General features: G+C 64.6%; 92 protein-coding genes, 1 tRNA gene, 2 pseudogenes and 2 riboswitches (1 of these 97 running past the window's edge). Of the genes and pseudogenes, 58 read left to right on the forward strand and 37 right to left on the reverse strand.

The genetic code is table 11. The features are described 5' to 3' along the window. The 4 genes from U5A52_RS08385 to U5A52_RS08400 all read right to left on the reverse strand — a co-directional run. Window positions 1–201 carry the 5' portion of an ecotin precursor gene (locus U5A52_RS08385; RefSeq protein WP_321934469.1) on the reverse strand. Its footprint begins 189 nt before the window's first position, so the window shows 201 of its 390 coding nt (coding positions 1–201); its start codon is at window positions 199–201; its stop codon lies off the left edge, out of view. A 136-nt stretch (window positions 202–337) separates the two neighbouring features. Beyond that, the gene (locus U5A52_RS08390; protein WP_321907260.1) at window positions 338–505 is read right to left on the reverse strand and encodes a hypothetical protein; all 168 of its coding nucleotides are present in this window, start codon (window positions 503–505) and stop codon (window positions 338–340) included. A gap of 43 nt (window positions 506–548) precedes the next feature. Then, window positions 549–713: a hypothetical protein gene (locus U5A52_RS08395; RefSeq protein ID WP_176732878.1), complete on the reverse strand. Its 165-nt coding sequence runs from the start codon at window positions 711–713 to the stop codon at window positions 549–551. Between the two features lie 187 nt (window positions 714–900). After that, window positions 901–1,527, reverse strand: a complete 627-nt coding sequence (locus U5A52_RS08400; protein ID WP_321907257.1) for a LysE family translocator — start codon at window positions 1,525–1,527, stop codon at window positions 901–903. Between the two features lie 495 nt (window positions 1,528–2,022). Between U5A52_RS08400 and sap1 the strand changes: the two genes are divergently transcribed. Together sap1 and U5A52_RS08410 are read left to right on the forward strand one after the other, a co-directional pair. Next, window positions 2,023–2,364, forward strand: a complete 342-nt coding sequence (gene sap1 / locus U5A52_RS08405; RefSeq protein WP_321907255.1) for a surface attachment protein Sap1 — start codon at window positions 2,023–2,025, stop codon at window positions 2,362–2,364. Between the two features lie 316 nt (window positions 2,365–2,680). Then, on the forward strand, window positions 2,681–3,235 hold the full coding sequence (locus U5A52_RS08410; RefSeq protein ID WP_321907254.1) for a YaeQ family protein: 555 nt from the start codon (window positions 2,681–2,683) through the stop codon (window positions 3,233–3,235). Between the two features lie 19 nt (window positions 3,236–3,254). Here U5A52_RS08410 and U5A52_RS08415 read toward each other — a convergent pair whose 3' ends face one another. Then, a complete protein-coding gene (locus tag U5A52_RS08415) occupies window positions 3,255–3,665 on the reverse strand; it encodes a VOC family protein (RefSeq protein WP_321934524.1) in 411 nt (136 codons plus the stop codon). A 485-nt stretch (window positions 3,666–4,150) separates the two neighbouring features. Between U5A52_RS08415 and ada the strand changes: the two genes are divergently transcribed. From ada to U5A52_RS08440, 5 genes are all read left to right on the forward strand, one after another. Beyond that, window positions 4,151–5,326, forward strand: a complete 1,176-nt coding sequence (ada, locus tag U5A52_RS08420; protein ID WP_321907251.1) for a bifunctional DNA-binding transcriptional regulator/O6-methylguanine-DNA methyltransferase Ada — start codon at window positions 4,151–4,153, stop codon at window positions 5,324–5,326. A 5-nt stretch (window positions 5,327–5,331) separates the two neighbouring features. Beyond that, window positions 5,332–6,354, forward strand: coding sequence for a DNA-3-methyladenine glycosylase family protein (locus U5A52_RS08425; protein ID WP_321934525.1), 1,023 nt, complete (start codon window positions 5,332–5,334; stop codon window positions 6,352–6,354). Between the two features lie 189 nt (window positions 6,355–6,543). Then, window positions 6,544–8,166: a glutamate--cysteine ligase gene (gene gshA, locus U5A52_RS08430; RefSeq protein ID WP_321934470.1), complete on the forward strand. Its 1,623-nt coding sequence runs from the start codon at window positions 6,544–6,546 to the stop codon at window positions 8,164–8,166. Window positions 8,167–8,410: 244 nt separating this feature from the next. Continuing rightward, window positions 8,411–8,893, forward strand: a complete 483-nt coding sequence (locus U5A52_RS08435) for a hypothetical protein (RefSeq protein ID WP_321934471.1) — start codon at window positions 8,411–8,413, stop codon at window positions 8,891–8,893. Window positions 8,894–9,126: 233 nt separating this feature from the next. Beyond that, window positions 9,127–9,846, forward strand: a complete 720-nt coding sequence (locus U5A52_RS08440) for an OmpA family protein (protein WP_321907247.1) — start codon at window positions 9,127–9,129, stop codon at window positions 9,844–9,846. Between the two features lie 77 nt (window positions 9,847–9,923). Here the strand turns inward: U5A52_RS08440 and U5A52_RS08445 are convergent, their stop codons facing one another. Next, window positions 9,924–11,480, reverse strand: a complete 1,557-nt coding sequence (locus U5A52_RS08445) for a DHA2 family efflux MFS transporter permease subunit (protein ID WP_321907245.1) — start codon at window positions 11,478–11,480, stop codon at window positions 9,924–9,926. 147 nt (window positions 11,481–11,627) lie between these two features. After that, the gene (locus tag U5A52_RS08450; RefSeq protein WP_321907244.1) at window positions 11,628–12,152 is read right to left on the reverse strand and encodes a MarR family transcriptional regulator; all 525 of its coding nucleotides are present in this window, start codon (window positions 12,150–12,152) and stop codon (window positions 11,628–11,630) included. Window positions 12,153–12,380: 228 nt separating this feature from the next. Between U5A52_RS08450 and U5A52_RS08455 the strand changes: the two genes are divergently transcribed. Together U5A52_RS08455 and U5A52_RS08460 are read left to right on the forward strand one after the other, a co-directional pair. After that, window positions 12,381–12,719 carry a hypothetical protein gene (locus U5A52_RS08455; RefSeq protein ID WP_321934472.1) on the forward strand — a complete coding sequence of 113 codons (339 nt, stop codon included), beginning with the start codon at window positions 12,381–12,383 and terminating at the stop codon, window positions 12,717–12,719. Window positions 12,720–12,880: 161 nt separating this feature from the next. Beyond that, entirely contained in the window at window positions 12,881–14,461 is a 1,581-nt protein-coding gene (locus tag U5A52_RS08460; RefSeq protein ID WP_321934473.1) for an efflux transporter outer membrane subunit, read from the forward strand. A gap of 45 nt (window positions 14,462–14,506) precedes the next feature. Here the strand turns inward: U5A52_RS08460 and U5A52_RS08465 are convergent, their stop codons facing one another. The 8 genes from U5A52_RS08465 to gspG are packed head-to-tail and all read right to left on the reverse strand — an operon-like array spanning window position 14,507 to window position 20,523. After that, window positions 14,507–15,286 (reverse strand): type II secretion system protein N, encoded by a 780-nt coding sequence (locus U5A52_RS08465; RefSeq protein ID WP_321934474.1) that lies wholly within the window; start codon window positions 15,284–15,286, stop codon window positions 14,507–14,509. Window positions 15,287–15,341: 55 nt separating this feature from the next. Further along, window positions 15,342–15,881 (reverse strand): type II secretion system protein M, encoded by a 540-nt coding sequence (locus U5A52_RS08470; RefSeq protein WP_415764944.1) that lies wholly within the window; start codon window positions 15,879–15,881, stop codon window positions 15,342–15,344. After that, window positions 15,857–17,260 (reverse strand): type II secretion system protein GspL, encoded by a 1,404-nt coding sequence (gene gspL, locus U5A52_RS08475; protein WP_321934475.1) that lies wholly within the window; start codon window positions 17,258–17,260, stop codon window positions 15,857–15,859. Before gspL ends, U5A52_RS08470 begins: the two co-directional genes overlap by 25 nt. A 34-nt stretch (window positions 17,261–17,294) precedes the next feature. Then, a complete protein-coding gene (gene gspK, locus U5A52_RS08480; RefSeq protein ID WP_321934476.1) occupies window positions 17,295–18,434 on the reverse strand; it encodes a type II secretion system minor pseudopilin GspK in 1,140 nt (379 codons plus the stop codon). Further along, the gene (locus U5A52_RS08485; protein ID WP_321907236.1) at window positions 18,431–19,114 is read right to left on the reverse strand and encodes a type II secretion system protein J; all 684 of its coding nucleotides are present in this window, start codon (window positions 19,112–19,114) and stop codon (window positions 18,431–18,433) included. The genes gspK and U5A52_RS08485 overlap by 4 nt, the downstream gene beginning before the upstream one ends. After that, a complete protein-coding gene (gene gspI / locus U5A52_RS08490) occupies window positions 19,092–19,520 on the reverse strand; it encodes a type II secretion system minor pseudopilin GspI (RefSeq protein WP_321934526.1) in 429 nt (142 codons plus the stop codon). The genes U5A52_RS08485 and gspI overlap by 23 nt, the downstream gene beginning before the upstream one ends. Window positions 19,521–19,533: 13 nt before the next feature. Next, window positions 19,534–20,067 carry a GspH/FimT family pseudopilin gene (locus U5A52_RS08495; RefSeq protein ID WP_321934477.1) on the reverse strand — a complete coding sequence of 178 codons (534 nt, stop codon included), beginning with the start codon at window positions 20,065–20,067 and terminating at the stop codon, window positions 19,534–19,536. A 21-nt stretch (window positions 20,068–20,088) separates the two neighbouring features. Beyond that, window positions 20,089–20,523, reverse strand: a complete 435-nt coding sequence (gspG, locus tag U5A52_RS08500) for a type II secretion system major pseudopilin GspG (RefSeq protein ID WP_321907789.1) — start codon at window positions 20,521–20,523, stop codon at window positions 20,089–20,091. A 251-nt stretch (window positions 20,524–20,774) separates the two neighbouring features. On the opposite strand from gspG, the gene U5A52_RS08505 reads away from it, so the two are divergent. After that, entirely contained in the window at window positions 20,775–21,188 is a 414-nt protein-coding gene (locus U5A52_RS08505; RefSeq protein WP_321907231.1) for a hypothetical protein, read from the forward strand. Window positions 21,189–21,237: 49 nt separating this feature from the next. Here the strand turns inward: U5A52_RS08505 and gspF are convergent, their stop codons facing one another. The 3 genes from gspF to gspD are packed head-to-tail and all read right to left on the reverse strand — an operon-like array spanning window position 21,238 to window position 26,325. After that, window positions 21,238–22,455 (reverse strand): type II secretion system inner membrane protein GspF, encoded by a 1,218-nt coding sequence (gene gspF, locus U5A52_RS08510; protein ID WP_321907229.1) that lies wholly within the window; start codon window positions 22,453–22,455, stop codon window positions 21,238–21,240. 58 nt (window positions 22,456–22,513) lie between these two features. Further along, window positions 22,514–24,010 carry a type II secretion system ATPase GspE gene (gspE, locus tag U5A52_RS08515; protein ID WP_321907227.1) on the reverse strand — a complete coding sequence of 499 codons (1,497 nt, stop codon included), beginning with the start codon at window positions 24,008–24,010 and terminating at the stop codon, window positions 22,514–22,516. Beyond that, the gene (gene gspD / locus U5A52_RS08520; protein WP_321934478.1) at window positions 24,007–26,325 is read right to left on the reverse strand and encodes a type II secretion system secretin GspD; all 2,319 of its coding nucleotides are present in this window, start codon (window positions 26,323–26,325) and stop codon (window positions 24,007–24,009) included. The genes gspE and gspD overlap by 4 nt, the downstream gene beginning before the upstream one ends. A 497-nt stretch (window positions 26,326–26,822) precedes the next feature. Here gspD and U5A52_RS08525 point away from each other — a divergent pair, with 497 nt between their 5' ends. Both U5A52_RS08525 and U5A52_RS08530 read left to right on the forward strand, forming a co-directional pair. Continuing rightward, window positions 26,823–27,269: a lytic transglycosylase domain-containing protein gene (locus tag U5A52_RS08525; RefSeq protein ID WP_321934479.1), complete on the forward strand. Its 447-nt coding sequence runs from the start codon at window positions 26,823–26,825 to the stop codon at window positions 27,267–27,269. Window positions 27,270–27,502: 233 nt separating this feature from the next. After that, complete coding sequence (locus U5A52_RS08530; protein WP_321934480.1) at window positions 27,503–28,831, forward strand: GTP-binding protein; 1,329 nt, start codon at window positions 27,503–27,505, stop codon at window positions 28,829–28,831. 146 nt (window positions 28,832–28,977) lie between these two features. Here U5A52_RS08530 and U5A52_RS08535 read toward each other — a convergent pair whose 3' ends face one another. Continuing rightward, the gene (locus U5A52_RS08535) at window positions 28,978–29,256 is read right to left on the reverse strand and encodes an HU family DNA-binding protein (RefSeq protein WP_027815965.1); all 279 of its coding nucleotides are present in this window, start codon (window positions 29,254–29,256) and stop codon (window positions 28,978–28,980) included. Window positions 29,257–29,719: 463 nt separating this feature from the next. Between U5A52_RS08535 and mnmC the strand changes: the two genes are divergently transcribed. From mnmC to U5A52_RS08570, 7 genes are all read left to right on the forward strand, one after another. After that, window positions 29,720–31,696 (forward strand): bifunctional tRNA (5-methylaminomethyl-2-thiouridine)(34)-methyltransferase MnmD/FAD-dependent 5-carboxymethylaminomethyl-2-thiouridine(34) oxidoreductase MnmC, encoded by a 1,977-nt coding sequence (gene mnmC, locus U5A52_RS08540; protein WP_321934481.1) that lies wholly within the window; start codon window positions 29,720–29,722, stop codon window positions 31,694–31,696. A gap of 998 nt (window positions 31,697–32,694) precedes the next feature. Next, window positions 32,695–33,900: a cation:proton antiporter gene (locus tag U5A52_RS08545; protein WP_321907219.1), complete on the forward strand. Its 1,206-nt coding sequence runs from the start codon at window positions 32,695–32,697 to the stop codon at window positions 33,898–33,900. A 55-nt stretch (window positions 33,901–33,955) separates the two neighbouring features. Next, a complete protein-coding gene (locus tag U5A52_RS08550; RefSeq protein WP_321907217.1) occupies window positions 33,956–35,071 on the forward strand; it encodes a YbdK family carboxylate-amine ligase in 1,116 nt (371 codons plus the stop codon). 823 nt (window positions 35,072–35,894) lie between these two features. After that, complete coding sequence (locus tag U5A52_RS08555; protein WP_321907216.1) at window positions 35,895–36,533, forward strand: MarR family winged helix-turn-helix transcriptional regulator; 639 nt, start codon at window positions 35,895–35,897, stop codon at window positions 36,531–36,533. Window positions 36,534–36,783: 250 nt separating this feature from the next. Next, window positions 36,784–37,512 (forward strand): glutamine amidotransferase, encoded by a 729-nt coding sequence (locus tag U5A52_RS08560; RefSeq protein ID WP_321934482.1) that lies wholly within the window; start codon window positions 36,784–36,786, stop codon window positions 37,510–37,512. A 119-nt stretch (window positions 37,513–37,631) separates the two neighbouring features. Then, window positions 37,632–38,744: an NADH:flavin oxidoreductase/NADH oxidase gene (locus U5A52_RS08565; protein ID WP_321934483.1), complete on the forward strand. Its 1,113-nt coding sequence runs from the start codon at window positions 37,632–37,634 to the stop codon at window positions 38,742–38,744. Between the two features lie 302 nt (window positions 38,745–39,046). Then, a complete protein-coding gene (locus U5A52_RS08570; RefSeq protein WP_254319210.1) occupies window positions 39,047–39,553 on the forward strand; it encodes an SET domain-containing protein in 507 nt (168 codons plus the stop codon). 81 nt (window positions 39,554–39,634) lie between these two features. On the opposite strand, the gene U5A52_RS08575 is transcribed toward U5A52_RS08570, so the two are convergent. After that, window positions 39,635–41,203, reverse strand: coding sequence for a sensor histidine kinase (locus U5A52_RS08575; RefSeq protein ID WP_321907208.1), 1,569 nt, complete (start codon window positions 41,201–41,203; stop codon window positions 39,635–39,637). 205 nt (window positions 41,204–41,408) lie between these two features. Then, on the reverse strand, window positions 41,409–42,095 hold the full coding sequence (locus U5A52_RS08580) for a response regulator transcription factor (protein ID WP_027815974.1): 687 nt from the start codon (window positions 42,093–42,095) through the stop codon (window positions 41,409–41,411). Window positions 42,096–42,201: 106 nt separating this feature from the next. Here U5A52_RS08580 and U5A52_RS08585 point away from each other — a divergent pair, with 106 nt between their 5' ends. Next, on the forward strand, window positions 42,202–42,432 hold the full coding sequence (locus U5A52_RS08585) for a DUF3717 domain-containing protein (protein WP_028203283.1): 231 nt from the start codon (window positions 42,202–42,204) through the stop codon (window positions 42,430–42,432). Between the two features lie 103 nt (window positions 42,433–42,535). Here U5A52_RS08585 and U5A52_RS08590 read toward each other — a convergent pair. Both U5A52_RS08590 and phhA read right to left on the reverse strand, forming a co-directional pair. Further along, window positions 42,536–42,850: pseudogene (locus tag U5A52_RS08590) on the reverse strand (4a-hydroxytetrahydrobiopterin dehydratase); the annotation flags it as partial. A gap of 201 nt (window positions 42,851–43,051) precedes the next feature. Further along, a complete protein-coding gene (gene phhA, locus U5A52_RS08595) occupies window positions 43,052–43,945 on the reverse strand; it encodes a phenylalanine 4-monooxygenase (RefSeq protein ID WP_321934484.1) in 894 nt (297 codons plus the stop codon). A gap of 141 nt (window positions 43,946–44,086) precedes the next feature. Between phhA and U5A52_RS08600 the strand changes: the two genes are divergently transcribed. Next, window positions 44,087–44,578 (forward strand): Lrp/AsnC family transcriptional regulator, encoded by a 492-nt coding sequence (locus U5A52_RS08600; RefSeq protein WP_028203286.1) that lies wholly within the window; start codon window positions 44,087–44,089, stop codon window positions 44,576–44,578. A 58-nt stretch (window positions 44,579–44,636) separates the two neighbouring features. Here the strand turns inward: U5A52_RS08600 and U5A52_RS08605 are convergent, their stop codons facing one another. Both U5A52_RS08605 and U5A52_RS08610 read right to left on the reverse strand, forming a co-directional pair. Next, window positions 44,637–45,161 carry a class IV adenylate cyclase gene (locus tag U5A52_RS08605; protein WP_201698411.1) on the reverse strand — a complete coding sequence of 175 codons (525 nt, stop codon included), beginning with the start codon at window positions 45,159–45,161 and terminating at the stop codon, window positions 44,637–44,639. A 205-nt stretch (window positions 45,162–45,366) separates the two neighbouring features. Next, window positions 45,367–46,254, reverse strand: coding sequence for a LysR family transcriptional regulator (locus U5A52_RS08610; protein ID WP_321934485.1), 888 nt, complete (start codon window positions 46,252–46,254; stop codon window positions 45,367–45,369). 112 nt (window positions 46,255–46,366) lie between these two features. Here U5A52_RS08610 and U5A52_RS08615 point away from each other — a divergent pair, with 112 nt between their 5' ends. The 27 genes from U5A52_RS08615 to U5A52_RS08745 all read left to right on the forward strand — a co-directional run bounded on the left by U5A52_RS08615 (window position 46,367) and on the right by U5A52_RS08745 (window position 77,965). Further along, window positions 46,367–47,890 (forward strand): CoA-acylating methylmalonate-semialdehyde dehydrogenase, encoded by a 1,524-nt coding sequence (locus U5A52_RS08615; RefSeq protein ID WP_321934486.1) that lies wholly within the window; start codon window positions 46,367–46,369, stop codon window positions 47,888–47,890. Window positions 47,891–48,005: 115 nt separating this feature from the next. Then, a complete protein-coding gene (locus tag U5A52_RS08620) occupies window positions 48,006–49,724 on the forward strand; it encodes a GMC family oxidoreductase (RefSeq protein WP_321934487.1) in 1,719 nt (572 codons plus the stop codon). A gap of 370 nt (window positions 49,725–50,094) precedes the next feature. Further along, window positions 50,095–50,874, forward strand: coding sequence for an ABC transporter ATP-binding protein (locus U5A52_RS08625; RefSeq protein WP_028203291.1), 780 nt, complete (start codon window positions 50,095–50,097; stop codon window positions 50,872–50,874). Continuing rightward, window positions 50,871–51,641 carry an ABC transporter ATP-binding protein gene (locus U5A52_RS08630; protein ID WP_321907200.1) on the forward strand — a complete coding sequence of 257 codons (771 nt, stop codon included), beginning with the start codon at window positions 50,871–50,873 and terminating at the stop codon, window positions 51,639–51,641. Before U5A52_RS08625 ends, U5A52_RS08630 begins: the two co-directional genes overlap by 4 nt. Before the next feature lie 109 nt (window positions 51,642–51,750). Continuing rightward, entirely contained in the window at window positions 51,751–52,968 is a 1,218-nt protein-coding gene (locus U5A52_RS08635) for an ABC transporter substrate-binding protein (protein WP_321907198.1), read from the forward strand. Between the two features lie 117 nt (window positions 52,969–53,085). Then, window positions 53,086–53,970, forward strand: coding sequence for a branched-chain amino acid ABC transporter permease (locus U5A52_RS08640; protein WP_321907196.1), 885 nt, complete (start codon window positions 53,086–53,088; stop codon window positions 53,968–53,970). Further along, window positions 53,970–54,941, forward strand: coding sequence for a branched-chain amino acid ABC transporter permease (locus U5A52_RS08645; RefSeq protein WP_321907787.1), 972 nt, complete (start codon window positions 53,970–53,972; stop codon window positions 54,939–54,941). The genes U5A52_RS08640 and U5A52_RS08645 overlap by 1 nt, the downstream gene beginning before the upstream one ends. A gap of 692 nt (window positions 54,942–55,633) precedes the next feature. Further along, window positions 55,634–56,800 carry an ABC transporter substrate-binding protein gene (locus U5A52_RS08650; protein ID WP_321934488.1) on the forward strand — a complete coding sequence of 389 codons (1,167 nt, stop codon included), beginning with the start codon at window positions 55,634–55,636 and terminating at the stop codon, window positions 56,798–56,800. Between the two features lie 312 nt (window positions 56,801–57,112). Further along, window positions 57,113–58,282, forward strand: a complete 1,170-nt coding sequence (locus tag U5A52_RS08655) for an ABC transporter substrate-binding protein (protein WP_321934489.1) — start codon at window positions 57,113–57,115, stop codon at window positions 58,280–58,282. Window positions 58,283–58,516: 234 nt separating this feature from the next. After that, the gene (locus tag U5A52_RS08660) at window positions 58,517–59,572 is read left to right on the forward strand and encodes a branched-chain amino acid ABC transporter permease (RefSeq protein WP_321907191.1); all 1,056 of its coding nucleotides are present in this window, start codon (window positions 58,517–58,519) and stop codon (window positions 59,570–59,572) included. Window positions 59,573–59,576: 4 nt separating this feature from the next. Beyond that, window positions 59,577–61,364, forward strand: coding sequence for a branched-chain amino acid ABC transporter ATP-binding protein/permease (locus U5A52_RS08665; RefSeq protein ID WP_321934490.1), 1,788 nt, complete (start codon window positions 59,577–59,579; stop codon window positions 61,362–61,364). After that, entirely contained in the window at window positions 61,361–62,110 is a 750-nt protein-coding gene (locus U5A52_RS08670) for an ABC transporter ATP-binding protein (RefSeq protein ID WP_321934491.1), read from the forward strand. Before U5A52_RS08665 ends, U5A52_RS08670 begins: the two co-directional genes overlap by 4 nt. A gap of 182 nt (window positions 62,111–62,292) precedes the next feature. Next, complete coding sequence (gene mnmG / locus U5A52_RS08675) at window positions 62,293–64,260, forward strand: tRNA uridine-5-carboxymethylaminomethyl(34) synthesis enzyme MnmG (RefSeq protein WP_321934492.1); 1,968 nt, start codon at window positions 62,293–62,295, stop codon at window positions 64,258–64,260. After that, window positions 64,257–64,955: a 16S rRNA (guanine(527)-N(7))-methyltransferase RsmG gene (gene rsmG / locus U5A52_RS08680; protein ID WP_321907183.1), complete on the forward strand. Its 699-nt coding sequence runs from the start codon at window positions 64,257–64,259 to the stop codon at window positions 64,953–64,955. The genes mnmG and rsmG overlap by 4 nt, the downstream gene beginning before the upstream one ends. Window positions 64,956–65,052: 97 nt before the next feature. Next, a complete protein-coding gene (locus U5A52_RS08685) occupies window positions 65,053–65,823 on the forward strand; it encodes a ParA family protein (protein ID WP_321907181.1) in 771 nt (256 codons plus the stop codon). A 20-nt stretch (window positions 65,824–65,843) separates the two neighbouring features. Beyond that, window positions 65,844–66,731, forward strand: coding sequence for a ParB/RepB/Spo0J family partition protein (locus U5A52_RS08690; protein WP_321934493.1), 888 nt, complete (start codon window positions 65,844–65,846; stop codon window positions 66,729–66,731). Between the two features lie 43 nt (window positions 66,732–66,774). After that, the gene (locus tag U5A52_RS08695; protein ID WP_415773654.1) at window positions 66,775–67,923 is read left to right on the forward strand and encodes an SLC13 family permease; all 1,149 of its coding nucleotides are present in this window, start codon (window positions 66,775–66,777) and stop codon (window positions 67,921–67,923) included. 296 nt (window positions 67,924–68,219) lie between these two features. Continuing rightward, window positions 68,220–68,801 carry an ATP synthase subunit I gene (locus tag U5A52_RS08700; RefSeq protein ID WP_321934494.1) on the forward strand — a complete coding sequence of 194 codons (582 nt, stop codon included), beginning with the start codon at window positions 68,220–68,222 and terminating at the stop codon, window positions 68,799–68,801. Window positions 68,802–68,972: 171 nt separating this feature from the next. Then, on the forward strand, window positions 68,973–69,824 hold the full coding sequence (gene atpB / locus U5A52_RS08705; protein ID WP_042265988.1) for a F0F1 ATP synthase subunit A: 852 nt from the start codon (window positions 68,973–68,975) through the stop codon (window positions 69,822–69,824). Between the two features lie 66 nt (window positions 69,825–69,890). After that, entirely contained in the window at window positions 69,891–70,160 is a 270-nt protein-coding gene (gene atpE / locus U5A52_RS08710; protein ID WP_028203308.1) for a F0F1 ATP synthase subunit C, read from the forward strand. A gap of 140 nt (window positions 70,161–70,300) precedes the next feature. Next, window positions 70,301–70,771 (forward strand): F0F1 ATP synthase subunit B, encoded by a 471-nt coding sequence (locus U5A52_RS08715; RefSeq protein WP_133183351.1) that lies wholly within the window; start codon window positions 70,301–70,303, stop codon window positions 70,769–70,771. A 2-nt stretch (window positions 70,772–70,773) separates the two neighbouring features. Further along, the gene (locus U5A52_RS08720; RefSeq protein ID WP_158758934.1) at window positions 70,774–71,313 is read left to right on the forward strand and encodes a F0F1 ATP synthase subunit delta; all 540 of its coding nucleotides are present in this window, start codon (window positions 70,774–70,776) and stop codon (window positions 71,311–71,313) included. Between the two features lie 67 nt (window positions 71,314–71,380). Beyond that, entirely contained in the window at window positions 71,381–72,922 is a 1,542-nt protein-coding gene (gene atpA, locus U5A52_RS08725) for a F0F1 ATP synthase subunit alpha (RefSeq protein ID WP_069264448.1), read from the forward strand. An 84-nt stretch (window positions 72,923–73,006) separates the two neighbouring features. Further along, window positions 73,007–73,888 (forward strand): F0F1 ATP synthase subunit gamma, encoded by an 882-nt coding sequence (gene atpG / locus U5A52_RS08730; RefSeq protein WP_233883441.1) that lies wholly within the window; start codon window positions 73,007–73,009, stop codon window positions 73,886–73,888. An 80-nt stretch (window positions 73,889–73,968) separates the two neighbouring features. Then, the gene (gene atpD, locus U5A52_RS08735; protein ID WP_321907171.1) at window positions 73,969–75,363 is read left to right on the forward strand and encodes a F0F1 ATP synthase subunit beta; all 1,395 of its coding nucleotides are present in this window, start codon (window positions 73,969–73,971) and stop codon (window positions 75,361–75,363) included. A 77-nt stretch (window positions 75,364–75,440) separates the two neighbouring features. After that, window positions 75,441–75,866, forward strand: coding sequence for a F0F1 ATP synthase subunit epsilon (locus tag U5A52_RS08740; protein WP_158758930.1), 426 nt, complete (start codon window positions 75,441–75,443; stop codon window positions 75,864–75,866). A gap of 338 nt (window positions 75,867–76,204) precedes the next feature. Next, entirely contained in the window at window positions 76,205–77,965 is a 1,761-nt protein-coding gene (locus U5A52_RS08745; RefSeq protein ID WP_321907170.1) for an AMP-binding protein, read from the forward strand. 745 nt (window positions 77,966–78,710) lie between these two features. Here U5A52_RS08745 and U5A52_RS08750 read toward each other — a convergent pair. Continuing rightward, entirely contained in the window at window positions 78,711–79,532 is an 822-nt protein-coding gene (locus U5A52_RS08750; RefSeq protein ID WP_321934495.1) for a transporter substrate-binding domain-containing protein, read from the reverse strand. 227 nt (window positions 79,533–79,759) lie between these two features. Here U5A52_RS08750 and hemE point away from each other — a divergent pair, with 227 nt between their 5' ends. Next, entirely contained in the window at window positions 79,760–80,851 is a 1,092-nt protein-coding gene (gene hemE / locus U5A52_RS08755) for a uroporphyrinogen decarboxylase (RefSeq protein WP_321934496.1), read from the forward strand. A gap of 416 nt (window positions 80,852–81,267) precedes the next feature. Beyond that, a complete protein-coding gene (locus U5A52_RS08760; RefSeq protein WP_321934497.1) occupies window positions 81,268–83,523 on the forward strand; it encodes a primosomal protein N' in 2,256 nt (751 codons plus the stop codon). Window positions 83,524–83,600: 77 nt separating this feature from the next. On the opposite strand, the gene U5A52_RS08765 is transcribed toward U5A52_RS08760, so the two are convergent. Then, window positions 83,601–83,750, reverse strand: a complete 150-nt coding sequence (locus tag U5A52_RS08765; RefSeq protein WP_321907162.1) for a hypothetical protein — start codon at window positions 83,748–83,750, stop codon at window positions 83,601–83,603. A 287-nt stretch (window positions 83,751–84,037) separates the two neighbouring features. Between U5A52_RS08765 and putA the strand changes: the two genes are divergently transcribed. Further along, a complete protein-coding gene (gene putA, locus U5A52_RS08770; protein WP_321907161.1) occupies window positions 84,038–87,985 on the forward strand; it encodes a trifunctional transcriptional regulator/proline dehydrogenase/L-glutamate gamma-semialdehyde dehydrogenase in 3,948 nt (1,315 codons plus the stop codon). A 95-nt stretch (window positions 87,986–88,080) separates the two neighbouring features. Beyond that, the gene (locus tag U5A52_RS08775) at window positions 88,081–89,229 is read left to right on the forward strand and encodes a branched-chain amino acid ABC transporter substrate-binding protein (protein WP_321907159.1); all 1,149 of its coding nucleotides are present in this window, start codon (window positions 88,081–88,083) and stop codon (window positions 89,227–89,229) included. Window positions 89,230–89,352: 123 nt separating this feature from the next. Here the strand turns inward: U5A52_RS08775 and U5A52_RS08780 are convergent, their stop codons facing one another. From U5A52_RS08780 to U5A52_RS08815, 8 genes are all read right to left on the reverse strand, one after another. Then, window positions 89,353–91,071, reverse strand: a complete 1,719-nt coding sequence (locus U5A52_RS08780; RefSeq protein ID WP_321934498.1) for a thiamine pyrophosphate-binding protein — start codon at window positions 91,069–91,071, stop codon at window positions 89,353–89,355. 74 nt (window positions 91,072–91,145) lie between these two features. Next, window positions 91,146–92,534 (reverse strand): L-serine ammonia-lyase, encoded by a 1,389-nt coding sequence (locus tag U5A52_RS08785; protein ID WP_321907155.1) that lies wholly within the window; start codon window positions 92,532–92,534, stop codon window positions 91,146–91,148. 92 nt (window positions 92,535–92,626) lie between these two features. Next, the gene (locus U5A52_RS08790) at window positions 92,627–93,628 is read right to left on the reverse strand and encodes an alginate lyase family protein (protein ID WP_321907782.1); all 1,002 of its coding nucleotides are present in this window, start codon (window positions 93,626–93,628) and stop codon (window positions 92,627–92,629) included. A gap of 313 nt (window positions 93,629–93,941) precedes the next feature. Continuing rightward, entirely contained in the window at window positions 93,942–96,893 is a 2,952-nt protein-coding gene (gene gcvP / locus U5A52_RS08795; protein WP_321934499.1) for an aminomethyl-transferring glycine dehydrogenase, read from the reverse strand. Window positions 96,894–96,968: 75 nt separating this feature from the next. Beyond that, window positions 96,969–97,349: a glycine cleavage system protein GcvH gene (gene gcvH, locus U5A52_RS08800; protein ID WP_321907153.1), complete on the reverse strand. Its 381-nt coding sequence runs from the start codon at window positions 97,347–97,349 to the stop codon at window positions 96,969–96,971. Window positions 97,350–97,423: 74 nt separating this feature from the next. Continuing rightward, the gene (gcvT, locus tag U5A52_RS08805) at window positions 97,424–98,542 is read right to left on the reverse strand and encodes a glycine cleavage system aminomethyltransferase GcvT (RefSeq protein WP_321934500.1); all 1,119 of its coding nucleotides are present in this window, start codon (window positions 98,540–98,542) and stop codon (window positions 97,424–97,426) included. Between the two features lie 89 nt (window positions 98,543–98,631). After that, a riboswitch (glycine riboswitch) is annotated at window positions 98,632–98,768 on the reverse strand. 58 nt (window positions 98,769–98,826) lie between these two features. Then, window positions 98,827–98,938: riboswitch (glycine riboswitch) on the reverse strand. Between the two features lie 221 nt (window positions 98,939–99,159). After that, the gene (locus U5A52_RS08810; protein WP_321907149.1) at window positions 99,160–99,537 is read right to left on the reverse strand and encodes a hypothetical protein; all 378 of its coding nucleotides are present in this window, start codon (window positions 99,535–99,537) and stop codon (window positions 99,160–99,162) included. A 175-nt stretch (window positions 99,538–99,712) separates the two neighbouring features. Continuing rightward, a complete protein-coding gene (locus U5A52_RS08815; protein WP_321934501.1) occupies window positions 99,713–100,762 on the reverse strand; it encodes an oxidoreductase in 1,050 nt (349 codons plus the stop codon). A 309-nt stretch (window positions 100,763–101,071) separates the two neighbouring features. Between U5A52_RS08815 and U5A52_RS08820 the strand changes: the two genes are divergently transcribed. Both U5A52_RS08820 and U5A52_RS08825 read left to right on the forward strand, forming a co-directional pair. Further along, window positions 101,072–103,162 (forward strand): UvrD-helicase domain-containing protein, encoded by a 2,091-nt coding sequence (locus U5A52_RS08820; protein ID WP_321907146.1) that lies wholly within the window; start codon window positions 101,072–101,074, stop codon window positions 103,160–103,162. Between the two features lie 84 nt (window positions 103,163–103,246). After that, window positions 103,247–103,828, forward strand: a complete 582-nt coding sequence (locus U5A52_RS08825; RefSeq protein WP_321934502.1) for a hypothetical protein — start codon at window positions 103,247–103,249, stop codon at window positions 103,826–103,828. A 91-nt stretch (window positions 103,829–103,919) separates the two neighbouring features. Here the strand turns inward: U5A52_RS08825 and U5A52_RS08830 are convergent, their stop codons facing one another. After that, entirely contained in the window at window positions 103,920–104,843 is a 924-nt protein-coding gene (locus U5A52_RS08830; protein ID WP_321934503.1) for a c-type cytochrome, read from the reverse strand. 329 nt (window positions 104,844–105,172) lie between these two features. On the opposite strand from U5A52_RS08830, the gene U5A52_RS08835 reads away from it, so the two are divergent. The 3 genes from U5A52_RS08835 to U5A52_RS08845 all read left to right on the forward strand — a co-directional run bounded on the left by U5A52_RS08835 (window position 105,173) and on the right by U5A52_RS08845 (window position 107,165). Then, window positions 105,173–105,248: transfer RNA gene (locus U5A52_RS08835), tRNA-Arg, on the forward strand. A 210-nt stretch (window positions 105,249–105,458) separates the two neighbouring features. Next, window positions 105,459–106,376, forward strand: a complete 918-nt coding sequence (locus U5A52_RS08840) for a hypothetical protein (RefSeq protein WP_321934504.1) — start codon at window positions 105,459–105,461, stop codon at window positions 106,374–106,376. 45 nt (window positions 106,377–106,421) lie between these two features. Then, window positions 106,422–107,165 carry a class I SAM-dependent methyltransferase gene (locus U5A52_RS08845; protein WP_321934505.1) on the forward strand — a complete coding sequence of 248 codons (744 nt, stop codon included), beginning with the start codon at window positions 106,422–106,424 and terminating at the stop codon, window positions 107,163–107,165. Here U5A52_RS08845 and U5A52_RS08850 read toward each other — a convergent pair. After that, window positions 107,143–107,988 carry a glycosyltransferase family 2 protein gene (locus U5A52_RS08850; protein ID WP_321907118.1) on the reverse strand — a complete coding sequence of 282 codons (846 nt, stop codon included), beginning with the start codon at window positions 107,986–107,988 and terminating at the stop codon, window positions 107,143–107,145. The genes U5A52_RS08845 and U5A52_RS08850 overlap by 23 nt on opposite strands. Window positions 107,989–108,579: 591 nt before the next feature. On the opposite strand from U5A52_RS08850, the pseudogene U5A52_RS08855 reads away from it, so the two are divergent. Continuing rightward, a pseudogene (locus U5A52_RS08855) lies at window positions 108,580–109,113 on the forward strand (heme utilization protein); the annotation flags it as partial.

Here is a 109,113-nt window from a genome sequence, read left to right on the forward strand (position 1 = left end):
CACTGGCGCGGGCTGCACATAGGCCGGCTGAGCCGGGTACACCACCGCCGGGCCGCTGTTCAGCACGGCGCCGACCGCGGCGCCAATCAACGCACCGCCCACCAGCGCACCCACCACATCACCGCCGTGATCGTGCGCGCTCGCGGGGCCTGCCGCCACCGCACACCCCGCCAGCACCAAAACGGCCGCCATCTTTCGCATGTCGTTCTCCCTGAGAACCTTTGAAAACATGCGGCCGATTGTCAGCCCGAATACTGGATACAGGTGCTGCAAGTAGTAACGCCGAATTACGGGAAGATGTGGCCTGGCAGCGCGCGCTGGCCGGGAGCGAGTCCCGTCAGCGTGCGTGCTCGCCGTCGTGCGCGTCGGCCTCCTGCGAGCGCGGTGTGCTACCGCGCTGCCCAGCAGACGGACAGAGAAGGGTGAGCGCGATGGATAGCACCATCAGCACGAACAATGCGACGAAGTACGCCATCCAGGAGAACTCGAATTCCACGAGTGCCACCCATAGGCTTCGGCGCGTTCATCCGCGCGATGCGTACGCCCGCTCAGTGATGCAAAAGGCTGCGCAACGGATGACGCCAGTCCATATGGTGTCCGTCGCCCGCTTCCACGCGCTGTCGATGCTCCTCGAGAATTTCGTCGGAAAACAGGAAGACGACAATGACGAGGGGAATCACCAGAAACGCGCCCAGTATTACGTGTTCGATCACGATAACCTCCTGGTTGTCAAGCGGTTTGCAACTGCATTGTAGCCGGGACGCGACAGTTTGCACATCCAGTGCGCAAAACAATGTTCGCCAACCATCACAAGCCAGCCTGAGCAGCCTGCGTGCCCGGTTCGCGGGCCTCGAAACCTGGCCCGCGTCACGGCCGCAATCGCGCCAAAAAAGGAGGCCGTTATGCCGCCGACTTTCTCCACGCGGCGGCAAAGAGCCCAGCGCCGATGAGCAGCGTGCCGCCGGTGCGATTGATCGCGCGCTGCACGCGCGGGCTGCGCACGACCTTGCGCGCGGCCGCTGCGAGCAGTGCGTAGAAGACGGCGTTGAGCGTTGCGAGCACGAGGAACGTGGCCTCGAACACGACGATCTGCGGCGTCATGGCCGCATGCGGGTCGATGAACTGCGGCACGAAGGCGACGAAGAAAATGATGCTCTTCGGGTTGAGCGCGGTGACCGCATACGCGTGCGCGAAGATGCGGCCAGTGCGCGTCTCGGACGTGTCCGGCGCGGCGCCTTCGCCAACCGGCGCGCGCCAGAGCTTCACGCCGAGGTAGATCAGATAGGCCGCGCCCACCCATTTCAGCACCGAGAACAGCGTGGCGGAGGCTGCCAGGACCACGCCAAGCCCGAGCATGGACGCGGTCATCGCCGTGAAGTCGCCGAGCGCAACGCCAGCCGTGGTGGCGAGCGCGTAGCGTCGGCCGTGGCCGAGCGCGTAGGAAACGACCAGCAGCACGGTGGGGCCGGGAATGGCAACGAGAATGGCCGACGCAATCGCGAACGGCAGCCAGTGAGCGAAAGTCATGGGGGTTCCTCCGTTGGGAAGCCCGATTTATCCACGAACTTTTGCGGTACGCAAGCAGGGCGTGCGACCTTTTTTCGATAGCTTCAGGCGCGCCCTGGCATCGATTTTATTCTGTCGCCAATCCATTAATGCGCCCGCTAGCAATTGGCGCTCAGGCGACTTTGGGTGCGCCGCGTCATTACGCATTCCAGCGTCTACTAAACCGCTTAAATCAAAGCCGGTTCGATTGTCCTATTCCGGCTATAACCAGCTGCGGCTTGTTGGATAAGGCACGGTGCCTTGTAATCAACGCTTCGGAGTGCGGCTTGACGCCCTTTGACGTCGAGCCGAATGCCATCGCGCCGCTCGACTTCATGCTGCAAGCATCCACGCCTGTTGCAAGCGCACACAAGTCGGTCTTGCAGTCTTTCAACCGTTTTCTATGTTTAAAGACGCGGGTCCGGCATGAGAGTTAAATACATAGCTAACCTGACTAAAATCCCGCAGGAGGCAAACATGAAAATGCTATCCGGTATCGCCGCCGTGGCGGCCAGCTTTGCTTGCGCCTTTGCGGTTCAGGCTCAGGATGTCGGCGTGAAGCCGCAGCAAACGGTGCAGCTCAAGCCGGGTTCCTATGGCTGCCTCTCGAAGGACAAGCTCGACGCCGTCGCGCAGCACGAGCAGGCGGGCGAGCGTCAGCAGATGCAGGAGTACTTCACCGGATTCCAGTGTCTGTCCACGCCCGACAACCAGTCGTTCCGCGTCGTACAGGTGGTGGGTCATGACGTCGAATTCGTCAACGCGGCGAACGCCGATGAGCAAGGTCTCTGGACCAGCGACCGCTTCATCAAGCAATAAGCTCGCATCCCCATCTGCCGGAGATTGCGCTCACCCGCGAAGCGTGCGAGTCGCACCCGGAAGATATTCGTGAAGTGTCAACGCGCCCCTCGCAAGGTGGCCCGACGCACGTGCGCCGGGCCATCGTGATTGAGGGGCACGCTGCCGTGACGTGATCCAACGCGTCGCGCGCCGCTGTCAAACCCCCGTCATGTTCTCCTCAGACCATCCGCATTGCGTCGTCGCGTTCGACACACGCTGCATGTCGACTCGACCGGCACGTCGCTTGCTTGAAACTTCGCTATCATGTGCGGCTTTCGCGCGCCCGGAATTCGGTATGGCACTCAAATCAACCATCTACAAGGCAGAACTGCAGATCGCGGACATGGACCGGCACTATTACGCCGACCATGCGCTCACGATCGCGCGCCATCCTTCCGAAACCGACGACCGCATGATGGTCCGCATCGCCGCGTTTGCGCTCTTTGCGGGCGAGCGGCTCGAGTTCTGCAAAGGCCTCTCCGATACGGACGAACCCGACCTCTGGTGCAAGGACTACACGGGCGCGATCGAAACGTGGATCGAGGTGGGCCAGCCCGACGAACGCCGTATTGCCAAGGCGAGCGGCCGCGCGGACGAGGTCATCGTGATCGCCTACGGCGGGCGGACCTCCGACATCTGGTGGCAAGGCGTGCGCAACAAGGTCGAGCGCCTGCGCAACGTCACGGTCTGGTCGCTGGGCGAGGGCGTTGCCGCGTCGCTTGGCGCGCTGGCCGAGCGCACCATGCGCCTGCAATGCACGGTGCAGGACGGCGCGGCCTGGATCGGCAATACGAGCGCCGAGCCCGTGGCGGTCGAATGGAGCGTGTTCAAGGCCCCCGAAAACGTGTGAAAGCCGGCTGCGCGCGCGTTCAGGCGTGCGGCGGCCCCTTGAGTTCCACCATGTTGCCTTCCGGGTCGAACAGATACAGCGACGGCCCCAAACCTTCCGCCCCATAGCGCTCGACGGCATTGCCGGGGCGCGCGCCATGCTGCGTCAGATGTGACGTGAGCGCCTCGGCATCGAACGGCTCCACACGCAAACAGAGATGATCCATGTTGCCGCTTGCGCCAGCAGGCGGCGCGCCGGCGCCCCGGTCGAGCGGACCGCCGATCGTCACGAGATCGATGAGCGAGCGTCCCGCGCGCAACTGCGTGAGCCCGAGATCGCGCTGCTCACGCTCCGGCTCGCAGCCGAGCACTTCGCAATAGAAACGCGTCATGGCGGCCAGATCGGCTGTTCGAATGACGACGTGGTCGATCTCACGAATCTTTATCCGCATGGCGTCCTCGAGGTCGTGCAGGGCTTCCATGATGAACCTGTGGACGCAGGGCTGCGCAGAATGCGCGCATGGCAGCGGGCCTCGCGAACGGCAATCGGCGGAGAATAGCGGGTGGGGGAGAGAAACGCTGGACGAAAAAAAGCCCGCTGCTGTGAGCGGGCTTAATCCATATCAGGAGGAGACATGGAGGAGACAGGAACCACTATACCGAGTCGACTGACGCGATGCAACAACTTTTTAAGGGAAAACCCGCAAAGTTACTATTTTGTCGCACGGGAATCGGCAACGCGCCACCAGGGATTCACCGAGGGCCATAAAAGTGCCAGATAAGTACCCGGCAAGGGCACGCTCATGGCCCATGCCGACCGCAATGACAGCGCAAGATCCGGCGCGCTATCGTCCGTACGCGAAGCTAGAGTGAGGGCATACATACAGGCACCACGAGGAGCCCTCAAATGAGCGCCGTCCCTGAAATGAAACCAGCGATGAAACCTGCAAAAGCCAAGGACACGCCAGCGCGCGAGTGGACGAACGACACCGACCGCTGGCAAGCCGTCACGTCGCGCGACGCCCGCGCCGACGGCGCATTCTTCTACGCCGTGCGCACGACCGGCGTGTTCTGCCGCCCGTCGTGCGCGTCGCGGCTGCCGCGGCGCGAGAACATCGAATTCTTCGTCGAGGCCGACGACGCACGCGCCGCCGGCTATCGCGAATGCAAGCGCTGCCGCCCGGGCGGCCTGCCGCGCGAGCTGGAAATCGTGCGGCGCGCCTGTGCGGCGCTCGACGCCGACCCGCAAGAACGGCTCACGCTCGCGCAGTTGGGCGAAGCCGTGCATCTGAGCCCATTTCATCTGCAGCGCCTCTTCAAGCGCGTGCTGGGCGTCTCGCCGCGCCAATATCAGGCGGCGCGCCGCGGGGCCGTGCTGCGCGACGCGCTGGGCGAGGGCGCCGACGTCACGCGCGCAAGCGCCGACGCCGGCTTCGGCTCGTCGTCGCGGCTCTATCACAGCGTGCCGGGCGAGCTGGGCATGGCGCCTTCCGCGTATCGCCGCAAGGGCGCGGGATTGACGATTCACTACGCCGCCACGCCCACACCGATCGGCTTCGTGCTGATCGCGGCAACGGCAAAGGGCATTTGCCGGATTGCGTTCGGCGACGATGCCACGACGCTCACCGCCGCGCTCACGGCCGATTTCGCGAACGCGCAGTGCATTGAGGACAAGGCCGCGGTCGCGCCGTTCGCCGCGCAGATCGACGCGTATCTGCATGGCCGGCGCGAGCGTTTCGATCTGCCGCTCGACATTGCCGCGACGGCGTTCCAGCAGCGCGTGTGGGACGCGCTCCAGCGCATTCCCTACGGCGAGACGCGCAGCTACACGCAGATCGCCGAAACGCTCGGCGCACCGCGCGCGGTGCGGGCCGTGGCTAGCGCGTGCGCGTCGAATCCGGTGGCGCTGGCGATTCCGTGCCATCGCGTCGTGCAGAAGGGCGGCTCGCTCGCGGGTTATCGCTGGGGGCTCGAGCGCAAGGCGGCGCTGATCGACGCTGAATCGCGCGCCGGCGAGATCCGTGCATCGCAGGGAACCACGCGATCAACAAAAAGCACGAAAGACAACCGTTCGACCTCGAACCGCGCCAAAACACCGGAGACCGCTGCTTGAGTGTCATCGCCCCACAACCCGAAGCACAAACCGAGTCGCAAACACCGAGCGCCACACTCGAACTGCCGTTTCGCGCGCCCTACGACTGGCCGCGCGTCCTGCGCTTTTTCAGCGGCCGCGCAACGCCGGGCGTCGAAGCGGTGGAGGACGGCGCGTGGCTGCGCGCGATCGACTTCAACGGCGCGAGCGGCACGCTCGCCGTACGCCGTCACGCGCGCAAGCATTGCCTCGTCGTGCAGGTCGATGGGCCCGTCAGCGCACACGCTGCGGCGCTTGCCGCGCCGCTCTCACGCATGTTCGACGTGCACGCCGATCCTGCTGCAGTCGCCGCGCATCTGAGCTGCGATCCATGGCTTGCGCCGCTCGTCGCGGCCGTGCCGGGGCTTCGCGTACCCGGCGCGTGGTCGGGCTTCGAACTCGTGGTGCGCGCGATCGTCGGGCAGCAAGTCAGCGTGAAAGCGGCCACGACCATTGTCGGGCGCCTCGTCGAACGCGTGGGCAAGCGCATCGACGGCCACGCGCACGCGCGCACAGCGTGGCGCTTTCCCACGCCCGCTGCGCTCGCCGCCGCCGATCTTGCGGGCATCGGCATGCCGGGCAAGCGCGTGGCCGCGCTGCAGGGCTTCGCGCAGGCCGTGGCGAGCGGTGTGGTGAAAATCGAACGCGCCTACGCAGAGAAAGCAGAAAAAGATCAGGAAAAGCCGCGCACCAAGCGCCAAAACAGACAAATCGACACTATCGCGCCAGAGGCCGCCGACCTCGACGCGATGCGCGCCGCGCTGCTCGCGTTGCCTGGCATCGGGCCGTGGACCGTGGAATACGTCGCAATGCGCGCGTGGCGCGACGCGAACGCGTGGCCCGCGACCGATCTCGTGCTGATGCAGGCCATCGCGGCGCGCGATCCGGCGCTCGTGCGCGCGACCCAACAGCGCACCCGCACCGACACATGGCGCCCCTGGCGCGCGTACGCCGCCATGCATTTGTGGAACGAAATCGCCGATCGAGCGGGTGCGGCGCGCGGCGGCTAGGGCGAGGCAAGGAAGGGCAAGGGACCGGGCGCCGCCCCCGGGGAAGCGCGTGCCGGCGGGTCAAAACCCCAACCGAGGCAGGCCCAAGCAGGTCTTTCGGCGAGATGTTAAAGTGCCCGCTACCGAAAAGAATCCCGGCCGGCGAGCGCTCGCAGCACCGCGCAGCCGGCCCGAGCCCGACTTGCCTCAATGTCAGACACGATCTCAACACGCACGAACGACGTTCTCGCACAGCGCCTTTCCGTGCTGGGCGACGGGCCACATCGCGGCGCGCTCACGCGCGGTCTGCGCGGCATCGAGAAGGAAAGCCTGCGCGTAACGCGCGACGGCCGCCTCGCCATGACGCCGCACGCCGCGGCGCTCGGTTCGGCGCTCACGCATCCGTCGCTGACCACCGACTATTCGGAAGCGTTGATCGAGATCATCACGCCTGCCGAGACCGATGCGTCGATCACGCTCGCGAAGCTCGACGAGTTGCATCGCTACGTCTACGCCGTACTTGCGCGTGACGGCGAAATGCTCTGGAACGAATCGATGCCGGGCCTCTTGCCCGACACCGACGACGGCATTCCCATCGCGCGCTACGGCAGCTCGAACATCGGCCGCCTGAAGTACGTGTATCGCATGGGTCTTGCGCTGCGCTACGGCCGCACCATGCAGTGCATCGCCGGCATCCACTACAACTATTCGCTGAGCGACGAAGTGTGGCGCGTGCTGCACGCGCATCATCAGTCCACGGCGTCGCTCACCGAGTATCAGTCCGAGCGCTACCTCGCGCTGATCCGCAATTTCCGCCGCACGAACTGGCTGCTCATGTATCTGTTCGGCGCGTCGCCCGCGCTCGACGCGCGCTTCCTGCGCGGCCGCGAGCACAAGCTCGAAGCGTTCGACGCCGACACGCTCTATCTGCCGTACGCGACGAGCCTGCGCATGAGCGATCTCGGCTACTCGAACACGACGGGCCAGTCCGCCTTGCGCGCCGACTACGACACGCTGGCAGGCTATCTCGACGCGCTCGCGCAAGCCGTGAGCCAGCCGTATCCGCCTTACGAGGCGATCGGCACGCATCGCGACGGCGAATGGGTGCAGATCAACACGAACGTGCTGCAGATCGAGAACGAGTTCTACTCGACAATTCGCCCCAAGCGCGTAACGCATCCGGGCGAGCGGCCGCTGCATGCGCTCGCCGCGCGTGGCGTGCAGTACGTCGAGGTACGCTGCATGGACATCGATCCGTTCGAACCCATCGGCATTTCACTCGAAACCGCACGGTTTCTCGACGCCTACCTGCTCGCGTGCGCACTGGACGAAAGCCCGCTCCTGCCTGCCGACGCTTACGCCGAATCGAATGAAAACTTTGGCCTCGTAACGAAAGAAGGGCGCCGCCCGGGTCTCGCGCTCAAGCGCGAGAACAAGGACGTCTCGCTGCACGAGTGGGCGCAGGAGCTGTTCGAGAAAATCGGCCACGCAGCCGCCGTGCTCGACGCGGCGCACGGCAGCGACGAGCATACCCGCTCGCTCGCGGCACAACGCGTGAAGCTGGCCGACCCGTCGCTCACGCCTTCGGCGCGCGTGCTGCAAACCATGCGCGATAACAAGCAGTCCTTCCTGCAATTCGCACTCGCACAAAGCGAGCGCCACGCCGCGCAATTTCTCGCGCGTCCACTCGACACGGCGGTCACGGCTGAGTTCGAAACGCTCGCGAGCGAATCGCTCGCAGAGCAGGCGCAACTCGAGCGCGACGAAGTCGGTTCGTTCGACGCGTTCGTCGCCGCGTATCGCGCATATACGCTCAATCGCTTCAGCGTCTGAGTAGAGCGTCGAGGCCGCGTTCGAGCGGCAAGCCAGTGCGCCGTTGCGGCGTACCCATCCCCTCGCAGTTTGCCTCGGGCACCGCATTTGCTCGCAACGCCAGCGTGCAGATGCGGTCCAACCAGGGTAGGCGCCGCATTACCGGCCTGCGCGGACGACGGGCGCGCCGGGCGAGTGATACTGAAAACACCAAAAAATGCACGGGCCGCGCGCCATGCGGCTCACTCCGGGAGGAATCCACACCATGAAACGAATGCTTGCGATCCTGCTGTGCGCAACGGCTGCGGCCTGCGCGTCGCGCGGGCAGGTCGATCCCGACGTCATGCAGATCGCGACCGCGCCGCTCACCTGCTCGAACAAGGCGGAATGCGATCTCTGGTGGCAACGCGCAGAGGGCTGGGTGCGCAGTCATTCGAAGTACGAAGTGCAGACCGTGACCGACACGCTGATCCAGACCTCGGGCCCGGGCGGCGGCCGGCGCCTGCTCGCCTATGAAATCACGAAGTCGGCCAACCCCGACGGCACGGCCACGATCGGCTTCGCCGCGCACTGCGACAGCTCGCTCGGCTGCAGGCCCAACCCGTGGTCGGCGGGCGCGGCGTTCAAGCAGTACGTGCGCACGGGCGTCGACGCGCCCATTCCCGGCGACACGACCACCGGCGCAGGCGGCGACACGGCCGGCGTGACTGGCGCGGCGGTGGCCGAGCCGGCTTCGAGCGCGCATTGACCTCTGCGCATTGACCTCTGTGTCGATCGCTGCATATGGCTCTGGTCGCGCGAGGCGTAGGCAGCGCTGGCGCGCGCTCAGAGCGGTCGCTTCACCACGATGACTTTCGAATGGCGTGTATTGCGGATTTAGGCATTGTCTGATTGAGCGAGGGATTGGGGAGCCCGTATCTTGGGCTGGCTTCGGCCTGCGTGGTCTGGGCCGTTCATCCTCATCCACAACTCGAATCGACAATGAAACTGCGCCTTCTGTCCACCAGTGCCGCGGCTGCCGTAATCGTCGCCGCCGCAGGCTGCACTACCGCCTCAGGTCCCACCCACAATCTCGACGTCGTCACCCTGGCCAACGGCTCACAGGCGTACCGCGTGCAGTGTCTCGGCTTGCTCGAAAGCTCCAAGACCTGCATGGCGAAGGTCAACGAGGTCTGCGGCACCAAGACGCCGCTGCGCGTCTCGTCGGTGGACCGCGCCGCTGCCGGGTTCAAGCCGGAAGACGATCCGCGCGAAATCACGTTCATCTGTCAGACGCCGCAGCCGCCGGCCCCGCCGCCGGCGCCGGTCGTCGAAACGCCGCCTCCGGCTCCGCAGGTCCAGCCGCGCACGATCACGCTCAATGCCGACGCCAACTTCGCGTTCGACAAGGCCGATCTGCTGCCCGGCGGCAAGCAGACGCTCGACCAGTTCATCCAGGAAAGCAGCAATGTGAACATCGGCGCAATCGTGATCAGCGGCTACACCGACTCGGTCGGCTCGAAGGCTTATAACGACCGCCTCTCGCTGCGCCGCGCGCAGACGGTGCGCAACTATCTGCAGTCGCACGGCCTGCACGCGAGCCAGTACGAAGTGCACGGCTACGGCTTCGCGAAGCCGGTCGCGTCGAACGCCACGCCTGAGGGCCGCGCGAAGAACCGTCGCGTCGAGATCGAAACGAGCGGCATTACGCAGCGTCAATAAATGGGGCGTCGGTAACGCCGCGCGCAACGCGCACCCAGTTGCCCGCAGCTTCGTGCGGGCGGCCTTTCGTGGGACCGTCAATGACCCATTGCCGGTCCCGCGCCTTTTTTCGGCTTCGTCACCCACACCAGCAGGGCCAGCACGACAAACATCGCACAGGAGATGCGGAAGAAGTCGTTGGTGGCCATCATGTAGCCCTGCGTCGTCACGACGTCGTTGAGCTTGGCGGTCAGGCTTTGGCCTGCAAAACCCAGGCTGGCGAGCGCGTCCTTGTAGGCGATGGTGTTCGGCGAATACTGGCTCACCGATTCCGAGAGCACGGCATGGTGATAAATCGCCGCGTCTTCCCAGAACGTCGTGCTCACCGCCGTGCCGATCGCGCCCGAAAGCGTGCGCAGAAAGTTCGAAAGGCCCGAGGCGCTCGCGAGCCGCTCGTCAGGGACGCTCGAAAGCGTGATGGTCGTCATCGGCACGAAGAAGCAGGCCACGCCGATACCCTGCACGAGACGCGGCAGGATCACGTGATTGAACGGCACATCGAGTGTGAACGTCGAGTTCCAGAGCGAAACGAGCGCGAACACGACGAATGCGAAGCTCGCGACCATGCGCAGATCGAGCCGATGCATGTTGCGTCCGATGAGCGGCGAAAGCACGAGCGCGAGCAGGCCCACCGGCGCGGTGGCCAGACCCGCGAGGCCCGCGGTATAGCCCATGACCGTTTGCAGCCAGAGCGGGAAGATCACCACCGAGCCGAAGAACGCCATGAAGCCGAACGAGATGATCATCGCGCCGAGCGCGAAATTGCGGTCGCGAAAGAGCGATAGATCGACCACGGGCTCCTTTTCCGTCGCCTCCCACACAAGCATGAACGCGAGCGCAACCACCGCGATGATCGCGAGCGTGACGATGAACGTCGAGTTGAACCAGTCGCGGTCCTTGCCGAGGTCGAGCATCATCTGCAGGCACGACACGCCGATCACGAGCAGCGCGAGGCCCACGGCGTCGATGCGCTGCTTCGTCGTCTTCGTTTCGCGTCCGCGCAGCAGCAAGTAGGCACAGATGCCCGAGAACAGGCCAATCGGCACGTTGATGTAGAAGATCCACGGCCACGTGTAGTTGTCGGTGATCCAGCCGCCCATGACCGGTCCGAAGATAGGCGCGACGATCACGGTCATCGCCCAGAGACCGAGCGCGAGCCCGCGCTTGGCAGGCGGGTAGGAGCGCATGAGGATGGTCTGCGACAGCGGGACCATCGGCCCGGAAACGAGCCCTTGCACGAGACGGAATGCAATGAGCGTCTCGAAGTTCGTCGCAAAGCCGCACGCGGCCGAGGCCAGCGTGAACAGCAGCACGGAGATCGTGAAAAGGCGGACTTCGCCCACGCGGCGCGCGAGCCATCCGGTGAGCGGCACGGCAATCGCTGAGGCAACCGAATACGACGAGATGACCCACGTGCCTTCGCTGTTGGCGACACCCAGGTTGCCCGAGATGGTCGGCACCGCCACGTTGGCGATCGAGGTGTCCAGCACCTCCATGAAGGTCCCGAGCGCGAGCCCGACCGTGAGGAGCGCGAGCGTGCCGCCGGAAAACGGTGCGGGTCCGGCCTGCGCGGGCACCGCGGAGGAAGCTGCCATGTTGCGTGTCCTTGTTGGGTCGGCCGGTTCTGCACCCGAAGCGCAGCGCACACCGACTTGCTATTCCGTGTCTGTGCATTTTCTGCCCAGACAGTGATTGGATCAAACTACACCCAATGCTGCGCTGCGGCGCGTCGTACAACGTTGCTAGTCGCCGCGTTCCTGCGTCGGCGCTTGCGCGTCTTTACCGCTGTCGTTCGTCGATGCGCATAGCGGCGTGGTCGAACCGTCATTCGCGATGAAGCGCTGCAGCAAATGGACGAGCGTTGCGACTTCTTCGGGTGCGAAGCCGCGCAACTGCTCGGACATCTCCGCGGCGATCAGGTCGGGCAATTGCTGCGCCGCCGTGCGCCCCTGATCCGTCAGTGCCAGCTCCACGACCCGGCGATCCGCCTGGCTGCGCCGCCGCTCGAGAAAGCCCTTCTTCTCCAGCCGGTCGAGCATGCGCGTCATGGAGCCGGTGTCGTACGAGAGCGCGCGCGACATCTCGTTCGGCGTGCTGGCGCGCTCGAACCACAATAAAAGAATCACACCAATTTGCGACGATGTGAGCCCGAGCGGCGCAACCGCCCGGTCGATGCGCCCGGCCAGCACATTGCGCGCAGTCGAGAGGAAATAGCCGAGACTTGGCTCGACGCCCAGCCTGGTCGGGACGAAAGGACCGTCGCTCATCGCAGTTCGCTTTGCAGCCTCTCAAAAAACGAGCGAATTATAACGGGTTACTTCGCTGCTCAGGCAGATAAATCTCGTCGCGCACCGCAACCGTCTCTGCCGCAGTGATCGGCGCGTAAAAACAACAGTTGCATTGATGCGCTGCAAAGTATGTTGTGATTTGGTTGCATAGTCAATATTATGACAGGCAACCAGTTTCATTCTTCTACGTTCACCCGTTTGGGCATCATGCTTTACCTGATCAACGCGCTTGGCGGCCTTGGCCGTTCCGTCACCGACACCGCCCGCCTGGCTTTCACGAAGGCTAGCGCGGGTTCGTGGTGGGCGCGCTCGCGCAAGCTCGCGTTGTACGCGGCCATGTTTGCGCTGCCGGGCGGCTCGATCGCGGTTGTGGCCGTGGTGTGGGCGCAGCGTCGGCGCACGCGGCAAGAACCCGCAGCGGCGGGGGCGGTCGTGCCGGCCACGCCCGCGAAGGCAACAGCGGCGACAGCGGCGAGTGCCGCACCCGCGTGCGCAGGCACCCAGCTCGCCTGCCGCGCACCGAAGCGCCGCCGTAACGACGCGTAACCTGCGCGTCGCACGCCGTAACACCCGCCAACCCTTCCAACGCGTAAGCTTTCGGATTCCGTGTAATCACTCGCGCGTACGCTACCATTGCCGCAACGCGACAACCCCGTGCGCGCCCGGCCGCCCGACTGCGCGCCGGTTGCATCGACAGGAATCCTTGCATGCATTGCCGTTTCGTCCGCCCCGGCGCCTCCACGGGATCCGCCGGGTCCTTGGCGCGCCGCGCGCCCACGTCGCTTTCCACGTTGGCGCTGTGCGCAGCCGCCGCGCTCGCGTTCCAGTTGGCAGGCTGCGCAGTCGGCCCCGACTATCACCGGCCCAGCGCCGCCGTACCCGCTTCGTTCAAGGAAGCGCCCGAGGGATGGAAGGTCGCGCAACCCGCCGATACCGCCGACCGCGGCGCCTGGTGGCTGATCTACGACGATGCGCAGCTCAATGCGCTGATGGACCAGCTCAACACCAGCAATCAGACCGTTGCGCAATACGCTGCCGCGTATCGCCAGGCGCGTGCGCTAGTGGGCGAGGCACGCGCGGCGTACTTTCCGGTGATCAGCGGTACGTTCTCGGGCACACGCTCGTACACGCCCACGCGCGTAGCCAACTCGAGCGGTGGCTTGTCGAGCGGCACCATCAACAACAACGTCAGCCTGGGGCTCGACGCCACCTGGGAACCCGACCTCTGGGGCAAGGTGAGCCGCACCGTCAGCTCGCAGGAGGCAAGCCAGCAGGGCGCCGCCGCCGATCTCGCAAACGCGCGTCTATCGGCGCAGGCCACGCTTGCGCAGACTTACTTCACGTTGCGCTCGCTCGACGCGCAGCAGAAGCTGCTCGATGACACGGTTGTGGCGTACCAGAAGTCGCTGCAGCTCACGCAAAATCAGTATGCCCAAGGCGTGGCGGGCCGCGCTGATGTGATCCAGGCGCAAACGCAATTGCAGTCTGCCCAGGCTTCGGCAATCGACAATGGTGTGGCGCGCGCGCAGGACGAGCACGCGATCGCCGTGCTGGTCGGCCAGCCCGCCTCCACGTTCTCGATCCCGCCGTCGCCGCTCACCGCCACGCCGCCCACGGTGCCGCTCGCCATGCCGTCTGCGTTGCTCGAGCGCAGGCCCGACATCGCCTCGGCAGAGCGCAAGGCGGCCTCCGCCAATGAGCAGATCGGCGTCGCCATCGCGGCGTACTTCCCGACGCTCACGCTTTCCGCAAGCGGCGGTTTTGAAAGCTCGGTGATGTCACAGCTGCTGCAGTTGCCGTCGCGCTTCTGGACCCTCGGGCCGTCGCTTGCTGGCACGATCTTCGACGCCGGGCTGCGTAAAGCGCAGACCGAGGCCGCGCGCGCCGCCTACGATCAGCAGGTGGCCACCTACCGGCAAACCGTGCTGGCCGCGTTCCAGGACGTGGAGGACAACCTCGCTTCGCAGCGCATCCTGGGGCAAGAAATCGTCGTGCAGCAGCAGGCGGTGGATTCGGCGCAGCATGCACTCTCGATCGTCACGAACGAATACAAAGCCGGCACAACCGATTTCCAGAACGTGCTTTCCGCGCAGGCCACGGCCTTCACCGCGCAGCAAAAGCTCGTGAGCCTCGGCGGGCAGCGCATGGTGTCGTCGGTGGGGCTCGTGAAGGCGCTGGGCGGCGGCTGGGATGCTGCGCAGATGGATCGCGAGACGGGCAGCGTGGCCGCGCCGGTCGCGGCTTCAGCAGCGTCCGCGCCGGCGGTTGCGGCCGCCCAGCCGCAGTAATGCGTACGCGCCCGCTCAGGCGGGCGCACGCTCAAGCCGCGAACGTCAGCGCATGAAGGTCAGCGCGACGGTTCCCGGCCCGATCGGGCGGCCCAGCAGATTCAAGAGGCCTGCCAGGTTGTCGCGCTGATCCGGCGCCGCGCTCGCGGTGCCCTGGAACGAGGCGAACGCGCGCGAGAACGAGCCGCGTCCCTCGAGCATGAGCGGGCCTTTTTGCGTCGAGAGATCGAGCGTCGACGTCGCCCCTTGCGCCTGCAACACGACCTGATACGTGCCGAGAGGCTTCACGAGCGAAACGCGCGAACTCATGTCGGCGAGCGACACGGTCAGCCGTCCGAACGCATCCGTGCCGAACACGCGCCACGGGCTCCACGCAAGCCGCACCTTGCCGTCCAGATCGAGCGTGTTGAAGGGCGCGCCGAGACCCGCGAGCAGCGAGGCCGGCACGGCGATCGTGCCCGCGCTCACGTTCGCGCCGCGCAACGTCGCATCCACGGTAACGGCGTCGGGCATCGCCTCGGTCTGCAGCATTTCCATGCGCACACGCGCGACGAAAAGCGGCCAGAACGCCGTGCGCCACACAATGCGACCCGGCAGCAGCGTCGCGCCGCGCGCGTCCTGGCCCGCGGCGAGCATCAACGTGGCGGAGCCGTGCCAGAGCGAGCCTTCCGGATCGATCAGATTCACGTGCCCCTGAGTCGCGCGCGCGAACTGCGGCGCGATCCAGGCCGCGGGCAGGCGGGCGAGCAACACGGCTGCGCTCGACAGCAGGCCCACGATCAGCCAGGGCAACACGGCGCGCAAGCGCCGCATCCAGTAACTCATTGCTTGTTTCTCCGGCGATTCTCAGTGCGCGCTGGTCAATGCGCGCTTTTTCTTTTTAGTGCGTATTCGCCGGTTGCAGCGAGGCCGTCAAGTCGACCTGACCATCGGTCTTCAGCGCGGTGATGTGCGCCTCGACCACCTGCACCTTGAACTGCTTGCGCACGTCGTCGAGCCACGCGGCCCACGCCGGAAACGACGCATTCTTCATCTGCACCTGCACCGTCGTGCCGATCAACTGAATCTGCGCCCCCGTGAGCGCGTGATCGGCAAGCGAAGCAGTGACTGCGTCCTTGAGCGCCTGGCCGCCCGGCGCCACGCTCGCAGCAGCCCCCGCAAGCGAGCGCGCCTCGTCGGCCTCGGCCGTCATCTGCGCGAGCTGGCGCTGCATGCCGGGCAGGCTCTCGCGCAGGCGCGCGCGGCCGTCGGCGGCCGGCTGCCACAGCACCGACCAGCCGATCGCCAGCGCAAGCACCGCGCCGCCCCACGTGAGCAGCGCCTTTTCGCGCGTGGTGCGCGCTTCCCAGAAGGTCGCCCAGGCCTCGGCCCAGGCGCCGCTCATAGCCGTTGTCTTCACGATGCGCTCCTGATGGTCCATTTGCCCGTGCTGGCATCCACCGTGCCCGCAAGGCCGTTGCCCGCGAGGCGTTTCGCGAGATCGGCGTCGACGTTGACGCCTGGCTTGAAGGTCACGTCCAGACGTCGGTCGTGATAGTCGAGTGCCGCGATGCCGTTCGCGGGCACCGGACCGAGCGCGCGCGCGAGGCCGTCGGAGAGCGCGAGGAAGTCGTCGCGCGAGGGTTCGCCCGCGGCGAGGCGCAACTGCTGCAACTGCCGCGCCATTTGTCCCGCGGGGTCGAGCACGACGGTCGTCTTCGGGAACGCGTTGAGGAGCAGCTCGGTCATCTGCGCGCTGATGGCGTCGCGCTGGCGCGCCATCATGAGCCACTCGATATTCGCGCCGACGACCGCGACGACGAGCGACGCGGCCACGAGCCCGATCGGCACGCGCAGACGGCGCACCGTCGCGCGGTCGAGCCGCCACGGCTGCGAGGCGAACTCGAACTGGCAGAGGTCGAAGCGGCAGGCAAGCGCGCGCCGCGCGAGCGCCTCGAACGTGAGCGTCTGCGCGCCCGGCAACGCGGCGGCCAGCGACGCGCGTGCGGCCGCGCTCGCGGGCTCGCCCGGCAGGTTGGTGAGGACGTAGCCCGAAACCGGCGCGCCGCCCGCGAGCGCCGTGACGGTGGCGGCCACGCTCGCGGCGGGCACTGCGAAGCCGTCGGCGAGCACGCCGCGCACGATCGCGAGTTCGAGCGGCGCTTCCGACGTGGCGGCCGCGGGCTCCGGCGCAACGCCGGGTAGCAGCGCGGGGGCGGTCGCGACGACATGACCGAGCACGCATGCCGTCACGGGTTCGATCACAGGCGCGGCGGGAGCCGCGGCATCGGACGTGACGCCCGGCTCCGCGCGCCCGGCAGGCACAGCGGCTCGAGCCTCTCGGGCCACCTCCACCGACTCCACAGCCTCCACCGCCTGCGCAGCAGGCAGGCAGCGCGCCACTGGCACCGCGCGCAGATTGCGGTGCCCTGCGGCGGTGAAGCCTTCCAGGAGAAAACGGAACCAGCCCCGATCGATGGCGGCCACGACCTGGCGGCCATCGGCCAGACGCTTTGGGTCGAGTGCGAGATGGCAGGTCTGTGCATCCTGGATCAGATGATCCTCGACCACGTTCGGCAGCGCCTGACGCAGCCGCGGCCCCCTGAGCGGCGGCACGGTGGCGGCGAGCATGAGCAGGTCGCGCGCGGCGATCAGCAGAATGGTGGTCGAGGCCTTCGGCAACAGCCCGAGCGCCGAACGGCCCGCGCGTTGCGTGTTGCCCGTTTTGTCGAGCAGCACGAACGGCAGTTCCGGCAGCTGCCATTCCTGCGAGTGGACCGCCGGGTCGCGGGGCGGCATGAGAACGATCAGCGTGCTCAAACGCACCTCTTTTCGATGTTGGTCGGGGACGGTTTCATGGTTCGTCGCTAACGCGCACGATGCGCGTCGTATGGGTGAGCGGATCGCGCCAGACAAGCGTCGTGCGGTCCACCTCGGCGCGCTCGTGCTGCACGCGCCCATGTACCAGAAAGTAACTCGTGTTGACGTCGATTTGCGTGGTGTCGATCGAGACTTGCTTCACTCCCACGCCTTCGAGCGCGAGTTGCACGTCGCTCACGTTGCGGAAAAACACGCTCTGGCGATGCGCGACGAGGGCCTGCGCGTTCGAAAGGCTCATGCCCGTCACGACGGAAGCGATCACCTCTGCGCTCGCCGTGTTCATGTTCACGGGCGTCACGGTGGGCAGGATCGTCACGAACGGGCGCAGCCGCGCAACGGCGTCGGCCGTGAAGCCGGGCACGTCGAGCAGCGAATCGACGCTCGTCATCATGAGCGGGGCGACGCCGCTGTCGTTGTCGGACTCCGAGAGGCCGGGGTTGTCGGTGTAGTTGCCGCCGCCAGTCGTCCCGCCGCCTGCGAGCACCTCGGTTTGCGAACCGGTGTTCGTCGTGGTGGTTTGCGTCTGGAAGCGCGTTGCCGAGTAGGCAAGCCCAGAGCGCAGGTACACCGCAGTGTTCTTCGCAAGCGACTGGTCGAGGCCGAGAATCTGCAACAGGCGCGCGAATGCCTCGATCTCCGTCACGTTCAGCTGCAACGAGCCCGGCGCGCTGGTCGCCACGAGATTGCGCAGATTGAAGCGCGCCTGGGCGTCTTCTATCGAACCCGAAAGCCAGGTGTCCGCGCCCTGTTGCGCGTGCGCTTCGCCGATCTGGCCGAGAAAGTCGGACAGCCGCGTTCGCGCGAGCGGCACGCCCCACGCGCCGCCGAGATACGTAATGCCCGCCGACGTGTCCGCTTCGGAGCGCAGCACGAGGCGCGTCCAGTCGAGCGAGGCGCGCGAGATCCATTGCGCCTGCGCGAGCAGACGTTGATTCTCGATGCGCCGCAACTGCACCTGCTGGCGCCACAACATGCCCGAGACGATGATCGCCGAAAGCGCGACGACGAGCAGCGCGCTGATGATGGCCGCCCCGCGCCGTGCGCGCGTGGAACGGCTGGATCGTCTACCTTGCCGGGTGTGCCGTGCGGAGGTTCGTTGTGTGCGCAACGTCATTCCCCCACCAGAAACACGCGGGTCACCGGCTGCTGGAGCGCATGCGAGCCCACGCTCACCTGCACCCCCGTCACCGCGCGCGGCAGCGGCGCGTTGCCGAGTTGCGGCACCTTGAGATCGTTGTTGTTGCCCGTGACCTGCGAGCGCACGTCCTGCATGTTCGCGGTCCAGCCCGTCTTCGGCACGTACAGGCGCGCGTTGATAACGTCCACGCCGCTCATCATCGGCAACGCGCCCCAGTTGTCGCCTTCGCCGCCGCGCAGCGCACGCCGTAACGCTCCGAGATCGGCGAGAGGCGGCGACGCATAGCGCACCACCTGGCCGCCCGACACGCGGTAACGCACCACTTGCAGGCGGGGCGCCGCGCCCGGCGGCATCGCGAACGCGCGCACGATCTGCAGCGCGCCGCCGTCGAGCGAGATAGCGACGCCGCCCGCTTCGTCGTCGGAGGCGGCTTCGCGCAAGTCGATGCGCATCTGGTCGAACATTTGCGCGAACACGCGCTCCTGGGCCATCGAGCGCGTAATGGTCTCGCGCCCGCGCACGATCTCGTCGAGGCCGCGCCACGAGAGGATGGCCACGACGGCCATGATGGCGATCGCAACGAGCAGCTCGATCAGCGTGAAGCCGCGCGCTGACGAGGCGACGCGCACGCGGTCACAACGAGCGGTTCGTCTCATTGGCGAGCACCGTGACGAGTTGCGCGAGATTGCCGGAGCGGCCGGGCGTCGCAACCGACACCTCCACGCGCCGAAAAACGGGGTTGGGCGTCGCCGCGACGTGCTGCGTGCAAGTCAGCCGCAGATTACCCTGCGAGCAGTCGAAACTGCTCTCGCCAAGGTCCGGCCACGCATGCACGAGGCGCAGTTGCGCAAGTGTGTTGTCCGCACTCCAGCCCGCAAGCAGGCGGTCGTGCAGGTCGGCTTCGCTCGCGGCGAGGCTGCCCACGGCGCGCAACGAAGCGGCCAGCGCAATCGCGATGATTGCGAGCGCAACCAATACTTCGATCATCGTGAAGCCGCGCTCGCTCACCGGACCACGCTGTCGATCCAGGCGAGCGCCGTGGCCGCGCTTTCCCCCACGCATCGAGAACCGCATCTCAGCGCACCTCGAAGCGGCCAGTGCCGGTGCCGACGATCGTCGCGCTGCCGGCGGCCGAAAAGAGCGTGACCTGCACCGGCACGTCCACGGCCTCCGTGCCGAAGATGAGCCGGTTTGCCTGCGTGTCGTTGCCGCCGGGGTAGGTGATCGCCACGCCGGTCACGCCGCCTTCCCATTGGCGCGGTCCGAGCAGATCGTCGCGCAGCGGACGCCAGCCGTCTTCCGTATGCACATCGAAGCGGAAGCCGCCCGCGAGTGGCTGCCATGCAATGGCGCGCGCGCGCACCTGCGCCTCGTCGCCCGCCGACTCGAACAGGAGCGCGAGCCGCTGCGCTTCTTCATTCAGGTCGGTGCGCGGATTGCGCGTGAGCGTGAGCGAAGCGAGCGAGATGAGAATCCCCGCGATCAGCAGCACCACGAGCATCTCGAGCAGCGTGAAGCCCGCCGCGCGCGCACGCGTACCCGCGCGTGACGCGCGCGAGGTGCGTGACGATCGGCGGTCCCCGCAAGGGGAAGGGCGGCTCGTTTGCATGGATGCTGCGTGGCGGATGACTTATTGCCAGGACCCGACGTCGGCATCGTTGCCTTCGCCGCCGGGTTTGCCGTCGGCGCCATAGCTGAATACGTCGATCTCGCCGTGCACGCCCGGGTTCAGGTACTGGTACGCACTGCCCCATGGGTCATTGGGCAGGCGCTCCAGATAGCCGCCGTCTTTCCAGTTGTTCGGCACGGGGTCGGTGGTCGGCTTTTGCACGAGCGCCTGCAGCCCCTGGTCCTGGGTCGGATAGCGGCCGTTGTCGAGGCGATAGAGCTTCATTGCCTGCATGATCGTGCCGATGTCCTGGCGCGCGGCGACGCGGCGCGCTTCATCGGGACGACTCATGATCTTCGGCACGATCAACGCGGCAAGAATGCCGAGAATCGCGATCACGACCATGATTTCGATGAGCGTGAAGCCGCCTTGGCGGCGCGCGCGCGTGACTTCCATTTCGGCACGGCGCTTGGTGCACAATTTCGCCCACATGGACATGAGTTCTTTCCTCTCTCGCTAGATAGGGTTGCGGTGCACTTGTGCGCCGCGCTTCGTCCTGCCTGCAATCGAACCCGCCGCTTGAACCGGCGGGTCCCTCGCTCGCATGACGGGTCATTGTAATGTCACACGATGACGCCTTTCCGACGCCTCGCGGGCATGGCAAACGCGTACATCAAAAATTCCATAAACCTTCGTACAATGGGCTCATGAACCCACTGCAAATCCGCCTTCTTTCCCTCGCCGCGTTTGCGGTGTTCTGCGCCACGGCCACGTGGTGGACGATCACCCTCGCCACGAACCGCGCGGCGCCGGTGCAGGCCGCCGCCGCCCAGCCGCCGGTCTCGCTCGATCAGGCCGGCACGCTGTTCGGCGGCAGGCTCGAACGCAACCCGGTGCAGGACATTCACCTGTTCGGCATCCTCGCGCTCGCGCAGGGCGCCGCGGCCATCGTGAGCGTCGGCGGCGAACCCCCGCGAGCCATCTCGCTCGGCGGCCCGATCGACCAGAACTCGAAACTCTTCGAAGTGCGCCCCCGCTCGATCGTCATCGACCGCCACGGCGTGCACTCCGAAATCTTCCTGCCGCCCAACGCAGCCGGTCCCACCATCTACGTGCGCTGAGTTGCGCGCGCCGGGCTTCTTGCCGGGCGTCTCGCGCAGTTCGTACGCCTTACTGCACAAGGTTGTTCAGCTCGATGATCGGCAGCATCACCGCTAGCACGATCACGAGCACCACGCCCCCCATCGCCAGAATCAGGAGCGGTTCGAGCAGGCTCGTGAGGAACATCGTGCGCCGCTCCAGTTCGCGCGCTTCACCTTCGGCTGCGCGGTCGAGCATGGTCGTCACGTCGCCGGTCGCCTCACCCGAGCGGATCAGGTGCACGAGCACGGGCGGAAACGTCTTCGTATTGCCCAGCGCGCGAGAAAGCGACGTGCCTTCGCGTACACGCACGATGGCTTCGTCGATGTTCGTGCGCATCGCCTTGTTCGAAAGCGTCTCTCCGGCCGCCTGCAGCGCGCGCAGGATCGGCACGCCCGCGGCGGAGAGAATGCCGAGCGTGCTCGCGAAGCGCACGGTGTTGTAGCCGCGCACGAGCTTGCCCGCGAGCGGCGCAGTGAGCATCCAGCGGTCGAACGCGAGACGCGGGCCAGGCCTGCGCAAGGTCGCGCGCACGATCCACGCCACCACGGCCACGGCGATCAGCACCGCCCACCACCACTGCCGCACGAAGCCCGAAAGCGCCATCATCACGACGGTGAGGAAGGGCAGTTGCTGCTTGGTGCTCGCAAACACGTTCACCACTTGCGGCACCACGTAGCTCAACAGGAACGTGACGATGCCGAACGCGATGATCGTGACGATCGTCGGGTACGTGAAGGCGAGCACGATCTTCTGCTTGAGCGCGTTGCGCTGCTCGATGTAGTCGGCCAGACGCGAAAGCACGATGCCGAGCTTGCCGGTGTGTTCGCCCGCGGCCACGAGCGCGCGGTAGATGTCCGGGAAGTCGCGCGGATGCTGCTCGAGCGCGCTGGCAAGCGAATGGCCGCCGAGCACCTCGGCGCGAATGGCCGCCATCAGTTCCCGGATGTAGTCGCGCTCGGACTGCTCGGTGAGCACCGCAAGCGCCTCGCCGAGCGGCAAGCCCGCTACCAGCAGACTGGCGAGCTGGCGCGTGAGGATGGCCTGCTCGCGCTGCGAGAGCTTGCGCCCGAGCGCGAGCCGCTGCGCTCGCGCGCCGCGCGTGCGGCTCGCGGCGGCTTCGACCACGAGCGGCGTGAGACCCTGGCCGCGCAGCAGCGCGCGCGCGCCGCGCGCGCTGTCGGCGTCGAGCACGCCTTTTTGCGCTTTGCCCGTGGCGTCGATGGCTTCGAAGCGAAATGCCGGCATGTTGCTGATCGCCCTCGCTTTTAATGAGCGTCCATCTGGTGGTTCATCTTGCGGCCCATCATGCGCCGCCCGTCACGCGCAGCACTTCTTCGAGCGAAGTCCTGCCCGCGTCGATCCAGCGCTCGCCGTCTTCGCGCAGCGTACGCATGCCTTGCGCGCGGCCGGCCTCGAAGATCTCCGCATCGGCGGCATTGCGGTGGATGAGCGCGCGAATCGGCTCGTCGATGAGCAGCAGTTCGTACACGCCGCGCCGCCCCGAGTAGCCCGAATGACCGCAACGATCGCAGCCCACCGGATGCCAGCGTTTTCTGCCGTCGTCTTCCACGCGCTCTTCTTTGCACACGGGGCAGAGCTGGCGCACGAGGCGCTGCGCGAGCACGCCGAGCAGGGAGGAGGCGAGCAGATACGGCTCGACACCCATGTCGGTCAAACGCGTCACCGCCGAAGCGGCGTCGTTGGTGTGCAGCGTGGCGAGCACGAGGTGGCCCGTGAGCGAGGCCTGCACGGCGATCTGCGCGGTTTCGAGGTCGCGGATTTCACCGATCATGATGATGTCCGGGTCCTGGCGCAGGATCGAGCGCAACGCGCGCGCGAACGTCATGCCGATGCGCTCGTTCACCTGGGTCTGCCCGATGCCCGAGAGGTCGTACTCGATCGGGTCTTCCACAGTCATGATGTTGGTCGTGGCCGTTTCGAGCCGCGACATCGATGCGTAGAGCGTGGTCGTCTTGCCCGAGCCCGTCGGGCCGGTCACGAGCACGATGCCGTGCGGCTTCGCGATCAGCTGGTCGAACTTGCCGAGCGTGTCGCTCGCCATGCCGAGCGCTTCGAGGTTCAGGCGCTGCGCGTCTTTTTCGAGCAGACGCAGCACCGCGCGCTCGCCGTGACCCGTGGGCAGCGTGGAGACGCGCACGTCCACCGGACGCCCGCCCACGCGCAGCGTGATGCGGCCGTCCTGCGGCAGGCGTTTCTCGGCGATGTCGAGCTGCGCCATGATCTTGATACGCGAGATGAGCGCGCCATGCAGCGCCTTCTTCGGGCGCACGACATCGCGCAGCGTGCCGTCCACGCGAAAGCGCACCACCGAGGCATTCTCGAACGGCTCGATGTGAATGTCCGATGCCTGCTCGCGCGCGGCCTGCGTGAGGAGCGCGTTGATCATGCGGATGATCGGCGCGTCGTCTTCGGACTCCAGCAGGTCTTCCACTTCGGGAATGTCCTGCATGAGGCGCGAGAGATCGACTTCGCCTTCCACTTCGCCCACCACCTGCGCGGCGCTGCCGTCCTGGCGCGCGTAAGCCTGATTGATGGCCTGCGCGAGTTCGTCGGCCGGCACGCGCACGAGCGCGAACGCGCCGAAGTTGCGCGCGACTTCGGCGATGGCGGCCTGCGACGTGCGCTCGCTGATCCACACTTCGAGGCCTTCTGCGCGCTGCTGGGCCACGAGAATCTGACCGCTGCGCGCGAAGCCGTACGGCACGAGGCGCGCGGCGAGCGGCGAGGGCGGCTCGCGGTCCGCCCCGCTGGTGGCCGCAGGCGCGTGAGGCGTGCTCACGGCTGCACCCGCGTCGTGGCAGGCGCCGCCTGTTGCACCGGCGTGGTTTCCACGGGCATGGTTTGCACCGGTTCGGCTGGCTGCATCTGCACGGCGCTGGCCGGCTTCGCGGGCTGCACGCCCACCGCCTGCTGACGCCGCATCTGGTCGAGATCGAACAGGTTCAGCGCCGATCCGCCCTGGCTCGGGCCGAGCGGCATCGGCGGCACGACCGGGTCGTCCTTATCCTTGATCAGGTTGTTGTCGGACTTATATGCGCCCGTCACGCCCTGGATATAGTCGTAGCGGTTCGACGTGACCGCTTGCGCCGTGTCGCGATCGTTGATGATCACCGGACGCAGGAACACCATCAGGTTCGTCTTCTCGCGCGTCTTGTTTTCCGAGCGGAACAACTGGCCGATCCACGGAATATCGCCAAGCAGCGGCACCTTGCTGTTGGCGACCTGGTAGTTGTCCTGCATCAGGCCGCCGAGCACTATGATCTCGCCGTTGTCGGCCAGCACGGTCGACTGGATCGAACGCTTGGTGAACTCGGGGCCGGCCGGATTGGTCGTCGCGTTGGTCGTGCCCGTCACGATCGCCGAGTCTTCCGTGTAGAGCTGCAGCTTGAGGATGCCGCCGTCGGTGATCTGCGGCTTGATGTGCAGCGTCAAGCCGACGTCCACACGGTCGAAGGTGTTGAACGCCGTGCTCGCCGTACCGCTCGTCAGGTTCGAATAGGAACCCGTCTGGATCGGCACGTTCGTACCCACGACGATCTTCGCTTCCTGGTTGTCGAGCGTGATGAGGTTAGGCGTGGACAGCACGTTCGCGTCGGCCGTTTGCGAGAGCGCCTGCAGCAATGCGCCAAGGCCCTGCACGCCGAAGATGTTCTTGATCCAGCCCACATTCAGGCCCTGCTGCAGGCTCTGACCCGCGAGCGCGCTGGCGAGACCGCCCGTGGTGGCGTCCGCTGCCGCTTGCGCCGTCAGGTTGACAATGCTGTTGCCGCTGCCGGTGGCCAGATTGGTGCCTGCGTACACATTGCCGCTCGCGACCTGCCACTGAATGCCCAGGTTGGCGTTGGTCGTCGAGTTCAGCTCGACGATCAGCGCCTCGATGTAGACCTGTGCGCGGCGCGCATCGAGCTGGTTGATGACGGAGCGCAGATTGCGGTACACCGCGTCCGGCGCCGTGATGATCAGCGAGTTCGTCGCCGGGTCTGCCTGGATCATGCCGCCCGGCTGATTGTCGTCGCCCTTGTCCTTGTCGCCGCCGAGGAACGGCGCTTCGTTGCTGCCGCCGCTGCTGCCGTATGAACTGCCCCCGAGCGAGCTGCCCGACGACGTGCCGCCGCCGAGCGAACTCGACGGCAGCGGTGGCGTGCCGGAGGTGCCCGTCGACGTGCCGCCGCCGCCGCTGTTGCCGCTTTGGTTGAAGCCGTTCGCATTGCCCGACGACGACGTATCGTTGCCGCCCTTGCCGAGCATGCCGCGCAGCGTCTTGGCGAGCTGCGTGGCGTCGGCGTTGCGCAGCGGGACGACGTGAATGTTGCCGGGCATGCTGGTCGGCGCGTCGAGCTGCTTCGAGAGCTGGACGGCGGAGGCCAAGCGCTGCGCGTTCGAGGCGCGCAGCATCAGCGAGTTGGTGCGCGGGTCGGCGACAACCGAAACCTTCAGCGACGGGTCCGTGGCGCCGATCGCGCCGGGGTCGAGCATCTTCGCGATTTGCGGCGCGATGTCGAGCGCATTGGCGTTGTGCAGCGGCACGACCTGCACCTGCTGGCCGGCGGCCGAGTCCACACCCGCGATGATCGAAGCGATGCGGCGCACGTTGTCCGCATAGTCGGTCACGATCAGCGTGTTGTTGCCCGGGTAGGCGGCAATCGTGTTGTTCGGCGAGATGAGCGGGCGCAGCACGGGCAGCAGGTTGTTCGCCGACTCGTGCCGCAGCGTGAACACCTGGGTCACCACCTGATCGCCACGCGCGGTAGGCGCATTGCCGACATAAGTCGGCACGCCCTGCAGCTTGGCGTCGGCTTCCGGCACGACCTTCAGTACGCCGTGATCCTGCACGAGCGCGAAGCCTTGCATGCGCAGCGCCGACTGCAGGGTCTTGAGGGCCTGGTCCTCGGGTACGGGATTCTCGGAGACGAGATTGAGCTGCCCCTTCACGCGGGGGTCGACGATGATGGTTTTGCCGGTGGCGGCGCCAATTGCCTTCGCCACCTGGTCGATGTCGGCGTTGACGAAATTGAGCGTGACCTGCGCATAGGCAAGCTGTGCGGTAATGAGTCCGCTCACGAGCAGCGCCGTGGCGACGCGACGCAAAGCCATACGATTTCTTCTCATGGGTGTCTTATCGAAGCCAGCGGCAGACGCGCGCGGCTATTCGTCCTCGACGTACGGCTGTGGGGCCGACTCGCCTGTGCTTTTCTGACTAACTTCCGACTAGTGCCGGCGCCGGCTCTCCTCAGCCCGGACGTCCGTTAGTCAACAAAAGATGGAACAGTAGCAGTTTTTCATGTCGAATTTGTCACAAAAAATGGGTCTCCGGGGAATTCTTCTAATCCCCGAGCCGCGCCAGCCTTCAATCCCAAGCTATTTGTAAGCATGCGGGCGTCTTGTCCGTGCGGCCAGCTTGACGCGTCATCGGTGACCGGTATCATACGAGCGGCCCGAACGATGGCCAACGCACTTTCCCGCCTTCTTTATGTGGGAATTCCCGCATTGTTCGCCAGAAAACAGGGCGGCCAGCGAGAGATTGCGTCATCCTTCAGGCAGCAACGTTCGCCTCTTCGTTTGCCCTTTTGTCAGCTTCCGCGCGAGTCGCCATGCAAAACATCTGGTCCGCTACGCTTGCCGCCGCTGTGGTGCTCGTCACCGCGAGCGCCGGCACGCTCGCGCATGCGGACTGTTTCGACGAGGCCGCGCGCTACCAGAAGGTCAATCCGCTGATCCTGCGCGCCATCGCCTGGCAGGAGTCGCACAACCGGCCCGACGCGGTACACAGGAATGCGAACGGTTCGATCGATTACGGCGTCATGCAGATCAATTCGGTGCATCTGCCCGTGCTCTCGCAGTACGGCATCTCGCAAAGCACGCTCATGGAGCCGTGCAAGAACGTCTATATCGCCGCGTGGCATCTGCGCCAGAAGATGAACAAGTACGGCAACACGTGGGCCGCCGTCGGCGCATACCATTCCGAAACGCCAACGCTGCGCGACCAGTACGCGCAGCAAATCGCCGACATTCTGCGCAAGTGGCATCTCATGCAGTAGTCATCCCGTAGTCATCCCGTAGTCATCCCGTAGTCATCCCGTAGTCATCCCGTAGCCGTGCAGTAGCTCGCTTGCGCGCGTACCGCCTGCTCGCGCCCTGAAAGCGGCGGCACGCGTGCGCCTGCGCCTCTCGCGTGCATGGTGCAAAATGCTGGCTGGCGCCGCACCCTTACGAGGATTTCGATCCTTTCGCGCGGCGGACCTCCCGACTCACTTTCTGCACCCCAACTGCGATGAACCAGCCGCCACTGCCCGTCACCGTGCTCTCGGGTTTTCTGGGCGCGGGCAAGACCACGCTGCTCAACCATATCCTTTCGAACCGCGCGGGCCTGCGCGTGGCGGTGATCGTCAACGACCTCGCCTCCGTCAACATCGACGCCGCGCTCGTGCGCGACGCCTCGGCGCTCTCGCGCGTGGAAGAGCGCGTGGTCGAAATGTCGAACGGCTGCATTTGCTGCACGCTGCGCGACGACCTGCTCACCGAGATCCAGCGCCTCGCCGACCCGGCACGCGCCGGCCAGCGCTTCGACGCCATCGTGATCGAATCGACCGGCGTGGCCGAGCCCATGCCGATCGCGGAAACCTTCACGTTCGCGGGCGAGGACGGCGTCGCGCTCGACGCGTTCGCGCGCCTCGACACGATGGTCACGGTCGTCGACGCATTCAACTTCCTGCGCGACTACGCGAGCGCCGACCAGCTCGCTGAGCGGGGTGTGGCGGCGAGCGAGGAAGACGACCGCGCGATCGTGGAACTGCTCGTCGATCAGGTGGAGTTCTGCGACGTGCTCGTGCTCAACAAGGCCGACCTCGTGAGCGGCGACGAACTGGCGCGCCTGCAGCACATTCTCGCGCGCATCAATCCGCGCGCCGTGCAGGTGGTGAGCCGCTTCGGCGATGTGCCGCTCGAGGAGGTCATCAATACCGGCCGCTTCGATTTCGATGCGGCGTCGAGCGCGCCGGGCTGGCTCGCGTCGCTGCACGACCATGACCATTGCGACGACCCGGCGCATTGCCACGATCCGGCGCACACGCATGCGCCGCGCAGCGACGCGGACGAGTACGGCATCAGCAACTTCGTTTACCGCGCGCGCCGTCCGTTTCATCCCGAGCGCTTCTGGGCGCTGCTCAACCAGGAGTGGAAGGGCGTACTGCGCTCGAAGGGCTTCTTCTGGCTCGCCACGCGTAACGACGTGACGGGCACGCTCTCGCAGGCAGGCGGCGTGTGCCGCCACGGTCCGGCCGGCACGTGGTGGGCGGCACTGCCGCGCGAGGAATGGCCGCAGGACGCCGAACTCGAACAGGAAATCGCCGCCGACTGGCAGGGCGATCTCGACGACCCGAGCGTCGGCGACCGTCGCCAGGAACTGGTGATGATCGGTGTGGATCTCGAGCCCGAAGCCTGGCGCGCAAAGCTCGATGCTTGCCTTCTCACCGATGCGGAGTACGCAGCAGGCCCCGAAGCCTGGCTGCACTACGCCGACCCGTTCCCGTCGTGGGAGCTGGACGACGATGACCACGATCATGATCACGGCGATCACGGCGAAATCGTCCATCGCCCCTAGTCGTCCCGAGTCACGAGAGCGACGCGCTCAATGAACAACGGCGCCGCAATCATGCGGCGCCGTTTGCTTTTTCGCCCGCGCCGCGTGAACCGCGCAGGCGAAAAAAAACCCGCCAGGGGCGGGTGTCAACTTAAAGCGGCAATACCTTAGCGCTTGTTGACGGCGTCCTTGAACGCCTTGCCAGCCGTGAACTTGACGGTCTTGGCTGCGGGAATCTTGATGGTTTCGCCGGTCTTCGGGTTACGGCCCGTACGGGCTGCGCGCTTGCCCGAACCGAAGCTGCCGAAGCCGATCAGCTGGACCGCGTCACCCTTCGACACAGCCTTCTTGACCACTTCGAGGAGCGTGTCCAGCGTCTCGCCGGTTTGTGCCTTGCTAGCGCCCGTCTGTGCTGCGACGGCGTCGATCAGTTCCTGTTTATTCATTGAGAAGTTCCTTTCTGTGTTTAGGTTGACACGAACAGCGCGAACGCGCCGATTATACGGACGCGTGCCGCGCCGTCGAGCAGCGACGGACCCGGAGCACCCCGGCGTTTTCGCGTTGCGGCGGCTAGCGTGTGTCTGCTGCCGCAACGTCCGTGCTGCCGCTTCCCTGGGCGGCGCTTGCTATGATAGCGCAGCGCAAACCCAATAACGACAAGGGTTTCGAAGATTTCGCGCAGGATATGCCGGTTTTTTGGGGCTTGCAGACGTTTTAAGGGTATCCACCCCCGCAAATCCCTCCGGCTGCGGCGTTTTTGCTGGCGCACGCGTTGCGCCGCGCCAACGCAGCATGCGCGCAAACGCCTGCCTGGCAAGCGTTTGCGGCGATGCGACCAGGCTTCGCCACACGCTTTTTCCAGCCTCGCTCCGTTCTCGTTTCTTCCTCATCTCTGGCTTCGCGTTCCTCATGACCGCCACCCTGACACCCGCCACGCTCGTTTTTCGGGAAGACGGCATGCCGTTTTCGCCTGTCTATGGCGACATCTATCACAGCACCGCAGGCGCATTCGCGCAGGCCCAAGCCGTCTTTCTGAACGGCAACGCGTTGCCACAGCGCTGGCAAAACCGGCGGATCTTCACCGTGGTCGAAACCGGCTTCGGCATGGGCGTGAATTTTCTCGCCACGTGGGCGGCATGGCGCGACGATCCGGCGCGCTGCGAACGCCTGCATTTCGTCTCGGTGGAAAAACATCCGTTCGCGCGCAACGACCTGCAACGCGCACTCGACGCAGTCGTTGCGCACGCACGCGAAGCGCCGCTCGCGCGCGAACTCGTGAACGCCTGGCCGATGCTCGTGCCCGGCACGCACCGCCTGGAATTCGACGGCGGACGCGTCACGCTCACGCTCGTTTTCGGCGATGCGCTCGAGGTATTTCCCAAAATGTGGATGCGCGCCGATGCGATCTACCTCGACGGCTTCGCCCCTTCGAAGAATCCCGAGCTCTGGTCTCCCGCCATTTTCAAGGCGCTTGCACGCATTGCCGGCGAGGACGCCACCTTCGCGACGTGGAGCAGTTCCGGGGAGGTGAAGCGCGCGCTCGAGCAAAGCGGCTTCGAATACCGCAAGGTGCCAGGCTTCAACGGCAAGTGGGCGATGCTGGTCGGGCGCTTCGCGCCGCGCTGGCGCGTGCGCCGCTATGAGCCGCCGCTGCCGCTTGCGCTGCGCGAGCGGCACGCCGTTGTCGTGGGAGCGGGACTCGCCGGCTGCGCGCTCGTCGAGCGGCTGGCCGTGCGCGGCTGGCGCGTGACGCTCATCGAACGCAATGCCGCGCCCGCGCTCGAAGCATCCGGCAATCCGGCCGGCGTGTTTCATCCGCTGATTTCCCGTGACGACAGCAGCGCGTCACGCATCACGCGCGCGGGCTTTCTCTACGCGCTGCAACGCTGGGCCGCGCTCGAAGCCGCTGGCCATGCGCCGGTGCGCTCGCACGCCGGCTTGCTCCATCTCGCCACCGACGACGAATCGCGCGCCGTCGCCGCCGCCCTGGATTCGTTCGGCTATCCCGAAGCATTCGTGAGCGCCGTCACGCGCGAGCAAGCGCAGGCGTTGGCCGGCGTCGCGCTCAATCAGGGCGGGTGGTTCTATCCGCAAGGCGGCGCGATCGATCCGGCATCGCTTTGCCGCGCGCAATGCGCTTTCGCCGCCGCGTTGCCAGGCGCCCAGGTCGAAACACGTTTCGGTGTGCGTATCGGTCACATCGCTCGCGCAGGCGATCGAGAATCCGACGAATGGCAGGTGTTCGACGACACCGGACGGCTCGTCGCCCAGGCGGCCGCGGTGATCTTCGCCAACGCTCAGGATGCCTCGCGGGCCGCGGCGCTCGCCCATGCGCCCACGCGCATCGTGCGTGGCCAGCTCACGCTCGTCGACCCCAGCCCGCTCGCGAACCTGCGCGTGCCCGTGATCGGCGAAGGCTATGCGGTGCCGCTCGACGGCGGCGTAACGCTCGCCGGCGCCACGTACGAAGTCGACGACGCCGACGACGCGCTGCGCGCCGCCGGCCACGTCGAGAATATCGAACGCGTCGCGCACATGCTCCCGGAGCTTGCGGCTGCACAAGGCGAGCGCGATTTCGCCGGCCGCGTGGCGTTTCGCTGCGTGACCAGCGACCGCATGCCGATACTCGGCCCGCTCGCCGACGAAGAAGCCGCCCGCCGCGACGCGCAACGTCTGGCCGGCGCGTGGCCGCTCGACCTGCCGCGCGCAAGCGGCCTTTATGGCGCGTATGCGTTCGGTTCGCGCGGACTCGTGTGGGCGGCGCTGGGGGCGGAGCTGATCGCGTCGCAGCTCGAAGGCGAGCCGTGGCCACTGGAGCGCGAACTTGCCGACCAGCTGGATCCGGCGCGCTTTCTCCAGCGTGCCTTGCGCCAGCGCAGTCTTTGAGCGCGCCGCACGGAACAGGGTGGAAAAGGGCGCCCAGGTTATCCACGCAAATCTGTGGATAACCGCGCGAATTGCCGGCGAATGGAGTGTGGAACCGGTGTGGACGTAAACGGGGTAACTCGGCACGTCCCGTTCCAGGCCAAAAAGTTGTTCTTCGAAGCGCTCGCGGACCGCACACACTTTGCGCGCGGTTGTGCGAGCGCCAACTCACGGATTCCTTTCGGTAAACCCGGGTTATCCACAGGAAACCCAGGCCCTTGTTAACTTCTACTACGTATACATACGGTAAACCGTAAACCCGAAGCTAACGCCACCGCTACCGGCAAGCACGACCCAACCAGAGCGTGAAACCCCCGACGAATGCCGCCTGCCGACGCGGTCATTTTTTCCGCATACTCCGCTAAAAGCGCACAATACGGACGCTATTACCGTCTTTGTCGATGCTTTCGGAGAGCGGGGGACAATTGCAAAAAAGCTATGGCACAATCGCCGTTCTTTCCGCGTCACATGCCGCATCAGACGGTTGACGCTTCCAAGGAACGGTTGCCCCTCATCCTGAATCTGAGTGCTCAGGGAAGACGGCAGCGTTCGTTCATCCAACGCGGGCGCAGCCACACCACACGCAAGGCGCCCGTACCGGCTGTTCGCCGCATCGTTATGTGCCGGCGCACTGCTTTGCCGTAGCGTTCGCCATTGCGTTTGCCATCGCGTTTGCCGCACTGTTTGCCCGCGCTCGCCGCAGGAAGCGCTAATTCGCGCCAGTTCGCCATGTCGTCAGATCGTTGACCCTGCCGGCTGCATCGGCGGGCGCGAACCGCGCGAGGCGCAGAGCAGGCACGCACCAGACGGCGAGTAGAGGTGTCGTTCGCCTCGTGCGGCACGCGGTTTGCCTGCGGTCTGCCTGCGGTCTGCCGGATTGTCAGCCGCATGTCGATCTAACGTCGGACAGCCGGATTCGTTCCCACGCAAGATGTTGTTGCCAAGGAGAAGCCACCACGATGAAGTCGGCGTTTTCGTTTTTTCCCGCCTGGCCGTTGCCGCTCGACGGTATTTTCTGGGCCGGGCTCGCGCTGCTCGCCGCCGGTTTGTGCGGCGAGCTTTGCTATCGGGCGTGGCGCTTGCCGCGGATCTCGGGCTATGGGGTGATCGGGCTCATTGCCGGGTCGGCCGGGTTTGGCGTGGTCGACGCCAATGTCGGTACGTCCGCGCGGCCGCTGCTCGATGTCGCGCTCGGCCTGTTGCTGTTCGAACTGGGCAGCCGGCTCGACCTGCGCTGGATCCGCCGCAACCCCTGGCTCATCCTTTCGAGTCTCGCCGAGGCCTCGCTGACCTTCGTGCTCGTGCTTGGAGTGCTGCTGTTCCTTTCCGTGCCGACGATGATCGCGCTCGTCGTGGCCGCGATCTCCATGGCGACGTCGCCTGGCATGGTGATCCAGCTCAAGACCGAGTTGCGGGCGGAAGGCCAGGTCACGCAGCGCTTGCTCACGCTCACGGCGCTCAACAGCATGTATGCGGTGATCGTGGAAAAGCTCGCGTCAAGCTGGCTGCACCAGGAAATCTACGGCAACGTGTTCGCGACGATCCTCCAGCCGCTCTATCTGCTGATCGGCTCGCTGGTTCTCGCGTTCGTGCTCGCCCGTGCGTGCACGCTGTTTTACCGGCGGTTGAGTCCGCAGGACGAGCACTCGTTTGTCGCGCTCTTCGGTCTCGTGCTGCTGGCGATCGCCATGGCGCACCTGCTCAAACTTTCGACGATCCTGAGCCTGCTTGCCGCCGGCATCATCGTGAAGAATCTGGAGCCGCGTCCGCAACTGTGGCCGCAGCACTTCGGCACGGCCGGATGGCTGCTGACGGTGATTCTGTTCGTGCTCACGCTCACGACCTTCGAGTGGCACGACATTCTCGTGGGCGGCGCGGCCGCGGCGGGGCTGATCGTCGCGCGCCTCGTGGCCAAGCTTGTCGGCGTGCTGATGTTCGCCAAACCGAGCGGGCTGCACTGGAAGCAGGGTATCGCGCTCGGCATTGCCTTGACGCCTATGTCGGCGCTCGCGCTGCTGCTCGTCGAGGACACCTACGAGCTTTATCCGACGTTCGATCCGCGCCTGCGCGCGATCATTCTTTGCTCGATCGTCGTGCTGCAGCTTTTCGGACCCTGGCTGGTCTATCGCGCGCTTGCCCTCGTCGGCGAACGCGGCGAAGCATGAAACCCGCGTCGCGCGCGGCCGGCGGCTTGCGCGCGACGCCCTGATAGGGGACGCCATGTCACTCGAAACATTTGTCGATTCGAAGCCGTTCACGTTCGGCATCGAACTCGAAATGCAGATCGTCAACACGCACGACTACGATCTGACCAAGGCGGGTAGCGACCTCATGCGCCTCGTCAAAGATCAGGAGATTCCGGGCAACATCACGCCCGAAATCACCGAAAGCATGATCGAACTTTCCACCGGAATCTGCACGAATCACGAGCAGGCCGTGGCCGATCTGCGCAAGATTCGCGACGTGCTCGTCGCTGCGGCCGATCGTCTCAATGTCGGTCTGTGCGGCGGCGGCACACACGCATTCCAGCAGTGGAGCGACCGGCGCATCGTCGATACCCCGCGCTTTCAGTATCTTTCCGAGCTGTACGGCTACCTTGCGAAGCAATTCACGGTGTTCGGCCAGCACGTGCATATCGGCTGCCCGGATGCGGACAGCGCGCTTTTCCTGCTCCATTCGCTTTCGCGCTTCATTCCGCATTTCATCGCGCTCTCGGCGTCGTCGCCCTATGTGCAGGGTGTGGACACCGGATTTCATTCGGCACGACTGAATTCCGTGTTCGCGTTTCCGCTGTCGGGCCGCGCGCCGTTCGTGCTGAGCTGGGAGGAGTTCAAGGAGTACTTCTCGAAGATGGTGCACACGGGCGTTGTCAACAGCATGAAAGACTTTTACTGGGACATCCGTCCGAAACCCGGTTTCGGCACGATCGAGGTGCGCGTGATGGACACGCCGCTTTCGGTGGAGCGCGCCGCGGCGATCGCCTGCTACATCCAGACGCTTGCACGCCATTTGCTCACCGACCGGCCGATTGCGCCGCTCGAGGACGACTATCTCGTGTACACGTTCAACCGCTTCCAGGCATGCCGTTTTGGTCTCGCCGGCACCTGCGTAAATCCGCAGACGGGGGAGCGGCGCACGATTTCCGAAGACATTCTCGACACGCTGGACCGGATCGCGCCGCACGGCGAGGCGCTCGGATCGACGCGCGCGCTCACCGAAATCGGCACGATCGCCCGCGCGCAGAACAACGACGCCACCTGGCTGCGTAGCGTGGTGGCCGAGGAAAAGTCGTTGCACGAAGCCGTCCGGCAACAGTGCCTGCGCTGGCGCGCCTGACCGGAATCAAAAAAGGGGAGCCGGCGGACGCACAGGACCACTGACCGATTTTCGCGGGGTGCCAGAAGCGCTCCGCGCAGGCAAAGCAGGATGCAAGGGCAGCTTTCGGGCTGCCCTTCGTGCTTTCGGGGCTGGGAAACAGGTGAGAAACAGGTAAGACGCGGGTAAGAAGCGGGTAAAAAGCGAGGTAAGGGGAGCGGACAAAAACCGGCCGATAAGCACGCCAAAAACGGGTCGCGTTGGTTCCGCGCGCCACTTTTTTCGAGGTGGAGAAAATTTTTTTTGCCGGCTTCAAGGTACCTGGGGGTTCTTATTTTTTTGACCTGGGTCCCGACATGGTCCATATTCATGGACAAATGGCCCCACACCGCTGTGGGTAACCTTCGATTTCCCTGCAAACTCAATGGACTACGTAATGATTGGTTAGCCACAATCGGGCAGATTCCTGTTGCGTTTGAGACAGAAATCCGCGATAACCTGCATGGGTCATGCAGCGACGATTGCGAGCGGTCAAGAACCTGTGCACATAGCAATAGCGTGCTTATCAACGGGTTATCCACAATTCGCGTTGGATAAGTTAGCTGTGCGATTTGCCGCTCTCGCATAGAATGTCGGTTTGCTGCACTGGCATCGGAACTTGAAGGATGTTTTCGGGGTCTGCGGCAAGAAAAATGACAGTGCTACGTACACCTTGGCGTGCGCGTAGCAGGTTTTTTTGAGATGGTGCGGCGCTCGGGAACCGGGCGCCAGCGTTCCCACAGGCCGTCGGTCAAAGCGGCGGCTGACGATGCAGCGCAAGCTGCCAAATAACCAGCGAAAGACTATGAGCGAAGGCGTATACGGAGAGCAGGCAGCCGGGCGGGTGACCCATAGCCTGCTGCGACTTAGCACGGCTATGCGGAGCCAGGCGTGGGACTGGGCCGAAGGGGCAGGACTCACGCCTACCCAGGGCGAAATTCTCGTGCTGCTGATGCAGCGTAAGGGGCCGATGCGCCTCGGCGAGATCGCACGTGAAACGGCCCTCACGGCCGCTACCACGAGCGATGCGGTGAGCACGCTCGAAACCAAGGGGCTTGTCGAAAAGCGTCGCGCGCTCGACGACGGCCGCGCACTCGCGGTGCGTCTGACCTCGCGCGGCCGCACGGCGGCGAAGAAGGCCTCGCAGTGGCCTGACTTCCTCTCGAAGGCGGTCGGCACGCTGAAGGCGGACGAACAGTCCACGCTTTATCGCACGCTGCTCAAGACGGTTTATCTGCTCGAAGCGCAGGAAACCAGCCCGCAACACCGCATGTGCCTGACCTGCTCGCATTTCGAGCCGAGCAAGAACCCGAAGAAGACGCCGCATCACTGCCAGCTTCTGAACATCGATATGGCTGACACCGATCTGCGTCTCGATTGCTCGGTCTACGAACAGGCCGACGTGACGACCCAGAAGAAAAACTGGAAGATCTTCGCGGTTTAAGGCGACAGCTGCGCCGCCGCCCCGGAGCGGGCGGCGCGCGTTGACGCCCGCGCGCGTCATGCATGTAATTTACGGTAATGCAAAGCGTCGCAATGTCGATTGCGTGCCGGTATTGTGTGCGTGGTAATTTGTGTAGTTCTCGCAAGTATTTGCCACACGTTTTTGTCACGACCGCAGGCGCAAACGTGCACACGCGCCGTACACAGGCGGTCACGTGCAAGCCGTCCACAGCCGACCCGGGAATCTGCCGATGAATCGCGAAGTATTGGCTGTGCGCCATGTCTATTTCGAGGACCTCGGCAGCTTCGAGCGCGTGCTCGGCAACCGTGGACGCCCCGTGCGCTACGTCGACGTCGGCTTCGCCCGCGTGGGCGCGCTCAATCCCTTGTCGGCGTCGCTCATGGTCGTGCTCGGCGGTCCGATCAATGCGTGCGACGACGCACGCTATCCCACCCTCGTTCCCCTCGCTGCGATGATCGAAAAGCGCGTCGCGGCCGGTCTGCCCACGCTCGGCATCTGCCTCGGCGCGCAACTCATCGCTCGCGTGCTCGGTGCGCGCGTGTATGCCGGGCCGCAGCCGGAAATCGGCTGGGCGCCGCTCACGCTCACCGACGCGGGCCGCGCCTCGCCGCTGCAGCACATCGACGGCGCACTCACCTCCATGCTGCATTGGCATGGCGATACCTTCGATTTGCCACAGGGCGCGACGCGTCTCGCTTCCACGCCGCTGTGCGAGAACCAGGCGTTTTCGTGGGGCAACCACGTGCTCGGGCTGCAATGCCATCCTGAAGTGCGCGCCGACCGCTTCGAGCCCTGGCTGATCGGAAACGCCGCCGAAATCGCCACCGCGGGCGTGGATGTGAACGCGCTGCGCGACGACACGGCGCGCCACGGGCCGACGCTCGAAGCGCAGGCGAGCCGCATGTTCGGCGAATGGCTGGACGCTGTAGACGCCCGCATGGCCGCGCGCCAACCCTGAACCCGACCTGATCCTTCTCGCGCGGGCGCACGTCGCGCACGCGCTGTGTTTCCTGTCGAACGCGCGAAAAAAGCGCATGCTATTCTCGGACGCTTCTGCCATCCGTCCGTGGACCTCCCATGAGCAAGCTCTTCACTCCGCTCGAACTGCGTGGCGTGACGCTCGCCAATCGCATCGTCGTTTCACCGATGTGCCAGTACTCCGCCGAGCGTGGCGAGGCCAACGACTGGCACATGATCCATCTCGGCCACCTGGCGTTGTCGGGCGCCGCGATGCTTTGCATCGAAGCGACGGCCGTCGAACCCGACGGCCGTATCACGCCGGGCGATCTCGGCCTCTGGGACGACGTGACCGAAGCCGCGCTCGAGCCCGTTATCGCTGCTATCCGCCGCCATTCGCCGATCCGCATCGCCATGCAGATCTCGCACGCGGGGCGCAAGGCGTCGAGCCATGTGCCCTGGGAGGGCGGCCAACTGATTCCGGTTGCCGAAGGCGGGTGGCTGCCGCACGCGCCTTCGGCGCTCGCGCACAAGGAGGGCGAGGCGCCGCCGCTCGCACTCGACGTCGCGGGTCTGAATCGCGTGCGCGATGCGTTCGTGGCCACGGCGCGCCGCGCTGCGCGTCTTGGTATCGACGCGCTTGAAATACACGCGGCGCATGGCTATTTGCTGCACCAGTTCCTCTCGCCGATCGCGAACCAGCGCAGCGACGAGTACGGCGGCTCGCGCGAGAACCGCATGCGTTTTCCGCTCGAAGTGTTCGACGCCGTGCGCGCCGAATTTCCCACCGATCGCCCGATCGGTGTGCGCGTTTCGGCAACGGACTGGGTTGAAGGCGGCTGGACGCCCGAGGACACGGTCGTCTTCGCGCAAGCGCTCAAGGCACGCGGCGCGGACTGGATCGACGTGTCGTCGGGCGGTGTGTCACCGCTGCAAAAGATTCCGCTCGAACCTGGCTATCAAGTGCCGTTCGCACGCAAGGTGAAGGCCGAAACCGGCATGACGACGATTGCGGTGGGCCTCATCACCGACGCCTTGCAGGCCAACCAGATCGTCGAAGACGGCGAAGCCGACATGATCGCGATGGCACGCGCGATGCTCTACGATCCGCGCTGGCCGTGGCACGCCGCGGCACAACTCGGAGCGAGCGTGAACGCGCCGCCGCAATACTGGCGCTCGCAGCCGCGCGAGTTGAAGAAGCTGTTCGGCGAGACAACGCTCGGCCAGCGCTGATACGCTGCGCGCGGCGCTTGTCTCACGGCGCATATGGGTTGAACGAAAGAGGCGCGAGCGTGTACGATGCCGTCTGTGGCGCGCCGGGCGTCGCATGAGCGCGGCGCCCAATCGGCGCCGCGTTTGCGTACGGACCGCGGCGAGGCAGGACGCGAAGTTTGATGCGAAGGCCGATGCAAGGCCAGGCAGACCGTCGGGCACGGCTTCATGAGAGAGCCGCAGGCGGCGCGCGCGAGGATGTGTTCCAAGCCGCCTGTCATGACCGGGACAGTCTCCCCCAGTACTTCACAAGGATTCATTCAATGAGTGAACGCAGGATCGTCGTGCGCCAGTCGGGCGTGCACGGCAAGGGCGTGTTTGCGGCGGTCCCCATTGCGACCGGCGAACGACTGATCGAATACAAGGGCGAGCGCATCTCCTGGAAGGAAGCGCTGCGGCGTCATCCGCATAATCCTGACGAACCGAATCACACGTTCTATTTCGCGCTCGACGACGGCGACGTGATCGACGGCAAGGTGAAGGGCAACAGCGCGCGCTGGATCAATCATTCGTGCGCGCCGAACTGCGAAGCCGAGGAAATCGAAGGACACGTTTATATTCACGCGCTGCGCGATATCGCAGAGGGCGAGGAACTCTTCTACGACTACGGTCTCGTGATCGACGCGAAGCAGACGAAGAAGCTCAAGCGCGAATACGAATGCCGTTGCGGCGCCCGCAAATGCCGCGGCACGATGCTCGCACCGCCCGACGACGACAAGTCTGCGAAGGGCGCCAAGGCCTCGAAGGGCAAGAGCAAAAAGAAGAAGTAAGCGGCGCAACGCGCGTCGCGTCGCATGAAGCACAAGGGCCGCATGAGAGCGGCCCTTGTCGTTTTCGTGGCAGGCGCAGCGTTAGAGATCGATGCTCGCCTGATGAGCCGGTTTCTTCTCGCGCGGCGGTTCGTCTGACTTGACCGCCTCGCGCTGCACGGTTTCAGCGGCGCTGCCTTCCTTGCTGTCCCGCTTGTCTTTGGCGTCCGTGCGTACCGGCGTTCGGACAGTCGCGAGCGGCACGCGCACGATGAAGCGCGCACCGCCTTCCGGTGCATCTTCGTAATGCACGCTGCCGCGATGCAGCGCCATGATGTCGTGAACGATCGCAAGACCGAGGCCCGCGCCGCCGTCCACGCCGTTCTCGCTTTGAGCGTCGCCTCGGAAGAAGCGCTTGAAGAGATCCGCTTGTTGCAAAGCGGGCACGCCGCTGCCGTTGTCTTCCACGACGATCTCGGCCATCGGCGTGCCGTCAACGGAGGACTGCGAAACAGTCACGGTGATGCGACCGCCTTCCAGCCGCGCAGGCGGCAAATATTTGAGCGCGTTGTCGAGCAGATTCGCGATGACCTCGTGCAGCAGCACGGGGTTGCCGCGCACCATCAACGGCGTGTCGTTCTCGGGGTCGTCGAGGCGCTGGAAACCGAGGTCGACGTGATTCGCCAGCGCGCGCGGCACCCATTCGGCGCCGGTCTCGAACGCGAGCGCGGCCATGTCGATATCGACGAAACGCGCAGCTTGCTCGCCCGGCTCCGCGCGCGCGAGCGAGAGCAGCTGATTGGACAGACGCACCGCGCGATCGGCGGCCGCACGCAACTCGCGCACGGCGTCGCTGACCTTTTGCGGCTCGCGCGCGTTCACGGCCTGCTCGGCATGCAGCTTCACCGCGGTGAGCGGCGTGCGCAGCTGGTGGGCCGCGTCGGCGATGAATTTGCGCTGCGCGTCGAGCGCGGTCTTCAGGCGGCCGAGCAGCGCGTTGAGTGCGCCGGTGAGCGGACGGATCTCGACGGGCACATAGGTCTCGTCCACGGGCTCGAGCGACGTGTGCGTCTGGCGGTTCAGCGAGTCGGCGAGCGCGGTGAGCGGGTTGAGCTGCTGGTTGACGACGCGCCACACGATGACCCAGCCGGCAAGCAGCAGCAGCAGCAACGGCATCATGATCGCGACGAGAAATTCGGCCGCGATGCGAAAGCGATGATGCACAGGCTGACCGACTTCCACGACGATCGGATTACCGTGTGTTTGCGGCACGCGCACCTGGGCGACGCGCACGGTCACGCCTTTGTAGATCGTTTCGAACACGTACGCGTAGTGCATGCGGCGCACGTTGGTGCCCTGCAGCGGCAGATCGTGGTCGCCCGCGATTTCCGTTTCGCCGTTGCTGATGCGATAGATGAGATGCTCGACGGGGTCGGAGAACATCGCCTGCGCGAGCGGCGGGACGGTATTGGGGGCATCGTCGCCGGCGATCTGGATCTGCCGGGAAATGGCCGTGGCGAGGTCGGCGAGCGAGCGGTCCACTACGTGCTGCGTGTACTGCCAGGCGAGCCAATAGGCGATCAGGCCGCTCATCAGCGCGAGCAGCGAAAGCGGGGCGGCCAGGCGCCTTAGCAGCGTGCGCCGCAGACTCGTTGCGGCAGGTGAGGACATGATGGCTTCGGGGCGAATGATGGATCGTGGGTGCGGCGGCGTGCGCCGCACGGGACCGATCCATTGTACGCGGGCCGCGGGCGCGGCGGCTGAAGTCCCATCGATGGGGCATTCGCGTGCCACTGACGTGCCAGTGACGGGCCATCAAGCGCAAACGGCGGCGGAGTGATCCGCCGCCGTTGGCTGGCTCAGGAAGCGAGGCGAATCAGGCTGCCTGGCGGATTTCCTGCAGCAGATAGCCGAAGCCGCGCACCGTGACGATTTCGACGCGGCAGTTCTCGAGCTTCTTGCGCACGCGGTGCACGTAGACTTCGATCGCGGTGTCGCCGAGGTCGCCGCCGAAGTGCGTGAGGTGGTCCTGCAGTTGCGCCTTGCTCACCACGCGGCCGTGACGCAGCAGCAGCATTTCGAGCACGGCGAACTCGCGCGGCGAGAGTTCGAGCGGCTTGTCGTCGTTGAAGATGCGGCGATCGACGCCCGACAGGCGCACGCCGCCGAGCGACACTTCGGGGCGCGGCACGTCGCCGTGCGGGCCGCTGCGGCGCATCACGGCGCGAATGCGCGCTTCGAGCTCGGCCGGCTCGAACGGCTTGAGCATGTAGTCGTCGGCGCCGGAATTCAGGCCTTGGACGCGGTCGTTCAGTTCGTCGCGCGCGGTGAGCACGATAACGGGCGTGTGCCGGTTGCTTTGGCGAAAGCGCGAAAGCAGCGTCATGCCGTCGATGCCCGGCAGGCCGAGATCGAGGATCACGAGTTCATGGCGATTCTGCGTGAGGGCCTGTTCGGCGAAGATGCCGTCGTGGACCATGTCGACCGTGAAGCCGGCTTGTTCGAGGCTGGACTGGATACCGCGTGCGATAGGGCGGTCGTCTTCGATCAGAAGGAGTCGCATGGGATTCGCTCAAGTACAATGGGTTTTAGCGTTCAGGCACGCAGTTCGCGAAGCGTCGCTTGCTGACATTACGGCATAGCCCGACGGTTGCGCGATCACGATCCACATGTCCGATATTTCGATCACCGAACTCGAAGCCGCGATCAACTTCTGGCGCAACCGCTCGCCTTCGATTGGCGACGAACTCGCGTTGTGCCAGGAGGCGAGTGCGCTCTCCAAGCCTTATGCGCTGCTGATTGTACAGCGTCAGAACGCCATATCACCGGAACGTTTAGACCCGATTGCCCGCGCTGCCTGGGAGTCTTACGTATCCATCAAGAATAGCCTTCAAAGCTGAAGGTTTGAAGGCCCGCTACCCTGCATTATGCTTTCATGGCACGCTGCGCGCGCGTTGTGTGCACTCGCCGTGCGCACAGCGTACCCATGCTTGGTACTGCTGCTTATGCGCTGAGCGGTCCAGGCGCGATCGAGTCGATGAAGCGCGCGAGTTCGATGTCGCGTGAGGTGAGGCCGTCGGCTTCGTGGGTGGAGAGCGTGATTTCGACGCGGTTGTACACATTGAACCACTCGGGGTGATGGTTCATTTCCTGCGCCTTGATCGCCACGCGCGTCATGAAGCCGAATGCTTCATTGAAGTCGGCGAAGCGGAAGTGGCGCTGGATCGCGTCGCGGCCGGCGACGGCCTGCCAGCCGCGCAGGTCGGCGAGTTGCGATGCGCGCTCTTCGGATGTGAGTCGGTTGATCATCGTTGCACCTGTGTTGAGCTTGGGGCCTGGCGTGCGCCGTTAGCCGATCAGCCATTTTTTCACTAATGGGACGCGTGTGCGAGCGGCCCGGTCAAGGAACGTGCGCATGTTGCGGCGCAAAGCGCCGTTGCGTCCCGTATTGCGTCCGATTTTGCGTCGGCGTTGGCTGGGAGTTGCGTCTACTGGTCGCGCCGCCCGGCCGACTTTCGTTCAGACGTCGCCGTCGTCGAGCCAGCCCTCGCCCGTGCCGCGCGTGATGATCGTGTCGCTGTGCAGCACGTCGCCCGCCGCGTGAGGCTGCGACGCGATGAGCGCCGCCGGGTCGGCGAGGCGCGACGCAATGCCCGCACCCAGCGCTTCGAATAGCTGGGCGAACGAGTCGATCACGAAGTAGGTTTTCTGGAACGTGTCGATGCGATAGCGCGTGCGCAGCACGCGGTCGAGGTCGAACGCCAGCCGGTTCGGCGCCGCGCTTTCCACGCTGTAGAGCGTCTCGCCCTTGCTCGACACGATGCCGGCGCCGTAGATCTTCACGCCGTCTGGCGCGCTCGCGTCGCGCATCAAACCGAACTCCACCGTGTACCAGTAGAGCCGCGCGAGCAACGGCAGCGCGCGCTCCTCGACGGCAAGCGCCGCGCGGCCATAGGCGTGAATCGCATCGGCGAAAGTGGGGTCGGTGAGCAGCGGCACATGGCCGAACAGGTCATGGAAACAGTCGGGTTCCTGCAGATAGTCGAGCTGATCGGGACGGCGCATCCACCAGGTGACGGGAAAGCGACGGTTCGCAAGGTGCTCGAAGAAGATGCGATCCGGCACGAGGCCCGGCACGGCCACGATGCGCCATCCGGTTGCCGCCATCAGACGCTCGCTCACCTGCTCGAACGAAGGAACGTGGGAAACGTTCAGGCCGATGCGCGTGGCGCCTTCAAGGAACGCCTCGCAGGCGCGGCCTTCGAGCAGCGCGTGCTGACGCCGGTAGAGCTGGTCCCATACGGCGTGATCGGCCGCACCATAGCGCTCGAGCGGCTGGTCTATCGTGAAATCGGGACGGGTGGTGAGACCCGCGTCGAACTGCTCCTGCAGTTTCGCGGTGGCGGCGGCCATGTTCGTAACGCTCCACTAAAAAGGCTTGCTGTTGTACAAGTCTAGAGCGGATGGCGCGCGGCATGTGCGCGTATTGAACGAGATTAGTCTCTGATATGCAATAATCGAGCGTTATCAAGTCAATCAATGCGAATTTCATTCATGCTCGAACTCGATCATTTCGATCTGGCGCTCCTCGACGTGCTGCAGCGCTTTGGCCGCGCTACGCACCAGCAGCTTGGCGAGCAGGTGCCGCTCTCGCCCTCGCAGATCGGCAGGCGGCTGCAGCGTCTCGAGGCCTCGGGGGTGATCGACGGGTATCGCGTGGTGCTGCGGCCCGAAAAGCTCGGGCTGGGCGTGACCGCGTTCACGAGCCTGAAGCTCAAGCATCACGGGGATTCGATCATCGAGCAGTTCCAGCAGCAGATCGACGTGCTGCCCGAAGTGCTCGAATGCCATGCCGTGGTGGGTGATGCCGACTATTTGCTGCGTATCGTCGCGCCCGATCTGAACGCGCTTTCGACCTTCGTCATGAAGAAGCTCATGCGCGTGCCCGGCGTGGACAGCGTGCGCTCGAACATCGTGCTCACCACGTTCAAGCGCAACGGGCCGCTGCCGCTGGGTCATCTGGAGCCGGGCGCGCCGGCTGCGTGAGCGTAGGGCCGCAAAGGGTGGATAAGGGCCGCAAGGGCCCGTTTGCTGATTAAACCGATCAGGCCGCACTGGCCGTATTGAGCAGATCCACGTAAGCCACCGCGACGAGATCGCTTTCGTCCACGCCGAGCTTCGCGAACACCGCGTGCGCCTCGGCTTCGCCGCCTTGCTCGTCGTCCTCGGGGCCGAGCACCACTTCCAGTTCGACGAAGTCGCCCAGGCCGTCCACGCGGTCCAGATGGATGCGCGTGCGGCCCGCCAGATACACGTGGCGCTCTTTCGAGACGATGCCGCGCGTGGTGAGCGCCGTGGCAAGCAGCGAGTGCATGGCCTCGGCATTGGTCACAGGGCTGCGCGTGTAGTACGAGGCCTTCGGGCCGTCGCGATCGTCGCGCTGATAGAAGATCAGCTCGGGCGGCGTGCCGTCGTCGAACTGGCGCAGCTTCAGGCGGCCGCGCGGTACATCGTAGAAGAAGTCCTGCTGGCGAAAGATCAGGGGCGCATCGGATGCGAGCTGGGAAGCGCGCTCGCGCAGGGCGTCGAATTGACGGGCGCGGGCTTTGATTTCGATGTTGCGGGCCATGCAAGGCTCCTGTCGAACGAAGGGAACAAGGGGAACGATGGGAGAGGCTGGAAACGCGCCGCGCAGGGTGAGCACGCCGTCAGGCGTGCCGAAAACGCGGAGCGAATTCCCAATCTATCAAAACTTGTGTGACAGCGCTGTTACGCGACACGGTCTGCGCTCACGTCCGACCTGACCGGCGCGCGCGCGTCTTCATGAGCGCGGCTCATATCGCCCATTGCGTTTCGATCGACTTGAGCGCCGCCGCAATGGTCGGCTCGTCGCGTCGCGCGGCGAGCGTGATAAAGGTGAGTTCCGTGGGCACCGCCACGCCTTCGACGATGGTGAGCCCGTGCGCGTGCGCTTCGGCGAGAGCCGTGGAATCGCGCGCGAGTGTGAGCCCCACGCCCGACTTCACGAGATCGAGCATCGACGGCTCCTGGTCCACCTCGGCCACCTTCACGGGTTTCGCATTCGCGGCCTCGAACAGCGTGGTGAGCAGGCGATTGTGCGCGGAGGCGGGCGGCGTCCAGATCCACGGCAGCGCGGCGAGCGCGCGCCAGTCCCGCGCGTCCTTCACGCGGTCCTTCCAGCCCGCGGGCGCGAGCACGCGGTACTGAAAGCGTGTGAGCGTGATGACATGGAACATGTCGGGGTCGGGCGCGGGCTGGCCGATGTAGTAGCCGACGTCGAGTTCGCGCGAGCGCACCTGGTCGAGCACCCAGCCGGACATGCCGTGGCGCAGCGCCGTTTCGATCTGCGGCCAGGTTTCGACGAGTTGACGCAGAAAGCCGCCCAGACGCAGGAACGCCGGATCGAGAATGGTGCCGATGCGCAAGCGCCCGCGCACCTCGTGCCGCAGCGCGGCAGCGGCGCGCTGCACGTCGCCGGCGGCGGCGAGCGCACGTTCGGCATGCGGCAGCAGTGCCTGGCCGTCACGCGTGAGCGCGAGGCCGTGCGAGGTGCGCGTGAAGAGCGCGACGCCAAGGGCCTCCTGCAAATGCTTGATCTGCAGGCTCACGGCCGGCTGCGTGAGATGCAGGTGGGTGGCCGCGCGCGTGAGGTTGCCCTCGCGCGCGACCGTGACGAACGCTCGGAGCAAGGTCAGGTCCATATCCTGATATTAAACCGCCTTATATCGCTGTTGAGCATTAATCATTGGATCGCGCCCCGGCCTGCCGATTACGCTAGCTGGATCGAGGCTTCACGACAGAAGAGGCACAGACATGGGCGAGACACATCAGAGCGATGCAGGCGTGCGTACGCTCACGCACTTCGTCAACGGCAAGCCGCTGGACGGCACGAGCGAGCGTTACGGCAACGTATTCAATCCGGCGTTTGGCAAGGTGAGCGCGCGCGTGCCGCTTGCCACGGTGGCCGAAGTGGACGCGGCCGTCGCTGCCGCGGCCGCGGCGTTTCCCGAGTGGGCGGAGATGGCGCCCATCAAGCGCGCACGCATTCTCTTCAAGTTCAAGGATCTGCTCGACCAGCATCACGACGAACTCGCCGAACTGATCACGCGCGAACACGGCAAGGTGTTCTCCGATGCGAAGGGCGAGGTGATGCGCGGCATCGAGGTGGTCGAATTCGCGTGCGGCATTCCCAACCTGCTGAAGACGGACTTTACCGACCAGATCGGCGGCGGCATCGACAACTGGAATCTGCGCCAGCCGCTTGGCGTCGTGGCGGGCATCACGCCGTTCAATTTCCCGATGATGGTGCCGTGCTGGATGTTCCCCATCGCGCTCGCGTGTGGCAACACGTTCGTGCTCAAGCCTTCGGAGCGCGATCCCTCGGCTTCCGTGCGCCTTGCCGAACTGCTCAAGGAAGCGGGTTTGCCCGACGGCGTGTTCAACGTCGTGCACGGCGACAAGGTGGCCGTGGACGCGCTGCTCGTGCATCCCGAGGTCACGGCGCTGTCGTTCGTCGGCTCGACGCCGATTGCCGAGTACATCTACACGGAAGGCACGAAGCACGGCAAGCGCGTGCAGGCGCTGGGCGGCGCGAAGAATCACCTCGTCGTGATGCCGGACGCCGATCTCGACCAGGCGGTCGACGCCCTGATCGGCGCGGCATACGGGTCGGCCGGCGAGCGCTGCATGGCGATTTCGGTGGCGGTGGCCGTGGGCCATATCGCGGACGAACTCGTCGAGCGCCTCACGCCGCGCGTGAAGGCCTTGCAGATCGGCAGCGGCATGGACGGCGCCTCGGAAATGGGCCCACTTGTCACGGGCGTGCATCGCGCGAAGGTGCAGGGCTATATCGAGGCGGGCGTGGCGGCGGGCGCGAGGCTCGTGGTGGACGGGCGCGGCCACAAGGTGGACGGCCATGAGGACGGCTTCTTCCTCGGTGGCACGCTGTTCGACGATGTGAAGACCAATATGACGATCTACAAGGAAGAGATCTTTGGCCCGGTGCTTTCGGTCGTGCGCGTGCCCGATTTCGCGAGCGCCGTCGAGTTGATCAATGCGCACGAGTTCGCCAACGGCGTGTCGTGCTACACCTCGGACGGCGGCGTCGCGCGCGCGTTCTCGCGCCAGATCAAGGTGGGCATGGTGGGCATCAATGTGCCGATTCCGGTGCCGATGGCGTGGCATTCGTTCGGCGGCTGGAAGCGTTCGCTGTTCGGCGACCACCATGCTTATGGCGAGGAGGGCGTGCGCTTTTACACGCGCTACAAGAGCATCATGCAGCGCTGGCCTGACAGCATCGCCAAGGGCGCGGAGTTCACGATGCCGGTGGCGAAATAGGTGGGCAGGAGCCGGGTGGTTTATCAAGCATGACGAAGTATTCTGTGCCGCCCGGCGCCGCAATCGCAGTTCGAAAATCACAACACCAAGAAAACGTAGTGGCTGGAGACACAACATGCCTGCACCGAGTGAAGCTCAAGGAGCACGCGGCGCGCCCGCGCGCCGCCTCGAAGGCGAATTCGACTATGTGATCGTTGGCGCGGGCACAGCGGGCTGCGTGCTCGCCAACCGCCTGACCGAAGACGCCGACGTTTCCGTGCTGCTCATCGAAGCGGGCGGCACGGACGACTATCACTGGATCCACATTCCCGTCGGCTACCTGTATTGCATCGGCAATCCGCGCACCGACTGGCTCTACAAGACCGCCGCCGAAAAAGGCCTCAACGGACGCGCGCTTTCGTATCCGCGCGGGCGTGTGCTGGGCGGCTCGTCGTCGATCAACGGCATGATCTACATGCGCGGTCAGCGCGAAGACTACGACAACTGGGCGCGCGAGACGGGCGACTCCGGCTGGTCGTGGGACAGTGTGCTACCTGTGTTCCGCCGCAGCGAAGATCATCACGGCGGCGCGAGCGAGTTTCACGGCGCGGGCGGCCAATGGCGTGTGGAGAAGCAGCGCCTGAAGTGGCAGATTCTCGAATCGTTCGCGCACGCGGCGCAGGAGCAGGGCATTGCCGCCACCGACGACTTCAATCGCGGCGACAACAGCGGCGTGGGATATTTCGAGGTGAACCAGAAGCGCGGCGTGCGCTGGAACGCGTCGAAGGCGTTCCTGCGCGCGGCGATGAAGCGACCCAACCTGACGGTCGTGACCGGCGCGCTCACTCAGCGCGTGATTTTCGAGGGCAAGCGCTGCGTGGGCGTGGAGTATCGCGGCGATGTGGATTACGTGGCGCGCGCGCGTTGCGAAGTCATCCTGAGCGCCGGCGCCGTGAATTCGCCGCAACTGCTCGAGCTTTCCGGCATCGGCGACGCACAGCGGCTCGCGCAGCTCGACATTGGCGTGGTGCAGGATCTGCGCGGCGTGGGCGAGAACCTGCAGGATCATCTGCAATTGCGCATGGCGTTTCGCGTGAACGGCGTGCGTACGCTCAACACGCTTTCCGCGCATTGGTGGGGCAAGCTGATGATCGGCATGGAGTACGCGTTCTTCCAGAGCGGGCCCATGTCGATGGCCCCCTCGCAGCTCGGCGCGTTCGCGAAGTCGGACCCGAACGATCCCGCGCTTACGCGGCCCGACCTCCAGTATCACGTGCAGCCGCTGTCGCTCGACCGCTTCGGCGAGCCGTTGCATCGCTTCAATGCGTTCACGGCGTCGGTGTGCAATTTGCGGCCCACGTCGCGCGGCAGTATCCACGCAGTTTCGGCGGACCCGGCGCAAGCGCCCGCCATCGCGCCCAATTATCTTTCGACCGATCACGACCTGCGCGTGGCGGCGAACTCGATACGGCTGACGCGGCGCATCGCGGCCAGCGCAGCGCTTGCGCGTTACGAGCCGCAAGAGATCCTGCCCGGGCTCGCATTTCAGAGCGAGGAGCAACTGCGCGAGGCAGCGGGCAACGTCGGCACGACGATCTTTCACCCGGTCGGCACGTGCCGCATGGGCCGCGCCGACGATCCGGACGCCGTGGTCGACGCGCGCCTGCGCGTGCGCGGGGTGGAGGGCCTGCGTGTGGTGGACGCTTCGGTCATGCCGACCATTACTTCGGGCAACACGAATTCGCCGACGCTGATGATCGCAGAGCGCGCCGCCGAGATGCTGCGCGCCGATCGTCGCGAAGGTGCACGTGCGCAAACGGAGGCCGCCGCCGGTGCGACGTTGACGACCGCCTGAGGGCATGGAGCGGCGCGCAAGATAGCGTCGTTCCGGCAGCGATAGTAGACGCGCGCGGAAGCGCTTCCGCGCGCGTGTTTCTGTACGTCTGTCAGAGGCGGGTTTGCGCTGATTGTGCGGCTAACGTGCGGCTAATTTTCATCGAACTGTCGTCAATTGTCGATTTAAGCGTTCACTGTCCTTGTGATGCTCCCTTAAGTGCAAATCCCAATGATTGCGCTGCATCATTGGCGAGACAATGACGCGAAAGTCGGCAGGCGCGCGTTGCGCGCATCGGGAGGCGCGCCGCACCGTCCGCGCCGGGCCTGACCGTGCACCACAAGTCACGGACGGTCTGCAGTGTTACGCCTTACCACGCTCGGAAGGGGACATGATTCTCGGCGACACGATTCTGGAGACGCGCGACCTCACGAAACAGTTCAAGGGCTTTACGGCCGTGAACGGCGTGAACCTGCGCGTATGCCGCGGCTCGATCCATGCGCTGATCGGACCGAACGGCGCAGGCAAGACCACCTGCTTCAACCTGCTCACCAAATTCCTCGTGCCCAGCGCGGGGCGCATCGTCTTCAACGGGATCGACATCACGCACGAGCGGCCCGCGCAGATCGCGCGGCGCGGCATTATCCGCTCGTTCCAGATCTCCGCCGTGTTTCCTCACCTCACGGCGCTCCAGAACGTGCGCGTGGGGCTGCAGCGCTCGCTCGGCACCGCTTACCACTTCTGGAAAAGCGAACGCACACTCGCGGAGCTCAACGACCGCGCCATGGATCTGCTCACGCAAGTGGGCCTGACCGATTTCGCCGATGTGCCCACGGTCGAACTGGCCTACGGCCGCAAGCGCGCGCTGGAAATCGCCACGACGCTCGCCATGGAGCCCGAGCTGATGCTGCTCGACGAACCGACCCAGGGCATGGGCCACGAAGACGTGGACCGCGTGACGGCGCTGATCAAGAAAGTCTCGAGTGGCCGCACGATCCTCATGGTCGAGCACAACATGAACGTGATTGCCGGCATCTCCGACACCATCACGGTGCTCCAGCGCGGCGAGGTGCTCGCCGAAGGCAGCTACGCCGAAGTCTCGAAGAACCCGCTCGTCGCCGAAGCCTATATGGGCAGCGCGGACGCGGCGCTCACGGGGGCGCACGCATGAACACGGTCACCGAACGCGAGGCGGCCGCCACTGCCGGCGCAGCCGATAGCGCGAAGGCGCTGGAGATCGCGGGGCTGCAGGCGTGGTACGGCGAATCGCACATTCTGCACGGCGTGGATCTGTCCGTTGGGCGCGGCGAGGTCGTGACGCTGCTCGGGCGCAACGGCGCGGGCCGCACCACGACACTGCGCGCCATCATGGGGCTCACCGGGCGGCGCACGGGGTCGATCCGCATTGGCGGCCAAGAGACTGTCCAGATGCCGACGTATCGCATCGCACACTGCGGCGTGGGCTATTGCCCCGAGGAGCGCGGCATTTTCTCGAGCCTTTCGTGCGAAGAAAATCTGCTTCTGCCGCCGCATATCGGCGCGAAAGGCGCGAAGCTGGCCGAGGGCATGTCGCTCGACGAGATCTACGCGATGTTCCCCAATCTCGCCGAACGTCGCCACAGTCAGGGCACGCGGCTTTCCGGCGGCGAACAGCAGATGCTGGCTGTGGCGCGCATTCTGCGCACGGGCGCGAATCTGCTGCTGCTCGACGAGATATCCGAAGGTCTCGCGCCGGTGATCGTTCAAACGCTCGCGCGCATGATCCTCACCCTGAAGGCGCGCGGCTACACGATCGTGATGGTCGAGCAGAACTTCCGCTTTGCGGCGCCGCTCGCGGACCGCTTTTACGTGATGGAGCACGGGCGCATCGTCGAGCACTTCGGCACTGCCGAGCTCGAGGGGAAGATGCCGGTGCTGCACGACCTGCTGGGCGTTTAATTTTCGGTCTGATTTTGCGCGGCGTTGCACGGGCGCGGCGCGAATCGCTTTGCCTCCAGTGTTCATGGAGTGTTCCTGAATAACTACGCAACCAAGGAAGGAGACTGCAATGAAGAAAACCACGTTCGCGCGGCTCGCGGGCCTATTTGCCGCCTCGGCAGCTGCGATGGCGTTCAGCGCGGGGAGCGCGCAGGCCGCCGACGACGCGGTGAAGATCGGCTTCATCACCGACATGTCCGGCCTTTACGCCGACGACGACGGCCAGGGCGGCCTCACGGCAATCAAGATGGCGGTCGCGGACTTCGGCGGCAAGGTGCTCGGCAAGCCGATCCAGATCGAGTACGCCGACCACCAGAACAAGGCCGACATCGCCGCTTCGAAGGCGCGCGAATGGTTCGACCGTGACGGGCTCACCATGCTGCTCGGCGGCACGAACTCGGCAACGGCGCTGGCGATGAACCAGGTCGCGCAAGAGAAGAAGAAGGTGTACTTCAACACGGGCGCGGGCACGGACGCGCTGACGAACGAGCAGTGCACGCCGTACACGGTCCACTATGGCTATGACACGGTCGCGCTCGCAAAGGGCACCGGCCTCGCGGTGCTCAAGCAGGGCGGCAAGACCTGGTTCTTCCTGACCGCCGACTACGCGTTCGGCAAGTCGCTCGAGAAGAACACCGCGGACGTCGTGAAGGCGAACGGCGGCCAGGTGCTCGGCGAAGTGCGCCATCCGCTGTCGGCGTCGGACTTCTCGTCGTTCCTGCTGCAGGCCCAGTCGTCGAAGGCGCAGATTCTTGGCCTCGCGAACGCGGGCGGCGACACGGTCAACGCGATCAAGGCCGCGAAGGAATTCGGCATCAACAAGTCGATGAAGACCGCGGCGCTGCTGATGTTCCTGCCCGACGTGCACAGCCTCGGGCTCGACACCACGCAGGGCCTCGTGCTGACGACCGGCTGGTACTGGGACCAGAACGACGACACGCGCAAGTGGGCGCAGCGCTACTTCGAGCAGACGAAGAAGATGCCGTCCGAACTGCAGGCCGCCGACTACTCGGCGGTGACCACGTATCTGAAGGCGGTGCAGGCGGCCGGCACGACCGATTCCGACAAGGTCATGGAGCAACTGAAGAAGACGAAGGTCAACGACTTCTATACCAAGGGCGGCTATATCCGCCAGGACGGCGTGCTGATTCACGACATGTATCTGGTCGAGGTGAAGAAGCCGTCCGAGTCGAAGAAGCCGTGGGACTACTACAAGGTGCTGCAGACGATTCCGGGCGAGCAGGCCTACACGACGAAGCAGGAGAGCAAGTGCGCGCTGTGGAAGTAAGCGCGAGCGCGTAAATGCCGCAGTCGTATGCCGCGCCCGGCGCCCCGAGTTGGGTGGGCCGGGCGCGGCGCGATTGCGTAATCCGTTAATGCGTCAATGCCTCGAAGGGCGGCTTTCATGATGATTTTTGGCATTCCGCTTCCGGCAATGCTGAGCCAGTTGCTCCTTGGGCTCGTGAACGGCTCGTTCTACGCGATCCTGAGCCTTGGCCTCGCGGTGATCTTCGGCATGCTCAACGTGATCAACTTCGCCCACGGCGCGTTGTTCATGCTCGGCGCGATGCTCACGTGGATGGGGCTCGCGTACTTCGATCTGCCGTACTGGGCGATGCTCGTCGTCGCGCCGCTCGTGGTCGGGGCGTTCGGCATCGTGATCGAGCGCACGATGCTGCGCTGGCTGTATCGGCTCGATCATCTGTACGGACTCCTGCTGACTTTCGGGCTCACGCTCGTGGTGGAAGGCGTGTTCCGCTCGATCTACGGTTCGTCCGGGCAGCCCTATAACGTCCCCGATCTGCTCGCGGGCGCGACCAATCTCGGCTTCATGTATCTGCCGAACTATCGTGCGTGGGTTGTGGTCGCTTCGCTTGCCGTGTGCTTCGCCACCTGGTTCGTGATCGAAAAAACACGCCTGGGTGCGTATCTGCGCGCGGGCACGGAGAACCCCAAGCTCGTCGAGGCGTTCGGCATCAACGTGCCGCTCATGATCACGCTTACCTACGGCTTTGGTGTGGCGCTCGCGGCGTTCGCGGGCGTGCTGGCCGCGCCTGTGATCCAGGTGTCGCCGCTCATGGGGCAGTCGATGATCATCACCGTGTTCGCCGTGGTCGTGATCGGCGGCATGGGCTCGATCATGGGCTCGATCCTCACGGGCCTCATGCTCGGCGTGATCGAAGGCTTCACGCGGGTGTTCTGGCCCGAAGCCTCCGCGACCGTGGTGTTCGTAATCATGGCGATCGTGCTGCTGATTCGCCCCGCTGGCCTCTTCGGCAAGGAACGATGATGCAAAGAAAAGCGCTCTATGGGTTGTTGCTGATCGGACTGATCGTCGCGCCGTTCGCCGGCGCCTATCCGCTCTTCGTCATGAAGGTGCTGTGCTTCGCGCTGTTTGCTGCGGCCTTCAACCTGCTGATCGGCTATACGGGCCTGCTTTCGTTTGGCCACGCGATGTTTCTCGCGAGCGCGGGCTACACGGCCGGCTACGCGATCCAGTCGCTCAATTTCACGCCCGAACTGGGCGTGCTTGCGGGCACGGCGGTGGCCACGCTGATCGGCCTGGTGGTGGGGATTTTCGCGATTCGGCGGCAGGGCATCTACTTTTCGATGGTCACGCTCGCGCTCGCGCAGATGGTCTACTTCGTGTTCCTGCAGGCGCCGTTCACGCATGGCGAGGACGGTCTGCAAGGCGTGCCGCGCGGCAAGCTGTTCGGTGTGGTTTCGCTGGATTCCGATCTCACGCTCTATTACGTCGTGCTCGTGGTGATGGTGCTGGCGTTTGGTCTGATCGTGCGCATTGTGCATTCGCCGTTCGGGCAGGTGCTCGTCGCGATCAAGGAGAACGAGCCGCGAGCGGTTTCGCTCGGCTACGACACCGACCGTTTCAAGCTGCTCGCGTTCGTGTTGTCGGCGGGGCTCGCAGGGCTGGCCGGTGCGCTCAAGGTGCTCGTGCTCGGCTTCGAAACGCTCGGCGACGCGTACTGGACCATGTCCGGCCTCGTGATCCTCATGACGCTCGTGGGCGGCATGGGCACGCTGTTCGGGCCGCTGCTTGGCGCAACGCTGATCGTCGCGCTGGAAGACCGACTGGGCGATATCGGCACGGCACTCGCAAGAGGGACGGGCGTGGAGTGGTTCCGCTCACTCGGTGAGTCCACAACGATCGTCACGGGCATCATCTTCATTGCCTGCGTGCTGGCGTTCCGGCGCGGCATTGTCGGCGAGATCGTGGCGCGCGTGCGGCCCTTGCGCGCGTGACGAACTGGCGTGCCATGACTGCTCGGGACTGCGATAGAATGAGCGGCCCTTGCGCGGAACGGGCAACGGCAGGCAAACATGTCGCGTTGCGGCATGCCGGAGCGCCCCGCCGTGCGACAAATCGGTGGCACCGCGCCCCATTTCGGTGCCGCACTGCACCACTAGGGTAAATGCTAGTTGCTGCTGAGGGGGGCGAAGTTTAAAGTTTCACCTAGTTCTGATGCACCGAATTTGCAGGTGGAGAACGAGGAGACAACTGAGGCACCAAGTGCCCGGACAAGGAAGCGCTGTTGGATGAGAGTCCAACAGCGCTTTTTATATTTCTACGCTTCTTCTTTCAACGGCACGGCGATTATCTTTCCCTGCTGCCGTGGTGTGCGATTTACGTTGCTTCGCACGCACAGATTATCCCTTCCCAAATTACGCAAATCGGTCCGCGCGGCCGGCTTCCCCCGCTGCATAAGCGTTTGCGCATTACGCAAAGAACGCGCTGAATCCCCTGCGTTGTAAGCTGATGGAAAGCACTTGCCATCTGAATACGCAGACCGCTACACTCGCCAATCACCGACCATGCGGTCAGCATTTTTGCGTTGATTTTCCGCAGCGGATTATCGATTCGCGCATGAGGTAATCGGCCGCGGTGCGCCACAAAATCCGTAGCAATAAAGAAAACGAATATCGAAGGAGTGGAGATGCAGTTGGTTTTGCGTTGGATGGGGGCGGCTTGCGTCGCGACCGGGGTGCTCGCGGCGACGGCCGGCGGGGCGTATGCAGACGTGAAGATCGGTGTGACGCTGTCGGCTACGGGGCCGGCTGCCTCGCTCGGCATTCCGGAAAAGAACACAGTTGCGCTGCTGCCGAAGGAAATCGCGGGCCAGAAAGTCGACTACATCGTGCTCGACGACGCCACTGATTCCACGCAGGCGGTGAAAAACGCGCGCAAGCTCACGAGCGAAGATCACGTCGACGCCTTGATCGGCTCGACCGTCGTGCCCAACTCGCTCGCCATGATCGACGTGGCCGCGGAAACGTCCACGCCGATGATCTCCATGGCCGCCGCGGCCTCCATTGTCGAACCGATGGACGCGAAGCGCGCGTGGGTCTTCAAGACGCCTCAGAACGACGCGCTGATGGCCGGCGCGATCGCACAGCACATGGCCGCGCACGGTGTGAAGACGGTGGTCTTCATTGGCTTCTCGGACGCCTATGGCGAGAGCTGGTACAAGGAATTCAACGCAGCCGCCGCGAAGCAGAACATCAAGGTGGTCGCCAACGAGCGCTTCGCGCGCAACGACGCTTCCGTCACGGGCCAGGTGCTCAAGATGATCTCGCAGCACCCCGACGCGGTGCTCATCGCGGGGGCGGGCACGCCGGCCGCGCTGCCGCAGAAAACGCTCAAGGAGCGCGGCTACACGGGCAAGTACTATCAGACGCACGGCGTGGCCAACAACGACTTCCTGCGGGTGTGCGGCAAGGACTGCGACGGCACGTATCTGCCCGCCGGGCCGCTGCTTGTCGCCGATCAATTGCCTGACTCGAATCCCGTCAAGCAATCGGCGCTTGCGTACAAGGCTGCCTATGAAAAGGCCTATGGCGCGGGTTCGATCTCGACCTTCGGCGGTCATGCGTGGGACGCGGGCCTCCTGCTTCAGCATGCGATTCCGGTTGCGCTGAAGGCCGGTCAGCCGGGCACGAAGGCATTTCGGGAAGCGCTGCGCGCGGCGCTCGAGAGCTCGCACGACGTGGCCGGTGCGCACGGCATCTTCAATATGAGCGCGACCGACCACGCGGGCCTCGATCAACGTGCCCGCGTGATGGTGGAGATCGTCGGCGGCAAGTGGAAACTCGCCGGCGATTGAGCGCCGGCTGACTGACACACGGAACACGAAAAAGGCACGCTCATTCGAGGTGCCTTTTTTGTTGCCGTGACAACGGCTTCGCAGCAGCAGGGGAAGAGGGCAGTACAGCAGTTCAGCAATTCAGCAGTCGATAAAAGCGGCGAGCGCACCCAGACATGCGGCGGCTTGTGCAGCGCCGCAGGCAGGGAAAACCATGCATTACACGCGCGAAACCGATTACTACACTCAAAGGCCAGCGCCGATTTACGAACATCCTAGTAATCGGCGCAGGATCAATCGACAACACGCAGACCAAGCGTTTGGAGACGCGCAATGAAAACGAAGAAGTGGGTTTTGAGCTCGATTAGCGCCGCACTCGCAGCGGCGCTGATGGGCACGGCGGGCGTAGCCGCCGCGCAGGTGAAGATCGGCGTGACGCTTTCGGCAACGGGACCGGCGGCGTCGCTCGGCATTCCGGAGAAGAACACCATCGCGCTGCTGCCCAAGGAGATCGCAGGCAAGAGCGTGCAGTACATCGTGCTCGACGACGCCTCGGACACGAGCAAGGCCGTGCAGAACACGCACAAGCTGATCGACGAAGACCACGTGGACGCGATCATCGGTTCGTCGGTCACGCCGAACTCGCTCGCGATGCTCGATGTCGTGGCGCAGGGCAAGACGCCGATGATCTCGCTCGCCGCGTCCGCCGCGATCGTCGAGCCGATCGACGCGAAGCGTCAATGGGCCTTCAAGACGCCGCAGAACGATAGCCTGATGGCCGACGCGCTCGCGAGCTACATGGGGAAGCAAGGCGTGAAGACGGTGGGCTTCGTCGGCTTCACCGACGCCTATGGCGACAGCTGGCTCAAGGAGTTCACGAGCGCGGCCGCGAAGCACAACCTCAAGATCGTGGCGACCGAGCGCTATAACCGCACGGACTCGTCGGTCACGGGCCAGGCGCTCAAGCTGATGTCGGCGAACCCCGACGCGATCTTGATCGCAGGTTCCGGCACGCCGGCGGCGCTGCCTGCGACCACGCTCAAGGATCGCGGCTACAAGGGCAAGATCTACCAGACGCACGGCGTGGCGAACAACGACTTCCTGCGCGTTTGCGGCAAGGACTGCGAAGGCGAGTTGCTGCCCGCAGGCCCGATTCTGGTGGCCGATCAGTTGCCCGATTCGAACCCTGTGAAGAAGTCGGCGCTGGCCTACAAGGCGGCCTATGAGAAGGCCTATGGCGTGGGCACGGTGGCGACCTTCGGCGGCCATGCGTGGGACGCAGGGCAGTTGCTCCAGCGCGCAATTCCGATCGCACTGAAGGCGGGCCAGCCTGGCACCGAGGCGTTCCGCGTGGCGCTGCGCGCCGCGCTCGAAAGCTCGCAGGACGTGGCCGGCGCGCATGGCATCTTCAACATGAGCGCAACGGATCATGCGGGCCTCGACCAGCGCGCGCGCGTGATCGTCGAGATCGTGAACAACAAGTGGAAGCTGCAGAGCGAATGACGTGCGGCGCACGGGAAAGCGCTGCGCGTTTTCCCGTGAAACACACGCGCTTGTCACGGCGTCATTCTGGCCACAGAGAATGACGCACAAGCATGACCGGTGCATGGCTTCATCGCTGCGCACCGGCTTTTCACACATGAAGCCCGAACCGTGCGTCTGACGGTTCGCACGAGCATTTCCGTTTTTCGACGTCGCTGTTTTCCAGGTTCCAGAAGGTTTCAGGAAGAGGGGAGTATGGATTTATCGATCGCCGCGATCCTCGCGCAGGACGGCATCACCACCGGTGCGATTTATGCGCTGCTAGCGCTCGCCTTGGTGCTGGTGTTCTCCGTCACGCGGGTGATCTTCATTCCGCAGGGCGAGTTCGTTTCGTATGGCGCGCTCACGCTCGCCGCGCTGCAGTCCCAGAAGTTTCCGGCCACGTGCTGGCTGCTCGTCGCGCTCGGGGCGGCGTGCTTCATCGTCGAGACCGCCGGGCTCGTGCGGCACGCCGAACGGCGGCGCCACGCGGCGCGCACGCTTGTGACGCTCGCGGGCAAGTACCTGCTCTTTCCCATCGCGCTCTATGCGGTGACGCGCGGGGTAGCGAGCCAGCCACTGCCCATGCTCGTGCAGATCGCGCTCACGCTCGCGATCGTGGTGCCGATGGGGCCGTTCGTCTATCGCCTCGCATACGAGCCTATCGCCGAGGCGACCACGCTGCTGCTGCTGATCGTAGCGGTGGCCGTGCATTTCGCGATGGTGGGCCTCGGGCTCGTGATGTTCGGCGCGGAAGGCTCGCGCACGAACGCGTTCTCCGACGCCACGTTCAACATCGGCAGCCTGTCGATCTCGGGGCAAAGTCTCTGGGTGATCGGCACGGCCGCCGTGCTGATCGTCGCGCTGTATCTGTATTTCGACCGCACGATTTCGGGCAAGGCGCTGCGCGCGACTTCGGTGAACCGGCTTGGCGCGCGGCTCGTCGGCATCGGCACCACGCAGGCCGGGCGGCTCGCGTTCACGCTCGCCGCGGGCCTCGGCGCGCTGTGCGGCATCCTCGTCTCGCCGCTCACCACCATCTACTACGACTCGGGCTTCCTGATCGGCCTCAAGGGGTTCGTCGGGGCCATTATCGGCGGCCTGGTGAGCTATCCGCTGGCTGCGGCAGGTTCCGTGCTCGTGGGGCTGCTGGAGTCGTACTCGTCGTTCTGGGCGAGCTCTTATAAGGAAGTGATCGTGTTCACGCTGATCATCCCCGTGCTGCTGTGGCGCTCGCTCTCGACGCCGCACGCCGAAGAGGAAGAGGAGTGACGCGATGAAACGATTCGTCATGCACAACCGCTTCTTCTGGCTGTTCCTCGTGGTGATGTTCGCATTGCCGGTGCTGCCTCATCCGGTGCACGTGCCCGAGTACTGGATCACGCTGCTCAACTATATCGGCCTCTATTCGATCGTCGCGATCGGCCTCGTGCTGCTCACCGGCATCGGCGGGATGACGAGCTTCGGGCAGGCCGCGTTCGTCGGGCTTGGCGCTTACGCGACCGCGTATCTGACGACGCAGTACGGCGTCTCGCCGTGGCTCGCGCTTATTGTCGGCGTGGTGATCACGGGGCTCGTGGCGCTCGTTCTGGGGCTCGTCACGATGCGTCTGTCGGGCCACTTCCTGCCGCTCGGTACGATTGCCTGGGGCCTCGCGCTGTTCTTCCTGTTCGGCAATCTCGATATGCTCGGCAAGTACGACGGCATCAATGGCATTCCCGTGCTGAACGTGCTGGGCATCGATCTGGAATCGGGCCGCCATATCTATTACCTGATCTGGGTCGTGGTGCTCCTGTCCGTGCTGTCGGTTCAAAATCTGCTTAATAGCCGCATGGGCCGGGCGATTCGCGCGCTGCGTGGCGGCGGCATGATGGCCGAGGCAATGGGCGTGAACACCGGCTGGATGCGTGTGGTGATCTTCGTCTATGCGGCCGTGCTCGCGGCGGTTTCGGGCTTCCTGTACGCGCATTTGCAGCGTGCGGTGAACCCGACGCCGTTCGGTCTGAATCACGGCATCGAGTATCTCTTCATGGCCGTGGTGGGCGGCGTGGCGCATGTCTGGGGCGCGGTGCTGGGCGCAGCGATCCTGACCGTGCTGCAGGACTGGCTGCAAACGCTGCTTCCGAAGCTGCTGGGCGAGAACGGCAACTTCGAGATCATCGTATTCGGCATCTTGATGGTGCTGCTGCTGCAATATGCGCGGCGCGGTGTCTGGCCGTTCGTGGCGCGCTTCTTCCCGCGCGGCCCGCAGGCGCATGTGCCCGAGCAGGCCGAGGCTTTGCCGCAGCGCAGCAAGCCGGCTACGGGCGAGATGCTGCTGACGGTGAACAAGGCGCGCAAGCAGTTTGGCGGCCTGGTGGCCGTGAACGACGTGAGCTTCGAGGTCAAGGCGGGGCAAATCATCGGCCTGATCGGCCCGAACGGCGCGGGCAAGTCGACGACCTTCAATCTCGTGACCGGCGTGCTTCAGCCGACCAGCGGCGAGATCACGTTCCGCGGCGAGCGCATCGACCGCCTGACTTCACGTGAAATCGTCGCGCGCGGCATTGGCCGTACGTTCCAGCACGTCAAACTGCTGCCGACGATGACGGTGCTCGAGAACGTTGCCATCGGCGCGCACCTGCGAGGCCATGCGGGCGTGCTGCGCAGCGTCGCCAAGCTCAATGCCGCGGAAGAGGGACGACTCATGAGCGAGGCTGCGAAGCAAATTCGCCGCGTGGGCCTCGAGCAGCATATGTATGACGAAGCGGGCAGCCTCGCACTCGGTCAGCAGCGGATCCTGGAGATTGCGCGCGCGCTGTGCTGCGATCCGACCTTGCTGCTGCTCGACGAGCCGGCGGCCGGCCTGCGTTACCAGGAAAAGCAACAGTTGGCGGCATTGCTGCGCAAGCTGAGAGAAGAGGGCATGAGTGTGCTGCTGGTCGAACACGACATGGATTTCGTGATGAATCTCACCGACCGCCTGGTGGTGATGGAGTTCGGCACGCGCATCGCGGAAGGTTTGCCGGAAGAGGTGCAAAAGGATCCGGCTGTGCTGGAAGCGTACCTGGGCGGGGTGGAATGATGACGACACCCGTACTGGAAGTCTCGGGACTCGCCGTTCGCTACGGCAAGATCGAGGCGCTGCACAAGGCGGCGATCAAGGTGGGCGCAGGGCAGATCGTTTCCGTGATCGGTCCGAACGGCGCGGGCAAGTCCACGCTGCTCAATGCCATCATGGGCGCGCTGCCCGTAACGGGGCACGCTAGCGGCCGTATCGCTTACATGGGTGACGAGATCGGCGCGTTGCCGATTGAGCGGCGTGTGGCGCGCGGCATGTGTCTCGTGCCGGAGAAGCGCGAGTTGTTTGCCTCGATGACGGTGGAGGACAACCTCGTGCTCGGCGCCTACCGGCGAAAGCGCGCAGGGGAACGCAATTTCCTCGATCAACTCGAGCCGGTTTTCACGCTGTTTCCACGCCTGAAGGAGCGCCGCGCCCAGGCGGCTGGCACGCTTTCGGGTGGCGAGCGGCAGATGCTCGCAGTCGGCCGGGCGCTCATGGGCAAGCCCGATCTGCTGATGCTCGACGAGCCTAGCCTCGGTTTGGCGCCGCTCATCGTGAAGGAAATCTTCCACATCATCAGCGCGCTGCGGCAAACCGGCGTTGCGACGTTGCTCATCGAGCAGAATGCACGTGCCGCACTGCAGATTTCCGACTACGGCTACGTGCTGGAAACTGGCGATCTGGCGCTCGAAGGGCCGGCGGAGGAGCTGGCGCAAAACCCACGCGTGATCGAAACGTATCTGGGGTTGGCGAAGAAACCAGTCTGACTTCGTCTATGGCTGTAGAAATGAGCGGCGTGTTTCACGTGAAACACGCCGTTTTTTTTGCCCTTGCGTGGAACGATTCTCGGGTGTGAACGGCCTTAAACCGTAAGCCGTTATAATTCGCGCATACCACTTTTTCTGAGAAGGCTCACGCGGTCGTTTCCGTCCATGCGTGAGGTCCCGCCATGCTTTATCCCACAGAGTTTGACGTTATCGTCGTCGGCGGCGGTCACGCCGGAACCGAGGCTGCGCTTGCCGCAGCCCGTATGGGCGTCAAGACGCTCCTGCTTACGCACAACATTGAAACGCTCGGCCAGATGAGCTGCAATCCGTCGATTGGCGGCATTGGCAAGGGCCATCTGGTCAAGGAAGTCGACGCGCTCGGCGGCGCCATGGCCGCTGCGACGGACGAGGGCGGGATTCAGTTCCGCATTCTCAATTCGTCCAAGGGTCCGGCGGTCCGGGCGACGCGCGCGCAGGCAGACCGCATTCTCTATAAGGCGGCGATCCGCCGGCGCCTCGAGAATCAGCCGAATTTGTGGCTGTTCCAGCAGGCCGTGGAAGACCTAATGGTCGAAGGCGACCGCGTTGTTGGCGCCGTCACGCAGGTGGGAATCCGCTTCCGCAGCCGTGCAGTCGTACTGACGGCGGGGACCTTCCTCGACGGCAAGATCCACGTGGGCCTGAACAACTACACGGGCGGCCGCGCAGGGGATCCCGCTGCCGTGACGCTCTCGTCGCGCCTGAAGGAGCTGAAACTGCCGCAGGGGCGCCTGAAGACGGGCACGCCGCCGCGTATTGACGGCCGCACGATCGACTTCTCGGTGCTCGAAGAGCAGCCCGGCGACCTCGATCCGGTGCCGGTTTTCTCGTTTCTCGGCCGCGCGGAGCAGCACCCGCGCCAGATTCCGTGCTGGGTCACGCATACGAACGAGCACACGCACGACATTATCCGCGGCGGCCTCGACCGCTCGCCAATGTACACGGGCGTGATCGAAGGTGTAGGGCCGCGCTATTGCCCGTCGATCGAAGACAAGATTCACCGCTTTGCGTCGAAGGAGTCGCATCAGATCTTCCTCGAACCGGAGGGCCTGACGACGAACGAGTTCTACCCGAACGGGATCTCGACTAGCCTGCCGTTCGACGTGCAGCTTGAACTCGTGCACTCGATGCGCGGCCTCGAGCACGCGCACATCCTGCGTCCGGGCTACGCGATCGAATATGACTACTTCGATCCGCGCGGGCTCAAGGCTTCGCTCGAAACCAAGGTGATCAACGGCCTGTTTTTTGCGGGCCAGATCAATGGTACGACGGGCTATGAAGAAGCGGCCGCGCAAGGCTTGCTCGCCGGCATGAATGCAGGCCTGCAGGTGCAGGGCAAGGACGCATGGTGCCCGCGCCGCGATCAGGCATATCTCGGCGTACTGGTCGACGACCTGGTGACGCGTGGCGTATCCGAGCCGTATCGCATGTTCACGAGCCGAGCCGAATATCGCTTGAGCCTGCGTGAAGACAACGCGGATATGCGGTTGACGGAGATTGGCCGCGAGCTGGGCGTAATCGATGACGTTCGTTGGGACGCATTCTCCCGCAAGCGCGATGCTGTTTCACGTGAAACAGAGCGCCTGAAGTCGACGTGGGTGAATCCGAAGACGCTGTCGGCTGAAGAAGCAACGGCACTCCTCGGCAAGTCGATCGATCGCGAGTACAACCTCGCAGATCTGCTGCGCCGCCCGGGCGTGAGCTATGACGGCGTTTGCGGTCTGCGTGAAGGCGCCTGCGCGCCAGACGCTCCGCTTGCCGATGACGAAGTTCTGCTCGCTCAGATCAAGGAGCAGATCGAGATCGGCATCAAATATCAGGGCTATATCGATCGTCAAGCCGACGAGATCGAACGCAACGGCGCGCAAGAGAATACGCGTCTGCCGGAGGGTATCGATTACGCGGAAGTACGCGGTCTTTCGTTTGAGGCGCGTCAGAAGCTAACTCAGTTCCGTCCCGAGACCATTGGCCAGGCATCGCGTATTTCCGGCATCACGCCCGCCGCGATCTCGTTGCTCATGGTTCACCTCAAGCGTGGCCTTGGCCGCCGTCGCCAGAATCCGGGCGCTGCGGACGAGAGCGGCACCGACACGACGCCGGTGGCGCAATGACGGGGCGCTCGAGGCAACCCGGTATTGCGGACCGTGACGCGCTGGCTCGTCTGCTGAAAGAGGGCGCAGAGGCGCTGGGTGTCGAACTCACCGAGCGCCAGCACGAGCAGTTGCTCGACTACGTTGCGCTGCTCGCCAAGTGGAACGCCGTCTACAACCTCACGGCGATCCGCGATCCGCGTCAGATGCTGATCCAGCACATTCTCGATTCGCTGTCGATCGTGCCGCACCTGCCGGCGCGCGCCGACGCAACGGTGCTCGACGTCGGCTCTGGTGGCGGGCTGCCTGGCATCGTACTCGCGATCGTGCGGCCGAACTGGCAGGTCACGCTCAACGATATCGTGCAGAAAAAGTCGGCGTTCCAGTCGCAAGCCAAGGCCGAACTCGGTCTCGCGAACCTGGCGGTAGTGACCGGTCGAGTCGAATCGCTGCGTCCTGGCGTGGAAGTACCAAAAAAATTCGATTTGATCGTGTCCCGGGCATTCGCGGATCTCGCCGATTTCGTTACACTGGCCCGTCATCTCGTTGCGGACGGCGGCGCGATCTGGGCGATGAAGGGTGTGCACCCCGAAGGCGAGATTGAGCGCTTGCCGTCGGGCACCAAGGCGCTGAATACAATCCGCCTGAATGTGCCGATGCTCGATGCGGAGCGTCACCTGATCGAAGTGTCGGTTGAGCCGGTCGCCGCGGCCTGAACCGACCCGGCGATGGCCAATCGGCCGAGTGGTGCGCGAGGCGGTTGCGTCATAACGTAAGCAAACTTTTTAAGGCAGTAAAAGGGACACCCGAAAGATGGCAAAAATCTTCTGCGTTGCGAACCAGAAGGGCGGCGTCGGCAAGACGACGACAACGGTCAATCTCGCCGCGAGCCTCGCATCGCAGGGACAACGTGTCCTTCTCATCGACCTCGACCCGCAGGGCAACGCCACGATGGGCAGCGGCATCGACAAGGCCGCGTGCGAGAACACGGTGTATGAAGTGCTGGTCGACGGCGTCACGGTGAACACCGCGCGCACGCGGCCCGAACAGGTTGGCTACGACGTGTTGCCGGCCAACCGTGAACTGGCCGGTGCCGAAGTCGAACTGGTGACGGTCGAGCAGCGTGAGCGGCGCCTGAAGGCTGCGCTCGCCGAAGTCGACGCCGAGTACGACTTCGTCCTGATCGACTGCCCCCCGGCGCTTTCGCTGCTCACACTCAACGGCCTGTGCGCTGCACATGGCGTCGTGATCCCGATGCAGTGTGAATACTTCGCGCTCGAAGGGCTCTCGGATCTCATCAATACGATCAAGCAGGTCCACGCGAACATGAATCGCGACCTGAAGGTGATCGGTCTTCTGCGCGTGATGTTCGACCCGCGCATCACGCTGCAGCAGCAGGTTTCCGAGCAATTGAAAGAGCACTTCGGCGACAAGGTCTTCGACGCCGTGATCCCGCGCAACGTGCGACTTGCCGAAGCGCCCAGCTACGGCTTGCCGGGTGTGGTATTCGATCGCGCTTCGCGCGGCGCACAAGCCTACGTGCAGTTCGGCGCGGAAATGATCGAGCGCGTGCGCGCACTCTGACGAGAGACTGGGGAAGCACGATGAATGCAGTAGCACGGAAGAAGGGGCTGGGCCGGGGGCTGGAAGCATTGCTCGGCGGCAGCGCGGACATCACCGAAGCGGTGAAGATCGAAGGCGCGCCTAACACGCTGCCGCTCACGCAGATGCAGGCCGGCAAGTACCAGCCGCGCACGCGCATGGACGAGGGCGCGCTCCAGGAACTGGCCGCGAGCATCCGCGCGCAGGGTTTGATGCAGCCCATTCTCGTGCGCCCGATTGCGACGGGGCGCTACGAAATCATCGCCGGTGAGCGACGCTTCCGTGCGGCGCACATCGCCGGGCTGACCGAAGTGCCGGTGCTCGTGAAGGACGTGCCCGACCAGGCCGCCGCCGCGATGGCGCTGATCGAGAACATCCAGCGCGAGGACCTGAATCCGCTGGAAGAGGCGCAGGGTATCCAGCGCCTGCTCGACGAGTTCAGTTTCACGCACGAACAGGCGGCCGAATCGGTGGGCCGCTCGCGCAGCGCGGTGTCGAACCTGCTGCGTCTGCTCAATCTTGCGGCGCCCGTGCAGACCATGCTGCTTGCCGGCGATCTCGACATGGGCCACGCCCGCGCGCTGCTCGCCGTGGACGCCGCCACGCAAATCACGCTGGCCAACCAGGTGGTCAACAAGCGCATGTCGGTGCGTGAAACGGAGAAGCTCGTTTCGGCGACGACGAAGGCCGCGCCGGCAGTCAAAGCGAAGGCCGCGCACGACGGTGGCCGCGACACGCGCCGCCTCGAAGAGGAGTTGTCGGACCTGCTTGCCGCATCGGTGAAGATCAAGCTCGGCCGACGCGGGCGAGGGCAACTCACGGTCGACTTTGGCGACCTCGACGCGCTCGACGGCATCCTGCTGCGTTTGCGCGGCGAAACGGCGACGTGATGCGCGTCGCCACGGCATACCCGCGAGCCGGCGCATAAAGCCGGTGCGTGAATCGGAGCAGGGCGCGCGCGAGCCCTTCAGCCTGTTGCGCCGTATCGGCGCATTCGCCGCATCGGAGCCCGTGCTCGCGATTCTTGTCGTGGCGTTCGTGGCGTTGCAGATTTACGCGCCGCGCCCCGTTGCCTCGCTGCCCGCCCTCGTCGACTGGCAAACGGTGATGACGCTCGCGGGCCTGCTCATTCTGACGAAGGGCATCGAATATTCAGGACTGCTGACCTGGCTCGCGCACAAGCTCGTCCACCACATTCACTCGGAACGCGGGCTCGCGTTGCTGCTCGTCGTGCTGGCCGCAGTGCTATCGATGATCGTGACCAACGACGTGGCGCTTTTCGTCGTGGTGCCGCTCGTGCTTTCGCTCCACCAGCTCACACCGCTGCCGCTCAAACGTCTCGTGATCGTCATTGCGCTTGCCGTGAACGCGGGCTCGGTGCTCACGCCGCTCGGCAATCCGCAGAATCTGTTCCTCTGGCAGGTTAGCGGGGTGTCGTTCGGACGATTCGTCGTGGGGCTCGCGCCGCTTTGCGCGTTTCTCATGGCGATGCTGATCCTGCTCGCCGCGTTTCTCTTCAGGTCCACGCCGCTCGATCTCTCGAAAGACGCCGCGCCGCAGCGTGTCGATCGCGCGCTGGCGAGCGTCGCGGCCGTGCTCTTCGTCGCGTTCGTGCTGCTCGCCGATGCACACCACGCAGGCGTCGCGCTGGCCGCCGTCGCCGCGGGTTTCGTGATCTGGCGCATTCGCATCGTGCTCAAGATCGATTGGCTGCTGCTGCTGATCTTCGTGCTGATGTTCATCGTGCTGCGCAGTGTGGCCGCGCTGCCCGCCATTCATCACGCACTGACGTCGTTGTCGCTGCAAACGCCTATGCGCGCTTTTGCCGCAGGTGCGGTGCTGTCGCAGGTTATCAGCAACGTGCCCGCGGCCATTGTGCTCGCGGGCTTCACGCACGACTGGCGCGCGCTCGCGTTCGGCGTGAGCGTCGGTGGCTTCGGAGTCGCCATCGGCTCGCTGGCGAATCTCATCGCCGTGCGTCTTTCCGGCGAGCGCGGCGTGTGGCTGCTGTTTCACCTGATCGCCGTGCCTTTCTGGATCGCGGCCTTTCTAGGCGGCGCGCTGCTGTTGCATCTGTTCTGACGCCGCCACATCCCACATCCTGCGCATAGTCAGGTTTGCGCGTCAGATGGTCCCGAAATTACCAGGTCATCCTGACGATTATTTTCTCCCTGCTTCGTCCCTTACAGTTACCGGTCACACCTTCGCGGCGCCGCGTTTCCCGCATCATGAAGTCGCATTTCACAGGTGTTATTGAAGGGCCTAAAGTCTTGAATTGCCTGCAACTATCGCTTACAATCGCCCGGATTTATTTGGTTGGCGATGCTGTAAGTGCGCTGTAATAAAGAGCGTGCCAGGCGAATTTCCGGAATAAAGCGATGGTGGGTCAGAGGCCAGACGAAGCGCCGCAGGCGCATGAAGGGCCCGATGTTCCGCCGGGCAAAGTCGAAGCATCCAGCCGGGGGCAGGATGCAGCGACAAAACATTCCGGACGCGTTGATCACAACGCGCGCTGGGATGAGCTGGACGCCAGCCAGCAAGATAATAACGACATCGTTCCGCTCACCCGGGCCGAAGCCGAGCAGATCTTCGGCGCGCAGGTGAGTCGCCCATCGCGCGTCACGCCGTTTCGTGTCGTGGCGGCGCAAGTGGTTTTGTCCCTGGTTGCAACGTTGGCGTGGTGGCTGTTTTATAAGCCGCCGGGCAGTGCTGCGTTGTCGGCGTTCCTGGGCGGAGCGATCTGCTGGTTTCCTGGCGCGCTGTTCGCGGCACGCCTCAGGCAGTTGAGTCGTGCAGGCACCGTGCTGAACTGGATGCTCGGTGAAGCTTTCAAGATGGGGGCGACGATTGCGATGTTCGTCGCCATCGCGTTCTGGTATCACGACGTGCAGTGGATTCCCTTGCTCGTCACGTACCTGATCGCACTAAAGACATATTGGATCGCGCTCGCCTGGCGCTGATCCACCAACATCGCGCCGCCTCAATTCAGGGCGTCGAAGCGATGCAGGTGGAAGTCGGCCGGCCGAAGCGAAGCAGATAAGACACGATCCACGGCGGTGCGTTCCCGCAATACAGTATTGCGGCGGGAGCGGCCGAAAACGATTTTCGACAATTTGGGTGGCATTAACGATATGGCAGCTAGCGAAGGAACGAGCGGACCGGGTCCGTCCGAGTACATTGCTCACCACTTGCAGAACTTTGCGACCTCGCACCAGACGTCGATCGTCGACTTCAGCGTCTGGAACATCGACACGCTGTTCTGGTCGATCCTGTGCGGCGTCGTGACGATCCTCATCTTGCGCCTCGCTGCGCGCAAAGCGACCCCGGGCGTACCGGGCCGCTTCCAGTGCGCCATCGAAATGCTGGTCGAGATGGTCGAGGACCAGTCCAAGTCCATCGTCCATGGCAACCGCGCATTCATCGCGCCGCTCGCGCTGACCGTGTTCATCTGGGTCGCGCTCATGAACTCGCTCGACTTCATTCCTGTCGATCTGCCCACGCGCGTGATCGGCTGGCTCGGCCTGTCCGAAGTGCTGCCGCACCAGCGTATCGTTCCGACTGCCGACCTCAACGGCACGTTCGGCATCGCGCTCGGCGTGTTCGTGCTGATGATTTACTACAACCTCAAGATCAAGGGTCCTGGCGGCTTCGCACACGAACTGCTCTCGGCCCCGTTCGGCGCGCATCCGCTGCTGTGGATCCCGAACCTTGCACTGAACATCATCGAGTTCGTCGCCAAGACGGTTTCGCTCGCCCTGCGGTTGTTCGGCAACATGTATGCAGGCGAGCTGCTGTTCCTGCTGATCGCGCTGCTGGGCGGTCTGTGGAGCTTCGGCGCGGACACGACGGTGCTTGGCTTCATCGGCCACGTGATTGCGGGCAGCGTCTGGGCGATCTTCCACATCCTGATCGTTCTGCTGCAGGCGTTCATTTTCATGATGCTGACGCTGGTGTACATCGGCCAGGCACACGACAAGCACTAAGTGCTCGTCAAACCAGATTTGCAGTTTTAAATCCCCAGTTCCAGAAAATCTCACAAAGGAGTGATCATGCAAGCTTTCATCGCCAACATCCAGGGTTTCACGGCCATCGGTATCGGCATCATCATCGGCCTGGGTGCAATCGGCGCCTGTATCGGTATCGGCCTGATGGGCGGCAAGTACATCGAAGCCTGCGCACGTCAGCCTGAACTGATGAACCCGCTGCAGACGAAGATGTTCCTGCTGGCTGGTCTGATCGATGCAGCGTTCCTGATCGGCGTGGGTGTTGCAATGCTGTTCGCGTTCGCTAACCCGCTGCTCTCGAAGCTCGCGGGCTAAGTTCCCTGGAAGGTTGCGCCTGACCTATAACGGGTAGTGGGCGCATGGCGGAACGGGAGACGAGGCGCTGATCGAGTTTCACAACCGATGAGCGCCTTGCCGTTTCAATTCCCCGGAATAGCAACGATTAAGGAAACACCGTGAATCTCAACGCAACCCTGTTTGCGCAAATGGTCGTGTTCCTGATCCTCGCGTGGTTCACGATGAAGTTCGTGTGGCCGCCGTTGATCAACGCCCTCGACGAGCGCTCGAAGAAGATCGCAGACGGCCTGGCCGCTGCGGAAAAGGGCAAGGCGGAACTCGAAGCGGCGCACAAGCGCGTCGGCGAAGAGCTCGCCACGGCCCGTAACGAGGGTCAAAGCCGTATCGCCGACGCCGAAAAGCGCGCGCTGGCCGTCGCAGAAGAAATCAAGGCCCAGGCACACGCCGAAGCGGCACGCATCATCGCTCAAGCGAAAGCCGACGCCGACCAGCAGGTCGTCAAGGCACGCGAAGCACTGCGTTCCGAAGTCGCGGCACTCGCTGTGCAAGGCGCCGAGCAGATCCTGAAGCGCGAAGTCGATCAGTCGGCCCACGCCGAACTGCTGAATCAACTGAAAGCCGAGCTCTGATCATGGCCGAACTTGCAACCATCGCCCGCCCGTACGCAGAAGCGCTGTTTGGCGTGGCCGAAGCTGGTGACACCGCCGCCTGGTCCACGCTCGTTTCGGAGCTGGCACAGGTTGCGGCCTTGCCCGAGGTGCAGTCGGTCGCGACGAGCCCGAAGGTGAGCCATGCCCAGGTCGTCGAGCTGCTGCTCGCGGCGGTGAAGTCGCCGGTCAAGGAATCGGCCGAGGTGAAGAACCTCGTGCAGATGCTGATCGAGAATCATCGCCTGGCACTGCTGCCGGAAATCCAGACGCAGTTCGAAGCGCTCAAGAACGCCAAGGCAGGTGCTGCTGACGCAGTGATCGTCAGCGCGTTCCCGCTCGAAGGCGCACAGTTGAACGACCTCGTCGCCAGCCTCGAACGCAAGTTCAAATGCAAGCTGAAGCCGACCGTCGAGATCGACAACTCGCTCATCGGCGGCGTGCGCGTCACGGTCGGCGACGAAGTGCTCGATACCTCGGTCCGCGCGCGGCTCGCCAGCATGCAGGCGGCGTTGACCGCCTGAGCGCCTCGATTACAAAAATCGGGCGCGGCGGCTGGCACGCAACAGAATTGAACATCAGGAGCGAATAATGCAACTCAATCCCTCTGAGATCAGCGAGCTGATCAAGAGCCGGATCCAGGGCCTTGAAGCGAGCGCCGACGTTCGCAACCAGGGCACCGTGATCTCCGTGACCGACGGTATCGTGCGTATCCACGGCCTGTCGGACGTGATGCAGGGCGAAATGCTCGAATTCCCGGGCAACACCTTCGGCCTCGCGCTGAACCTCGAGCGCGACTCGGTCGGCGCCGTGATTCTCGGCGAGTACGAGCACATCTCGGAAGGCGACATCGTCAAGACGACGGGCCGCATTCTCGAAGTGCCGGTGGGCCCGGAACTGATCGGCCGCGTGGTCGATCCCCTCGGCAACCCGATCGACGGCAAGGGCCCGGTCAACGCCAAGATGACCGACGCGATCGAAAAGATCGCTCCGGGCGTGATCTGGCGTGAAGGCGTGTCGCAGCCGGTGCAAACGGGTCTGAAGTCGATCGACTCGATGGTGCCGATCGGCCGTGGCCAGCGTGAGCTGATCATCGGCGACCGTCAGTGCGGCAAGACCGCAGTGGCCGTCGACACGATCATCAACCAGAAGGGCAAGGACCTGATCTGTATCTACGTCGCCATCGGTCAGAAGGCTTCGTCGATCCAGAACGTGCTGCGCAAGCTCGAAGAAACGGGCGCGATCGAATACACGATCGTCGTCGCCGCTTCGGCTTCGGAATCGGCCGCGCTGCAGTACCTCGCGCCGTACGCCGGCTGCACGATGGGCGAATACTTCCGCGACCGCGGTCAAGACGCCCTGATCATTTATGACGACTTGACCAAGCAAGCCTGGGCATACCGTCAGATCTCGCTGCTGCTGCGCCGCCCGCCGGGCCGTGAAGCTTACCCCGGCGACGTGTTCTATCTCCACTCGCGTCTGCTCGAGCGCGCCGCGCGCGTGTCGGCCGACTACGTCGAGAAGTTCACGAACGGCGAAGTGAAGGGCAAGACGGGTTCGCTCACCGCACTGCCGATCATCGAAACGCAAGCCGGCGACGTGACCGCATTCGTTCCGACGAACGTGATCTCGATTACCGACGGCCAGATCTTCCTGGAAACCGACCTCTTCAACGCAGGCATCCGCCCGGCAATCAACGCCGGCGTTTCGGTGTCGCGTGTGGGTGGCGCGGCTCAGACCAAGGTCGTGAAGAAGCTGTCGGGCGGTATCCGTACCGACCTCGCGCAGTACCGTGAACTGGCTGCATTCGCCCAGTTCGCATCGGACCTGGACGAAGCGACCCGCAAGCAGCTCGAGCGCGGCCGCCGCGTGACGGAACTGCTCAAGCAGCCGCAGTACCAGCCGCTGCAAGTGTGGGAACTGGCTGTTGCGCTGTTCTCGGCGAACAACGGCTACCTCGACGACATCGACGTCAAGGACGTCCTGCCGTTCGAAAAGGGCCTGCGCGAATACCTGAAGTCGAAGCACGCTGACCTCGTCGCGCGCATCGAGGACAAGAAGGACCTTTCGAAGGACGACGAGAACGCGCTCCACGCGGCTCTCAAGGACTTCAAGAAGTCCGGCGCATACTGATCCGTCCGGGAATCAATCTAGATAATCGGACTGGGACCCGAGTGAGTGTGCAAGCGCTGACTCGGGTCGACAAAGGAGCAAGCAATGGCTGGAATGAAGGAAATTCGCGGCAAGATCAAGAGCGTGCAAAACACGCGCAAGATCACCAAGGCGATGGAAATGGTCGCGGCGTCGAAAATGCGCCGTGCCCAGGAGCGCATGCGCGCCGCCCGCCCGTATGCCGACAAGGTCCGCGACATCGCTGCGCACATGAGCCGTGCGAACCCCGAGTACCGCCACCCGTTCATGGTGGAAAACACCGGTGCGAAGGTCGCAGGCGTGATTCTCGTCACGACCGACAAGGGTCTGTGCGGCGGGATGAACACTAACGTGCTGCGCGCGACGCTGCAGAAGATCAAGGATCTGGAAGCATCCGGCACGTCGATCGAAGCAACTGCGATCGGCAGCAAGGGCCTCGGTTTCCTGAACCGTCTGCGCGCGAAGGTCGTCTCGAACGTTGTGCAACTCGGCGACACGCCGCACCTCGAAAAGCTGATCGGCGCGATCAAGGTGCAGCTCGACCAGTACTCGGAAGGCAAGCTTTCCGCCGTGTACCTCGCGTACACGCGCTTCGTCAACACGATGAAGCAGGAGCCTGTGATCGAGCAACTGCTGCCGCTGTCGGCCGAGCGTCTCGAAGCGAACGACGACGGCACGACGCCGAAGTCGGCGTGGGACTACATCTACGAGCCGGACGCGCAAACCGTCGTGGACGAACTGCTGGTGCGCTATGTCGAAGCCCTGGTCTATCAGGCCGTGGCGGAAAACATGGCTTCGGAGCAGTCGGCCCGCATGGTGGCGATGAAGGCGGCGTCGGACAACGCGAAGACGGTCATCAACGAACTGCAGCTCTCGTACAACAAGAGCCGCCAGGCCGCGATTACGAAGGAACTTTCGGAAATCGTCGGCGGCGCAGCAGCCGTCTGATAGTCGCGAACCGATTGCGAAACCGCGCCGGTGTTGAACCGGTGAGCGAGTGAAGAATTCAGGTATCTAAAGGAAAATCGATGAGTACAACTGCTTTGGTAGAAGGCAAGATCGTACAGTGCATCGGCGCGGTGATCGACGTGGAATTCCCGCGCGAGACCATGCCGAAGATCTACGACGCGCTGATTCTCGAAGGATCGGACCTGACCCTCGAAGTGCAGCAGCAGCTGGGCGACGGCGTTGTCCGCACCATCTGTCTGGGCGCTTCGGACGGTCTGCGTCGCGGCACCGTGGTGAAGAACACGGGCAAGCCCATCAGCGTGCCGGTCGGCAAGCCGACGCTTGGCCGCATCATGGACGTGCTGGGCCGTCCGATCGACGAAGCCGGTCCGATCGTTAGCGAAAACACGCGCGCGATCCACCAGAAGGCTCCGGCGTTCGAAGATCTGTCGCCTTCGGCGGAACTGCTCGAAACCGGCATCAAGGTTATCGACCTGATCTGCCCGTTCGCAAAGGGCGGCAAGGTCGGTCTGTTCGGCGGTGCTGGCGTGGGCAAGACCGTCAACATGATGGAGCTCATCAACAACATCGCAAAGGAGCACGGCGGTTTCTCCGTGTTCGCGGGCGTGGGCGAGCGTACCCGTGAGGGCAACGACTTCTACCACGAAATGAAGGACTCGAACGTTCTCGACAAGGTCGCGCTGGTGTACGGCCAGATGAACGAGCCGCCGGGCAACCGTCTGCGCGTCGCGCTGACGGGCCTCACGATGGCCGAGTATTTCCGTGACGAAGGCCTCGACGTGCTGTTCTTCGTCGACAACATCTACCGTTTCACGCTGGCCGGTACCGAAGTGTCGGCACTGCTTGGCCGTATGCCTTCGGCAGTGGGCTATCAGCCGACGCTGGCTGAAGAAATGGGCAAGCTCCAAGAGCGCATCACGTCCACGAAGAAGGGCTCGATTACGTCGGTTCAGGCCGTGTACGTCCCTGCGGACGACTTGACCGACCCGTCGCCGGCTACGACCTTCGGCCACCTTGACGCAACCGTCGTGCTGTCGCGTGACATCGCTTCGCTGGGTATCTACCCGGCAGTCGATCCGCTCGACTCGACCTCGCGTCAGATCGACCCGAACGTGATTGGCGAAGAGCACTACTCGATCACGCGTGGCGTGCAGCAAACGCTGCAGCGCTACAAGGAACTGCGCGACATCATCGCAATTCTGGGCATGGACGAACTGTCGCCGGAAGACAAGCTGTCGGTCGCCCGCGCACGCAAGATCCAGCGTTTCCTCTCGCAGCCGTTCCACGTCGCGGAAGTCTTCACGGGCTCGCCGGGCAAGTACGTGCCGCTGAAGGAAACGATCCGCGGCTTCAAGATGATCGTTGGCGGCGAGTGCGATCACCTGCCGGAGCAGGCGTTCTACATGGTCGGCACGATCGACGAAGCCTTCGAAAAGGCCAAGAAGATCCAGTAAGGGTTGAGTTGCCAACGGGCGGATAAGTCACGTGTGACTTATCCGCCGCCGCAACCAATTCACAGGAGTCGACACATATGGCAGCAACCATCAAGGTAGACGTCGTCAGCGCCGAAGAGAACATCTTCGACGGCCAGGCGAAGTTCGTCGCGCTTCCGGGCGAGGCGGGCGAGCTGGGCATTCTGCCGGGCCACACGCCGCTCATCACGCGTATTCGTCCGGGTGCCGTGCGCATCGTGGCGGAAGACGGCGGTGAAGAGTTCGTGTTCGTCGCAGGCGGCATTCTCGAAGTGCAGCCGGGCGCCGTCACGGTGCTCGCTGACACGGCGATCCGCGGCAAGGACCTCGACGAGGCGAAGGCCACGGAAGCGCGCAAGCGCGCTGAAGAGACGCTGCAGAACGCCGGCTCGAACCTCGAGTACGCCACTGCCCAGGCCGAACTGGCCTACGCGGTCGCGCAACTCGCGGCGATCCAGCGCCTGCGCAAGATGAACCAGCATTAATTGGTTCTCGTACACGCGCCTTTGCGGCGCGTAGTCCGAAGCAAAAAGGGCTCCCCAATCGGGGAGCCCTTTTTGCATTTGCGTGCAGCTGAACGGGCACGGCCCGATGGCATTGCGATGAAAAACGCGGCATAAATGCCCTGAGCCACGGTGGTCGACAAAAACGCTCTGACATACTTGACGTTTACGGAAAGGTAATGCCAAATCATGCGTTCGCGGCCGGCCCAGATGCGTGCTCCGCGGGTAAGACTTGATGCCGCCCCCGGGAAAGCCGGTGGCACAATGGATTTCAAATTCATTTCAAACGCGGGAGTGACGCTCCCCAGGAGACAGCCATCATGGCAATCGACGCAGCAGGCGCGCCCGCAGCGCCCGGTGTACATGAGCCGCTCATCGCGCCGAAAGACGGGCTTTCATACGTACGAGGCACGATCGACGTGCCGCTCAGCGACGCGACCCTAGGCACCTTCCTGCAGGAGACGGCGAAGCGGTTTCCCGAGCGGCCCGCCGCGGTATTTCGCGAGCAGGGCATCCGCTGGAACTGGCGAGAGTTTGCCGCCGAAGTGGACGTGCTCGCCGCCGGTTTCGCCGAGCTAGGCATCGTCAAAGGGGATCGCGTTGGCATCTGGTCGCCCAATCGCGTCGAGTGGTTGCTCACCCAGTTTGCGACCGCGCGCATCGGCGCGGTGCTCGTCAACATCAATCCCGCGTATCGCCTCGCCGAACTCGAATACGCGCTGAACAAGGTGAGTTGCAAGGCCATTGTTTCCGCGGAGAGCTTCAAGACCTCGAAGTATCTGGAGATGCTGCAGACGCTTGCGCCGGAGCTTGCGACCGCTGCCCCCGGCCAGCTGCAGGCCGCGCGCCTGCCCGAGCTGCGTGCGGTCGTGCGTATGTGCGACACGGCCACGCCCGGCATGCTCTGCTTCAGCGAACTCGTGGAGATGGGCCGCGAGCGCATTGCCCGCGACGGCACGGCGTGGCTCGACGCAATTGATGCGACGCTATCGCCCGACGACGCGATCAACATCCAGTTCACGAGCGGCACGACCGGCAATCCGAAGGGCGCGACGCTCACGCACCGCAACGTGCTCAACAACGGGCGTTTCATCGCCCAGGCAATGCGCCTCACGGAGGAAGACTCGCTCTGCATTCCGGTGCCGCTTTATCACTGCTTCGGTATGGTGCTCGCGGTGCTCGCGTGCGTTTCGGTGGGCGCAAACATGGTGTTCCCAGGCGAGGCTTTCGATCCGCGCGCGACGCTCGCAGCCGTCTCGGAAGAGGGGTGCACGGCACTGCATGGCGTACCCACCATGTTCATCGCGGAACTCGATCATCCGGAGTTCGCGAGCTTCGATCTTTCGAAGCTGCGCACGGGCATCATGGCCGGCTCGCCTTGTCCGATTGAGACGATGAAGCGCGTAGTGTCGAAGATGCATCTCGCCGAAATCACGATTGCCTACGGCATGACGGAAACGAGCCCGGTGTCGTTCCAAAGCTCGACAACCGACCCGCTCGACAAGCGCACGACCACCGTGGGCCGCATTCAGCCGCATCTCGAAGTCAAGATCGTCGATGCGCTCGGCAACACCGTGCCTGTGGGCGAAACGGGCGAGCTGTGTACGAAGGGTTATTCGGTGATGCAGGGCTACTGGGGCGATGAGGAGAAGACGGCAGAGTCGATCGTCGACGGCTGGATGCATACGGGCGATCTCGCCACGATCGACGCCGAAGGCTACTGCAACATCGTCGGCCGCTTGAAGGACATGCTCATTCGCGGAGGAGAGAACATCTATCCGCGCGAGATCGAGGAGTTTCTGTTCCGCCATCCGAAGGTGCAATCGGCGCAGGTATTCGGCGTGCCCGATGCGAAGTACGGCGAGGAAGTGTGCGCGTGGATCGTGCTGCGGCCGGGCGAGGTGGCAACAGCTGAAGACATTCAGGCGTTCTGCCAGGGGCAGATTGCGCACTACAAGATCCCGAAGTACATCCGCTTCGTCGACGAACTGCCGATGACCGTAACAGGCAAGGTGCAGAAGTTCGTGATGCGCGCGCGCATGATCGACGAACTCAAGATCAGCGAGCAGAAGACGGCTTGACGCCTGGTTTGACGTAATGCCGCGGCGGACAGATCGCCCCGTCGCGGCGCGATGCATGGGCGCGCAAAAATAATCGGGAAACCGAACGATTATCTGGCGGTGGAGGGAGTGGGTGCGTAGCGATGCCTGTTGAATAACGAAACATACAGGCGAAAAAAAAGCGGGCCTGGAGCCCGCTAAAAACCACACGCTACGGGGTTAGCGCGAGGAGACCAAAGGAGGAGCCGGGTCATGAAACGTCTGCGACGCCGGTCACGGCTCCAACAAGGATGCCCCTCGAGAGGGCTTCGGCGTAGTGCCGACCGGCAGGTGTTTTGTGTCCGCTCACACTGGCACCGAGCCACATCCGTGTTGAAACCGTTGAAAGCCATTGTGGGCGAATTAAGATGGCTTCGCGGTAACAAAGTGTTTCAGGTTGTAACGCCCGCCAGATAAGGCTTAGAGCCTCTTTTTGCCATCCTGAGCGTTTTACGGAAGTCATTTTTACCGCTATTTTCCGAGGCGGTTTGACAGCCCGAATCGCCGTTCGCGCGAGAGGATTCGTATCGCATGAAGAAAGGCCCACAGCATGGGCCTTTTGCGCGTGACGCGCTTCGTACGGAATTACCGGTTGCGCACATGCGCAATGCGTCGACATCGCTCGCATGCGCGAAATGCAAACTTTGCGCGCCTCGTGTTACGGCATCGTCTTGCAACTCATCGTAGCAATTCGAAGGGCCATAACAACGTGGCGCGAGTCAACACGTCACTTCAGCCACTTGTCGGAGATTGCCTGATATTCGCCGCTTGCGCGCGCAAGATGCAGCCACTGGTCGACATACTGCTGGAACACCACGTCGCCGCGTGGCACCATCCACGCTTTCTCGCCGTACTGGAATGGCTTGTCGGGATGCACGGAACACAGGCCCGGGTTGAGCTTTTGCTGCAGCATCGTCTCGGAAGCGTCGGTCACCATCACGTCGGCCTTGCCTGCGAGGATCTGCTTGAAGATCGTCACGTTGTCCGGATACATGATGAGGTTCGCATGCGGCAAGAACTGCTTCGCAAAGCGCTCGTTCGTGCCGCCCGGATTCATGATCACGCGCACTGAAGGCTGGTTGATCTGCGCAATGGTCTGGTACTTCTTGACGTCGTCGCAGCGCACGATCGGTGTCTTGCCGTCGACTTGATACGCCTCGGTGAAGAACGCGCGTTTCTGGCGATCGAGCGTCGTGGAGACGCCCCCCACCGCAATGTCGCACTTCGCGAGGAAGTCGGTCATGAGGTTCGACCACGACGTCTTCACGAACTCGGCCTTCACGCCGAGCGACTTCGCGAGCGACTCCGTCATATCGATATCGATGCCTTCGAATGTACCGTCCTGCCTGTAGAACGAATAGGGCTTGTAGTCGCCAGTCGTGCAGGCGCGCAGCGTGCCGCGCGCGAGGATTTCATCGAGGCGTGAAGCGTTAGCGGCAGGAGCGGCGGCCTGCGTAGCGTTGGTTGGCGTGCCGGCCGATTGGCTCGTGGCGCATGCGCTCAACAAAACGGCGCTAACGATCGTCAGGCCGAGGGCGACTTTTTTCATCGTGTCTCCTTCTATGGTTTTGATCGATGTAATTTTTTAGAAAGCCGTCTGATCATAGTCCTCGCTTGCCCTGACAGATAAGCGCGGACTTACCTGGGTATGCAAGGACCTATACTTCGGTGTTATTGCGCTTTCTGATGCCGCCCATCAGCGGTATGGCACGGCGGCCGCTCCGGTAAAATGGGCGCTCGCTTTCGAACCTTGGCGCGACTTCGCGCATCCAGCACGTGGCCCACACTCTCCTGAACGACACCTTCCTGCGCGCGCTGCTGCGCCAGCCGACCGAGTACACGCCAATCTGGCTGATGCGCCAGGCAGGCCGCTATCTGCCGGAGTACAACGCCACGCGCAGCCGCGCGGGCAGCTTCCTCGGCCTCGCGAAGAATCCCGATTACGCGACCGAGGTCACGCTGCAGCCGCTCGAGCGCTATCCGCTCGATGCCGCGATTCTGTTCTCCGACATCCTGACGATCCCGGATGCAATGGGCCTCGGCCTCTCGTTCCAGGCGGGCGAAGGGCCGAAGTTTGCGCACCCCGTGCGCACGGAAGAAGACGTGGCGCGCCTCGCCGTGCCGGACATCGGCGCGACGCTCGGCTATGTGACCGACGCCGTGCGAGAAATTCGCCGCGCGCTCACCAATGCGCAAGGGCGCCAGCGCGTGCCGCTCATCGGCTTCTCAGGCAGCCCGTGGACGCTCGCGTGCTACATGGTCGAAGGTGGCGGCTCGGACGACTTCCGCACGGTGAAGTCGATGCTGTACGCGCGCCCGGACCTCATGCAGCGCATTCTCGAAGTCAACGCGCAGGCCGTGGCGGCTTACCTGAACGCGCAGATCGAAGCAGGCGCGCAGGCCGTGATGATTTTCGACACCTGGGGCGGTGCGCTCGCGGACGGCGTCTATCAGCGTTTTTCGCTCGCGTACATCGCTCAGGTCGTGGCGCAGCTCAAGCGCGAGCACGACGGCGAGCGCGTGCCGGTAATCACGTTCACGAAGGGCGGCGGACTCTGGCTCGACGAAATCGCCAACACGGGCGTGGACGCAGTGGGCCTCGACTGGACCGTCAACCTTGGCCGTGCGCGCGAACGCGTGGGCGATCGCGTGGCGCTGCAGGGCAACCTCGACCCCACGGTGCTGTTCGCGTCGCCTGCCGCGATTCGCGAGCAGGCGCGCGCGGTACTGGACAGCTTTGGCGCGTACCCGGGGCACGTGTTCAACCTCGGCCACGGCATTTCGCAGTTCACGCCGCCCGAAAGCGTGGCTGAACTCGTGGACGAAGTGCATCGTCACAGCCGCGCAATTCGCGCAGCCGGTGCGTGACATTTTGGTGCGCCGCATCAAGCTGGGCTCCGGGCATCAGGGTATGACCGGGCTCAAGAGGCCACCCAGACGCCATTGCGGTCCTGTCAAGACTTGACTTATGCACACTTGCCTCGTTGCGGCGCGCAAGAGGGAAAGGTTGTCGCAGGCGCCCGCTTAAGTCTGAGCAGAATCAATCAGACCCTTGACAGACAAGGCTTTCGCCGCTCCACGGCGCTCTGTGCGGTATCCCACATAACGAGCCTGCGCGGGCGCCCTGCGACGACGCCCGGCAAGTTCTCAACAAAGTTATCCACAGGCGCAGATTCGGGGGCGCGATTGTTCTGCGGAATCCAAAACTTAGCGCGAAATCTCAAGTATTACTTTAGGTTTGCGTGTCTGTGCGCTAGCGTACGGAACTTCCCTGGGGGCGCAGCATGACAGGGCCGTTCGTGCGCGTGGCGCTGGACCATCCTCTGGACGCGCTCTACGACTATCGCTATAGCCTCGATACCGCGCCCGAACCCGGCATGCTGGTGCGTGTGCCGTTCGGACGCCGCGATGTGGTCGGCCTCATCTGCGAAGTGAACGCTCACAGCGACGTGCCCGCGAACAAGCTCCGTGACGCGAGCGCGGCGTGCGCCGCCTGCCCGCCGCTTTCGGCGCAATGGCTCGCGCTGGCAGGCTTTGCCGCCGACTACTATCAGCGGGGCCTGGGCGAGGTCGCGTTGCCTGCGCTGCCTCAGGCGTTGCGCGATCCGTCGCGCTGGGCGCGTCTCCTCGCCCCGGAGGAGCGCTACCGGCTGTTGCCGCAAGGGCGCGCCGCGCTGCCCGACGCGTTGCCGGCGCGCGCGCAGGCGCTGCGCCGTCTCGCGCAGGCGCTAACCGATGCCGGCGAACTCGACGCAGCCGCGGCGCGCGCGTTGCATCCCAAGGCGATCGCGACACTCGAAGCCTGGTGCGACGCTGGCTGGGTCGAGCATGAATGCATCGAGTTCGGCTCGGCCGCAAGCATGGCCAGCAGCGCCGCGGACGCCACCGCCGTTGTTGAGATCCCGCGCCTGAGCGACGAGCAAGCCGACGCCGTGGAGGCGATCGGCGCGGCGAGCGGCTTCGCACCGTTCCTGTTGCATGGCGTGACGGGCAGCGGCAAGACCGAAGTCTATCTGCGCGCGCTCGCGGCGCTGCTCGAGCGCGATCCGGGTGCTCAAGCGCTGGTGCTCGTTCCCGAAATCAATCTCACGCCGCAGTTCGAGGCGGCCTTTCGCACGCGCTTCGCGGCCACGCTCGCGAGCGACGCCATCGTGACGCTTCACAGCGGGCTGGCCGAAGGCGAGCGCGCCCGCAACTGGCTTGCGGCGCACACGGGCCGCGCGCGCATCGTGCTCGGCACCCGGCTCGCGGTGCTCGCCTCGCTGCCGCGCCTCAGGATGCTCGTGGTCGACGAGGAGCACGACCCCGCCTACAAACAGCAGGAAGGGCTGCGCTACTCGGCGCGCGATCTCGCCGTATGGCGCGCCAAGCAGCTCGGCGTGCCGGTCGTGCTGGGCTCCGCCACGCCGTCGCTCGAAAGCTGGTGGCAGGCCGAGCAGGGGCGCTACACGCGCCTCACGCTCACGCGCCGCGCCATTGCCGACGCGGTGCTGCCCACTGTCAAGCTGATCGACCTCGAAGAGGAGCGCCGGCGCGGCCGAGCCTCGTTCGAGGGGCTCTCCGGGCCTTTGGTCGCGGCGATGAAGGCGCGTCTCGAGCGCGGCGAGCAGAGCCTCGTGTTCCTGAACCGTCGCGGCTACGCGCCCACGCTCGCGTGCGATGCCTGCGGCTGGGTGGCGGGTTGCCCGCGCTGCAGCGCCTACGTCGTGCTGCACAAGCCCGAGCGCGCGCTGCGCTGCCATCACTGCGGCTGGGAATCGCGCATTCCGCATTCGTGCCCCGAGTGCGGCAACGTCGACATCGCGCCCATGGGGCGCGGCACGCAGCGTATCGAGGAGGCGCTCGCGAGTGCGGTGCCGGGCGCGCGGGTGCTGCGCATCGACGCCGACAGCACGCGCCGCAAGGGCAGCGCGCAGGCGCTTTTCTCCGACGTGCACGCGGGCGAAGTCGACATCCTGGTGGGCACGCAGATGATCGCGAAGGGGCACGACTTCCAGCGCGTGTCGCTAGTTGGCGTGCTGAACGCCGACAATGCGCTCTTCTCGCACGATTTCCGGGCGAGCGAGCGCCTGTTCGCGCAACTGATGCAAGTGAGCGGGCGTGCGGGTCGCGCCGGACTGCCCGGCGAGGTGCTCGTGCAGACGCGCTATCCGCGCCATGCGCTCTATCACGCGCTGGCGCGCCAGGACTATGTGGGTTTTGCGAATACGCAGATCGCGGAGCGGCGCGATGCGCACCTGCCGCCGTTCGTCTATCAGGCGTTATTGCGCGCCGAAGGGCGCACGCTGGAAGCCGCGCTGGCGTTTCTTGCCCAGGCCGCAGAAGCGCTCGCCGCGATTCCGGGCGCCGAACGCGTCATGGCCTACGACGCGGTGCCGCTCACCATCGTGAAGGTGATGAACGTGCATCGCGCGCAACTGCTCGTGGAAAGCCAGTCGCGTGCCGCGCTGCAGGCGACGCTGCGCGCGTGGCAGCCCGCGCTGCGCGCGTTGCGCGGCGTGCTGCGCTGGAATCTCGAAGTCGATCCGCTCGACATCTAGCCGCGGACGTGGCCCCGCTGACGTGCACCCTAAAGGCAACAGCGGGGCCACCCGGCATCGACTTCCCGTTTCCTTCCTTACTGGCCGACCGTATCGGCCGCGTCCCTATGCGCCGCGCGCTTCAAGCTCATGCGGCGTTCATCCGGCGCCGTCGCGCCGCGCATGAAAAGCACGGCGCACATGGCGCACATCGTCCAGATCCCTGCGATTACCAGCAGCTTTTCCATTTTCCGGTCCCTTCGCTCTTTCTTGTGAACAACCCCCGCTTTGTTTGTATAACGGCACGGCCGCGGAATCGATTAGGGTTGTCCTGCGTGTTGCTGGACCAGGGAAAATACCGAGCGCAACCCGCGCGGCCCGGTGGGCGGCCATCGGCCGCAAAGCCCGGCTGTACAAGGTTTCCACAGTGGTGCAACCATATTGAGAGAGTGGTTGCACCTTTTTATTTGTAGGGTTACGATTCGCCAACTTTTTAGTCACCGCCGGTGCGGATGTGCCGGCATACGAAGGAAACATGGCTAGCACCACACTTGGCGTCAAAGTCGACGATCTCCTCCGCTCCCGCCTCAAGGACGCCGCCACGCGGCTCGAGCGCACGCCGCATTGGCTCATCAAGCAAGCCATCTTTGCCTACCTCGAGAAAATCGAGCACGGCCAGCTGCCTCCCGAACTCAACGGGCATGTCGGTGCGACCGATCTCGCGGAAGGTGCTACCGCCGAGGACGACGACGCAGCCTCGCACCCGTTCCTCGAATTCGCGCAGAACGTGCAACCGCAGTCGGTGCTGCGCGCGGCCATCACGGCCGCGTACCGCCGCCCGGAGCCGGAGTGCGTGCCGTTCCTGATCGGCGAGGCGCGCCTGCCGGTCAACCTCACCGGCGACGTCACGAAGCTCGCCACCAAGCTCGTGGAAACGCTGCGCGCGAAGGGCACCGGCGGCGGTGTGGAAGGCCTGATCCACGAGTTTTCGCTGTCCAGCCAGGAAGGCGTGGCGCTGATGTGCCTTGCCGAAGCGCTGCTGCGCATTCCCGACCGCGCCACGCGCGACGCGCTCATTCGCGACAAGATCAGCAAGGGCGACTGGAAGTCCCACGTGGGCCACGCGCCGTCGCTGTTCGTGAACGCCGCGACCTGGGGTCTCATGATCACCGGCAAGCTCGTGACGACGAACAGCGAAACCGGCCTGTCGTCGGCGCTCACGCGCATGATCGGCAAGGGCGGCGAGCCGCTGATCCGCAAGGGCGTGGACATGGCCATGCGCCTGATGGGCGAGCAGTTCGTGACGGGCGAGAACATCTCCGAAGCGCTGGCCAACAGCCGCAAGTTCGAAGCGCGCGGTTTCCGCTACTCGTACGACATGCTCGGCGAAGCCGCAACGACCGAAGCCGATGCTCAGCGCTACTACGCATCGTACGAGCAGGCGATCCACGCCATCGGCAAGGCCGCGGGCGGGCGCGGGATCTACGAAGGCCCGGGCATCTCGATCAAGCTCTCCGCGCTGCACCCGCGCTACTCGCGCGCGCAGCAGGAACGCACGATGGGCGAGCTGCTGCCGCGCGTGCGCGCGCTCGCCGTGCTCGCCCGCCGCTATGACATCGGCCTCAATATCGACGCCGAAGAAGCCGACCGCCTCGAACTCTCGCTCGACCTGCTCGAAGCGCTGTGCTTCGATCCGGAACTGGCGGGCTGGAACGGCATTGGTTTCGTGGTGCAGGCTTACCAGAAGCGCTGCCCGTTCGTGATCGACTACATCGTCGATCTCGCGCGCCGCAGCCGTCACCGCATCATGGTGCGCCTCGTGAAGGGCGCCTACTGGGATACGGAAATCAAGCGCGCGCAGGTGGATGGCCTCGAAGGCTACCCGGTGTACACGCGCAAGATCTACACCGATGTGTCGTACCTCGCCTGCGCGAAGAAGCTGCTCGGCGCGCCTGATGCCGTGTATCCGCAGTTCGCCACGCACAACGCGTACACGCTCTCGGCGATCTATCACCTCGCGGGCCAGAACTACTATCCCGGCCAGTACGAATTCCAGTGCCTGCACGGCATGGGCGAGCCGCTGTACGAAGAAGTCACGGGCCCGCTCGCGCAAGGCAAGCTCAACCGTCCGTGCCGCGTCTACGCGCCGGTCGGCACGCATGAAACGCTGCTCGCGTATCTCGTGCGCCGCCTGCTCGAAAACGGCGCGAATACGTCGTTCGTGAACCGCATTGCCGACGAGACCGTGCCGGTGAGCGAACTGGTCGCGAACCCGATCGACGAAGCCGCGAAGGTCGTGCCGCTCGGCGCGCCGCACGCGAAGATTGCGCTGCCGCGCGAGTTGTACGGCAACGAGCGCTCCAATTCGATGGGCCTCGATCTCTCGAACGAGCATCGTCTTGCGTCGCTTTCGTCGGCGCTGCTGGCGAGCGCTCATCACCCGTGGCGCGCCGCGCCGATGCTCGCCGACAACGACATCGCGGACGGCGCCGCGCGCGACGTGCGCAATCCCGCCGATCATCGCGATCTCGTCGGGACCGTCGTGGAAGCCACGAGCGAGCACGTGAGCGCCGCGCTTTCGCATGCCGTGGCCGCCGCGCCGATCTGGCAGGCGACGCCCGTCGAAGCGCGCGCCGATTGCCTCGCGCGCGCCGCCGATCTGCTCGAAGCGCAGATGCACACGCTAATGGGCCTGATCGTGCGCGAAGCGGGCAAGTCGCTGCCGAACGCCGTGGCCGAAATTCGCGAAGCAATCGACTTCCTGCGCTACTACTCCACGCAGATCCGCGACGAGTTCTCGAACGACACGCATCGTCCGCTCGGCCCCGTGGTGTGTATCAGCCCGTGGAACTTCCCGCTCGCGATCTTCATGGGTCAGGTGGCCGCCGCGCTCGCAGCCGGCAACACGGTGCTCGCGAAGCCCGCTGAACAAACGCCGCTGATCGCCGCGCAAGCCGTGCGCATCCTGCGCGAAGCCGGCGTGCCGGCGGGCGCGGTGCAACTGCTGCCGGGCAACGGCGAAACCGTGGGCGCGGCGCTCGTCGCCGATCACCGCACGCGTGCCGTGATGTTCACGGGCTCGACGGAAGTTGCGCGCCTCATCAACAAGACGCTGTCCGAGCGCCTCGACTCCGAAGGCCGCCCGATTCCGCTGATCGCCGAAACCGGTGGCCAGAACGCGATGATCGTCGATTCGTCGGCGCTCGCGGAGCAGGTCGTGGCCGACGTGCTGCAAAGCGCGTTCGACTCGGCTGGCCAACGCTGTTCCGCGCTGCGCGTGCTGTGCCTGCAGGATGACGTGGCGGACCGCACGCTCGAAATGCTCACGGGCGCCATGAAGGAACTCGCGGTGGGCAACCCCGACCGCCTCTCGACCGACGTTGGCCCCGTGATCGACGTCGACGCGAAGCGCGGCATCGATACGCACGTGGCAGGCATGCGCGAAAAGGGCCGCAAGGTTCAGCAGATGCCGACGCCCGAGACCTGCGCACAAGGCACGTTCGTGCCGCCCACGCTCATCGAGCTCGACAGCCTCGACGAACTCAAGCGCGAAGTGTTCGGCCCGGTGCTGCACGTGGTGCGCTATCGCCGCAGCCAGCTCGACAAGCTGCTCGAGCAGATCCGCGCAACCGGCTACGGCCTCACGCTCGGCATTCACACGCGTATCGACGAAACGATCGCGCATGTGATCGGCCGCGCGCATGTGGGCAATATCTACGTGAACCGCAACGTCATCGGCGCGGTGGTGGGCGTGCAGCCGTTCGGCGGTGAAGGTCTGTCGGGCACGGGTCCGAAGGCGGGTGGCGCGCTGTATCTCTCGCGTTTGCTCGCGAAGCGTCCGGCCGGTCTGCCGAAGTCGCTCGCCGATGTGCTCGTCGTGGATGCGCCGCAAGCTGCAGAAGGCAACAACGGCGCGCCGCAATCGGCGCAGACTGCGCTCACGACGCTGCGCGACTGGCTCATCGCCGAGCGCGAGCCCGCGCTCGCGGCACGCTGCGACGGCTACCTCGAATACGTGCTCGCAGGCGCCACGGCGGTGCTGCCGGGCCCGACGGGCGAGCGCAACACGTACACGCTTTCGGCGCGCGGCACCGTGCTGTGCGTGCCTTCCACGGCAACGGGCGCACGCGCACAACTCGCCGTTGCATTGGCAACGGGCAACCGCGCGTTGTTCCAGGGCGCGGCGGGCGAAGCGCTGGTGAACGCGCTCCCGGCGGCGCTCAAGGCGCACGTGGCGATCAAGAAGACGGCCGACGCCGACTTCGATGCGGTCCTCTTCGAAGGCGATAGCGACGAGCTGCTCGCACTCGTGAAGGAAGTGGCGAAGCGTCCTGGCCCGATCGTCTCGGTGCAAGGGGTGGCCGCGCACGCACTCGCCAACGGCGATGAAGATTACGCTCTCGAACGACTGCTCGCGGAACGTTCGGTCAGCGTGAATACGGCAGCAGCAGGCGGTAATGCAAATCTGATGACGATCGGTTAACCACAAGCCATACTGTCGGTCGTCTCAAGACAAGGAAGCGGCAAGGCTCACGAATCCGAAGCCGCTCGTTCGATACCTGGTACCAAGGAGAAGCAATGCAACACACGATGAAGCAGCTGGCAGGCGCGACGCTTGTCGCCGCCCTGTCGCTGGCGGGGACTGCGCACGCACAACAAGCCGAAGACGTGAAGATCGGTTTCGCCGGTCCGATGACGGGTGCGCAGGCGCACTATGGCAAGGACTTCCAGAACGGCATCACGCTCGCAGTCGAAGACATCAACGCGACGAAGCCCATGATCGGCGGCAAGCCGGTTCACTTCGTGCTCGACTCGGCCGACGATCAGGCTGACCCGCGCACGGGCACGACGGTCGCACAGAAGCTCGTCGACGACGGCATCAAGGGCATGCTCGGTCACTTCAACTCGGGCACGACGATCCCGGCTTCGCGCATCTACGCGAACGCGGGCATCCCGCAGATCGCCATGGCGACGGCGCCTGAGTACACGCAGCAAGGCTTCAACACGACGTTCCGCATGATGACCTCGGACACGCAGCAAGGTTCGGTCGCGGGCGCGTTCGCAGTGAAGAGCCTGGGCATGAAGAAGATCGTCGTGATCGACGACCGCACGGCTTACGGCCAGGGTCTTGCCGACGAGTTCTCGAAGGCAGCGAAGGCTGCGGGCGGCACGATCATCGACCGCGAGTACACCAACGACAAGGCCGTCGACTTCAAGTCGGTCCTGACGAAGGCGAAGGCGATGAACCCCGACCTGGTCTACTTCGGCGGCGCGGATTCGCAAGCGGCACCGATGGTCAAGCAGATGAAGTCGCTCGGCATCAAGGCTCCGCTGATGGGCGGCGAAATGGTGCACACGCCGACCTTCCTGCAGATCGCGGGTGACGCGGCGAACGGCACGGTGGCATCGCTCGCCGGCCTGCCGCTCGACCAGATGCCGGGTGGCAAGGACTACGTCGCGAAGTACAAGAAGCGCTTCGGCGAAGACGTCCAGACGTACTCGCCGTACGCCTATGACGGCGCAATGGCCATGTTCGCGGCAATGAAGAAGGCCAACTCGACGGACCCGGCGAAGTACCTGCCGTTCCTCGCGAAGACGAGCATGCCGGCTGTCACGACGTCGGACCTCGCGTACGACCAGCGCGGCGACCTGAAGAACGGCGGCATCACGCTGTACAAGGTTGTCGACGGCAAGTGGACGACGCTGCAAAGCGTGGGCGGCAAGTAAGCGCCTGACGTTCGGCTGAAGGCAAAAGCCCCGCACGATCGAAAGATCTGCGGGGCTTTTGTTTGTGTGCTCAGGACTACCCGTCCGGCTCGAAAGGTGAGCTTATTCAGGATTCCTTTTCAGTCACTCTCCGCGCATTTTCTTGCCCGCTTCGCGAATCTGTTCAAGCGTCGCCGCAGGCGTGCTCGCTTCCTTCGTCACGCGGATTTCGATCAGCGCAGGCTTGCCGGCCGTGAGCGCGCGCTCCAGTGCGCCTGCGAATTGCGCCGTGGCCGTGACGACTTCGCCATGCGCGCCGAACGACTGCGCAAACGCCGCGAAATCAGGGTTCGTGAGTTGCGTGCCGTGCACACGATTCGGATAGTGGCGCTCCTGGTGCATGCGGATCGTGCCGTAGTGCGCGTTGTTCACGACGATGAACACGACATTGAGCCCGTACTGCATCGCCGTGGCGAGTTCCGATGAGGCCATCATGAAGCAGCCATCGCCCGCGAGCGCGACCACGGTGCGCGAAGGATAGAGCGACTTCGCGGCGATCGCGGCCGGCACGCCGTAGCCCATCGCGCCGCTCGTGGGCGCGAGTTGCGAGCGGAAGTGGCGATACGCGAAGTGGCGATGCAGCCATGTCGCGTAGTTGCCCGCGCCGTTCGTGACGATCGCGTCGTCGGGCAGGCGTGCGCGCAGTTGCTGCATGATTTCGCCGAGTTGCACGTCGCCTGGCATCGGCAGCGGCTTGCGCCATGCGTGCCATGCCTCGTGCGCTTCGGCGGCGCTGCCGGCCCACGCGGGTTGAGCCGGTGCGGGCAGTTCGGCGAGCAGCGCCGCAATTTCCGCGAGGCCGGAGACGATCGGCAGATCCGCTGCATACACACGGCCGAGTTCTTCCGCGCCCTGGTGCACGTGAATGAGCGTTTGCTTCGTCTTGGGAATGTCGAAGAGCGTGTAGCCGCCCGTCGTCGATTCGCCCAGACGCGGACCGAGCGCGAGCAGCACGTCCGCTTCGCGAATGCGTTTGGCCAGCGCCGGATTCACGCCGAGACCCACGTCGCCCGCGTAGTTCGGATGCTCGTTGTTGAGCGTGTCCTGAAAGCGGAACGCGAGGCCGACCGGCAATTGCCAGTTTTCGACGAAGCGCTGGAAATCAGCACACGCCTGGGTGTTCCAGCCATGTCCGCCCGCCATCACGAAGGGCTTCTTCGCACCCGCGAGCAGTTCGCGCACGCGCTCCATCTGCGCGGCCGAAGGCGAGGCCTGCACGCGTTGCGCGGGCGGCGCGATGGGTTGCGCTTCGGATGCAGGAATCGCGCCGCTCAGCATGTCTTCGGGCAGCGCGAGCACGACCGGGCCCGGCCGGCCCGACATCGCGATATGGAACGCGTGGCTCAGATATTCAGGCACGCGGCGCGCGTCGTCGATCTGCGTGACCCACTTGGCCATCTGGCCGAACATGCGTCGATAGTCGATCTCCTGGAACGCCTCGCGGTCCATCTGCTCGCGCGCGACCTGGCCGATCAGCAGGATCATCGGCGTGGAGTCCTGGAACGCCGTGTGTACGCCGATCGAGGCGTGCGTGGCGCCCGGCCCGCGCGTGACGAGCGCAACGCCCGGCTTGCCCGTGAGCTTTCCGATCGCTTCCGCCATGTTCGCCGCCGCCGCCTCGTGACGGCACACCACGGTTTCGATCTTCGCGGTTTCGTCGGATAACGAATCGAGCACCGCGAGATAGCTCTCGCCCGGTACGCAGAACACGCGCTCGACGCCATTGGCGACGAGGGCATCGACGACGAGGCGAGCCCCGGTGGTGGTGGCTTCGGTGGTGGCGGATGCGTTCGGCTGCTGCATGGCGGTCAAGTCTCCTTCAATCGTTACGTGATTACGTCTGGATAGCTCAGGCAAGGCGACAGCGCTTTAACGCATCAGCACTCGACGATGTTCACCGCGAGGCCGCCGCGCGAGGTCTCCTTGTACTTCGTTTTCATGTCGGCGCCGGTCTCGCGCATCGTCTTGATGACGGAGTCGAGCGAGACATAGTGCGCGCCGTCGCCGCGCAGCGCCATGCGCGCGGCGTTTACGGCCTTCACGGAAGCCATGGCGTTGCGTTCGATGCAGGGAATCTGCACCATGCCGCCAACGGGATCGCAGGTGAGGCCGAGGTTGTGTTCCATGCCGATTTCGGCGGCGTTTTCCACTTGCAGCGGCGTGCCGCCCAGGACGGCTGCGAGCGCGCCCGCGGCCATCGAGCAGGCCACGCCCACTTCGCCCTGGCAGCCCACTTCCGCGCCGGAGATCGACGCGTTGAGCTTGTAGAGAATGCCGATGGCGGCTGCGGTGAGCAGGAAGTCGATCACGCCTTGCTCGTTCGCGCCAGGCGTAAAGCGCACGTAGTAGTGCAGCACGGCGGGGATGATGCCCGCTGCGCCGTTGGTCGGTGCGGTCACCACGCGAGCGCCCGCGGCGTTTTCCTCGTTCACGGCGATTGCGTACAGGTTGATCCAGTCGATCATCGAGAGCGGGTCTTGCAGCGCGCGTTCGGGGTTGCTGGTGAGCGCGCGATACAGCTGCGGCGCGCGGCGCTTCACGGCGAAGGGGCCGGGCAGCGTGCCGTCGGCGTCGGGATTGTTGACGCCGCAACCGCGCGAGACGCACGACTGCATCACGTCCCAAATGCGCAGGAGACCTGAGCGAATCTGCTCGTCGCTATGCCAGACACGCTCGTTTTCGAGCATCAACTGCGCGACGCTCTTGCCCGTCGAGGCGCACAGCGCGAGCAGCTGCGCGCCCGTGGTGAACGGATGCGGCAATTGCTGCGCGGCGGCGAGCACCTTCGTGTTCGGCGCGCCGGCCGTGACGACGAAACCGCCGCCCACCGAGAGATACGTGCTCTCGCGCAGCGTTTCGCCAGTCGCGTCGAGCGCGCGCAGCTTCATGCCGTTCGGGTGCTCGGGCAGCGCCTGGCGATAAAACGCCACATGCTCCTTCGGCACGAAGCCGATCGTATGACGGCCGAGCAGCGCGAGCAGGCGCGAGGTGCGCACCGCTTCGAGGCGCGCGTTGATGGTGTCGGGATCGACGGTGTCGGGCGCATCGCCCATGAGGCCCAGCATGACGCCGCGGTCGGTGCCGTGGCCCTTGCCGGTTGCGCCGAGCGAGCCGTACAGCTCGACTTTCACGGCGGCGGTGCGCGCGAGCAGGTCGTCGCGCTCGAGTCCTTCGGCGAACATCAGCGCCGCGCGCATCGGCCCGACCGTGTGCGAGCTCGAAGGCCCGATGCCGACTTTGAAGAGATCGAAAACGCTTACTGCCATGGGTACTGCTCCTGCTTGTCTGACGTTTGTGGGGATGCGACGCTTTTGGCGGCATCGTTAGTTCCGTGCCGCCGCCGCAACCCGTGCGCTTGTTAGCGCGCCGGCAACGGCAGACAGACGGCGAGCCACGCGGGTGGCGTGGGCGCGAGTTTCAGCGCGACTGGCGCAAAGCGGCCGTCGAGTCGCGCGGCCAGGTGAAACAGTTCCGCGGCGTTCTTCGGGTCCCACTGTCCGGTGTAGCCGGGCAGGCCCGCTTCGCGCCGCTTCGCGTCGAACGGAACGTTCGAATGGACGAATTCTTCGTGCGTTTTCTGGCCGAGCGCATAGGGCGTGAGCCAATCGAGCGCAGCCGCGAGCGTGGCGCCGTTGGCCGCGCGCTCGGTCAGCCAGTTGCGGTTGTGGCGTCGCGCGGCGAGCGCGGCCGTCACGAGCGGCTGCAGATCGTAGGTTACGTAGTGCAGCGCGTCGCGCTCGGTGAAGTCGAGTGTCGAGCCGTCGGGCGCGACGTTGTCGCCGAGATGCTCCACGAAAAGCCGCTGCGCCGTCGCGATCATTTTTCGGTTGTCGAGCGTGAACGCGATCATCGCGACCAGTTTGACCCGATGACTCTGCCAGTTGTTCGCGAAGGTTCCCTTGAGCGGGCGCGGCTGCGCGTCGATCTGCGCGATGTAGCCGTTCGCGAAGCTGTTCAGGAACTGCATGGTCGCATTGCGCGTTTTCACAGGCAGCGCGCTCGCAGTCATGTCGTAGGCGAGTATCAGCCCTTCGAAGCGCGTTTCGTCGATCGGATTGAAGCTCGGCTTGTACGTGGTGACCCACGCGAGCAGAAAGCGGTCCACGAGCCTCAGAAAGCGTTCGTCGCTCGTTGCGCGCCACGCGAGCGCGGCGTTGCGCATGAGGTCGAGTTCCTTCGCGGCCTCGACGCTCTGATCGTAGATACCCTCGTGCGGCAGCGTGCCCTCGGTGTGAAGGCGTGCCAGCGGACGCGGCGTGTCGTTCACGTGCGTCAGCACCTCGGCCACGAGCGCCTTCACGCCCGGGTCGGCGTTGGTGCGCTCGCTCGATTGCAGCGCGGGTGCCGCGCAGAAGTTCATGGCCGCGTGGGCTGTGCCGGCGAACGTGCCGGTAAGCGTTGCGCAGGCGAACGCCAGCGCGGCGGCAAGGCGTTGCGGGCGGCTTTGCAACGTGCCGCGCGCGTGCCGGGTCTGCCGGACCGAATTGCGCGTTGCGGTATGCGGCAAGTCCCGCAGTGGAACCCGCAGTAGATCCGTTCCCACCTTCCGCGCCATGCGCGACTCCCTGATTCAAGGCTGACAGGTGTGTGATGTTAGCGGTTTGCGGCGGCAAATGTGAGAGGGATGACTGCCGCTGCGTTATCCGGGGATAACGCAGCGGCCGGGACCAGGCTTATTCGCCTGCCGTTTCGTCGGCATATTCACTAACGGGCACGCACGAGCAGAACAGGTTGCGGTCGCCATACGCGTTGTCGGCGCGGCCAACCGGCGGCCAGTACTTGCGCGCGACGAGCGACGCGACCGGGTATGCGGCCTGCTCGCGCGAGTAGGCGTGCTTCCAGCCGTCGGCGACCACGACGGCAGCCGTGTGCGGCGCGTGGCGCAGCGGGTTGTCCTCCTTGTCCGCGCGGCCTTCTTCCACGGCGCGGATTTCCTCACGGATTGCAACCATCGCGTCGATGAAGCGGTCCAGTTCTTCCTTCGACTCCGACTCGGTCGGCTCGACCATCAGCGTGCCGGGCACCGGGAAGCTCATGGTCGGCGCGTGGAAGCCGTAGTCCATCAGGCGTTTGGCCACGTCGTCCACGCTGATGCCGCTCGCGTCCTTGATGGGGCGCAGGTCCAGAATGCACTCGTGCGCGACCAGGCCGCCCGGGCCGCTGTAGAGCACCGGGAAGTGCGCCGCGAGCTTGTTTGCCACGTAGTTCGCGTTGAGGATCGCGTTTTCGGTCGCGGCGGTCAGGTTGGCCGCGCCCATCATGGCGATGTACATCCACGAGATCGGCAGGATCGAAGCCGAGCCATAGGGCGCCGCGCTGACCGCGCCGATGCCGTGGTCGTCGCGCTTGTAGCCCGACGAAAGCTGGTTCGGCAGGAACTGCGCGAGGTGCGCGCCAACCGCGACCGGACCTACGCCCGGGCCGCCGCCGCCGTGCGGAATGCAGAAGGTCTTGTGCAGGTTCAAGTGCGAGACGTCGCCGCCGAACTGGCCGGGCGCCGCGAGACCGACCATCGCGTTCATGTTCGCGCCGTCCACGTACACCTGGCCGCCCGCCGCGTGCACGATTTCGCAGACTTCGCGCACGTTCTCTTCGAACACGCCGTGCGTCGAGGGGTACGTGATCATGATGGCCGCGAGCTTCGCCGCGTGCTGCCCGGCCTTGGCCTTCAGGTCGGCGAGATCGATGTTGCCTTGCGCGTCGCAGGCAACCACGACCACCTGCATGCCGGCCATTTGCGCCGATGCGGGGTTCGTGCCGTGCGCCGAAGCGGGAATCAGGCAGACGTTGCGATGCGCTTCGCCACGCGAGGCGTGGTACGCCTGGATGATGAGCAGGCCCGCGTACTCGCCCTGCGAGCCCGCGTTCGGCTGCAGCGAGACGGCGGCGTAGCCGGTAGCGGCCACGAGCATTTGTTCGAGCTGATCGACCATCTCGCGATAGCCGACCGTTTGTTCAGCCGGCGCGAACGGGTGGATGCGGCCGAACTCGGGCCACGTGACCGGCAGCATTTCCGAGGTCGCGTTGAGCTTCATCGTGCACGAGCCGAGCGGAATCATCGAGCGGTCGAGCGCGAGGTCCTTGTCCGACAGGCTGCGCAGGTAGCGCAGCATTTCCGTTTCCGAATGGTGACGGTTGAACACCGGGTGCGTGAGGTACGCGCTTTCGCGCGCCAGCGCGGCCGGGAACGTCAAAGCGGCGTTCTGCGTGAGTTCGGCGTCGAGCTTGTCGAGCGAAGGCACTTCGCCGGCAAACGCGCCTTGCGCGAACACGGCGAGCAGGTCGGCCAGATCGGCGCGCGAGGTGGTTTCGTCGACGCTCACGCCCACACGCGTCTCGCTCACGTGGCGCAGGTTCATGCCGCGCGCGAGCGCCGCGTCGTGCAGCGCCTGGGTGCGCGGACCCGCTTCGAACGTGAGCGTGTCGAAGAATGCTTCGTTGACGAGCGTGTAGCCCAGTTGCTTCGCGCCCGCGGCGAGGATCGCGGCGACGCGGTTCACGCGCTGCGCGATGCGCTTCAAGCCTTGCGGGCCATGGTAGACGGCGTACATGCTCGCCATGATCGCGAGCAGCGCTTGCGCCGTGCAGACGTTCGAGGTGGCCTTCTCGCGGCGGATGTGCTGTTCGCGCGTTTGCAGCGCGAGGCGCAGGGCCGGGTTGCCCTGTGCGTCGATGGTCACGCCGACGAGACGGCCCGGCATCTGGCGCTTGAATTCGTCCTTCACCGCGAGATATGCGGCGTGCGGGCCGCCGAAGCCCATCGGCACGCCAAAGCGCTGCGAGTTGCCCACGGCCACGTCCGCGCCCCATTCGCCCGGGGGCGTGAGCACGGTGAGCGCGAGCAGGTCGGCAGCGGCGATCACCGCGCCGCCGGCGGCGTGCACGGCTTGCGCGAGCGCGCGGTAGTCGCGCACGTCGCCGTTCACGCCCGGATACTGGAGCAGCACGCCGAACGCGCCCGCTTGAGCGGCTTCAGCGGCCGGACCGACCTTCACCTCGATGCCGATCGGCTTCGCGCGCGTCTTCACGACTTCGATGGTCTGCGCGAGCACGTCGTCGGCGACAAAGAACACGTTCGACTTCGACTTGCCCACGCGCTGCACGAGCGTCATGGCTTCGGCGGCGGCGGTGGCCTCGTCGAGCAGCGATGCGTTCGAGATCGCGAGGCCCGTCAGGTCAGTGATCATTTGCTGGAAGTTCAGCAGGGCTTCGAGGCGGCCCTGCGAGATTTCCGGCTGGTACGGCGTGTACGCGGTGTACCACGCCGGGTTTTCGAGCACGTTGCGCAGGATGACGGCCGGCGTGTGCGTGTCGTAGTAGCCCTGCCCGATATACGAGCGGAACACCTGGTTCTTGTCCGCGAGCGCGCGCAGGGCGGCGAGCGCCTCGGCTTCCGAGCGCGGCTGCGAGAACGGCCCGAGCGGCAGCGTCTCGGTGCGGCGGATCTTCGCCGGAATCACCGCATCGATCAGCGCGGCGCGCGAGGCGAAGCCGAGCGCGTCGAGCATCGCCTGCTGGTCGGCCGAGTCGGGGCCAATGTGGCGGGCGGCGAAAGCGTCGTGCGCTTCGAGCGCAGCAAGCGAGAGCGGGGAGTTCATCAGACGATCCGGGTGTTCGAGCTTCATAGGGGTTCCGGGTTTTACTGCTGGCGCGGGCGACGGAACTGGCTAAGTCCGCCGCCGCGCCGGTGCGGTTGAGATTTACGCGCCGATCGCCTTTTCGTAGGCGGCGGCGTCGATCAGCGAGTCGAGCTTGGCGTCGGCGGCGGGCTTGATCTTGAAGAGCCACGACTCGTACGGCGCGCCGTTCACCTGGTCGGGCGTGTCGACGAGCGACGTGTTGGCTTCGATGATCTCGCCAGCGACCGGCGCGTAGATGTCCGAGGCGGCCTTGACCGACTCGATCACGGCAACGGCGTCGCCAGCGGCGACCGCGCGGCCGGCTTCCGGCAGCTCGAGGAAGACGATGTCGCCGAGCGCTTCCTGCGCGTGGTCGGTGATGCCGATGGTCAGCGTGCCGTCGGCTTCGGTGCGGATCCACTCGTGCGATTCGGTGTATTTCAGATCGGCCGGGATGCTCATGGTTGCTCCAGTGCGTGGTTCGGTTTTTGTTGCTTGAAAGGGGAGGGCGTGCGCGGCGGCAGGATCCTCGCGGATCAGGCGGCGAGCACCTTGCCGTTGCGCACGAACGGCAGTTTTACCACGCTTGCGGGAAGGGCTTTGTCACGGATCTGCACCTGCACGACATCGCCCGGCTGCACGCCTTGCGGCACGCGTGCGAAGGCGATGGATTCCTGCATGCTCGGCGAGAACGTGCCGCTCGTGATCTCGCCCTCGCCACGCGGCGTGAGCACTTTCTGGTGCGCGCGCAGCACGCCGCCGGCCTTGCCGTTTTCCTTCTGCAGGATCAGGCCGACGAAGGCCGAACGCGAGCCGTTCGCTTCCAGCACCGCACGGCCGACGAAGTCGCGCGGCTCCTTCATGTCGACGGTCCAGGCGAGGCCTGCGTCGAGCGGGGAGACGCCGTCGTCCATGTCCTGGCCGTAGAGGTTCATGCCCGCTTCGAGGCGCAGCGTGTCGCGCGCGCCGAGGCCGCACGGCTTCACGCCCTGGCGCTGCAGGGCGTCCCAGAATTCGCACACGGCGGCGTCGGGCAGCACGATTTCGAAGCCGTCTTCGCCGGTGTAGCCGGTGCGCGCGATCATCAGTTCGCCAAACGGCGTGGCTTCGATCTTCGCGGCGTTGAAGGGTTTGAGCGCTTCGGTGGCGCTGCGTGACGAGGGCGCGACCTGCCAGACCTTTTCACGCGCGTTCGGGCCCTGCACGGCGACGATCGCGAGATCGCGGCGCGGCGTGATGGTGAGGCCGAAGCCGCCTTCGGCGTTGAGCTTTTCGAACCAGGCGATGTCTTTTTCCGCCGTGCCGGCGTTGACGACGGTGCGGAACTGGTCGTCGGCGAAGAAGTAGACGATCAGGTCGTCGATCACGCCGCCTTCGGGGTTCAGCATGCACGAGTACAGCGCCTTACCCGGCGTGGTGAGCTTGGCGACGTTGTTGGCGAGCGCGCGGGAGAAGAACTCGCGCGCCTTCGGGCCCGAAAAGTCGACGACGCACATGTGCGAGACGTCGAACATGCCGGCGTCGGTGCGCACGGCGCGATGCTCGTCGATCTGCGAGCCGTAGTTGACGGGCATGTCCCAGCCGCCGAAGTCGACCATGCGGGCGTTCAGCGCGCGGTGCGTGTCGTTCAGCGGGGTGCGTTTGAGTTCGGTCATGGGGCCTCAGGCGGTCGCGAATAGTCGCGCGAAAACGAAAAAGGCCATGCAGGAAGCGCCGCAGGCACGATGCCCGTGGTCGGTTCTTGCATGGCCCCTCTGTCCTCGGTACCTGAGAGATTGCGCCGTTGATGCTGGCGCGCGCCCCTTCGGTGGGCAGCCTGAACGCATTGGGGGAAATTTTCCGCCGCCGTTCGTTCTACTGCCGCTCTCCAGAGTTGCGGACTAATTAGCTGCTTCGCGTTATGTCGCGCAAAAAGCGCAAAGACGGCGAATCAGCGGTCCGGCGCGCACGGTCCTTTTGCCTGAGAGTTTGTGGGTTGCCCCTTCGGCGGCGCCGATTGCACTAGCGAAAACAAAGCTAAGACAAGCGGCGCGCTCTCCCGGCGCGCGCAGCGATTGTGCGCGACGCCTCGGGGCTATGTCAATGCGGAAAAATTCTGCGTGCGGCGCGGGTAGCGGGCCGTGAGCCGTGTTGGTATTGGCTTGCGCCCGGCGGCAGCAAGCGTTGTGCGTCGCAGATTAAAAACGGGGGCGGTTCGAATGTGGACCGCAGCGGTGCACGAACCGCGAGCGCGGTCCGTGCCTGCAGGCCGGGGCGCCAACGCGTGTAATGCTTACTCGCCGATGGCGCGGGCGGCCGTGTCGAGTTCTTCGTTCAGCACGCGCTGCTCGTCGGGCGAAATGCCTCCGCCATGCTGTGCGGCCATGTCGTGCGCCTCACCGCGGATCGTTTCGAGGCGGTGATGGAGTGCGTTGCCCTGCGGCGGCGGGTAGTAGCCCTGATTCACGCGCATGTCGATGCGATGGCCCAGGTTGTCGATACGGCCATCGACCTGATGCAGGCGATCGACGGCGACTTCGTGCGCGCTTGGGCCCGCAGCGGGGCCAGGCGGCGCGGGGCGCGGCGCTGGCTGGTTCACCACGCACGCGGCGAGGGTCGAGACGAGCGCGCCAGCGGCGATAAAACGTAGCGCGTGGGTGTAGCGGGTCATTCAGACTCTCCTTTGTCTTGTCGTTGCAGCTTTTTGCCTGCACGTCTACAAACGTCTGGCTATTGCCGCGTGATGACCCGGCAGCGGCAACCAGATGTAACCATTTGTGTGGACCTTTCAGCAGCGTCGGCGCCATGCAAGGTCGACGCCGCCGCCGAAGGCGCAAGCCAGGGGATCAGGACCGGCGCGCGAACGCCAGCGTGCGGCCTTCCTGCGCGCTTTGCATGGCGAGCTCGATGAGCGCCATGACGTCAATGGCGTCCTGCGGACTCACCGGGAACGGCTTGCCCTCACGGATCGCGGCAGCGAGCGCGCGGTACAGGTCGGCGTAATTGCCGGCTGCGTTGGGCACTTCGATATCGGCTTCCTGGCCGTCGTCGCGCAGCACATGCAGGCGGCCGGCCTCGTTGCCCGCGCCGAATCCGGGCTGGCCCGGACGCAGGCCGTCCTTGAGCTGATCTTCCTGGGTGTCGAGCCCGTTCTTCAAATAGCTGCCGCGTGTGCCATGAATCGCAAAACGCGGTGCGTACGCGGCGAGCGCGCTGGCGTGCAGCACGGCGTCGTGGCTCGGATAGCGCAGCACGAGGTGGACGTAGTCCGGCGCGCTCGCGTTTTCGCGGCGCGTGTGGACGAAGGCGGTGATCGACTCGGGCGCGCCGAAGAGCGCGAGCGTCTGGTCGATCAAATGCGGGCCGAGATCGTAGAGCAGGCCGCCGCCGCGCGTGGCGTCTTCGCGCCAGCGCTGCTTCACTTGCGGGCGGAAGCGGTCGAAATGCGATTCGTAGTGCGTGACGCGGCCGAGTTCGCCGCCCGCGATCAGCTCGCGCACGGTGAGGAAGTCGCCGTCCCAGCGGCGGTTGTGGAACGGCGCGAACACGAGGCCGCGCTGCTTCGCGATGGACGCGAGCGTGCGCGCCTCGTCGGCAGTGAGCGTGACCGGCTTGTCGACGAGCACGTGCTTGCCGCGCTCGAGCGTGCGGCGCGCGAGTTCGTAGTGCGTGTCGTTGGGCGTGGCGATCACGACGCATTCGATCGCGTCGATCGAGAGCAGCGCGTCGAGGTCGGGCACGATCGCGGCGTCGGGATAGTCGGCCTGGGCGCGCTCGCCCTGGCTCGTTGCGATGGCCGCGAGCTGCGCGGCGCCGCTATGCGCGATCACGGGGGCGTGGAAGGTCTGGCCGGCGAAGCCGTAGCCCATCAGGCCGATTTGCAGCGGTGCAGTCATTTAGCGCTTCCTTTTTCCAGCGAGTGCGGGTGGCGGGAGCCCGTTATTGTGGCACGGCGCGCAGAGCGTGCGGAACGCGGCGAGGGACGGATGGGCGGCGAAGCAAGGGACCAGGTGGCACAGCATGAGGGGCGGCATCGGCGTAACGCCGGCCGTGTTAACATCGCACCTCCCGCGTGAGAGGCCGCTGCGACGTTCGCACGCCTCGCGCCGTGCGGTGCGCCGCGCTTCGGCGGTTATTACCCGAAGCCTTGGCGCCACGAATTCCCGCATCCCAGCCGTACCACCCGTTTTTCCAATCCAGCAACGATGTCCGCAGGCCTCAATTCCGCCCAGAACGAAGCGGTGCGCTATCTCGACGGTCCCTGTCTCGTGCTCGCCGGCGCGGGCAGTGGCAAGACGCGTGTGATCACGCAGAAGATCGCGCACCTCATCGAAGCGAAAGGCTTCGAGCCGCGCCATATCGCCGCCGTCACCTTCACCAACAAGGCCGCCGCCGAAATGCGCGAGCGCGTGGGCAAGCTGCTCGAAGGCAAGACGCTCACCACGCCCGGCAAGGAAGGCCGCAAGGTGCCGGCCAACCAGCTCACCGTCTGCACGTTCCACTCGCTGGGCGTGCAGATCCTGCGCCAGGAAGCCGAACACCTGGGCCTGAAGCCGCAGTTCTCGATCATGGATTCCGACGACTGCTTCGCCATGATCCAGGAACAGGTGGGATCGACGGACAAAGGCTTCATCCGCAAGATCCAGTCGATCGTCTCGCTCTGGAAGAACGGTCTCGTGATGCCCGAACAGGCGCTGGCCACGGCGTCGAACGAGGACGAGCACCAGGCGGCCATCGTGTATCGCAACTACATGGCGACGTTGCATGCCTATCAGGCGGTGGACTTCGACGACCTGATCCGCCTGCCTGCCGAGCTGTTCGCGAAGAACGAGCAGGTGCGCGACCGGTGGCAGAACAAGCTGCGCTATTTGCTCGTCGACGAGTATCAGGACACCAACGCCTGCCAGTACGAGCTGCTGAAACTGCTGGCGGGCCCGCGCGCGGCGTTTACGGCCGTGGGCGACGACGACCAGGCGATCTACGGCTGGCGCGGCGCCACGCTCGAAAACCTCGCGCAGCTCGGCAAGGACTTTCCGAAGCTGCACGTCATCAAGCTCGAGCAGAACTACCGTTCGACGGTGCGCATTCTCACGGCAGCGAACAACGTCATTGCGAACAACCCGAAGCTCTTCGAAAAGAAGCTCTGGTCCGAGCACGGCATGGGCGACACCATCACCGTCACGCCCTGCAACGACGAAGAGCACGAGGCCGAGTCGGTCGTGTTCCGGCTTTCGGCGCACAAGTTCGAGCGGCGCGCGCAGTTTCGCGACTACGCCATTCTTTATCGCGGCAACTTTCAGGCGCGTATTTTCGAGCAGGTGCTGCGCCGCGAGCGCATTCCCTACGTGCTCTCGGGCGGCCAGTCGTTCTTCGACAAGGCCGAGATCAAGGACATCTGCGCTTACCTGCGTCTGATCGCCAATCACGATGACGATCCCGCGTTCATCCGCGCGATCACCACGCCGCGCCGTGGCGTGGGCAACACCACGCTCGAAGCGCTCGGTTCGTTCGCGGGGCAGGCGAAGGTGTCGCTGTTCGAGGCCGTGTACATGGGCGGTATCGAGGCGCGGCTTTCTGCGCGCCAGGTCGAGCCGATGCGCGTGTTCTGCGACTTCATGCAGCGCCTCGCCGAGCGCGCGCATAAAGATCCGGCGACGGTCGTGCTCGACGAACTCATGGACGCGATCCATTACGAAGCGTATCTGTACGACGCCTTCGACGAGCGCCAGGCGCAGTCGAAGTGGCAGAACGTGCTCGAATTCATGGAGTGGCTCAAGCGCAAGGGCACGAAGCCCGAGCAGGAGATCGGCGAAGACAGTGAGGCGACCGGCTACGACAACGCCGACGGTCTCGCCGACACCGGCAAGAACCTCATGGGCCTCATTCAAACTGTCGCGCTGATGTCGATGCTCGAAGGCAAGGAAGAGGACCCGGACGCCGTGCGGCTTTCGACCGTGCATGCTTCGAAGGGGCTCGAGTATCCGCACGTGTTCCTGGTGGGTGTGGAAGAGGGCATCATGCCGCACCGCGGCGGCTCGGAAGACGACGTGATCGACGAAGGGCGCATCGAAGAAGAGCGCCGCCTCATGTACGTGGCGATCACGCGTGCGCAGCGCAGCCTGCATCTGAACTGGTGCAAGAAGCGCAAGCGGGCGCGCGAGACGGTGGTGTGCGAGGCGTCGCGCTTCATTCCGGAAATGGGCCTCGACGACGCGCCGCCGCCAACCGCCGAAGAAGCGCCGATGACGCCGAAGGACCGGCTGGCGAGCTTGAAGGCGTTGTTGCAGAAGGGGTGATGACCCCGACGTGCAGCGGGTGATTGGTTTATTGGGACGCGGGCGGCAGTAGAGTGAACGCCCCTGTTCCGCTCGCTGCCGCCGATGGAAAACCCACTATTGCCGCATTACCGTCACGCGCTCGAGACGTATATCGACGCGAAGGACAACACGAAGCCCGCACGGATTCACGAAGCGTTCGCACCGGATGCAGAACTGACGTTCTCGCTGGCCACGCCGAATATCACGTTTCCGGCGCGTAGCGTTGGCGCAGAGGCGATCGCAAAGACGCTGGTCAGCGATTTCGGTGAGCGTTATTCGCGCTGCCGCACGTACTACCTTGGTGCGGCCGATGCACTCGTTGTTCGCGAGCGCACGATCGATGCGCTGCCCTGGCTCGTCGTGATGCGTGAGGACGCGGCAGGCGCGCTGCGCATCGGTCACGGCACCTATCGCTGGACGTTCGATGCGAACGACGCCAGGCCGCGCGTATCGGCATTCCACATTCACATCGCGCGGATGGACGTGATCGACGACCCGGATGGTGCGCGGCTCGAGCGGCTGCAAGACGGTTTGAGCTATCCGTGGCTCGCTCCCGACGATCTGGCCGCGCGTTACGGTGCGCTTGCGCAGGACGCGTCGGGTGCGTTCGAATTCGCGCGCGCATTTGCGCATCCCGTACGCTGACGCGCGACGGCCTTTCTATCGATGGATATAAAAATCCCCGCGCCGTATCGCTACGGGCGGGGATCGTTGCGCGCGCTGGCGCTGCGGCGGCTTATTTCACCGAGCTGACCATGTAGTCGACAGCGGCCTTCACGTCGGCGTCCGACGCGGTCGAGCCACCCTTCGGCGGCATCTGGCCCTTGCCGTGCAGCGCATAGTTGTAGACGGTGTCCATCGAGTCCTTCAGACGCGGCGCCCAGTCGGCCTTGTTGCCGAACTTCGGCGCGCCCAGCACGCCCGCGGCGTGACACGCCTGGCAGACCTGCTGATAGAGCGCCTTGCCTGCCTGCGAGGCGTCGGCGCTTTGCGAGTCGCCGCCTGCCGCGGCCGCCGACGACGCTTGCGGAATGGCCGCGATCGCCGCTGCGGCGGCTTGCGCCTGGGCCGCGTTCGCATCGGCGCCCGATGCTTCTGCCGCCGGCGCAGCGGCAGGCGCGCCCGAAGCCGCATTGGCCGCATTGGCGGCGCCCGGTGCGGGCTTGGGCGGGTCCTGGAAGTTCGCGCCGGCGTGGTTCGCCATATAGGCCACAGCCAGACCGATTTCGTAGTCGCTGTAGTCGTCGGGGTTCGTGCCGCCGCGTGGGGGCATCGCGCCCTTGCCCGAAAGCGCCGTTTTCCACAGCGTATCGAAGCCTTGCGCAATGCGCGGCGCCCAGTCGCCCGAATTGCCGAACTTCGGTGCGCCAGCGGCGCCGGACGTGTGACATGCGGAACAGACAGCCTGGAAGACCTGCTCGCCGGTCTTGTAGACGCGCGGCGCGTTCGCGTCGCGCACGTTGACTTGCGCGATGGGCGCGATGCGCGCGGCGACCTGCTGGGTCGAGAGTTCGTCGGTGCCCGCGCCGGTGCGCGTCGTGTTGTCGACGTAATACGCGAGCAGAATGATGATGACGATGGGGACGGCAAACCCGGCGATGACAGCGGCGATCAGCTGGCCGGGCGTTTTGATCGGGGCTCCGTGGGGTGCTTCGCTCATGCTTGTCTCGACTCCCGTTGGTTTTATGGTGAGCGGTACAGCAGGACGGCAATGGCCATGCGGCGGATCAAACACCGACGATTATAGACGGAAGGTTTTCCGGCTGGTGGGCGTGTGCGGGCGTAGTTCAGCGGGCGTTTACCCGAAGCGGGAGGGCTGGCGGGGCCATGCAGCGTAACTGTGCATAGTCGCCGTGCAATATGACCCCGAATAACCTGCAGCCAGGCCGCGCGGTGGACGGTTTAATCGAAACCGGTTATTCTCTCGGTCTCTCTTCGGCGCTGCTTTTTCCGGGTTCCTCGGTCAAACGGCGGCGCCAGCAAGTCAATGCGCCCGTAGCTCAATGGATAGAGTACTGCCCTCCGAAGGCAGGGGTTGCTGGTTCGATCCCAGCCGGGCGCGCCAAGAATCTACCGCTTTTCCCGCCCGTCGCTTCCCTTTTCCGATTTGCCGCTATCCGGCCTGCCGGGGAAGCTCGCTTGCGCTTGCGCATGGGTGCGGCGTCAAACGATGAATTACCGGTGAACTCGGTGCCAGCTTGGAGGATTGCGGCGCAAGGGCATGCCTTAGACTGCCCCGCAGCCCAATTGCATCCAGAACAGCGCCAGTTTGCCCATGTCCGATATCCACCCCCAGAGCGGGGACGCCACCCCGGAAGAAGCCGTCCCGCAGGAGTCGGTCGCGGCGACGAGCGTGCGGGCAATGAACAATCGCGTCTTTCAGATCTTTTATTCTCCGGAAACTTACGCGGGTCTCGATTCCGGCTTTCTCCCGCTCGACAACACGGGAGAGCGGCCAGACTGGTACGAATACTGGCCGATCAGACGTTTTCTGATGCGCGAATCGCTCGACGAAAACACGCGCTACGGATTTCTTTCACCCAAATTCGCCGGCAAGACGGGTTTGAGTTCCGCGCAGGTCATGCAATTTCTCGCGGAAACTCACGATGACGTCGATGTCGTGACGTTTTCGCCATTTTTCGATCACTCCGCGCTCTTTCTAAACGTTTTCGAGCAGATGAAGTTTCTGCATGCCGGGAGCGACGAAATCATCAAGCAGGCGCTCGCGCTGGTCGCACCGGGCATTGATGTCGATGGCGTCGTCATGAGCACAGCCAGCACGATTTTCTGCAATTACCTCGTCGCGAAGCCGGCGTTCTGGCGCCGCTGGCTGGAAAAATGCGAGCTTCTGTTCAATCTCGCGGAGGACGAGTCCAGCGAGTTCGGCCGGCTGCTGAGCGGCGATGTCAAATACGACCACAAGGCTGCGCCGGCAAAGGTTTTTCTCGTCGAGCGAATCGCTTCACTGATCCTCGGTACTGAGCCGCAATGGAAAGTGCGCAGTTTCAACGGAATGAAACTGCCGTTTTCATACAACTCTCCGCTAATGGGCAATGCCCTGGATCTCGTCGCAATGGACGCGCTCAAACGCGCGGCCACGGAAACCGGGCATCCAGAATTCCTCACGGCCTTTTTCCTGATGCGAGCCAGTCTGCTCGATCGTCTTGCTGCCCAGCGCGCGGCGCAGGCCTAGTCCCCACACGCTATTCAATCCAGTCGCTCCTACGAGAGGTTCGCGGTGCAACCCGTTCAAGACATCCAGCAAACACCGATTAACGACATTCACAATGCCGATGTCCTTCATTTGATGCGCAAGGACGCCGCCTGCGTGGCGGAGGTCGGATCCAGCAGCGGCGCGTTGGCACGCGCTTATCGCGAGATCAATGCCGATTGCCGCTACGTCGGGATCGAAATTGTCGAGGAATATGCGCAGGCATCCAGGCGCCATTGCACGGACGTGATTTGCGGCAACGTCGAAAAGCTGGACGACGAGACCTTCAGCGACCTTTCCTCGGCCCAAAGCTGGGTATTCGCCGACGCGCTCGAGCACCTGTACGATCCGTGGAAGCTTCTGAAGAAGATCAGGCAGAACGCGAGCGGTCCTGTGGAGGTGATCGCCTGTGTGCCGAACGCACAGAACTGGAGTCTGCAGACCTGCTTGAACTCCGGCCGGTTCATCTATCAGGACTCGGGGCTGCTGGACCGTACGCATATTCGCTGGTTCACGCGGCTAACGCTGATCGATCTGTTCCACTCGAGTGGATTCCAGGTCGTCGATATGCGCGCCCGCATCTTCCATCAGCCCGATCCTCAGGTACTGGCCGCCATTGGTCAGATGGCTCAAGCGACCGGCGTCGACCCGGAACAGGCGAAGCAGGACGCCATCGCGTTTCAGTACGTGGTCAAAGCGGTTGCCGAGCCGTTAGCCGATCAAGCGCCGCCGGCTCCGCGAGCCAAGGTCAAGCGTCGGAAGGCGGCGTAAATCGCCCGGCGAAATCAGTGAAGCCGATGCGCTGAACTTCGGCTTCCAGTTGGGGGTACCACGCCTCCAGCGAAGCGTCGGAGCAGTCGTTGCGATCGTATTCGGTCCACCAGCTATCGGGCCTGACGAATGCCTGGCCTGCATCGGCCGCGCCTGAGCGCTGCTTGAATTTGCGGAAAAACTCAAGGCTTTGGCAGGCGTAGTGATTGATCCGGAAATACTGGTGGGTGGGATCGTAAGGGGCCGCCCCCGTGGTTACCGGCCGCATGTTTTCATCGACGGTTCCGTATGGCGTGTTGAAAAGGTGGGCGTTGGGACCGACCGACGTATTTTGCCTTCCTCTCACGATGCTCTTGACGTGCCGGTTGGCCGGCGCGTCGAGGGCGAACCGGTGTCGGTAGTTCTTGACGATCAGGCCCGCGGGTTCGACAACGTGGCCTGAACTTCCAAAGCACGCCCAATACGCGCCGATTGCGGAAATCCTCTCGTAGTTGAATCGGTCGAGCGCCGCGCCGATCGTTGGGTCCGCAACCGGAAACAAAAACTCGTCCCCATCAATAAACGCAAGCCAGTCGCACTCGTGCCCGAAATTCTCATAGGCATGTTGATAGGCGCTGAGCTGGACGTGATTTTGATCCGTGGTAAGCGTGAACGACTTGATGTCGTAAAACTGGCCCAAAGTCTGCAATACCTGCGCCGTATCGTCGGTGCAGTTGTGGGCGTAAAAATAAAATTGGTTGAAACCGGCCAGGTGATGAAACGCAATCCATTCCGGAATCCAGGGAGCCCGGTTCTTTTGTATTGTGACAATTCCAGTGCGCATGATCGATCGCGTTATTCAACTGTAAGGTTGTGACTGCGCATTGCCGTCATCGATGACTCGTGCGGCGACACGTATTACTTACTGCGGTGGTAATTGGTAAGACTTACGGCGCGAAAATGACCTGAAGCCGGCGTTCCTGCGCGCCCGGCTTGGGCGGCCGCAGCAAATATATCGGAAATGGCAGGGCCGAACACGCCTTCGAAAGCGTGTCGAATCGACCTGGCATCGCATGGCGCTTGCCTTCGGCAATCGCCGCCGAACGGCCGCCAGTCATGCAGTTTCCCCTCTGAAAGCATCGATTTTCTCTGTTGAAACGTTTGCGCCGCTCCAATGCAAATTGTCGGCAGTGGTCATCTCATCGACATCCTTACCAATATTCTGAAGTTCTTACCAAATTTTTCTTCCAAACCCTTAACTCGCCCTGGCCGGTGCCGTTATGCACGGAGGCTGCACTCTAGCGCTGAGAGCTTGGGCAGTGGCCATTGTTTACAAAGGGCCGACACTTTTTGGTTTGGTGTGACTGTCGGCGGCAAAGGCTGCAGTTGGGCCACACGCGAACCTCACTGGATGCAATCGGAAGGAAAATAAAACATGACTTCGATCATCTCGTCGCTATCACCGACGCAGGTCGGGCAGCTGTCAACACAGCAATTTGCGACGTTTACTACGGCCGATGTCGCAGCACTGACAACAGCGGACATGAGCAGCCTCAGTTCGGGCCAGCTCAACGCGATCAGTGCATCGGCGATCGTTTCGCTTAGCAGCGCAGCGATCAACCAGCTTCACTCCGATCAACTTGCGGGACTGTCCACTTCGGCGCTCCACGCGCTGAAGACGAATCAGATCGCAGCGATCAATGCAAGCGCCATCGTCGGTCTTGGCACCGACGCGATCGGCACGCTGCAGACGTTCCAGATCGCCAGTTTGAGCACGGCTCAACTGTCGAATCTCACCTCGGCCCAGGTTGATGCGCTCAATAGCGCCGACATCAAGGCGCTGAGCACGAACCAGGTCGTGAACGGCCTGGGTTCGGCGGGCATCAAGGCACTGACTTCCAGCCAGGTCGCACAGCTCAGCACGGCCGACCTGAACGCGCTGAACACGACTGAAGTGCAGGCGCTGGGC

Source organism: Paraburkholderia sp. J8-2, assembly GCF_905220195.1.
Classification (GTDB): domain Bacteria; phylum Pseudomonadota; class Gammaproteobacteria; order Burkholderiales; family Burkholderiaceae; genus Paraburkholderia.

What these genes read in the sequence shown, in the direction of transcription:
- ada (WP_321907251.1), top strand. Translation starts at nt 4,151, where the DNA reads ATGAAACCTGCAAAAGCCAAGGACACGCCAGCGCGCGAGTGGACGAAC.
- mnmG (WP_321934492.1), top strand. Translation starts at nt 62,293, where the DNA reads ATGCTTTATCCCACAGAGTTTGACGTTATCGTCGTCGGCGGCGGTCAC.
- U5A52_RS08410 (WP_321907254.1), top strand. Translation starts at nt 2,681, where the DNA reads ATGGCACTCAAATCAACCATCTACAAGGCAGAACTGCAGATCGCGGAC.
- atpB (WP_042265988.1), top strand. Translation starts at nt 68,973, where the DNA reads ATGGCAGCTAGCGAAGGAACGAGCGGACCGGGTCCGTCCGAGTACATT.
- gcvP (WP_321934499.1), bottom strand. Translation starts at nt 96,893, where the DNA reads ATGAAGCTCGAACACCCGGATCGTCTGATGAACTCCCCGCTCTCGCTT.
- U5A52_RS08685 (WP_321907181.1), top strand. Translation starts at nt 65,053, where the DNA reads ATGGCAAAAATCTTCTGCGTTGCGAACCAGAAGGGCGGCGTCGGCAAG.
- U5A52_RS08530 (WP_321934480.1), top strand. Translation starts at nt 27,503, where the DNA reads ATGAACCAGCCGCCACTGCCCGTCACCGTGCTCTCGGGTTTTCTGGGC.
- U5A52_RS08785 (WP_321907155.1), bottom strand. Translation starts at nt 92,534, where the DNA reads ATGGCAGTAAGCGTTTTCGATCTCTTCAAAGTCGGCATCGGGCCTTCG.
- U5A52_RS08640 (WP_321907196.1), top strand. Translation starts at nt 53,086, where the DNA reads ATGATGATTTTTGGCATTCCGCTTCCGGCAATGCTGAGCCAGTTGCTC.
- U5A52_RS08580 (WP_027815974.1), bottom strand. Translation starts at nt 42,095, where the DNA reads ATGCGACTCCTTCTGATCGAAGACGACCGCCCTATCGCACGCGGTATC.
- U5A52_RS08750 (WP_321934495.1), bottom strand. Translation starts at nt 79,532, where the DNA reads ATGAAAAAAGTCGCCCTCGGCCTGACGATCGTTAGCGCCGTTTTGTTG.
- gshA (WP_321934470.1), top strand. Translation starts at nt 6,544, where the DNA reads ATGTCAGACACGATCTCAACACGCACGAACGACGTTCTCGCACAGCGC.
- U5A52_RS08810 (WP_321907149.1), bottom strand. Translation starts at nt 99,537, where the DNA reads ATGACCCGCTACACCCACGCGCTACGTTTTATCGCCGCTGGCGCGCTC.
- U5A52_RS08660 (WP_321907191.1), top strand. Translation starts at nt 58,517, where the DNA reads ATGGATTTATCGATCGCCGCGATCCTCGCGCAGGACGGCATCACCACC.
- U5A52_RS08610 (WP_321934485.1), bottom strand. Translation starts at nt 46,254, where the DNA reads ATGGACCTGACCTTGCTCCGAGCGTTCGTCACGGTCGCGCGCGAGGGC.
- U5A52_RS08790 (WP_321907782.1), bottom strand. Translation starts at nt 93,628, where the DNA reads ATGAACTTCTGCGCGGCACCCGCGCTGCAATCGAGCGAGCGCACCAAC.
- putA (WP_321907161.1), top strand. Translation starts at nt 84,038, where the DNA reads ATGGCTAGCACCACACTTGGCGTCAAAGTCGACGATCTCCTCCGCTCC.
- atpD (WP_321907171.1), top strand. Translation starts at nt 73,969, where the DNA reads ATGAGTACAACTGCTTTGGTAGAAGGCAAGATCGTACAGTGCATCGGC.
- U5A52_RS08820 (WP_321907146.1), top strand. Translation starts at nt 101,072, where the DNA reads ATGTCCGCAGGCCTCAATTCCGCCCAGAACGAAGCGGTGCGCTATCTC.
- U5A52_RS08435 (WP_321934471.1), top strand. Translation starts at nt 8,411, where the DNA reads ATGAAACGAATGCTTGCGATCCTGCTGTGCGCAACGGCTGCGGCCTGC.
- atpG (WP_233883441.1), top strand. Translation starts at nt 73,007, where the DNA reads ATGGCTGGAATGAAGGAAATTCGCGGCAAGATCAAGAGCGTGCAAAAC.
- U5A52_RS08670 (WP_321934491.1), top strand. Translation starts at nt 61,361, where the DNA reads ATGATGACGACACCCGTACTGGAAGTCTCGGGACTCGCCGTTCGCTAC.
- U5A52_RS08460 (WP_321934473.1), top strand. Translation starts at nt 12,881, where the DNA reads ATGCATTGCCGTTTCGTCCGCCCCGGCGCCTCCACGGGATCCGCCGGG.
- U5A52_RS08605 (WP_201698411.1), bottom strand. Translation starts at nt 45,161, where the DNA reads ATGGCCCGCAACATCGAAATCAAAGCCCGCGCCCGTCAATTCGACGCC.
- sap1 (WP_321907255.1), top strand. Translation starts at nt 2,023, where the DNA reads ATGAAAATGCTATCCGGTATCGCCGCCGTGGCGGCCAGCTTTGCTTGC.
- U5A52_RS08775 (WP_321907159.1), top strand. Translation starts at nt 88,081, where the DNA reads ATGCAACACACGATGAAGCAGCTGGCAGGCGCGACGCTTGTCGCCGCC.
- U5A52_RS08485 (WP_321907236.1), bottom strand. Translation starts at nt 19,114, where the DNA reads ATGAGACGAACCGCTCGTTGTGACCGCGTGCGCGTCGCCTCGTCAGCG.
- atpA (WP_069264448.1), top strand. Translation starts at nt 71,381, where the DNA reads ATGCAACTCAATCCCTCTGAGATCAGCGAGCTGATCAAGAGCCGGATC.
- U5A52_RS08780 (WP_321934498.1), bottom strand. Translation starts at nt 91,071, where the DNA reads ATGCAGCAGCCGAACGCATCCGCCACCACCGAAGCCACCACCACCGGG.
- U5A52_RS08565 (WP_321934483.1), top strand. Translation starts at nt 37,632, where the DNA reads ATGAGCAAGCTCTTCACTCCGCTCGAACTGCGTGGCGTGACGCTCGCC.
- U5A52_RS08545 (WP_321907219.1), top strand. Translation starts at nt 32,695, where the DNA reads ATGAAGTCGGCGTTTTCGTTTTTTCCCGCCTGGCCGTTGCCGCTCGAC.
- U5A52_RS08700 (WP_321934494.1), top strand. Translation starts at nt 68,220, where the DNA reads ATGGTGGGTCAGAGGCCAGACGAAGCGCCGCAGGCGCATGAAGGGCCC.
- gspG (WP_321907789.1), bottom strand. Translation starts at nt 20,523, where the DNA reads ATGGAAGTCACGCGCGCGCGCCGCCAAGGCGGCTTCACGCTCATCGAA.
- U5A52_RS08560 (WP_321934482.1), top strand. Translation starts at nt 36,784, where the DNA reads ATGAATCGCGAAGTATTGGCTGTGCGCCATGTCTATTTCGAGGACCTC.
- U5A52_RS08650 (WP_321934488.1), top strand. Translation starts at nt 55,634, where the DNA reads ATGCAGTTGGTTTTGCGTTGGATGGGGGCGGCTTGCGTCGCGACCGGG.
- U5A52_RS08635 (WP_321907198.1), top strand. Translation starts at nt 51,751, where the DNA reads ATGAAGAAAACCACGTTCGCGCGGCTCGCGGGCCTATTTGCCGCCTCG.
- U5A52_RS08455 (WP_321934472.1), top strand. Translation starts at nt 12,381, where the DNA reads ATGCTTTACCTGATCAACGCGCTTGGCGGCCTTGGCCGTTCCGTCACC.
- U5A52_RS08450 (WP_321907244.1), bottom strand. Translation starts at nt 12,152, where the DNA reads ATGAGCGACGGTCCTTTCGTCCCGACCAGGCTGGGCGTCGAGCCAAGT.
- gspD (WP_321934478.1), bottom strand. Translation starts at nt 26,325, where the DNA reads ATGGCTTTGCGTCGCGTCGCCACGGCGCTGCTCGTGAGCGGACTCATT.
- U5A52_RS08760 (WP_321934497.1), top strand. Translation starts at nt 81,268, where the DNA reads ATGACAGGGCCGTTCGTGCGCGTGGCGCTGGACCATCCTCTGGACGCG.
- U5A52_RS08585 (WP_028203283.1), top strand. Translation starts at nt 42,202, where the DNA reads ATGTCCGATATTTCGATCACCGAACTCGAAGCCGCGATCAACTTCTGG.
- mnmC (WP_321934481.1), top strand. Translation starts at nt 29,720, where the DNA reads ATGACCGCCACCCTGACACCCGCCACGCTCGTTTTTCGGGAAGACGGC.
- gcvT (WP_321934500.1), bottom strand. Translation starts at nt 98,542, where the DNA reads ATGACCGAACTCAAACGCACCCCGCTGAACGACACGCACCGCGCGCTG.
- U5A52_RS08690 (WP_321934493.1), top strand. Translation starts at nt 65,844, where the DNA reads ATGAATGCAGTAGCACGGAAGAAGGGGCTGGGCCGGGGGCTGGAAGCA.
- gspF (WP_321907229.1), bottom strand. Translation starts at nt 22,455, where the DNA reads ATGCCGGCATTTCGCTTCGAAGCCATCGACGCCACGGGCAAAGCGCAA.
- U5A52_RS08495 (WP_321934477.1), bottom strand. Translation starts at nt 20,067, where the DNA reads ATGCAAACGAGCCGCCCTTCCCCTTGCGGGGACCGCCGATCGTCACGC.
- phhA (WP_321934484.1), bottom strand. Translation starts at nt 43,945, where the DNA reads ATGGCCGCCGCCACCGCGAAACTGCAGGAGCAGTTCGACGCGGGTCTC.
- U5A52_RS08465 (WP_321934474.1), bottom strand. Translation starts at nt 15,286, where the DNA reads ATGAGTTACTGGATGCGGCGCTTGCGCGCCGTGTTGCCCTGGCTGATC.
- U5A52_RS08825 (WP_321934502.1), top strand. Translation starts at nt 103,247, where the DNA reads ATGGAAAACCCACTATTGCCGCATTACCGTCACGCGCTCGAGACGTAT.
- U5A52_RS08830 (WP_321934503.1), bottom strand. Translation starts at nt 104,843, where the DNA reads ATGAGCGAAGCACCCCACGGAGCCCCGATCAAAACGCCCGGCCAGCTG.
- U5A52_RS08525 (WP_321934479.1), top strand. Translation starts at nt 26,823, where the DNA reads ATGCAAAACATCTGGTCCGCTACGCTTGCCGCCGCTGTGGTGCTCGTC.
- U5A52_RS08535 (WP_027815965.1), bottom strand. Translation starts at nt 29,256, where the DNA reads ATGAATAAACAGGAACTGATCGACGCCGTCGCAGCACAGACGGGCGCT.
- U5A52_RS08400 (WP_321907257.1), bottom strand. Translation starts at nt 1,527, where the DNA reads ATGACTTTCGCTCACTGGCTGCCGTTCGCGATTGCGTCGGCCATTCTC.
- U5A52_RS08445 (WP_321907245.1), bottom strand. Translation starts at nt 11,480, where the DNA reads ATGGCAGCTTCCTCCGCGGTGCCCGCGCAGGCCGGACCCGCACCGTTT.
- U5A52_RS08440 (WP_321907247.1), top strand. Translation starts at nt 9,127, where the DNA reads ATGAAACTGCGCCTTCTGTCCACCAGTGCCGCGGCTGCCGTAATCGTC.
- U5A52_RS08620 (WP_321934487.1), top strand. Translation starts at nt 48,006, where the DNA reads ATGCCTGCACCGAGTGAAGCTCAAGGAGCACGCGGCGCGCCCGCGCGC.
- U5A52_RS08630 (WP_321907200.1), top strand. Translation starts at nt 50,871, where the DNA reads ATGAACACGGTCACCGAACGCGAGGCGGCCGCCACTGCCGGCGCAGCC.
- U5A52_RS08815 (WP_321934501.1), bottom strand. Translation starts at nt 100,762, where the DNA reads ATGACTGCACCGCTGCAAATCGGCCTGATGGGCTACGGCTTCGCCGGC.
- U5A52_RS08720 (WP_158758934.1), top strand. Translation starts at nt 70,774, where the DNA reads ATGGCCGAACTTGCAACCATCGCCCGCCCGTACGCAGAAGCGCTGTTT.
- U5A52_RS08745 (WP_321907170.1), top strand. Translation starts at nt 76,205, where the DNA reads ATGGCAATCGACGCAGCAGGCGCGCCCGCAGCGCCCGGTGTACATGAG.
- U5A52_RS08555 (WP_321907216.1), top strand. Translation starts at nt 35,895, where the DNA reads ATGAGCGAAGGCGTATACGGAGAGCAGGCAGCCGGGCGGGTGACCCAT.
- U5A52_RS08840 (WP_321934504.1), top strand. Translation starts at nt 105,459, where the DNA reads ATGTCCGATATCCACCCCCAGAGCGGGGACGCCACCCCGGAAGAAGCC.
- U5A52_RS08415 (WP_321934524.1), bottom strand. Translation starts at nt 3,665, where the DNA reads ATGCGGATAAAGATTCGTGAGATCGACCACGTCGTCATTCGAACAGCC.
- U5A52_RS08740 (WP_158758930.1), top strand. Translation starts at nt 75,441, where the DNA reads ATGGCAGCAACCATCAAGGTAGACGTCGTCAGCGCCGAAGAGAACATC.
- rsmG (WP_321907183.1), top strand. Translation starts at nt 64,257, where the DNA reads ATGACGGGGCGCTCGAGGCAACCCGGTATTGCGGACCGTGACGCGCTG.
- gspI (WP_321934526.1), bottom strand. Translation starts at nt 19,520, where the DNA reads ATGCGTGGGGGAAAGCGCGGCCACGGCGCTCGCCTGGATCGACAGCGT.
- U5A52_RS08505 (WP_321907231.1), top strand. Translation starts at nt 20,775, where the DNA reads ATGAACCCACTGCAAATCCGCCTTCTTTCCCTCGCCGCGTTTGCGGTG.
- gspK (WP_321934476.1), bottom strand. Translation starts at nt 18,434, where the DNA reads ATGACGTTGCGCACACAACGAACCTCCGCACGGCACACCCGGCAAGGT.
- U5A52_RS08625 (WP_028203291.1), top strand. Translation starts at nt 50,095, where the DNA reads ATGATTCTCGGCGACACGATTCTGGAGACGCGCGACCTCACGAAACAG.
- U5A52_RS08570 (WP_254319210.1), top strand. Translation starts at nt 39,047, where the DNA reads ATGAGTGAACGCAGGATCGTCGTGCGCCAGTCGGGCGTGCACGGCAAG.
- U5A52_RS08665 (WP_321934490.1), top strand. Translation starts at nt 59,577, where the DNA reads ATGAAACGATTCGTCATGCACAACCGCTTCTTCTGGCTGTTCCTCGTG.
- U5A52_RS08550 (WP_321907217.1), top strand. Translation starts at nt 33,956, where the DNA reads ATGTCACTCGAAACATTTGTCGATTCGAAGCCGTTCACGTTCGGCATC.
- U5A52_RS08850 (WP_321907118.1), bottom strand. Translation starts at nt 107,988, where the DNA reads ATGCGCACTGGAATTGTCACAATACAAAAGAACCGGGCTCCCTGGATT.
- U5A52_RS08600 (WP_028203286.1), top strand. Translation starts at nt 44,087, where the DNA reads ATGCTCGAACTCGATCATTTCGATCTGGCGCTCCTCGACGTGCTGCAG.
- gcvH (WP_321907153.1), bottom strand. Translation starts at nt 97,349, where the DNA reads ATGAGCATCCCGGCCGATCTGAAATACACCGAATCGCACGAGTGGATC.
- U5A52_RS08765 (WP_321907162.1), bottom strand. Translation starts at nt 83,750, where the DNA reads ATGGAAAAGCTGCTGGTAATCGCAGGGATCTGGACGATGTGCGCCATG.
- U5A52_RS08615 (WP_321934486.1), top strand. Translation starts at nt 46,367, where the DNA reads ATGGGCGAGACACATCAGAGCGATGCAGGCGTGCGTACGCTCACGCAC.
- U5A52_RS08575 (WP_321907208.1), bottom strand. Translation starts at nt 41,203, where the DNA reads ATGTCCTCACCTGCCGCAACGAGTCTGCGGCGCACGCTGCTAAGGCGC.
- U5A52_RS08645 (WP_321907787.1), top strand. Translation starts at nt 53,970, where the DNA reads ATGCAAAGAAAAGCGCTCTATGGGTTGTTGCTGATCGGACTGATCGTC.
- U5A52_RS08655 (WP_321934489.1), top strand. Translation starts at nt 57,113, where the DNA reads ATGAAAACGAAGAAGTGGGTTTTGAGCTCGATTAGCGCCGCACTCGCA.
- U5A52_RS08470 (WP_415764944.1), bottom strand. Translation starts at nt 15,881, where the DNA reads ATGGACCATCAGGAGCGCATCGTGAAGACAACGGCTATGAGCGGCGCC.
- atpE (WP_028203308.1), top strand. Translation starts at nt 69,891, where the DNA reads ATGCAAGCTTTCATCGCCAACATCCAGGGTTTCACGGCCATCGGTATC.